Origin of the sequence: Microbacterium saperdae (assembly GCF_006716345.1) — a bacterium.
Taxonomy (GTDB): Bacteria; Actinomycetota; Actinomycetes; order Actinomycetales; family Microbacteriaceae; genus Microbacterium; species Microbacterium saperdae.
Map to the genome: position 1 here is coordinate 1644979 of NZ_VFOX01000001.1, position 112982 is coordinate 1757960.

General features: G+C 68.1%; 113 protein-coding genes, 1 tRNA gene and 1 other RNA gene (2 of these 115 only partly in view). 79 read left to right on the forward strand and 36 right to left on the reverse strand.

What is annotated here, in order from left to right:
• From FB560_RS07780 to aceE, 4 genes are all read right to left on the reverse strand, one after another.
• Positions 1–362 carry the start of a beta-ketoacyl-ACP synthase III gene (locus FB560_RS07780; RefSeq protein WP_141871836.1) on the reverse strand. The gene continues 640 nt to the left of window position 1, outside the view, so the window shows 362 of its 1002 coding nt (coding positions 1–362); the start codon lies at positions 360–362; its stop codon lies beyond the left edge, outside the window.
• Positions 359–1279, reverse strand: a complete 921-nt coding sequence (locus tag FB560_RS07785) for an ACP S-malonyltransferase (protein WP_141871837.1) — start codon at positions 1277–1279, stop codon at positions 359–361. The genes FB560_RS07780 and FB560_RS07785 overlap by 4 nt, the downstream gene beginning before the upstream one ends.
• Before the next feature lie 97 nt (positions 1280–1376).
• Entirely contained in the window at positions 1377–2579 is a 1203-nt protein-coding gene (locus tag FB560_RS07790; protein ID WP_141871838.1) for a PucR family transcriptional regulator, read from the reverse strand.
• A gap of 31 nt (positions 2580–2610) precedes the next feature.
• Positions 2611–5337, reverse strand: coding sequence for a pyruvate dehydrogenase (acetyl-transferring), homodimeric type (gene aceE, locus FB560_RS07795; RefSeq protein WP_141871839.1), 2727 nt, complete (start codon positions 5335–5337; stop codon positions 2611–2613).
• A 154-nt stretch (positions 5338–5491) separates the two neighbouring features.
• Here aceE and FB560_RS07800 point away from each other — a divergent pair.
• A tRNA-Val gene (locus FB560_RS07800) sits at positions 5492–5564 on the forward strand.
• On the opposite strand, the gene FB560_RS07805 is transcribed toward FB560_RS07800, so the two are convergent.
• The gene (locus FB560_RS07805; protein WP_141873167.1) at positions 5524–6708 is read right to left on the reverse strand and encodes an epoxide hydrolase family protein; all 1185 of its coding nucleotides are present in this window, start codon (positions 6706–6708) and stop codon (positions 5524–5526) included. The genes FB560_RS07800 and FB560_RS07805 overlap by 41 nt on opposite strands.
• A gap of 168 nt (positions 6709–6876) precedes the next feature.
• Here FB560_RS07805 and FB560_RS07810 point away from each other — a divergent pair, with 168 nt between their 5' ends.
• The 36 genes from FB560_RS07810 (at position 6877) to FB560_RS07980 (ending at position 34993) form a co-directional block, all read left to right on the forward strand.
• Positions 6877–7734: a sigma-70 family RNA polymerase sigma factor gene (locus FB560_RS07810; protein ID WP_141871840.1), complete on the forward strand. Its 858-nt coding sequence runs from the start codon at positions 6877–6879 to the stop codon at positions 7732–7734.
• A 106-nt stretch (positions 7735–7840) separates the two neighbouring features.
• Positions 7841–8701, forward strand: coding sequence for a flagellin N-terminal helical domain-containing protein (locus tag FB560_RS07815; RefSeq protein WP_141871841.1), 861 nt, complete (start codon positions 7841–7843; stop codon positions 8699–8701).
• A 104-nt stretch (positions 8702–8805) separates the two neighbouring features.
• The gene (gene fliD / locus FB560_RS07820; protein ID WP_141871842.1) at positions 8806–10173 is read left to right on the forward strand and encodes a flagellar filament capping protein FliD; all 1368 of its coding nucleotides are present in this window, start codon (positions 8806–8808) and stop codon (positions 10171–10173) included.
• Between the two features lie 47 nt (positions 10174–10220).
• Positions 10221–10634 (forward strand): flagellar export chaperone FliS, encoded by a 414-nt coding sequence (fliS, locus tag FB560_RS07825; RefSeq protein ID WP_141871843.1) that lies wholly within the window; start codon positions 10221–10223, stop codon positions 10632–10634.
• Positions 10635–10639: 5 nt separating this feature from the next.
• Positions 10640–10918: a hypothetical protein gene (locus FB560_RS07830; RefSeq protein WP_141871844.1), complete on the forward strand. Its 279-nt coding sequence runs from the start codon at positions 10640–10642 to the stop codon at positions 10916–10918.
• 125 nt (positions 10919–11043) lie between these two features.
• Positions 11044–11391, forward strand: coding sequence for a flagellar basal body rod protein FlgB (locus FB560_RS07835; protein WP_141871845.1), 348 nt, complete (start codon positions 11044–11046; stop codon positions 11389–11391).
• A complete protein-coding gene (locus FB560_RS07840) occupies positions 11388–11780 on the forward strand; it encodes a flagellar basal body rod protein FlgC (protein WP_141871846.1) in 393 nt (130 codons plus the stop codon). Before FB560_RS07835 ends, FB560_RS07840 begins: the two co-directional genes overlap by 4 nt.
• A complete protein-coding gene (gene fliE, locus FB560_RS07845; protein ID WP_141871847.1) occupies positions 11780–12100 on the forward strand; it encodes a flagellar hook-basal body complex protein FliE in 321 nt (106 codons plus the stop codon). Before FB560_RS07840 ends, fliE begins: the two co-directional genes overlap by 1 nt.
• Entirely contained in the window at positions 12100–13740 is a 1641-nt protein-coding gene (gene fliF / locus FB560_RS07850) for a flagellar basal-body MS-ring/collar protein FliF (RefSeq protein ID WP_141871848.1), read from the forward strand. Before fliE ends, fliF begins: the two co-directional genes overlap by 1 nt.
• Positions 13737–14816, forward strand: a complete 1080-nt coding sequence (gene fliG, locus FB560_RS07855) for a flagellar motor switch protein FliG (protein ID WP_229673181.1) — start codon at positions 13737–13739, stop codon at positions 14814–14816. The genes fliF and fliG overlap by 4 nt, the downstream gene beginning before the upstream one ends.
• On the forward strand, positions 14813–15460 hold the full coding sequence (locus tag FB560_RS07860) for a FliH/SctL family protein (RefSeq protein WP_141871849.1): 648 nt from the start codon (positions 14813–14815) through the stop codon (positions 15458–15460). Before fliG ends, FB560_RS07860 begins: the two co-directional genes overlap by 4 nt.
• Complete coding sequence (locus tag FB560_RS07865; protein ID WP_141871850.1) at positions 15457–16785, forward strand: FliI/YscN family ATPase; 1329 nt, start codon at positions 15457–15459, stop codon at positions 16783–16785. The genes FB560_RS07860 and FB560_RS07865 overlap by 4 nt, the downstream gene beginning before the upstream one ends.
• Positions 16782–17204: a hypothetical protein gene (locus FB560_RS07870; protein ID WP_141871851.1), complete on the forward strand. Its 423-nt coding sequence runs from the start codon at positions 16782–16784 to the stop codon at positions 17202–17204. The genes FB560_RS07865 and FB560_RS07870 overlap by 4 nt, the downstream gene beginning before the upstream one ends.
• Complete coding sequence (locus FB560_RS07875) at positions 17201–18559, forward strand: hypothetical protein (RefSeq protein ID WP_141871852.1); 1359 nt, start codon at positions 17201–17203, stop codon at positions 18557–18559. Before FB560_RS07870 ends, FB560_RS07875 begins: the two co-directional genes overlap by 4 nt.
• Positions 18560–18570: 11 nt before the next feature.
• Positions 18571–19020 (forward strand): flagellar hook capping FlgD N-terminal domain-containing protein, encoded by a 450-nt coding sequence (locus tag FB560_RS07880; protein WP_141871853.1) that lies wholly within the window; start codon positions 18571–18573, stop codon positions 19018–19020.
• A 29-nt stretch (positions 19021–19049) separates the two neighbouring features.
• Positions 19050–20216, forward strand: a complete 1167-nt coding sequence (locus FB560_RS07885) for a flagellar hook protein FlgE (RefSeq protein WP_141871854.1) — start codon at positions 19050–19052, stop codon at positions 20214–20216.
• A 97-nt stretch (positions 20217–20313) separates the two neighbouring features.
• The gene (locus FB560_RS20920) at positions 20314–20478 is read left to right on the forward strand and encodes a hypothetical protein (protein ID WP_229673179.1); all 165 of its coding nucleotides are present in this window, start codon (positions 20314–20316) and stop codon (positions 20476–20478) included.
• Positions 20475–21188, forward strand: a complete 714-nt coding sequence (locus FB560_RS07890) for a VIT1/CCC1 transporter family protein (RefSeq protein ID WP_229673177.1) — start codon at positions 20475–20477, stop codon at positions 21186–21188. Before FB560_RS20920 ends, FB560_RS07890 begins: the two co-directional genes overlap by 4 nt.
• 79 nt (positions 21189–21267) lie before the next feature.
• The gene (locus tag FB560_RS07895; RefSeq protein WP_229673175.1) at positions 21268–21519 is read left to right on the forward strand and encodes a flagellar FlbD family protein; all 252 of its coding nucleotides are present in this window, start codon (positions 21268–21270) and stop codon (positions 21517–21519) included.
• A gap of 2 nt (positions 21520–21521) precedes the next feature.
• Positions 21522–22331 carry a motility protein A gene (locus FB560_RS07900; RefSeq protein ID WP_141871857.1) on the forward strand — a complete coding sequence of 270 codons (810 nt, stop codon included), beginning with the start codon at positions 21522–21524 and terminating at the stop codon, positions 22329–22331.
• Positions 22328–23143, forward strand: a complete 816-nt coding sequence (locus tag FB560_RS07905) for an OmpA/MotB family protein (RefSeq protein WP_229673173.1) — start codon at positions 22328–22330, stop codon at positions 23141–23143. The genes FB560_RS07900 and FB560_RS07905 overlap by 4 nt, the downstream gene beginning before the upstream one ends.
• 33 nt (positions 23144–23176) lie before the next feature.
• A complete protein-coding gene (locus FB560_RS07910; protein WP_141871858.1) occupies positions 23177–24070 on the forward strand; it encodes a flagellar motor switch protein FliM in 894 nt (297 codons plus the stop codon).
• Positions 24070–24729, forward strand: a complete 660-nt coding sequence (locus tag FB560_RS07915) for a FliM/FliN family flagellar motor switch protein (RefSeq protein WP_141871859.1) — start codon at positions 24070–24072, stop codon at positions 24727–24729. The genes FB560_RS07910 and FB560_RS07915 overlap by 1 nt, the downstream gene beginning before the upstream one ends.
• 2 nt (positions 24730–24731) lie before the next feature.
• The gene (locus FB560_RS07920; protein ID WP_141871860.1) at positions 24732–25160 is read left to right on the forward strand and encodes a flagellar biosynthetic protein FliO; all 429 of its coding nucleotides are present in this window, start codon (positions 24732–24734) and stop codon (positions 25158–25160) included.
• Positions 25161–25329: 169 nt separating this feature from the next.
• A complete protein-coding gene (fliP, locus tag FB560_RS07925; RefSeq protein ID WP_141873169.1) occupies positions 25330–26106 on the forward strand; it encodes a flagellar type III secretion system pore protein FliP in 777 nt (258 codons plus the stop codon).
• Positions 26103–26378 carry a flagellar biosynthesis protein FliQ gene (gene fliQ, locus FB560_RS07930; protein WP_141871861.1) on the forward strand — a complete coding sequence of 92 codons (276 nt, stop codon included), beginning with the start codon at positions 26103–26105 and terminating at the stop codon, positions 26376–26378. Before fliP ends, fliQ begins: the two co-directional genes overlap by 4 nt.
• A complete protein-coding gene (locus FB560_RS07935) occupies positions 26378–27139 on the forward strand; it encodes a flagellar biosynthetic protein FliR (RefSeq protein ID WP_141871862.1) in 762 nt (253 codons plus the stop codon). Before fliQ ends, FB560_RS07935 begins: the two co-directional genes overlap by 1 nt.
• Positions 27136–28239, forward strand: a complete 1104-nt coding sequence (locus FB560_RS07940) for an EscU/YscU/HrcU family type III secretion system export apparatus switch protein (RefSeq protein WP_141871863.1) — start codon at positions 27136–27138, stop codon at positions 28237–28239. The genes FB560_RS07935 and FB560_RS07940 overlap by 4 nt, the downstream gene beginning before the upstream one ends.
• 40 nt (positions 28240–28279) lie before the next feature.
• The gene (locus tag FB560_RS07945; protein ID WP_141871864.1) at positions 28280–30346 is read left to right on the forward strand and encodes a flagellar biosynthesis protein FlhA; all 2067 of its coding nucleotides are present in this window, start codon (positions 28280–28282) and stop codon (positions 30344–30346) included.
• A gap of 89 nt (positions 30347–30435) precedes the next feature.
• Positions 30436–30684 (forward strand): carbon storage regulator CsrA, encoded by a 249-nt coding sequence (gene csrA / locus FB560_RS21050; protein WP_141871865.1) that lies wholly within the window; start codon positions 30436–30438, stop codon positions 30682–30684.
• Positions 30685–30806: 122 nt separating this feature from the next.
• Complete coding sequence (gene flgN, locus FB560_RS07955; RefSeq protein ID WP_141871866.1) at positions 30807–31289, forward strand: flagellar export chaperone FlgN; 483 nt, start codon at positions 30807–30809, stop codon at positions 31287–31289.
• A gap of 7 nt (positions 31290–31296) precedes the next feature.
• Complete coding sequence (gene flgK, locus FB560_RS07960) at positions 31297–32703, forward strand: flagellar hook-associated protein FlgK (protein WP_141871867.1); 1407 nt, start codon at positions 31297–31299, stop codon at positions 32701–32703.
• Between the two features lie 14 nt (positions 32704–32717).
• Entirely contained in the window at positions 32718–33605 is an 888-nt protein-coding gene (gene flgL, locus FB560_RS07965; RefSeq protein WP_141871868.1) for a flagellar hook-associated protein FlgL, read from the forward strand.
• Positions 33602–34000 carry a flagellar assembly protein FliW gene (locus FB560_RS07970; protein ID WP_141871869.1) on the forward strand — a complete coding sequence of 133 codons (399 nt, stop codon included), beginning with the start codon at positions 33602–33604 and terminating at the stop codon, positions 33998–34000. Before flgL ends, FB560_RS07970 begins: the two co-directional genes overlap by 4 nt.
• Before the next feature lie 3 nt (positions 34001–34003).
• Positions 34004–34555, forward strand: a complete 552-nt coding sequence (locus tag FB560_RS07975; protein ID WP_141871870.1) for a hypothetical protein — start codon at positions 34004–34006, stop codon at positions 34553–34555.
• Between the two features lie 123 nt (positions 34556–34678).
• Positions 34679–34993, forward strand: coding sequence for an HU family DNA-binding protein (locus FB560_RS07980; RefSeq protein WP_141871871.1), 315 nt, complete (start codon positions 34679–34681; stop codon positions 34991–34993).
• Between the two features lie 46 nt (positions 34994–35039).
• Here FB560_RS07980 and FB560_RS07985 read toward each other — a convergent pair whose 3' ends face one another.
• The gene (locus FB560_RS07985; RefSeq protein WP_141871872.1) at positions 35040–36155 is read right to left on the reverse strand and encodes an AAA family ATPase; all 1116 of its coding nucleotides are present in this window, start codon (positions 36153–36155) and stop codon (positions 35040–35042) included.
• A gap of 686 nt (positions 36156–36841) precedes the next feature.
• On the opposite strand from FB560_RS07985, the gene FB560_RS07990 reads away from it, so the two are divergent.
• On the forward strand, positions 36842–37087 hold the full coding sequence (locus FB560_RS07990; protein WP_141871873.1) for a hypothetical protein: 246 nt from the start codon (positions 36842–36844) through the stop codon (positions 37085–37087).
• A gap of 49 nt (positions 37088–37136) precedes the next feature.
• A complete protein-coding gene (locus FB560_RS07995; protein ID WP_141871874.1) occupies positions 37137–38090 on the forward strand; it encodes an L-lactate dehydrogenase in 954 nt (317 codons plus the stop codon).
• 24 nt (positions 38091–38114) lie between these two features.
• Here the strand turns inward: FB560_RS07995 and FB560_RS08000 are convergent, their stop codons facing one another.
• Entirely contained in the window at positions 38115–38879 is a 765-nt protein-coding gene (locus FB560_RS08000; protein ID WP_141871875.1) for an SDR family oxidoreductase, read from the reverse strand.
• Between the two features lie 100 nt (positions 38880–38979).
• On the opposite strand from FB560_RS08000, the gene FB560_RS08005 reads away from it, so the two are divergent.
• On the forward strand, positions 38980–39816 hold the full coding sequence (locus FB560_RS08005) for a helix-turn-helix transcriptional regulator (RefSeq protein ID WP_141871876.1): 837 nt from the start codon (positions 38980–38982) through the stop codon (positions 39814–39816).
• Between the two features lie 12 nt (positions 39817–39828).
• On the opposite strand, the gene FB560_RS08010 is transcribed toward FB560_RS08005, so the two are convergent.
• Complete coding sequence (locus FB560_RS08010; protein WP_229673171.1) at positions 39829–40677, reverse strand: aldo/keto reductase; 849 nt, start codon at positions 40675–40677, stop codon at positions 39829–39831.
• Between the two features lie 41 nt (positions 40678–40718).
• On the opposite strand from FB560_RS08010, the gene FB560_RS08015 reads away from it, so the two are divergent.
• The 4 genes from FB560_RS08015 to rnpB all read left to right on the forward strand — a co-directional run bounded on the left by FB560_RS08015 (position 40719) and on the right by rnpB (position 44015).
• Positions 40719–41141: a YchJ family protein gene (locus FB560_RS08015; protein ID WP_141871878.1), complete on the forward strand. Its 423-nt coding sequence runs from the start codon at positions 40719–40721 to the stop codon at positions 41139–41141.
• A 34-nt stretch (positions 41142–41175) separates the two neighbouring features.
• On the forward strand, positions 41176–41913 hold the full coding sequence (locus FB560_RS08020; RefSeq protein ID WP_141871879.1) for a zinc ribbon domain-containing protein: 738 nt from the start codon (positions 41176–41178) through the stop codon (positions 41911–41913).
• Positions 41914–41935: 22 nt separating this feature from the next.
• On the forward strand, positions 41936–43633 hold the full coding sequence (locus FB560_RS08025; protein WP_141871880.1) for a bifunctional 3'-5' exonuclease/DNA polymerase: 1698 nt from the start codon (positions 41936–41938) through the stop codon (positions 43631–43633).
• A 25-nt stretch (positions 43634–43658) separates the two neighbouring features.
• An RNA gene (rnpB, locus tag FB560_RS08030) (RNase P RNA component class A) lies at positions 43659–44015 on the forward strand.
• Positions 44016–44073: 58 nt separating this feature from the next.
• On the opposite strand, the gene ppgK is transcribed toward rnpB, so the two are convergent.
• Complete coding sequence (ppgK, locus tag FB560_RS08035; protein WP_141871881.1) at positions 44074–44820, reverse strand: polyphosphate--glucose phosphotransferase; 747 nt, start codon at positions 44818–44820, stop codon at positions 44074–44076.
• A 69-nt stretch (positions 44821–44889) separates the two neighbouring features.
• Between ppgK and FB560_RS08040 the strand changes: the two genes are divergently transcribed.
• The 4 genes from FB560_RS08040 to FB560_RS08055 are packed head-to-tail and all read left to right on the forward strand — an operon-like array spanning position 44890 to position 50399.
• A complete protein-coding gene (locus FB560_RS08040) occupies positions 44890–45102 on the forward strand; it encodes an SPOR domain-containing protein (protein WP_141871882.1) in 213 nt (70 codons plus the stop codon).
• A 2-nt stretch (positions 45103–45104) separates the two neighbouring features.
• The gene (locus FB560_RS08045) at positions 45105–46442 is read left to right on the forward strand and encodes a glutamine synthetase family protein (RefSeq protein WP_141871883.1); all 1338 of its coding nucleotides are present in this window, start codon (positions 45105–45107) and stop codon (positions 46440–46442) included.
• A 7-nt stretch (positions 46443–46449) separates the two neighbouring features.
• Entirely contained in the window at positions 46450–49428 is a 2979-nt protein-coding gene (locus tag FB560_RS08050; RefSeq protein WP_141871884.1) for a bifunctional [glutamine synthetase] adenylyltransferase/[glutamine synthetase]-adenylyl-L-tyrosine phosphorylase, read from the forward strand.
• Positions 49429–49478: 50 nt separating this feature from the next.
• Positions 49479–50399 carry a diacylglycerol/lipid kinase family protein gene (locus FB560_RS08055; protein WP_141871885.1) on the forward strand — a complete coding sequence of 307 codons (921 nt, stop codon included), beginning with the start codon at positions 49479–49481 and terminating at the stop codon, positions 50397–50399.
• 21 nt (positions 50400–50420) lie between these two features.
• On the opposite strand, the gene FB560_RS08060 is transcribed toward FB560_RS08055, so the two are convergent.
• Entirely contained in the window at positions 50421–51569 is a 1149-nt protein-coding gene (locus FB560_RS08060; RefSeq protein ID WP_141871886.1) for an AI-2E family transporter, read from the reverse strand.
• A gap of 368 nt (positions 51570–51937) precedes the next feature.
• Between FB560_RS08060 and FB560_RS08065 the strand changes: the two genes are divergently transcribed.
• Both FB560_RS08065 and FB560_RS08070 read left to right on the forward strand, forming a co-directional pair.
• Entirely contained in the window at positions 51938–52759 is an 822-nt protein-coding gene (locus FB560_RS08065; protein WP_141871887.1) for a helix-turn-helix domain-containing protein, read from the forward strand.
• A gap of 298 nt (positions 52760–53057) precedes the next feature.
• The gene (locus FB560_RS08070; RefSeq protein ID WP_141871888.1) at positions 53058–53657 is read left to right on the forward strand and encodes a hypothetical protein; all 600 of its coding nucleotides are present in this window, start codon (positions 53058–53060) and stop codon (positions 53655–53657) included.
• 70 nt (positions 53658–53727) lie between these two features.
• Here FB560_RS08070 and FB560_RS08075 read toward each other — a convergent pair whose 3' ends face one another.
• Together FB560_RS08075 and FB560_RS20930 are read right to left on the reverse strand one after the other, a co-directional pair.
• Entirely contained in the window at positions 53728–54216 is a 489-nt protein-coding gene (locus FB560_RS08075; RefSeq protein ID WP_141871889.1) for a pyridoxamine 5'-phosphate oxidase family protein, read from the reverse strand.
• Between the two features lie 107 nt (positions 54217–54323).
• Complete coding sequence (locus FB560_RS20930; RefSeq protein ID WP_141871890.1) at positions 54324–55802, reverse strand: helix-turn-helix transcriptional regulator; 1479 nt, start codon at positions 55800–55802, stop codon at positions 54324–54326.
• A 187-nt stretch (positions 55803–55989) separates the two neighbouring features.
• Between FB560_RS20930 and FB560_RS08085 the strand changes: the two genes are divergently transcribed.
• From FB560_RS08085 to FB560_RS08110, 6 genes are read left to right on the forward strand one after another with little or no spacing between them, the layout of a single operon-like run.
• A complete protein-coding gene (locus tag FB560_RS08085; protein ID WP_141871891.1) occupies positions 55990–56364 on the forward strand; it encodes a PLDc N-terminal domain-containing protein in 375 nt (124 codons plus the stop codon).
• On the forward strand, positions 56361–56798 hold the full coding sequence (locus FB560_RS08090) for a DUF6325 family protein (RefSeq protein ID WP_141871892.1): 438 nt from the start codon (positions 56361–56363) through the stop codon (positions 56796–56798). The genes FB560_RS08085 and FB560_RS08090 overlap by 4 nt, the downstream gene beginning before the upstream one ends.
• A 1-nt stretch (position 56799) precedes the next feature.
• Positions 56800–57126, forward strand: coding sequence for an SHOCT domain-containing protein (locus tag FB560_RS08095; protein WP_141871893.1), 327 nt, complete (start codon positions 56800–56802; stop codon positions 57124–57126).
• A 44-nt stretch (positions 57127–57170) separates the two neighbouring features.
• Entirely contained in the window at positions 57171–58112 is a 942-nt protein-coding gene (locus FB560_RS08100) for a DUF1214 domain-containing protein (protein WP_141871894.1), read from the forward strand.
• Positions 58113–58117: 5 nt separating this feature from the next.
• Complete coding sequence (locus tag FB560_RS08105) at positions 58118–59518, forward strand: hypothetical protein (RefSeq protein ID WP_141871895.1); 1401 nt, start codon at positions 58118–58120, stop codon at positions 59516–59518.
• Entirely contained in the window at positions 59515–60327 is an 813-nt protein-coding gene (locus FB560_RS08110; RefSeq protein ID WP_141871896.1) for a tyrosine-protein phosphatase, read from the forward strand. Before FB560_RS08105 ends, FB560_RS08110 begins: the two co-directional genes overlap by 4 nt.
• 216 nt (positions 60328–60543) lie before the next feature.
• Here the strand turns inward: FB560_RS08110 and glnA are convergent, their stop codons facing one another.
• Positions 60544–61968 (reverse strand): type I glutamate--ammonia ligase, encoded by a 1425-nt coding sequence (glnA, locus tag FB560_RS08115; protein ID WP_141871897.1) that lies wholly within the window; start codon positions 61966–61968, stop codon positions 60544–60546.
• A gap of 147 nt (positions 61969–62115) precedes the next feature.
• Here glnA and FB560_RS08120 point away from each other — a divergent pair, with 147 nt between their 5' ends.
• Positions 62116–62526 (forward strand): RDD family protein, encoded by a 411-nt coding sequence (locus tag FB560_RS08120; protein ID WP_170198152.1) that lies wholly within the window; start codon positions 62116–62118, stop codon positions 62524–62526.
• A gap of 13 nt (positions 62527–62539) precedes the next feature.
• Here the strand turns inward: FB560_RS08120 and FB560_RS08125 are convergent, their stop codons facing one another.
• Positions 62540–63019 carry an ATP-dependent zinc protease family protein gene (locus FB560_RS08125; protein ID WP_141871899.1) on the reverse strand — a complete coding sequence of 160 codons (480 nt, stop codon included), beginning with the start codon at positions 63017–63019 and terminating at the stop codon, positions 62540–62542.
• 25 nt (positions 63020–63044) lie between these two features.
• Here FB560_RS08125 and FB560_RS08130 point away from each other — a divergent pair, with 25 nt between their 5' ends.
• Positions 63045–64232: a RimK family alpha-L-glutamate ligase gene (locus FB560_RS08130; RefSeq protein WP_141871900.1), complete on the forward strand. Its 1188-nt coding sequence runs from the start codon at positions 63045–63047 to the stop codon at positions 64230–64232.
• Between the two features lie 66 nt (positions 64233–64298).
• Here FB560_RS08130 and FB560_RS08135 read toward each other — a convergent pair whose 3' ends face one another.
• A complete protein-coding gene (locus tag FB560_RS08135; RefSeq protein WP_141871901.1) occupies positions 64299–65009 on the reverse strand; it encodes a DUF4191 family protein in 711 nt (236 codons plus the stop codon).
• Positions 65010–65198: 189 nt separating this feature from the next.
• On the opposite strand from FB560_RS08135, the gene FB560_RS20935 reads away from it, so the two are divergent.
• Positions 65199–66734 (forward strand): hypothetical protein, encoded by a 1536-nt coding sequence (locus FB560_RS20935; protein WP_229673167.1) that lies wholly within the window; start codon positions 65199–65201, stop codon positions 66732–66734.
• Between the two features lie 9 nt (positions 66735–66743).
• On the opposite strand, the gene sucB is transcribed toward FB560_RS20935, so the two are convergent.
• The 3 genes from sucB to FB560_RS08155 form a co-directional block, all read right to left on the reverse strand.
• Positions 66744–68525 (reverse strand): 2-oxoglutarate dehydrogenase, E2 component, dihydrolipoamide succinyltransferase, encoded by a 1782-nt coding sequence (gene sucB, locus FB560_RS08145; protein ID WP_141871902.1) that lies wholly within the window; start codon positions 68523–68525, stop codon positions 66744–66746.
• Positions 68526–68592: 67 nt separating this feature from the next.
• Positions 68593–69966: a dihydrolipoyl dehydrogenase gene (gene lpdA / locus FB560_RS08150; RefSeq protein WP_141871903.1), complete on the reverse strand. Its 1374-nt coding sequence runs from the start codon at positions 69964–69966 to the stop codon at positions 68593–68595.
• A 3-nt stretch (positions 69967–69969) separates the two neighbouring features.
• Entirely contained in the window at positions 69970–71439 is a 1470-nt protein-coding gene (locus tag FB560_RS08155) for a leucyl aminopeptidase (RefSeq protein ID WP_141871904.1), read from the reverse strand.
• A gap of 113 nt (positions 71440–71552) precedes the next feature.
• Here FB560_RS08155 and FB560_RS08160 point away from each other — a divergent pair, with 113 nt between their 5' ends.
• From FB560_RS08160 to FB560_RS08170, 3 genes are all read left to right on the forward strand, one after another.
• The gene (locus FB560_RS08160; protein WP_141871905.1) at positions 71553–72494 is read left to right on the forward strand and encodes a proteasome assembly chaperone family protein; all 942 of its coding nucleotides are present in this window, start codon (positions 71553–71555) and stop codon (positions 72492–72494) included.
• A gap of 166 nt (positions 72495–72660) precedes the next feature.
• A complete protein-coding gene (locus FB560_RS08165) occupies positions 72661–73902 on the forward strand; it encodes an RNA polymerase sigma factor (protein WP_229673165.1) in 1242 nt (413 codons plus the stop codon).
• The gene (locus FB560_RS08170; protein WP_188895186.1) at positions 73902–74594 is read left to right on the forward strand and encodes a coenzyme F420-0:L-glutamate ligase; all 693 of its coding nucleotides are present in this window, start codon (positions 73902–73904) and stop codon (positions 74592–74594) included. Before FB560_RS08165 ends, FB560_RS08170 begins: the two co-directional genes overlap by 1 nt.
• 67 nt (positions 74595–74661) lie before the next feature.
• Here FB560_RS08170 and FB560_RS08175 read toward each other — a convergent pair whose 3' ends face one another.
• Positions 74662–75678, reverse strand: a complete 1017-nt coding sequence (locus FB560_RS08175; RefSeq protein ID WP_141871907.1) for a sugar-transfer associated ATP-grasp domain-containing protein — start codon at positions 75676–75678, stop codon at positions 74662–74664.
• A gap of 83 nt (positions 75679–75761) precedes the next feature.
• On the opposite strand from FB560_RS08175, the gene FB560_RS08180 reads away from it, so the two are divergent.
• Both FB560_RS08180 and FB560_RS08185 read left to right on the forward strand, forming a co-directional pair.
• Positions 75762–76466 carry an alanine racemase gene (locus FB560_RS08180; protein ID WP_229673163.1) on the forward strand — a complete coding sequence of 235 codons (705 nt, stop codon included), beginning with the start codon at positions 75762–75764 and terminating at the stop codon, positions 76464–76466.
• Entirely contained in the window at positions 76463–77503 is a 1041-nt protein-coding gene (locus FB560_RS08185; RefSeq protein WP_141871908.1) for an alanine racemase, read from the forward strand. The genes FB560_RS08180 and FB560_RS08185 overlap by 4 nt, the downstream gene beginning before the upstream one ends.
• 74 nt (positions 77504–77577) lie before the next feature.
• On the opposite strand, the gene FB560_RS08190 is transcribed toward FB560_RS08185, so the two are convergent.
• Entirely contained in the window at positions 77578–77796 is a 219-nt protein-coding gene (locus FB560_RS08190) for a DUF7455 domain-containing protein (protein WP_141871909.1), read from the reverse strand.
• A gap of 181 nt (positions 77797–77977) precedes the next feature.
• On the opposite strand from FB560_RS08190, the gene FB560_RS08195 reads away from it, so the two are divergent.
• Complete coding sequence (locus FB560_RS08195) at positions 77978–80056, forward strand: DNA gyrase/topoisomerase IV subunit B (RefSeq protein WP_229673161.1); 2079 nt, start codon at positions 77978–77980, stop codon at positions 80054–80056.
• A 68-nt stretch (positions 80057–80124) separates the two neighbouring features.
• Here FB560_RS08195 and FB560_RS08200 read toward each other — a convergent pair whose 3' ends face one another.
• Complete coding sequence (locus FB560_RS08200; RefSeq protein ID WP_141871910.1) at positions 80125–82566, reverse strand: DNA gyrase/topoisomerase IV subunit A; 2442 nt, start codon at positions 82564–82566, stop codon at positions 80125–80127.
• A gap of 44 nt (positions 82567–82610) precedes the next feature.
• On the opposite strand from FB560_RS08200, the gene FB560_RS08205 reads away from it, so the two are divergent.
• Positions 82611–83732 carry an alkaline phosphatase family protein gene (locus FB560_RS08205; RefSeq protein ID WP_141871911.1) on the forward strand — a complete coding sequence of 374 codons (1122 nt, stop codon included), beginning with the start codon at positions 82611–82613 and terminating at the stop codon, positions 83730–83732.
• A 24-nt stretch (positions 83733–83756) separates the two neighbouring features.
• On the opposite strand, the gene sepH is transcribed toward FB560_RS08205, so the two are convergent.
• Positions 83757–84806 (reverse strand): septation protein SepH, encoded by a 1050-nt coding sequence (gene sepH, locus FB560_RS08210; RefSeq protein WP_141871912.1) that lies wholly within the window; start codon positions 84804–84806, stop codon positions 83757–83759.
• Positions 84807–85004: 198 nt separating this feature from the next.
• On the opposite strand from sepH, the gene FB560_RS08215 reads away from it, so the two are divergent.
• Positions 85005–85298 carry a DUF4193 domain-containing protein gene (locus FB560_RS08215; protein WP_141871913.1) on the forward strand — a complete coding sequence of 98 codons (294 nt, stop codon included), beginning with the start codon at positions 85005–85007 and terminating at the stop codon, positions 85296–85298.
• Positions 85299–85387: 89 nt separating this feature from the next.
• Here FB560_RS08215 and FB560_RS08220 read toward each other — a convergent pair whose 3' ends face one another.
• Positions 85388–85861 (reverse strand): DUF3093 domain-containing protein, encoded by a 474-nt coding sequence (locus FB560_RS08220; protein ID WP_233444079.1) that lies wholly within the window; start codon positions 85859–85861, stop codon positions 85388–85390.
• Positions 85862–85864: 3 nt separating this feature from the next.
• Between FB560_RS08220 and dut the strand changes: the two genes are divergently transcribed.
• From dut to dxs, 5 genes are all read left to right on the forward strand, one after another.
• Positions 85865–86317, forward strand: a complete 453-nt coding sequence (dut, locus tag FB560_RS08225) for a dUTP diphosphatase (protein WP_188895184.1) — start codon at positions 85865–85867, stop codon at positions 86315–86317.
• Positions 86310–86897: a DUF3710 domain-containing protein gene (locus FB560_RS08230; RefSeq protein ID WP_141871915.1), complete on the forward strand. Its 588-nt coding sequence runs from the start codon at positions 86310–86312 to the stop codon at positions 86895–86897. Before dut ends, FB560_RS08230 begins: the two co-directional genes overlap by 8 nt.
• On the forward strand, positions 86894–87628 hold the full coding sequence (locus FB560_RS08235; RefSeq protein ID WP_141871916.1) for a DUF3159 domain-containing protein: 735 nt from the start codon (positions 86894–86896) through the stop codon (positions 87626–87628). Before FB560_RS08230 ends, FB560_RS08235 begins: the two co-directional genes overlap by 4 nt.
• 153 nt (positions 87629–87781) lie before the next feature.
• Positions 87782–90616: an aconitate hydratase gene (locus tag FB560_RS08240; protein WP_141871917.1), complete on the forward strand. Its 2835-nt coding sequence runs from the start codon at positions 87782–87784 to the stop codon at positions 90614–90616.
• Between the two features lie 156 nt (positions 90617–90772).
• The gene (gene dxs, locus FB560_RS08245) at positions 90773–92713 is read left to right on the forward strand and encodes a 1-deoxy-D-xylulose-5-phosphate synthase (RefSeq protein ID WP_141871918.1); all 1941 of its coding nucleotides are present in this window, start codon (positions 90773–90775) and stop codon (positions 92711–92713) included.
• 6 nt (positions 92714–92719) lie between these two features.
• Here the strand turns inward: dxs and FB560_RS08250 are convergent, their stop codons facing one another.
• The 6 genes from FB560_RS08250 to FB560_RS08275 all read right to left on the reverse strand — a co-directional run bounded on the left by FB560_RS08250 (position 92720) and on the right by FB560_RS08275 (position 97388).
• Complete coding sequence (locus tag FB560_RS08250; RefSeq protein WP_141871919.1) at positions 92720–93220, reverse strand: hypothetical protein; 501 nt, start codon at positions 93218–93220, stop codon at positions 92720–92722.
• Positions 93217–93822 (reverse strand): hypothetical protein, encoded by a 606-nt coding sequence (locus FB560_RS08255; RefSeq protein WP_141871920.1) that lies wholly within the window; start codon positions 93820–93822, stop codon positions 93217–93219. The genes FB560_RS08250 and FB560_RS08255 overlap by 4 nt, the downstream gene beginning before the upstream one ends.
• Positions 93819–94493, reverse strand: a complete 675-nt coding sequence (locus tag FB560_RS08260; RefSeq protein WP_141871921.1) for a TetR/AcrR family transcriptional regulator — start codon at positions 94491–94493, stop codon at positions 93819–93821. The genes FB560_RS08255 and FB560_RS08260 overlap by 4 nt, the downstream gene beginning before the upstream one ends.
• Positions 94494–94538: 45 nt before the next feature.
• Positions 94539–95228: an SPFH domain-containing protein gene (locus FB560_RS08265; RefSeq protein ID WP_233444081.1), complete on the reverse strand. Its 690-nt coding sequence runs from the start codon at positions 95226–95228 to the stop codon at positions 94539–94541.
• 97 nt (positions 95229–95325) lie between these two features.
• The gene (locus FB560_RS08270) at positions 95326–96795 is read right to left on the reverse strand and encodes a glycerol-3-phosphate dehydrogenase/oxidase (protein ID WP_141871923.1); all 1470 of its coding nucleotides are present in this window, start codon (positions 96793–96795) and stop codon (positions 95326–95328) included.
• A complete protein-coding gene (locus tag FB560_RS08275) occupies positions 96792–97388 on the reverse strand; it encodes a TetR/AcrR family transcriptional regulator (protein WP_141871924.1) in 597 nt (198 codons plus the stop codon). Before FB560_RS08275 ends, FB560_RS08270 begins: the two co-directional genes overlap by 4 nt.
• Before the next feature lie 59 nt (positions 97389–97447).
• Between FB560_RS08275 and FB560_RS08280 the strand changes: the two genes are divergently transcribed.
• Genes FB560_RS08280 through FB560_RS08290 form a run of 3 tightly spaced genes read left to right on the forward strand, consistent with a single transcriptional unit; the run spans position 97448 to position 101581 of the window.
• A complete protein-coding gene (locus tag FB560_RS08280; protein ID WP_141873175.1) occupies positions 97448–99043 on the forward strand; it encodes an FAD-binding oxidoreductase in 1596 nt (531 codons plus the stop codon).
• Between the two features lies 1 nt (position 99044).
• Entirely contained in the window at positions 99045–99953 is a 909-nt protein-coding gene (locus FB560_RS08285; protein ID WP_141871925.1) for a diacylglycerol kinase family protein, read from the forward strand.
• Positions 99950–101581 (forward strand): GMC oxidoreductase, encoded by a 1632-nt coding sequence (locus tag FB560_RS08290; RefSeq protein ID WP_141871926.1) that lies wholly within the window; start codon positions 99950–99952, stop codon positions 101579–101581. Before FB560_RS08285 ends, FB560_RS08290 begins: the two co-directional genes overlap by 4 nt.
• A 63-nt stretch (positions 101582–101644) precedes the next feature.
• Here the strand turns inward: FB560_RS08290 and FB560_RS08295 are convergent, their stop codons facing one another.
• The 4 genes from FB560_RS08295 to FB560_RS08310 all read right to left on the reverse strand — a co-directional run bounded on the left by FB560_RS08295 (position 101645) and on the right by FB560_RS08310 (position 106844).
• Complete coding sequence (locus tag FB560_RS08295; protein ID WP_141873176.1) at positions 101645–103789, reverse strand: 3-hydroxyacyl-CoA dehydrogenase NAD-binding domain-containing protein; 2145 nt, start codon at positions 103787–103789, stop codon at positions 101645–101647.
• Positions 103790–103797: 8 nt separating this feature from the next.
• Positions 103798–105003 (reverse strand): thiolase family protein, encoded by a 1206-nt coding sequence (locus FB560_RS08300; protein WP_141871927.1) that lies wholly within the window; start codon positions 105001–105003, stop codon positions 103798–103800.
• A 73-nt stretch (positions 105004–105076) separates the two neighbouring features.
• The gene (locus FB560_RS08305; protein ID WP_141871928.1) at positions 105077–106270 is read right to left on the reverse strand and encodes a ribonuclease D; all 1194 of its coding nucleotides are present in this window, start codon (positions 106268–106270) and stop codon (positions 105077–105079) included.
• Positions 106263–106844, reverse strand: coding sequence for a DUF3000 domain-containing protein (locus tag FB560_RS08310; RefSeq protein ID WP_141871929.1), 582 nt, complete (start codon positions 106842–106844; stop codon positions 106263–106265). Before FB560_RS08310 ends, FB560_RS08305 begins: the two co-directional genes overlap by 8 nt.
• Positions 106845–106869: 25 nt before the next feature.
• Here FB560_RS08310 and FB560_RS08315 point away from each other — a divergent pair, with 25 nt between their 5' ends.
• On the forward strand, positions 106870–108024 hold the full coding sequence (locus FB560_RS08315; protein ID WP_141871930.1) for an alpha/beta hydrolase: 1155 nt from the start codon (positions 106870–106872) through the stop codon (positions 108022–108024).
• Here FB560_RS08315 and FB560_RS08320 read toward each other — a convergent pair.
• On the reverse strand, positions 108008–108439 hold the full coding sequence (locus FB560_RS08320) for a SufE family protein (protein ID WP_141871931.1): 432 nt from the start codon (positions 108437–108439) through the stop codon (positions 108008–108010). The two genes, FB560_RS08315 and FB560_RS08320, sit on opposite strands and share 17 nt — an antisense overlap.
• A gap of 18 nt (positions 108440–108457) precedes the next feature.
• Positions 108458–109351, reverse strand: a complete 894-nt coding sequence (locus tag FB560_RS08325) for a sulfurtransferase (protein ID WP_141871932.1) — start codon at positions 109349–109351, stop codon at positions 108458–108460.
• A gap of 145 nt (positions 109352–109496) precedes the next feature.
• On the opposite strand from FB560_RS08325, the gene zapE reads away from it, so the two are divergent.
• From zapE to FB560_RS08340, 3 genes are all read left to right on the forward strand, one after another.
• Positions 109497–110534, forward strand: coding sequence for a cell division protein ZapE (zapE, locus tag FB560_RS08330; protein ID WP_141871933.1), 1038 nt, complete (start codon positions 109497–109499; stop codon positions 110532–110534).
• Between the two features lie 134 nt (positions 110535–110668).
• Positions 110669–111907, forward strand: a complete 1239-nt coding sequence (locus FB560_RS08335; RefSeq protein WP_141871934.1) for an ammonium transporter — start codon at positions 110669–110671, stop codon at positions 111905–111907.
• A 20-nt stretch (positions 111908–111927) separates the two neighbouring features.
• Positions 111928–112494 carry a type II toxin-antitoxin system PemK/MazF family toxin gene (locus FB560_RS08340; RefSeq protein ID WP_141871935.1) on the forward strand — a complete coding sequence of 189 codons (567 nt, stop codon included), beginning with the start codon at positions 111928–111930 and terminating at the stop codon, positions 112492–112494.
• Here the strand turns inward: FB560_RS08340 and FB560_RS08345 are convergent.
• A protein-coding gene (locus tag FB560_RS08345; RefSeq protein ID WP_229673160.1) for a DUF1611 domain-containing protein crosses the window boundary here: on the reverse strand, positions 112460–112982 show its end. 632 nt of this gene lie beyond the right edge of the window; 523 of the gene's 1155 nt are visible here — the last part of the coding sequence; the start codon falls outside the window, past its right edge — the gene reads right to left on this strand; the stop codon is at positions 112460–112462. The two genes, FB560_RS08340 and FB560_RS08345, sit on opposite strands and share 35 nt — an antisense overlap.

Genomic DNA, 112982 nt, shown 5'->3' on the forward strand with positions numbered 1-112982 from the left:
GCGTTGATGTCGTACGCGGCGGCAGGGTTGGCGCCCACGCGATCAGCGACGATCGCCGAGACGGAAGGGGACTGCTTCGGGTTGCTGATGGTGGCAACGATCACCAGATCGATCTGGTCGGCCGGAACACCGGACTTCTCGATGGCCTCGGCTCCGGCGATGGCGGCGAGATCGATCGCGTCGGTGCCCTTGTCGGCGCGGACACGGGTGATGATGCCGGTGCGCTGGCGGATCCACTCGTCGCTGGAGTCGATCGGACCGATCAGATCCTCATTCGGCACGGCGTTCTCGCCGCGTGCCGCACCGTAGGAGTAGATGCGCGTGTAGGCGGGGCCCGTGATCTGGGTCAGGGTGGCGCTCATGCGGCTTCTCCGTTCAGCAGCGCGACGGCTGCGTCGAGGTCTTCGGGGGTCTTCACGGCGACCGTCGGCACGCCACGCAGGCCGCGCTTGGCGAGACCGGTCAGCGCGCCGGCCGGGGCCAGTTCGATGAGCCCGGTGATGCCGTGGTCGGCGAAGGAGGTCATGCACTTGTCCCAGCGCACCGGCGACGACACCTGGTCGATCAGGTACGACAGCGCCTGCGTGCCGTCGGAGACGACGGAGCCGTCGCGGTTCGTCCACAGCGTGACCTGCGGATCGGCCGGCGTGACGGTGGCGACGGCATCGCGCAGCGCGGCGACGGCGGAGGCCATGTAGCCGGTGTGGAAGGCGCCGGCGACCTCCAGCGGGATGACGCGCGAGCCCTTGACCGGTTCTTCGGACAGCGCGGCCAGAGCCGGGAGTGCGCCGGCGACGACGAGCTGGCCGCCGCCGTTGTAGTTGGCGGGGGAGAGGTCGAGCTCGGCGAGTCGCGCGAGGATGAGCTCCTCATCTCCGCCCAGCACGGCGCTCATGCCGGTCGGCGTCTGCGCGGCGGCGTCCGCCATCGCGCGTCCGCGGATGCCCACCAGACGCATTCCGGTCTCGGCATCGATGACGCCGCTGCCGACGAGAGCGGCGATCTCACCCACCGAGTGGCCGGCGATGCCGTCGGCCGTGCGGCCGCCGTGGGCACGGAGAGCATCGGCCGCGATCAGAGATGCAGCGACGATCAACGGTTGGGCGACCCGCGTGTCGCGGATCGTGTCGGCGTCCGACACTGTGCCGTGCGCGTGGAGATCTACCTCTGCGGCCTCGGAGAAGGCAGCGAGGCGATCAGCCACACCGTCGAGCTCCAGCCAAGGGGAGAGGAAACCGGGGGTCTGCGAGCCCTGACCAGGGCAGACGACGACAATCACCAGTCCAGTCTGCCAACGATTGCGCGCGAGCGGTGGATGATCCATCACAAGATTGCGCGAAACCCTTGTGTGTGGCGCACAGCGCCCGCGCGAGAACTCAGCGGGGCGGGCGTCGCAGCGCCGGTCGGCGGCGCCCCTGCTCCGCGGCGCCGATCGACCCGAGGATCAGAGCGGTCTGCAGGATGAGTGCTTCGCGAGGCCCGGTGGCGTCCCAGCCGATGACCTCGCTGACGCGCTTGAGCCGGTAGCGCACCGTGTTGGGGTGCACGAACAGCTCGCGAGCCGTGGCTTCCAGGGAGCGGCCGTTGTCGAGATAGCTCCACAGCGTCGTCACCAGATCGGTGGAGTGGGCCTGGAGGGGACGGAAGATCCGCTCGATGAGAGTCTGCTTGGCCAGCGGGTCGCCGGCGAGGGCGCGCTCCGGCAGCAGATCATCGGCCTCGACCGGGCGCGGAGCACTGCGCCAGGCGCGGGCGACGGCGAATCCGGCGAGGGCCGCGCGCGCACTCTGACTCGCGTCGACCAGTGCGGCGACAGCGGGTCCGAGCACGACGTAACCGGGGCCGAACGAGGGCTCGAGGCGCGTCGCGATCTCGAGGAAGCCGAGCTCGTCCTCGTCTTCCTCGTCTTCCTGCCCGGCGATCCTGGCGCGTCCGAGGACCAGCACCAGGCGGGATCCCTGCACGCCGATCAACACGTCGACCGCGAGCTTGCGGGCGGTGCGGCGCACCTGATCGACATCGAACTGCGGGGGAGTCGTGCCGACCAGGACGGCGACTTCGCCGTGGCCGTGCCATCCGAGGGCGGCGATGCGGCTGGGGAGTTCCTCATCGGCTTCACCGGTGAGGATCGAGTCGACGACCAGTGCTTCCAGTCGTGCATCCCAGAGGCCGCGGGCCTCGGCCGCACGGGCGTAGACATCGGCGGCAGCGAAGGCGACGTCGCGCGAGTAGAGCAGGATCGCCTCGCGGAGATCATCGCCACGGCCGGCGACGCGCTCCTCGGTCACCTCGACCGTCACGCGGATCAGCTGCAGCGTCTGCTGGAGGCTGACGCTGCGCAACAGTTCCCGGGGAGCCGCGGCGAAGATGTCCGCCGCGATCCACGGAGTCGAGGTGGGGTCTTCGTACCACTGGATGAACGAGGTGATGCCGGCCTGAGCCACCAGCCCGACGGCAGAGCGTCGGGCCGGCGGCATGTCGGCGTACCAGGGGAGGGTGTCCTCCAACCGCTTGATCGTCACCGAGGCGATGTCACCGGAGATCCGGCGCAGCCAGGTGAGCGTCGCGGTCTTGTCCATTCCGCGTGGAGAAGAACCTGTCACCGAGGACTCAGCTTTCGCCACCTGCGTTGCCGCTGGTGCCGGCGTTGACGTCGTGCAGACGGTACTTCTCGATCGCCTGTGCGGCGAGCGAACGGTCCACGACGCCATCCTCAGCGAGCGACTGCAGGGTGCGCACGACGACCGAGGGGCCGTCGATCTTGAAGAAGCGACGCGCGGCGGCACGGGTGTCGGAGAAGCCGAAGCCATCTGCACCCAGCGTCGCGAAGCGCTGCGGCACCCACGGACGGATCTGGTCCTGCACCGCGTGCATGTAGTCGCTGACCGCGACGACCGGACCTTCTGCGCCCTGCAGCTTCTGCGTCAGGTACGCGGTGCGCGGCTCGGCCTCAGGGTGCAGGAAGTTGTGCTCGTCGGCGGCGAGGCCGTCGCGGCGCAGCTCGGTCCACGAGGTGACCGACCACACGTCGGCGACGACGCCCCAGTCGTCCTTCAGCAGCTGCTGGGCCTCGAGGACCCACGGCACACCGACACCGGAGGCGAACAGCTGGGCGCGGGGGCCTTCGCCCTCACCGGTCGAGATGCGGTGGATGCCGCGCACGATGCCGTCGACGTCGACATCCGCCGGCTCGGCAGGCATGACGAGAGGCTCGTTGTAGAGCGTGATGTAGTACATCACGTTCGGGTCTTCGTGCTCTCCGCCGTACATGCGCTCGAGACCGGAACGCACGATGTGCGCGATCTCGTAGCCGTACGCCGGGTCGTACGAGACCGTCGCCGGGTTGGTGGCGGCGAGCAGGTGCGAGTGGCCGTCGGCATGCTGCAGGCCTTCGCCGGTGAGCGTCGTGCGACCGGCGGTGGCGCCCATGATGAACCCGCGGGCCATCTGGTCTCCGGCAGCCCACTGGGCGTCGCCGGTGCGCTGGAAGCCGAACATCGAGTAGAAGATGTAGATCGGGATCAGCGGTTCGCCGTGCGTGGCGTACGAGGTACCGGCGGCCGTGAAGGCGGCGAGAGCGCCCGCCTCGTTGATGCCGACGTGCACGATCTGGCCCTGCGGGCTCTCCTTGTAGGCGAGGAGCAGCTCACGGTCGACCGAGGTGTAGTGCTGGCCGTTCGGGTTGTAGATCTTCGCCGTCGGGAAGTACGCGTCCAGACCGAACGTGCGCGCCTCGTCCGGGATGATCGGCACGATGCGGTGGCCGAAGTCCTTCGAACGCAGCAGATCCTTGAGCAGTCGGACGAACGCCATCGTGGTGGCGATCTCCTGGGTGCCGGAGCCCTTCTTGGGGAGGGCGTACGCGGCGTCATCCGGAAGCGACAGGCCGACGTGCGTCGAGCGGCGCTCCGGGAGGAAGCCGCCCAGCGCCTGGCGGCGCTCGAGCATGTACTGGATCGTCTCGTCCTGCGCGCCCGGGTTGTAGTACGGGGGCAGGTACGGGTTCTCCTCGAGCTGCGCATCCGTGATCGGGATGTGCATCGCGTCGCGGAACGTCTTGAGGTTGTCCAGCGTCATCTTCTTCATCTGGTGGGTCGCGTTGCGGCCCTCGAACTGCGGACCGAGGCCGTAGCCCTTGACGGTCTTCGCCAGGATGACGGTGGGCTTGCCTTTGTGCTCGGTCGCTGCCTTGAACGCGGCGTAGACCTTGCGGTAGTCGTGTCCACCGCGCTTGAGGTTCCAGATGTCGTCGTCGGAGTAATCCTTGACCAGCGCTGCGGCGCGCTCGTCGCGGCCGAAGAAGTGCTCGCGGACGTATGCGCCGGACTCGGCCTTGAAGGTCTGGTAGTCACCGTCGGGGGTGACGTTCATCAGGTTGAGCAGTGCGCCCTCGGTGTCGCGGGCGAGAAGGTCGTCCCACTCGCGGCCCCAGACCACCTTGATGACGTTCCAACCGGCGCCGCGGAAGAACGACTCCAGCTCCTGGACGATCTTGCCGTTTCCTCGCACCGGGCCGTCGAGGCGCTGCAGGTTGCAGTTCACGACGAAGGTGAGGTTGTCGAGACCCTCGTTGGCCGCGACCTGGAGCTGACCCCGGCTCTCGACCTCGTCCATCTCGCCATCGCCGAGGAAGGCCCAGACGTGCGACTGCGAGGTGTCCTTGATGCCACGGTTCTCGATGTACTTGTTCGACATCGCCTGGTAGATGGCGTTGATCGGTCCGAGACCCATCGACACGGTCGGGAACTGCCAGTAGTCCGGCATGAGGCGCGGGTGCGGGTACGAGGGGATGCCGTACGGCGCGTGCGACTTCTCCTGACGGAACCCGTCGAGCTGGTCCTCGCTCAGGCGTCCTTCGAGGAAGGAGCGTGCGTAGGTCCCGGGGGAGGCGTGGCCCTGGATGAAGATCTGGTCTCCACCGCCGGGGTTGTCCGCACCCTTGAAGAAGTGGTTGAAGCCGACCTCGTACAGCGCGGCCGAGGACGCGTAGGTGGAGATATGGCCGCCGACGCCGATGCCGGGGCGCTGCGCGCGGTGGACCGTGATCGCGGCGTTCCAGCGGATCCAGGCGCGGTAGCGGCGCTCGATCTCCTCGTCGCCGGGGAACTCCGGCTCGTTCTCGGACGCGATGGTGTTGATGTAGTCCGTCGTCGGGACCATCGGCACGCCCAGGTGCAGCTCCTTGGAGCGCTTGAGCAGGCTGAGCATGATCTCGCGGCCACGGCCGTGGCCCTTGGCATCCACCAGCTCATCGAGCGACTGCTGCCACTCGCCGGTCTCTTCCGGATCGCTGTCTTGGGGGCCCTGGGAATACGGATCCTGGTCGTGCACAGTCACGGGGGAGCCTTTCGTCAAGCTGGCAGGTCATGCCAATGAAACGGGAAGCGACGCGGGCAGCCTTGTCGGCTGTGCACAACGCGTGCCGCCCTCAGCCTATCCCTCTTCCACGACACCGTCGCGCACCGGCTGCCCGATAGACTGTGACGCACCAGGGCCTTTAGCTCAGCTGGTAGAGCGCCACGTTTACACCGTGGATGTCGTCGGTTCGATCCCGGCAGGGCCCACCTCATCACTCGGCTCTCGATGTTCCGGAAGCGCGCCGATCTCCTGCGCGAACGAACGGACGCGGTCGGCCAGTTCCTCCGGGACCTCGGCGGCGGTGAAGTGCCCGCCCTCGGGCAGCCTGTCGAAGACGCGCAGGTCGCGGTAGAACTCGCGGGCGAGGGACTCGGGATAGTCGTGCTCGTGCGTCTGGATGAGCACGGCGGCCGGCACCTCCACGGGAGGGATCGGTGTGGCGACATCGGGTGCCTCGTAGTAGGGGCGGAAGGATGTGGCGATCGACTGCGTCGACCAGTAGATCGTGGCCTCGGTCAGGATCCGGTCTCGCGAGAGACGCCGCTCGACCGCGGAGGGGTGCGCCACGGGTGTATCCGACCATTCGACGTGCTTCTCGACGAGCCATGAGAGGAGCCCCACCGGCGAGTCATTGAGCGCGGCGGCCAGGGTGTCGGGCCTGGTCGACTGCACGTGGTCGTAGCCGCGCGTGTCGTAGGACTCATCGGCGAGTCGGGTGAAGAAGGCGACCGCGTCGTCTGCCTCGAGCAGTTCCCGCTCCTCCGAGGTCGGGAAGTGGGCGTGAGTGACGACGATCCCCGCGACGGACTCCGGATGTCGCGCCGCGATCAGGTCGCTCACGTTCGCCGAGATGTCTTCGCCGTAGGTCAGGTACGTGTCATAGCCGAGTGTCTCGGTCATCAGCGTATGCATCGTGTCGGCCAGGCGGGTCTCGTGGAATGCTCCGTCCGCGTAAGGGGGAGAGAAGGCGAAACCCGGGAAGCTGGGCAGAACCACGTGGAAGTCGCGCAGCAGGTCGGCGAATGCGAGTTGCAGGGCGAACGTGTGCGGCCACCCGTGCATCACGAGGATCGCGGGTGCGTCGGGCCTATCGGCGCGGAGATGGACGAAGTGCAGCTGATCGCCCGAGACATCGGCGATGAACTGCGGATGCGCGTCGAGCCAGCGCTCGCGCGCCGGCCAGTCGAACTCCCGCCACGCCGTCACCAGCTCGCGCAGGTAGTCGGCGTTCATCCCCGCGAGGGGATGGCCGGGGGAATCGGGCAGGAGGCGAGCGCTGCGCAGGCGTCGTCTCAGGTCGGTGAGTGTGTCGCTGTCGACCCTGAGGTGGAACGGGCGGATGTCTGCCATCCGGTGAGGCTACGCCGGGGCGTGGACATCGCGCTCCGCGTCTTCGTCGAACGGCGACGGGGTGAACGGTGATTCCGACACGCTCAGCTGAAACACATTTTTTACTTGTAAACGTGTGAAAGCTGCTAACTTGCCTCATAAATGAGTTGAGCGAGCCACGGAGTCACATTGCTGCGTCATTCTGACCTTCCCGCTGATTCCGGCGCACCCGCCGACGCATCCGCAACCCCCGATCGTCTGGCCAGGGACAACATGGCCCTGGCGACATTCCTCGCGTTGGAGAAGGCGAGAACCGCCGAGCACGTCGACCTCGACGATCTGATGTCCGCGGCGCGCTGGGGCCTCGCCCGCGCGGCGCTGACCTATGAGCCCGAACGCGGCATCCCGTTCGGCGCATTCGCCCGCACCCAGATCAACTGGGCGATGCTGTCCGAGATGCGCAAGGCCGACCCGGCTGGGGAACGCGGCCGCGACAAGATCGAGCTGATCCGCGCGGCGGCAGACGCCGTGCTCGCCCGGACCGGCCGCGCGGCGACGGTCGCCGAGCTCGCCAAGGAGTCGGGGATCGACGCCGGTGCCGTCGCCGAGATGCTGCATCTCGATTCCATGGTGCGCACCGCGACCAGCTTCGAGGAGCATTTCGATCTCGAATCCGGTCGGCAGGCCGTCGACCTCACCGACAGCATCATCCTTCCCGAGCATGCCGTGGAACAGAACGAGACGCGGACCATGCTGCTGCGGGTGCTCGACGCACTCCCTCTGGCGATGCAGCGCGTGATCCGGGGCATCTACGTCGAAGACCGCATGGTCAAGGACCTCGCCGATGAGATGGCGGTCAGCCACGCTTACGTCTCGAAGCTGCGCACCCGCGGCCTCGCTCTGATGCGCGAAGCCATGGACGCCTGGGAGAACGGCACCTCCGGCGACCGTTCCACCAGTGCGAAGGCGGAGTTCTTCGGTGTGCTGTTCGGGCCCGTACCCGCGCCGGCACCGACGCGGACCGGAGACCTCCTCCCGGCGCTCTGATTTTCCTGCCCCCGGTGGTTACGGGTCGGCCGACCTGTCGCGAATGTCGGTGGTGCAGGCCCACGGATGGGCCCGCGTTTCAGTCCCATAACCACGGAGGATATTCATGGGTCTTCAGATCGCAACCAACGTCAGTGCGCTCAACTCGTACCGCAACCTGTCCGCCAACCAGAACGACGTCTCGAAGTCGCTCGAGAAGCTCTCGAGCGGCCTGCGCATCAACCGCGCAGCCGACGACGCCGCCGGCCTGGCCATCTCCGAGGGCCTGCGTTCGCAGGTCAACGGCCTGAACGTCGCAGCCCGCAACGCTCAGGACGGCATCTCGGTCATCCAGACCGCTGAAGGTGCACTGACCGAGGTCCACTCGATCCTGCAGCGTGTCCGCGACCTCGCGGTCCAGGCAGGTTCTGACTCCAACAACGTCGACTCCCGCAAGGCGATCACCACCGAGGTGACCCAGCTGGTCGACGAGCTCACCCGCATCTCCGACACCACGAACTTCAACGGCATCAAGCTGCTGGATGCTTCCGCCGGTGCGGCGACCAACGGCGTGCTGAGCTTCCAGGTCGGCGCTGACGGTGCTGCCTCGAGCCAGATCACGGTGAACCTCGGTTCCGCCGACATCAAGACGCTCGCGGCGAACCTCAAGACCGCCATCGTCACCACCGACGGATTCGCCACCCCCACCCTGGCGGCGGCGACCATCACGACGGTCGACACGGCGATCAAGAGCGTCTCGTCGGCTCGCGCCGACCTCGGTGCGGTGCAGAACCGCTTCGAGTCGACGATCAACTCGCTGCAGGTCTCGGCGGAGAACCTGTCGGCGGCCAAGAGCCGTATCGCCGACACCGACATGGCAGCCGAGATGGTCAAGTACACCGCTGCGAACATCCTGCAGCAGGCCGGCACCGCCATGCTCGCTCAGGCGAACCAGTCGGGCCAGGGCGTCCTGCAGCTGCTCCGTTGAGTCGCTGCGCCTGAGGCGCGCTCGGCGCCCGGGCGGGGTGATCTCCGCCCGGGCGCCTTCCTGTAGGAACCGCTCGACCCGCATCGCACAGAAGGCACCCGAGGATGAAACTCGACGGACTGGTATCCGGGCTCAAGACCGACGAGCTCATCACCGCGCTGATGGACGTCGCGGCGATCCCGAAGAAGCTGATCACGAACAAGATCACCGACCGCGGGGCCATCATCACCAACCTGCAGTCATTGAACAAGACGCTCCAGGACCTCGTCACGAAGGCGAAGACCGCAGCGGGCGCCACGTCGCTGGCAGCATTCACCGCGACGGCGTCGTCCGAGAGCGTGACCGTCACGGCGGGGGCCAAGGCCAGCGCCTTCTCGACCAGCATCGTCGTGGACGCCGTCGCGTCAGCGCACTCCGTCATCACCGCGGCCGCCGGCGCCGAAGCCTGGGGCGGGGAGTTCACGCTCGTCGCCTCCGATGGCACCCCGAAGGCGATCACCCCGTCCGGGACCAGCCCGCAGGACCTCGCCAAGGCGATCAACGCCGCCAAGGCCGGGGTGACGGCCACGGTCGTCCCCGCAGGAACGGATGCCGACGGCAAGCCGCTCTCGCGCATCCAGCTCACCGCCGCAGAGACCGGAGCAGATGGCGCCTTCACGCTCCACCGGGGAACGCCCGCGGATGTCGCGGCCGGCACTGCTCCCGACATCTCCGCTGAGGCAGGAGCGGCGCTCCTGAAGCAGGGTGCCGATGCCCGCATCCGTCTGTTCGCCGGCACCGCTGCCGAGCAGACCCTGACCAGCGCCCGCAACACGATCAACATCGGCGAAGACATCGACGTCACCGTCACCCAGGCGAGCGCCGACCCCGTGGTGGTGTCCGTGGCGCTCGACGCCAAGGCTCAGACGACGAAGGCCGAGACGTTCGTCAAGGAGATCGCTGCGCTGCTCACCCGTATCGACAACGGCTCCAAGGCCACGATCGGTGCCGTGGGGGAGAAGACCACGCTCGGCGTGTTCACGGGCGACAGCACGGTGCGCAACCTCCGCACGGCTCTGGCCGACGCCGTGCAGTACCCGGTCGACGGCGTCTCTCCCTCGACCATCGGCATCTCGATCAGCGACAAAGGAGTGCTCTCGTTCGACGCCGAGAAGTTCGCTTCCGCGCTGGCAGAGGATCCCGAGAAGGCACAGGCCGTGTTCTCGGGTCTCTCCGGTCGCCTGCAGGAGGTGTCGAACAAGTACTCGGACAAGTACGACGGTCTGCTCACCCAGAGGATCACCGGCCAGGAGTCCGAGGTCAAGACGCTCAAGACCCAGGTGGAGCGCTGGGACATCCGACTCGAGCAGCGCAGGGCCACACTCGAGCGCACATACTCCCAGCTGGAGGTCCAGCTCTCCAAACTGCAGTCGCAGTCGTCCTGGCTCTCCTCTCAGCTCGCCGGTCTCAGCAGCACGTCATCGTCGTCCTGACCTGGACCGCACTCCTCACCGCTCCCACCCGCTAGGAGATCACAACGATGTCCCTCACCTCCCTCGCACGCGCCAAGCAGCAATACCTGGAGCAGCAGGTCGCCTCGGCGTCTCCCGAGCGTCTCCTCACGATGCTCTACGACCGGCTGCTCGTGGACGTCGACCGGGCAGCCGCCTCGCAGGACGCCGCGGACTGGACGGCGGCCGGGAGCCATCTGACCCATGCCCAGCAGATCGTCGCGGAGCTGAGCGGGTCGCTCACCGACGCCTGGGACGGAGCGGGGGAGCTGCGTGCGGTCTACACCTATCTCACCGGACGCCTGATCTCGGCGAACATCTCCCGCGATCGCGCGATCACCACCGAGTGCCGTGACCTCATCGCCCCCCTTCGCGACGCCTGGCACCAGGCCGCTTCGGCGACCGCGGCGACCGCTCCGGCGCCTTCCTCGGCGCTGGCCTGATCACCGTGCCGGAGAACCTCGCGGCCTGGCTGACCGTGCTCGACCAGTTCGAGCGCGCGCTCGACGCCGCAGACGAGCAGCTCGAATCGCCGTCGTTCGAGCCGCCGGCGGGTCCCGTCCCCGAGGAGCTGCGTGCGCGCGCGGAGGCCGTGCTGTCGCGTCAGCAGATGATGATCAGCGGGCTGATGGCTTCCCGGGCGAACGTGGCGCGCGAGATCGCGGCGCTCCGGCGCGTACCGACGACCCCGCAGGACACTCCGGCGTATCTCGACGTCGAAGGCTGAACGGCGCTGTTCACACGCCACGGCGGTTACGGGACGCGCGTCGCGTCGCGATAGTCCACCACGAGCAGGGATCGCTCGACGATTGGCCACGGATCGGCTTCTCCATCAACGTCCGGAGTGCCCCCGTGCTCGAATCCGTAACCTCCGCCGCACTGATCAGTGCGCTCGACGGCCTGGCCTTGCGCCAGAGGTCGATCGCCGAGAACATCGCGAACATCAACACCCCCGGCTATCAGGCGAAGCGCGTGCAGTTCGAGGAGGAACTGCGGCGCGCCGTGGACGGCGGTTCCGGGACGGTCGCCGCCACGGTGGAGCGGTCGCTGGAGCCCACGCGGCTGAACGGCAACAACGTCAACCTCGATACCGAGACCCTGTCGAACATCGACACGGTCCTTCGCTTCCAGTTCGCCAGCCAGGCGATCGGTGGTCAGGCCGCCTCGATCACCCAGGCGATCGGTCAGGCATCGGCATGACCTTCGACGCGATCGGCATCGCCGGAACCGGTCTGAACGTGCACCGCAAGTGGCTCGACGCGCTCAGTGACAACATCGCCAACGTCAACACCGCGACGCCGGCAGGACAGGAGGCCTTCCGCGAGAAGTTCGTCACCGTCGCTGCCGGCACCGACGCCCCGGGGGTCTACGTGTCTGGTGTCGTCGAGTCCGATGCCGAGGCGAAGCTCGTGTACGACCCCGAGCATCCCTACGCGAACGAGGACGGCTACGTGCAGTACCCGAACGTGGAGCTCGGCGACCAGATGAGCATGCTGATCCTCGCGCAACGCGGCTACGAGGCGAACGCGGCGGTCGTGGACAGGGCGAAGACCACCTACGAGGCCGCTCTGCAGATCGGACGCAACTGATGACCACTCCCATCGATGCGGTGTCCGCCGCCGGCGTCGCACCGCTGTCCGCGCTCAGCTTCGAGTCCGGTTCGGGCACGGCAGGCTCTGCTGCCTCCGCGGGCGCCTTCGCGACCTCGCTCACCGGCGCGGTCGAAGGCCTCCAGCAGCTGCAGTCGACATCGAACGAGCTCGCGGTGCAAGCCGTCACGGGCGACCTGCAGGACATCCATCAGGCGATGATCGCCTCGGCCCGCGCCGGTGTCACCCTCGACCTGGTGGTCGCCGTCCGTGACCGCAGCGTCTCCGCGTTCAACGAGATCATGCGGATGCAGGCCTGATGCCCACGGTGTTCACGACCTCGTTCGAGCGGGCGAAGCAGATCGTCTCGGGCTTCACCGTCGCCCAGCGCACCATCGCCGTGATCGGCGTCGCGTTGCTGGTGATGGGTGCGATCGCGCTGGGCGCATGGCTGACCAAGCCGCAGATGAGCCCTCTGTTCACCGGACTCAGCGCAGGCGATGCCTCGGCCGTCGTCGATCAGCTGAAGGCGGCGGGCGTCGGGTACGAGCTCACCGAGGGCGGAGCGACGATCCTCGTCCCGGATGATCAGGTGTACTCGCAGCGGCTCGCCGCCGCGGCAGCCGGGCTCCCCGGTGACACCAGCGAGGGCTACACGTTGCTCGACAAGATGGGCGTGACCGCCAGCGAGTTCCAGCAGTCGGTCACCTACAAGCGCGCCATCGAGGGGGAGCTCGCGAGCACGATCAGCGCGATGGACGGCATCACCGCCGCCTCCGTGCAGCTCGCCATCCCCGAGGAGAGCGTCTTCGTCTCGGAGCGGCAGAGCCCGACCGCCTCGGTGTTCGTCAAGACGCGCAACGGTTCGACGCTGAGCGACGAGAAGATCGAGGCGATCATCCACCTCACGAGCGCATCGGTGCCGGGCATGACCCCGGAGGACGTCGCCGTCACCGATCAGAACGGTGCCGTGCTCTCCGCCGTCGGGTCGGGAGTCGCGGGCAACTCGTCGAAGCAGGCGACGGAGCACGAGGCCAGGGTCGCCGCCGCGGTGAGTCGGATGCTGGAGACGATCGTCGGACCGGGCAACGCCACCGTCACGGTCGCCGCCGATGTCGCCAACTCCACATCCGAGCGGATGGATGAGACGTACTCGGCGCCGGACGGCGACCTGAGCCCGTCGGAGCAGACGAAGACCGAGACGTACACCGGTGGTGCCGGCAACGGAACCGGCGTGCTGGGACCGGACAACATCGCCGTGCCGAACGGCGCCACGGGTGATGGTTCCTACGAGTTCGAGGAGTCGTCGCGCAGCAACGCCGTGAACAAGTCCACCGAGAAGACGATCACGCCCGCCGGCGAGGTGACCCGTCAGACCGTCAGCATCGCGCTGAATCGTGGAGCGGTGACCGGAGTGACCGCCGATCAGGTCGAGGCGCTCGTCGCCTCGGCGGCGGGGATCGACGTCGAGCGGGGCGACACGATCGCCGTGGAGTTCGTCGAGTTCGCCACCGGCGGCGCGATGGCCGCGCAGACCGCACTGCAGGCGGCCGAGGCCGAACGCGAAGCCCAGCTCCAGCAGGAACTGCTGCGTTCGGCGATCATCGGCGGCGCGATCCTGCTCGCCGTCATCGTCCTCGTGGTGTTCCTCTCCCTCCGTCAACGGATGAAGCGCCGCGTGCTCTACACGGAGGAGGGGCCGATCGAGTACCTGGCCACGTTGAGCGAGAACGAGGAGCAGAAGCTGCGTTCGCTCAAGGGGCTGCACGACCGAGAAGCGATCACCGCTCCGCTGCTGCCCCAGATGTCGCCCACCGCGGTCCTCGACATCGAGGAGGAGCCCGAGATGGATCAGGTGCTCGTGGAGCGACGTCGTCGCGAGATCGACGACATCGCCAAGCGTGAGCCCCGCGCCACGGCGACCGCTCTGGCCAGCCTGATGGATGAGTCCACCGTATGAGCACGCAGATCGAGTTCCCGGAGATCGGTGCCGCGACGGCGGAGCGCAGCGACACGACGGCCTCCACGGTCGCCGTCGTCGAGATGACGGGGCTCCGCAAGGCGGCGATCGTGCTCCTGAACATGGACAGGGAGGCCAGCGCAGAGGTGCTGCGTCACCTCGGGGAGGATCGCTCCGAACTGCTCGCGGCGGAGCTCACCCAGCTCGGTGGCGTGGATCTGGCGTCGACCGCGCAGGCGCTGGGCGCGTTTAAACGCATCGCGACGGGAGGATCCGTTCCGTCGCGGGGCGGCCAAGAACTCGCGACCGGACTGCTGGAGACCGCGTTCGGACGAGAGAAGGCCATGGGAATGGTCGGTCGCGTCATGTCGCAGGGCGCGGTGTCCTTCGACTTCCTCAACGCGGCAGATCCCGCGCAGCTCGCGACGATCCTCGAGGGCGAACTGCCGACGACCGTCGCCGTGGTGCTGGCGAATCTGCGGGCCGACCGTGCCGCCGCGGTGCTCACAGCCCTGCAGGACCCGCTGCGCACCGATGTCGCGCAGGCGATCGCGACGATGGGCACCGCGACGCAGGAGGCGATCTCGATCGTTGCGGACTCCCTGCGCTCCCGTACCGGCGTCTTCGCGATGCGCGACAATCACGAGTCGATCGGTGGCGTGCAACCACTCGTCGAGATCATCAGCCGCTCCGACACCGCGCTCGAGAAGGCGCTGCTCACGAGCCTGGAAGGGCGCGATCTCGCCCTCGCGGAAGACATCCGCAGCCGCATGGTCACGTTCGCCGACATCACCCGCCTCGAGGATCGCGATGCGCAACGCGTGCTGCGCGGCATCGACCTGCGCGTGCTGGCGCTGGCGCTGAAGGGGGCCGACGAGCAGATCGCCGCGAAGGTCACGGGCAACATGACCGAGCGCAACCAGGAGAACCTCGCGGAGGAAGCGCGCGTGCTCGGTTCGGTGCGCGTGCGTCAGGTCGACGAGGCGCGCGCAGAGGTCGTGCGCATCATCCGCGAACTGGAGGCGGCGGAGGAGATCACCATCTCCCGTGAGGACGAGGACGAGCTCATCGAATGACACGTTCCGACACCGCTTTCACCCCGCTCGTCGTGCCGCGCGTGGGCGAGACCCCCACCGACCTGCGCGGGGAGGCGGACCGGGCGCGCATCCGCGGCTATGCCGAGGGATTCGCTGAGGGGCGGCGTATCGCGCTCGACGAGGCACGATCGCAGAACGTGATCGATCAGACGCATGCCGCGCAGGAGCGTGCGCTCTATCTCGAGCGGCGCTCATCCGCTCTGCGGGCTGTCCACGAAGCCGCGGAAGCCTTCGACCTGCGCGCCGAGGAGCTCGCCGCGCTCACGGCGGATCGGATCGAGGAGCTCGCGGTGGACCTCGCCAGAGCGATCCTGTGCGTGGAGCTGTCGGACCCGGCGCGGTCCGCCTCGCACGCCCTGCGCCGCGCACTCGCCGAGATGCCGGTGCAGCGGTGGACGCGCGTGACGTTCAGCCCGCAGGACGGCGCGATCCTGCGAGAGGACGCGGATGCCGAAGGGACGCTGGACGGCATCGAGATGCGGGTGGCCGCATCGGTCGGTCAGGGTGGCGCGGTCGTCGAAGTCGCGGACGGGGCCGTCGACACGCGCATCGCGCAGGCACTCGCCCGTGCTGCTGCAGCGCTGCGCGGCGACGGCGACGAACACGACGAGGCTCGCTCATGAGCGGCAGGACGGCATCGTGGGAGCGGGCGCTCGACGCCGCGCGTCCCGAGCGCTCGGGAACCGTGAAGGCCGTGCTCGGTCTCGGCGCGGAGGTCATCGGCATCGATGCGGCCGTGGGAGACCGGGTGCGCATCCAGGTGGCGGACGGGCGCAGGGTCGACGCCGAGATCGTGGCGGTCGACGGCGCGTCCGCGCGATGCATGCCGCTCGCGCCGCTCGATGGGATCACCGCCCGCGCCAAGGTGCTGCACACCGGGTCGGGGCTCCGGGTGCCGACCGGACCGGCACTGCTCGGACGTGTGCTGGACGGGCTCGGGCGCCCCATCGACGGCAAAGGCCCGCTCGACCGTGGCGCAGAGTTCGTCGCGCTCGACAACGATGCCCCGAGCATCCTGCACCGCCAGCGCATCGCCACGCAGCTCGGCCTCGGAGTGCGGGTGCTCGACACCATGACACCCGTGGGCACCGGTCAGCGCCTCGGGCTGTTCGCGGGATCCGGTGTGGGGAAGTCATCGCTCATGTCGATGATCGCTCGTGGCTCGAGCGCCGATGTCACCGTGATCGCTCTGGTGGGCGAGCGTGGCCGCGAGGTGCGGGAGTTCATCGAGGACGACCTGGGGCCCGAAGGGCTGGCCCGGTCGGTCGTGGTCGTCGCGACGTCCGATCAGCCCGCGATGGTGCGCATGCGCTCGGCGTTCGTCGCCACCCGTATCGCCGAGCGGTTCCGCGAGGACGGCGCGAACGTCATGCTCATGATGGACTCGTTGACCCGCGTCGCGATGGCCCAGCGCGAGATCGGGCTGAGCGCAGGGGAGCCGCCCGCGACGCGCGGATATCCACCGTCGACGTTCTCCGTGCTCGCGCGTCTGCTCGAGCGTGCGGGCACCGGCCCGGTCGGCTCGATCACCGGTCTCTACACCGTGCTGGTCGACGGAGACGATCACAACGAGCCGATCGCGGACGCCGCTCGAGGGATCCTCGACGGGCACGTCGTGCTGGACCGTGCCCTGGCCGTGCGCGGGCATTTCCCGGCCGTGGACGTGCTCGGGTCGATCTCCCGTGTGGTGTCGAAGATCACGAGCTCCGAGCAGCGGGCGTCCGCTGTCGCGCTGCGCAGCGTGCTGGCCGCGCGACGCGGCGCGAACGACCTGATCGACATCGGCGCATATCGCGCGGGTGCGAACCCTCTTGTCGACGCGGCGCTGGCCCACGAGGCCGCCATCTCCGGCTTCCTCACCCAGGGGATGGAAGACCTCGCCGGCGCCGACGATTCCTGGCGGCGTCTCGCCGCACTCACCACCGAGTTCGGAGGACTGACTCCATGACGTTCCCGCTGGCCGGACTTCTGCGCGTGCGCGATGCGCAGGAGAAGGTCGCTGCCGAGCAGCTCTCGCGCACCACATCCGCTCGACGGCACGCGGAGGAGGCGGAGCAGAGTGCTGTCGTGAGTCTCTCCGAGATCAGCGCGCAGGTGGATGATGCGCACACGCTCCTGGCCATGGCCGCCGCTCGCGCCGCCGGGCGCAGCGCGCTGAGCGATCTCCAGACGCTGACCGAACTGCGCCGGGCCGAGGAAGAGGTGGCGAAGGCCTCGCATGTCGAGGCACGTCGCGAGCTCAAGGGTCTCGAACGACTCGACGGCGCGCATCGTGCGGAGAGTCTGAAGGCTGAGCGGCACGCCGAGCAGATGGCGCTGGACGAGATCGCGGTCATGCGCAGCCTGCGTGAGGAGCGGACAGCATGAGCGGGTTGTCCACGGCGAGCGCGGACCGCACAGCGGCGGCGGATCCGCTCGGCGCACTGCTCGGCAGGAGCGGGCGCGCTGATGAGGGGGAGTCGGCGCCGTTCGGCGTCGCGATGGCCGTGGCGAAGCGGATGCTCGGCACCGGCGACGACACGATGGGTGCGCTCGACCCGGTTGCCCTTGGGGTGAGCGATGCCTCCACGACGGCCGACGCCATGATCAGCACGGTGCTCGCCCCCGCGATGCTCCGTGTCGACGTGTCTGCGGAGGACGCCGTCGACCCGGAGGCTGCAAGTGCGGCGGCAGCGGAGACGGGGCCGTCGTTCACAGATACCGGGTTGTCCGCGGCGATGGCTCCGCTCGCCGCCGTGTCGTCCACGGCGGGGGAGGAGCGCGCTTCGGCATCACAGGATCCGGCGCTTCCGCAGGGAGGATCGGCCGCACGCGCGACCGTTTCCCCGCTGCCGCACGCCGAGGGGGGGATGCCTGCTCTGGCCGTCGCGTCGCCCTCGGCGCAGGGGAGCGTGCCGGCTCCGCCCCTCACGGCCGGAGGTGCCGATCAGGTGCCCGTCCTGCCGGCGGCGCGGATGAGTGCGATCGTCGCGACACCAGGCTCTGCGGTCGTCGCGGAGGCCGAGATCCCCTCTGCCCTGCGCCCCACGGATCCGTCGAGCGCGACATCTGTCTCCCCGGCACAGCCCACCCCCGCACAGACCTCCCTGACGCCGCCCACCCCGGCACAGCCCTCCCCGACACCGTCCACCGGGGCACAGCCGGTCCGCACCGCGCCCGCAGATGGCACGCCATCGATCATCTCGCCCGCAGCACTCGTCGTCACGGTGGACACTGCCGCCGTGGACGCGCCGGAGCCCGGTGCCCTCCCGCCGCGGGCGGTCGCGGCCCAGGTCTCGCCGGTCGTGCTGAGCATCGTCCAGCGGCCCATCGGAAGCCACCAGCTGACGATGACCGTCACCCCCGACACGCTCGGCCCTGTCACGGTGCGCGCCCATGTCAGCGCGGGCGGCGATGTGCGGGTGGAGCTGCTCGGCGCGACGGAGGCCGGCCGTGAGGCGCTGCGCACCATTGTCACCGACCTGCGGCGCGACCTCGCCGCGGCCATGCCGCACGCGAGCCTGACGCTCGGTTCCGGCACCACCGCCGAGGGCGGAGGCGCGGATCGCGGTGCCCAGTCCGGCGCCGGCGGACCGATGGGCGGCCAGTCATCCGGCGGGCGGGAGTCGGATCGCACGCCGTCCGATCGTCGCGCCGCCGACGCCGCGGCGCGCGGCATCCCTCACTCTTCCCTGACCGCCACCCACGCCGTCTCCGGCGAGGGCCTCGACATCTTCGCCTGAGAGGACACGACATGACCGTCGACGCCGTGAGCGCCCCGAGTTCGATCTACACGGGGAGCACCAGCGACCCCGCCGCGCGCAAGCAGGTGCTCGACGGCGAGGTGTTCCTCAAGCTGCTGGTCACGCAGCTGACGCACCAGGATCCGTCCAGCCCGATGGACACCAACGAGATGATCTCGCAGACCACACAGCTGGCCATGATGGAGCAGCTGACGACGCTCGCCGACAACGGCACCGAGGCGTTCGCGCTGAGCATGCGCCAGGCCGCCACCGCGCTGATCGGTCAGGAGGCGAGCTACAAGGATGCCGATGGCAAGCCGGTGTCGGGCATCGTCACGAAGGTCTCGTTCGACGGCCCCATCCCGCAGGTGACCATCGGCGACAAGACCGTCGCGCTGGATGCCATCACCGGCATCACCTCGAAGACCACCCCTGCCGCGAGCGCCCCCGCCGCAGCCTGATCCCCACTCACCCAGAAGAGAGAATCCCCATGCTTCGCTCGCTCTACTCCGGAATCTCCGGCCTCCGCTCGCACCAGACCATGCTGGACGTGACCGGCAACAACATCGCCAACGTCAACACCGCGGGATTCAAGGGCTCCTCGGTGGTGTTCCAGGACTCGCTCTCGCAGCTCATCGGCAACCCCGGCATCCCCGACGACCAGGTCGGCGGGCGCAACCCCGCGCAGGTCGGGCTCGGCGTGCAGGTCGCAGGCGTCCGCACGAACTTCGCCCAGGGATCGGCGCAGGCGACCGGACGCGGCGGCGACCTGATGATCTCGGGAGACGGCTTCTTCGCCGTGCGCTCGGGAGGGGAGACGCTCTACACCCGTGCCGGCGGATTCTCGTTCGACCCGACCGGCAAGATGGTCACGGCAGACGGGGCGATCGTGCAGGGGTGGTCGGCGCAGAACGGCACCGTGAACACCGGTCAGGCGATCGGGAACATCGTGCTGCCCCTCGACGCGGTCGCACCGGCGCGCGCGACGACCGATGCCACCGTCACGGGTAACCTGCCGTCAACCGCGGAGACCGGCAACGAGCTGGTGCGCGACGTGACCGTCTACGACGCGCAGGGTGCTCCCACCACGCTGAGTCTCACCTTCACCAAGACGGCCGCCGGCTGGAACGTGACCGAGCCCGTCAGCGGCGCGGCGGGATCGCTCACGTTCACGAACGGCACGCAGACCGGAACGGGGCTCACCCTCGCCGCCGGTGCCGTGTCGGTCGACCTCACCGCCGTGACCGGCTACGCGAGCCTGTCGACCGTGGCCGTCACAGAGCAGAACGGAGCTGCGGCGGGCACCCTCAAGTCGTACAGCATCACCGGCGACGGCTCGATCGTCGGCACGTTCAGCAACGGCGCGACGCAGACGCTCGGGAAGATCGCGATGGCGACGTTCGCCAACCCGGAGGGCCTCGAGAAGGCCGGCGGCACCGCGTATCGTGCGTCGGTCAACTCGGGCGGCGCGCGTATCGGCGAGGCGGGGCAGGCCGGATTCGGCGGCCTGGTCTCCGGCGCACTCGAGATGAGCAATGTCGACCTGTCGCAGGAGTTCACCAACCTGATCGTCGCCCAGCGCGGCTTCCAGGCCAACGCGCGCATCATCACCACGAGCGACGAGGTGCTGCAGGAACTCACCCAGCTCAAGCGCTGATCGGCCGGAGCACGGCGCTGTCGCGCCCGTCACCGTCTCGCTGCCGTCCGGCGGGAACGGCGACGGGCGTCGATGGTGCCGGGCGTACTCTTGCCCGATGACCCGACCTCTCAGGAACTGGCATCCCGCCCACGCCGAGCACCTCACTCGCGGAGAGCGCGCGGAGCTGATGGAGATCGACAGGATGCCGCTGACGCTGCTGCCGGGACTCCGCACGGATCCTGCCTCACAGGTCGCGCTCGAGAGAGGGAAGAGCCTGTGACGACGACGCATCCGGGGGAACCGCATCGCGGCGACCTCGCCGGACGGCTGAACTGGCTCAGGGCGGGAGTGCTCGGTGCGAACGACGGCATCGTGTCGGTCGCGTCGCTCGTGGTCGGTGTCGCCGGTGCGACGACCGCATCCGCACCCTTGCTCGCCGCGGGCGTCGCCGGTCTCGTGGGCGGCGCGATCTCGATGGCGCTGGGGGAGTACGTGTCGGTGAGCAGCCAGCGCGACAGTCAGCAGGCCCTGATCGAGAAGGAGCGCGGCGAACTGGCGGATGATCCCGCGACCGAGCTCGAGGAACTCGTGGGCATCTACGAGGCGAAGGGTCTTCGCCCGGCGACCGCACGCCTCGTGGCGGAGGAACTCACCGCGCAGGATCCGCTGACCGCGCATCTGGAAGCAGAACTCGGGATCTCCGAGGATCAGGTGGTCAGCCCCTGGGCGGCGGCGGGGGCCTCGGCGCTCGCGTTCGCACTCGGGGCGATGCTTCCGCTGCTGGCGATCCTGCTCCCTCCTCCGGAGATCCGCGTGCAGGTCGCATTCGCGGTGGTGCTGCTGGCGCTCGCGCTGACGGGATTCGTGAGTGCCAGGATCGGTGGCAACCCCGCCCTCCGTCCGACGATCAGAGTGGTGCTCGGCGGCGCGATCGCGCTGGGGGTCACGTTCGCGATCGGTTCGCTGCTGGGGACGACCGGAGTCGCCTGAGAGCCGGCGACGATCTGACGGGCGCGATGGTCGCGGCGCGTCCCGGTTACCGGCGCGGGCCGCGTCGCGATAGTCGGGAATGCCCCGCCTCTCGCCCCTGCCCGGAGACCACCCGATGATCATCGTCACCCGCCTCGACCGCACCCGGTTCGCGGTGAACCCTGACCTGATCGAACGCGTGCACGCCTCTCCGGACACGACCCTGCACATGGTCGACGGCGGCGTCTACGTCGTGGAGGAGAGTCTCGATCACATCGTCGATCTGATCGTGGCGTACCGGGCCCGCGTGCTCGACGCCGCCCAGGCGCTCGGTCGGACGACGGGGGCCTGACGGTGGATCCCGCATTCCTCATCGGCGTCGTCCTGGCGTTCGGTGCACTGGTCGCCATGATCACCATGGAGGGTGCGAGCTTCGAGGCTCTGCTCATCCCGGCTCCGATGATCCTGGTGCTCGGTTCGACCATCGGCGTCGGCATCGCGAGCCACACCCTGCGTGACACGCGCCTGGCGATCGCCAGCCTCGGTCGCATGGTGCGCGGCCCGCGTTCCACACCCGAAGCGGTCATCCCGTTCCTCGTCGGCTACGCGGAGAAGGCCCGCGGCGAAGGTCTTCTCGCCCTGGAGCAGGAGCTGGACAGCGCGCCGGATGCCTTCACCAGGCAGGCGCTGCAGGCCCTCGCCGACGGCACGGACGCCGACGATCTGCGCATGATGATGGACGACGAGATCACCGCGACCTCGTCACGCAACCGCGTCGCTGCGAAGTTCTTCTCCACGCTCGGTGGATACGCGCCCACGATCGGCATCGTCGGCACCGTCGTCTCTCTCACCCACGTCCTCGAGAAGCTCGACGAGCCCGACCACCTCGGTCCGATGATCGCGGCAGCCTTCGTCGCGACGCTGTGGGGATTGCTCTCCGCCAACTTCATCTGGAACCCGATCGCGGGCCGGCTGAACCGCATCGGCGCGGTCGAGCTGGAACGCATGATGCTGGTGAGCGAGGGCATGCTCGCGATCCAGGCCGGAAGCGCGCCGCACCTGCTTCAGGAGCGTCTGGAGGCCCTGTCGACCGTCAAGCCGAAGCGTCGTAAGGCCGAGGACGCGAAGGGCGCGGAGCCGAAGGGTGCGGAGGACATCCGGTGAGCAGCGCCCGTCGCGGGGGCGGACGGCGGCACGAGGACGACTCCCACGACGAGCCCGACGAGCGCTGGGCCGTCTCCTACGCCGACATGGTCACGGTGCTGATGTGCTTGTTCATCGTGCTGTTCGCGGTGTCGAACGTCGACAAGACGAAGTTCGAGCTGCTCGCGAACAGTCTGGCGACCGGCTTCGGACAGGAGGACACGACGACCGGCGGCGCGGACATCTCGGAGGGCCTCGTGATCCCGCCCGAGATGGAGGACGCCGAGGGGGAGGCCGACCTCACCACACGTGCCGCGGCCGAGTTCGAGTCGCTCGAGGTGCTGCGCGAGCGCATCCGAGCATCACTCACCGCCCAGGGATTGCAGGACACGGTCGACTTCGTGATCGATGACCGCGGGCTCAAGGTGGGGCTGGTGGGCGCCGAGACCTTCTTCGGCGACAACAGCACGAGCCTCTCGGCGAAGGCTGACGGCGTGCTCGACGCGATCGGCGATGTGCTCGCGACCGTCGACAATCAGGTGAGCATCGAAGGCCACGCCGACCGTCGTCATGCCGCTGATCCGTACCCGACGAACTGGGAGCTCTCCGGCGGCCGCGCCACGCAGGTCGCCCGTTTCCTCGTGGAGCACGAGCGCATCGCGGGGGCGCGGGTCAAGGCCATCGCGTTCTCCGATACGCGGCCGCTGATGGCCGGGGATTCGCCGGAGGCCCTCGCCAGCAATCGACGCGTCGACATCGTCGTCGAGTCGAACGAGGAAGACCAGGTGCGTGCCCTGCTGCCCGCCCTCGCCGAAGCCGCAGAGACGAGCTGAGGCACTGTGACCACCGTCTCCGAGGAGAACACCATGACCGCAGCCGTCGCGCTGGATACCGCCCCCGGCGCCTATCCGGCCTACGACTTCAGCCGTCCGGCCCAGCTGGGACGTGACAGCATCCGACGCCTGGAAGCGTCGTTCGAGTCCTTCGCACGGCTGTGGTCATCGCAGCTGACCGCGAAGATCCGTGTACGCACTCATCTGTCGTTGGAGAGCGTCGAACTCGTCTCCTACGAGGAGTACGCGCAGACGCTCCCCGGCACGACGGCCATGGTCGCCGGATCCTTCACCGACCGCGACGAACCCTGCGTGGTGCAGTTCGGCCTCGACAGTGCGCTGCTCTGGGTCGTGCAGATGATGGGCGGCCGGAGCACTTCTCTCCCCGAGGGACGCACGTTCACCCCGATCGAGCTCGCGTTGATCCGGAACCTCATGGAGGGGACGTTCGAGCACCTCGCCGCGAGCATGGGAACACTGCTGCCCGGAGAGCCGCGGTTCGGAGGAGTCCACTACAACCCGCAGTACCTCCAGGTCATCGCGGCATCGGCAGCCGTGATCGTCGCGCGGTACACGATGCGGTTGGGCGACACGCAGACGGTGGCCTCGATCATGCTGCCCGCCTCCGTCGTGGTCGATCGACTCGCGGCCTCGGGAGCGGATGCCGCGGCGGCCCGCGGCGCCGGCCACACCCGCGACCAGGTGCACAGCACGCCGCTCGACATCACCCTGCGGCTGGCGCCGATCACGATCGCCGCGGGCGAGGTGCTGAGCCTCGCACCCGGTGACCTGCTGCGCCTCCCTCACCCCGAGACGACACCGTACGAGCTGATGGCGGGGCGTACGCCGATCGCCCGAGCCACGCCGGGCAGCCGGGGCTCGCGTCTCGCCTGCACCATCACGACCATCCACGAGGAGACCCACTGATGAGCACCTTCCACGAGACGGCCATCGCTGCGGCGATCGCCGGCAAGCTGCCGTTCGGCTATCCCGTCATCCCCACGCCGTCCACCGACCCCGGAGCCTCCGGCGAGGCCGTGGCCGTGACCTTCACCGGCACCCCCGGCGCGCGCATCGCGATCCAGATCGCCGACCCGGCTCAGCTCGAGGACGGCTCGAAGACGGCGGAACTCGCGGACCGCCTGCACCCGATCTTCGAGGCGGCCGCGATCGTACTGGGCACGGGTTCGCTCGGCGAGGGCGAGACCGTGAGCGCCGCCGAGGTGTTCACCGCACCGGGGACGCAGGTGTTCGACCTCGTGGACGCGGAGGGTTCCATCGCCGCCCGGGCGTCCGTGCGCATCGACGGCGACCGGGCCGGTGCGACCTCCGGCGGCCCCCAGCGGCTCAGCCGCATCGCCGGCGTCGAGATGGAGCTGGTCGTCGAGATCGGCCGCACCCGGATGCCGGTGCGCGAGGTGCTGTCGCTCGAACCCGGTCACGTCGTCGAGCTCGACCGCGCGGCGGGCTCTCCGGCGGACATCAAGCTCAACGGGCGCCTGATCGGCCACGGCACGGTGGTGGTCGCCGACGGCGATTTCGCGATCCGTGTCGAGCGCATCCTCGACGGCGCAGAGAGCGTCTGAGCGTGGACGACCTGCTCGTCGCGCTGCGCATGATCGTCGCACTGGCCGCCGTGCTCGGCCTGTTGCTCTTCCTCAGCCGCCGCCTGCAGAAGGCCAGCGCGAAGGGAGGCAATCCGCTCAGCGGCCTCGTTCCGCAGAAGCTCGGGCGGGTCGCGGGGTCGGCACCCGCGCGCCGCACGGCGGGAAGAGGCGGACGCCCGCGGCAGGAGAAGATCACGGTCGTCGCCCGTTCGGGGCTCGGTGCGAGAGCACAGCTGGTCGTTGCCGAGTTCGGCGGCATCCGCTACGTGCTCGGGGTCACCGACCACGGCATCAATGTGGTCGACACCCAGGAGGCGCCTGCTGTGAGGGAGGACGATGTCGATGGAACCTCCGCGGACGCATCCGTCCTGCCTGACGACATCGAGCGGGCGCTGAAGTCGGTCGCCTGAGCGGCCCTCTCGGTTACGCGACGCGCTCGGCGTCGCGATAGTCCCCTGCGAGCACGGATCGCTCGCCCCTCGGCTACGGATCGGCCACGTCACCCATCTTCGGAGTGCCGCCGTGCCCGCAATCGCCCCCGCTGCCGTGCTGCCTGCGCGCGCGCGACGGCCCCGTCGGATGCGGGTCCTGGTCGCTGTCGGGCTCGGGCTCGCCGTCGTGATCGTGCTCTGGGGAGCTGCCGGCGCGCATGCGGCGGCTCTCGTGCCGCTCGAGACCTCCGACGGCGAGGGCGTGACGATCAACGGCATCAACGGCACGCCGTCCGACAGCATCATGACGCTGCTCGGCATCACGATCCTGAGCGTGGCGCCCGCCCTGCTGCTGATGATGTCGAGCTTCACGAAGATCTTCGTGGTGCTCGCTCTCACCCGCAATGCACTTTCGCTGCCGTCGATCCCGCCGAATCAGGTGCTCGCGGGGCTGAGCCTGTTCTTGACGTTGTTCATCATGTGGCCGGTGCTCACCGACATCAACACCGTGGCCGTCAGCCCCTTCACCGCGGGCGACATCGGTTTCCCCCAGGCCTTCGAGCTCGCGCAGGAGCCGCTGCGGCAGTGGATGCTCTCCTACACGCGCGAAGAGGACATCGCCCTGATGCACCGTGCCGCTCAGATGGAGAACCCCACCGATCCCTCCCACATCCCGCTGCAGACGCTGGTGCCGGCGTTCATGTTGAGCGAGCTGCGGGCGGCGTTCCTCATCGGTTTCATCATCTTCGTCCCCTTCCTCGTGATCGACCTCGTCGTCGCCAGCGCGCTGATGTCGATGGGCATGATGATGCTGCCGCCGGTCATGATCTCGCTGCCGTTCAAGATCCTGCTGTTCCTGCTGATCGACGGGTGGGGGATGGTCATCACCGCCCTCGTGCAGTCCTACAGCGGAGGTGGCGGATGAACCCCGAGGCGGTCATCGACATCGGACAGGCCGCGCTCATCCTGGCGGCGAAGCTCTGCGCGCCCTTGCTGATCACCGCGCTCGTGGTCGGCTTCGCGATCTCCCTGCTGCAGTCGATCACCCAGGTGCAGGAGATGACGATCTCCTTCGTGCCGAAGCTCGTGGCCGTCGGTATCGCTCTGCTCGTGAGCGGCCACTGGATGATCGCCGAGATGATCGCCTTCACGAACGAGCTGTTCGCCCGGATCCCGTCGCTCCTGAACGGCGGCTGATGCACATCCCGATCGATTTCACGTGGCTCGAGGCGACCGCGCTCGCCTGCGTGCGCATCACGGCCTTCCTCGTGATCGCTCCGCCGTTCAGCCACGGAACCGTGCCGATGCGGATCAGGGCGATGCTGGGCGCCGGGCTGGCCCTCGCAGTCTCGCCCGTCGTCTCCGCCGGCTACGAACGCCTCGACACCGGTGCGTTCCTGCTCGCGCTGGCCGGTCAGGCGCTCACCGGTGCCCTGCTCGGCTTCCTGGTGATGGTGCTGTTCAGCGCGATCCAGGGCTCGGGGCACCTGGTCGACACCTTCGGTGGGTTCCAGCTCGCGCAGGCGTTCGACCCCGGCATGGCGGTCAACGGCGCCCAGTTCACCAGGCTGTTCCAGATGACCGCGATCGTGCTGCTCTTCGCCTCCGACGGGTATCAGCTCGTGCTGGGTGGACTGTTCCGCTCGTTCGACGCCATCCCGGTCACCGGCATGATCGACCTCGCGCACCCGGCCGAGGCGCTGGTGGGAGCGACAGGGCAGATGATGCTCAGCGCCGTGCAAATCGCGGGCCCCCTTCTGATCGTGCTCTTCCTCGCAGATGTCGGGCTCGGGCTCGTGACCCGGGTCGCTCCCGCTCTCAACGCCTTCGCGATGGGTTTCCCGATCAAGATCGGTCTCACACTGCTGCTGGTCGGCTTCGTCTACGCCGCGCTGCCGGGTGTCGTCGCGGCGATCGCGGATGAGGCGGCACGGCTGCTCCTGGAGGTGACCGGATGAGCGATACCGACACCGGAGAACGCACGGAGAAGAGCACCGATCGGCGGTTGAAGGAGGCCCGCCGCAAGGGGCAGATCGGACGCAGCCAGGACTTCACGGCGTGGGTCTGCATCGCCGCGGCCGCGATCATGGCGCTGCCGGCGATCGCTTCGGCGTCTCAGGTGCTCACCGAACTGTTCCTGCATGTCGTGCCGATCGCGGCGCACCCCACGCCCGATGCGGCCGTCGAGGTGCTGGGGGCGGCTCTCGCATCGATCGGCGGGATCCTGCTGCCGCTGCTGCTCGTGGTGCTGCTCGCCACGACGGCGACGGCGGTCGCCCAGGGTGGGATCCATCTGCGCGGGGTGACGATGCGCACCGAGCAGTTCAACCTGGTCTCGGGGCTGAAGCGCGTCTTCGGCAAGCAGGCACTCTGGGAAGGCGCGAAGGCCTTGCTGAAGACGTCCGCCATCGGCCTCTCGTTGTGGATCGTCGTGTCCGGGCTCGTCCCGGTGCTGATGGCCAGCGGCAGCCACAACATCACCTGGCTGCTCGAGCAGGCCGCCGGCGGAGCGGTGGCACTGCTCCAGGTCGCCGTGGTCGTCGGCATTCTGCTCGCCGCGATCGACGTCGCCGTCGTCATGCGTCGCAACCGCACGCACACCCACATGACGAAGAAGGAGGCGAAGGACGAGCACAAGAAGAGCGAGGGCGACCCGCTCGTGCGTTCCCAACGTCGCTCGCGTCAGATCGCCCTCAGCCGCAATCGCATGATCGCCGCGGTCAGCGACAGCGACGTCGTGCTCGTGAATCCCACCCATGTCGCCGTGGCTCTCCGCTACGAGCCGGGCAAGTCCGCGCCACGCGTGGTCGCGAAGGGGGCCGGAGTGGTCGCGCAGAAGATCCGCGAGAAGGCGGAGGCGGCGGGCGTGCCGATGGTGCGCGACGTGCCGCTCGCCCGAGCTCTTCATTCCGCGTGCGACATCGGGCGCGAGATCCCCGAGGAGCTCTACACCGCCGTCGCGCAGGTGCTGGCCTTCATCGAGCACCTCAAGCGACGCGGGTCGGCGCGCGGCACTCACACGATGCCGTTCGCCAGTACCCGCGAGCGCGGTCTCTGACCCCCACCCGTCGACGACGAGAAACGAGAAGGTGAATCGCATGTTCGGTCAACTGCTGTCCAAGGGAGCCGTGCCGGTCGGTGTCGTCGGCATCATCCTCCTGCTCATCGTGCCGATCCCGACACCGCTCCTCGACGTGCTCATCGTGGTGAACATCTCGTTCGCGCTGCTGATCCTGCTCACGGCGATGTTCGTGAAGAAGCCGCTGGACTTCTCGGTGTTCCCGAGCCTGCTGCTGGTCGCGACGCTGTTCCGGCTCGGCCTCAACGTGGCGTCCACGCGTCTCATCCTCAGCGAGGCGCACGCCGGTCAGGTCATCCAGGCGTTCGGCCAGATCACGATCAGCGGCTCGTTGGTGATCGGCGCGGTGATCTTCCTGATCCTCACCGTCATCCAGTTCGTGGTGGTGACGAAGGGCGCGGAGCGGGTGGCCGAGGTCGGCGCGCGGTTCACGCTCGACGCCATGCCCGGCAAGCAGATGGCGATCGATGCCGATCTGAACGCCGGGCTCATCACCGACACCGAGGCGCGCAGACGACGAGCCGAGGTCGCCGCAGAGGCGGACTTCTACGGCGCGATGGATGGAGCGTCGAAGTTCGTGAAGGGCGATGCGATCGCCGGCATCGTGATCGTCATCATCAACTTCGTCGGCGGCATCGTCATCGGCATGGTGCAGCACGGCATGGAGATGGGGGATGCGCTCGAGACCTACAGCATCCTGACGATCGGCGACGGCCTGGTGACCCAGATCCCCGCCCTGCTGATGGCGGTCTCCACCGGCATGATCGTGACGCGTGAGAACGTCGAGGCAGAGATGGGGCAGGCCGCCGCCCGGCAGCTGCTGCAGTCGCGCAACGCGCTCGTGATCACGGGACTCGCGGCGATCGCGATGGGATTCATCCCGGGGATGCCGCTGCTGGTGTTCGCCGGCATCGGCGCCGTGCTGCTCTTCGCGGCCTCGCGCGTCAAGGCGAACGAGGACCGCGATGCGGCGCTCGAGGCCGATGCGCAACATCAGGAGGCGGTCGAGGCGGGAGCCGAGGGGCCTGACGAGCTCATGGACAGGATGCGCGTGCATGCTCTCGAGATCTCGCTCGCCCCCGACATCGTGGATCTCGCGTCCGGGGGAGCCGGCGACCTGCTCACCCGGGTGAAGTCCCTGCGCCGCAAGCTCGCTCTGGACATCGGCATCCTGATGCCCCCGGTGCGCACGCGGGACAACATCGAACTGCCGGCGCAGACCTATGCGATCCTCATCGCCGGCGTCGAGGTGGGGCGCGGCTCTGTCCCGCGCGGGCACGTGCTGGCCATCGGAGGAGGACTCGAGCAGTTGCCGGGCACCGCTGTGGTCGATCCGGTGTTCGGTCTCGAGGGCAAGTGGGTGCCCGCGGAGATGTCTCATGCAGCCGACATGGCGGGCGCGACCGTGATCGACAGAGCCAGCGTGATCATCACCCATCTGTCGGACGTCGTCCAGAGCCAAGCCCATCGGCTGCTGTCGCTGGAGGATGTGCGCCAGCTCACCGAGCACCTCAAGCAGTCGAGTCCGACGACGGTGGAGGAGCTCACGCCCGCCGTGCTGTCGCTGGCCGGAATCCAGCGCGTGCTCGCCGGTCTTCTGGCCGAACGGGTTCCCATCAACGACCTCGCGCGCATCTACGAGGCGCTGGCTCTGCGCGGCAAGACCTCGACGGAGACGCCGGGGCTGATCGAGGCCGCGCGTGCGGCTCTCGGGCCGGCCATCGCCGCGCGTTTCGCCGAGGACGGACGACTGCGCGTCGTCATGTTCGAACCGATGCTGGAGCAGCAGATGCTCGAGGGCATGCGCATCGTCGAGGGTAATCCGCAGATCGTGCTCACCCCGGAGGCCACCCTCCAGGTGTTGGACGGTGTCCGGCGGACGGTCGCCGAGCTCACGACGGCGGGGCCGGAGCCGGTGCTCGTGTGCGCGCCGTCGTTGCGCCAGGCGGTGCGGAGGATGATCGCGCCCCAGGTCGACGGTCTCCCCGTGCTCTCCTACGACGAGGCGGGTGCCGGAGCGCTGGCCACCGATGTCGTGGGTGTCGTGCGGGTGACGCAGCAGGCCCTGCCGAGCAGTGTCGGGTAGTGCGTCGATTCCGCTCGTTTACGAGGGCATGCATTAGCTTGGGGAGCAGGATGGCGTGAAGGCGCCGAAGCCATGGAAGGCGGACAGGCATGCTGGTGCTGACGAGGCGCGCGAACGAGAGCATCGTGATCGGCGACGACATCACGGTCACGATCCTGGCGGTGACACCCGGAGGGGTGCGCATCGGAATCGATGCTCCGCGGGACACGCGCATCAACCGCGCGGAGATCGTGGTCGCCGTGAGCGATGCGAATCAGGAAGCCCTGCAGACCGCGGCGGACTCCTCTGCGGAGTCCCTGCTCCTGGCCGCTCTGGCCGGCCGCGGCACCACCCCGTGAAAGCTGTCAATGGGTAGTTCTCCCCATCCGGGCTGAGTTACTCCCCTCCGCGTTGTCGCGATAGTCGTAGGTGTGACGGGCAATCCCGTCATGGAAACCACGACCTGACGAGGTGACCAACTGTGGCCGCTCACGACCTGAGCATGCAGCTGCTGCGTGAACGCGAACTGCTCGAGATGCTGCTCTTCAAGCTCGACGAGCAGCAGATGCTTCTGGCGACCGGACGCAACCGGTGGATCCGCCACGCATCCACCGAGATCGAACGTGTGCTCGCCGCCATGCCCACTGTCGCGCTCTCGCGTGACGCCCTGGTGGTCGCCACGGCCGACGAATGGGGCGTGCCGGAGGCGACGACGCTGCGCGAGCTGATCGAGGCGGCGCCGAACGACGGATGGCGTGAGGTGCTCACCGGGCATCTGACGACCATGACCGCCCTCGCGGACGAGATCGAGCAGATGAAGCAGATCAACGAGCAGCGACTGCGGACGGCCATCCGCGTCAGTCAGGAGACGATCGCCGGACTCGGCGTGCCCTCCGGCGAGTACACCCCGTCCGGTGATGTCGTCCGCGACGGCGACGCCCGACTTCTCGACACCAGGATGTGAGCTGCCCATGTCATCTTTCGCAGGTCTCAGGCTCGCTGAATCCGCCCTCTCCGCCGCGCGTGCGGGAATGACGGTGACGGGTCAGAACATCGCCAATCAGACCACGACGGGCTACACGCGTCAGCGCGTCGACCAGGCGCCCGTCTCCGGTCCAGGACAGACAGGGCTCTGGAAGAGCGGACTCGGCATCGGCGGGGGAGTGAACGTGACCGGCGTCGCACGCCTCGGCGACGCCGTGCTCGACGCCCGCGTGCGCGACGCCCTGTCGACATCGGGCTTCTGGAGCGCCAGGGCCGACGCGGCCGGTCGCGCCGAGAGCATGCTGGCTGAGCCCACCACCGCGGGACTGGCTGCGAACATGAACCGTTTCTGGGCCGGGTGGTCCGACCTCGCCAACACGCCCGAACCGGCCGCGGCGCAGGTCGTGCTCACGAACGCCCAGGTGCTCGTCGGCCAGATCGCCGCCGGATATGAGGCCGTCGCGGGGCAGTGGACCGATCTGCGCGGCCAGATCGATCGCGACATCGCCGATGTCAACGCCATCGCCGGTCAGGTCGCCACGCTCAACGGACAGATCCGAGAGGCGCTGCAGTCCGGTCGCAACGCCAACGAGCTGATCGACCAGCGCAACGGCCTCGCGCAGCAGCTGTCGACCGCCGTGGGCGCCAAGGGTGTGGTCGAGAGCGACGGCACGCTCACGTTGCGCGTCGACGGGAACGCCCTGGTCGCCGGCGACATGAGCCGGGACCTCGTCGTGAGCGGTCCGCGAGAGATCGCGGACACCGGTCGCATCGGCGTCGCCTGGGCCGATCGACCGGAGCTGGCTGTCGCCATCGGCGGCGGAGTGATCGGCGGAACCATCAGCGCCCTCGCTCCCGCCGCGGACGGCGGTTCGCTCGCCAGCGTGGCCGCGGCCTACAACGAGACCGCATCCGCTCTGGCTGCGGCGGTCAACGACCTGCACCGTACGGGTGTCACATCGGCAGGCACCCCCGGCGGTGACTTCTTCGCCCTCGACGCCTCCGGCCCCGCGGCCCTCGGCCTGCGCGTCATCCCGACCGGACTCGAACAGCTGGCGCTGGCAGCACCGGGATCCGGATCCAAGGACACCACGATCGCGGATCGCATCGGTTCGCTGGGCACTGCGTCGACCGGGCCGAGCAAGACATGGTCGAGTTTCGTGACCGGCTTCGCCGTCACCGTCGCCGGAGACCTCCAGCGCGCGGATATCGCCGACATGGGTGCGGTCGCCGCCGTCACTGCGCAGCAGTCCAACTCCTCCGTGGACGGCGACGAGGAGACCATCAACCTCCTCACGTACCAGACCGCCTATCAGGCCGCCGCGCGCGTGCTGACCGCGATGGACGAGGCTCTGGACCTCCTGATCAACCGCACCGGCCTGGTCGGCCGCTGACCCGGGGAGACGACATGATCGGACGCATCACGAGCAGCACCATGACGCAGCAGTCGCTGCGCACCCTGCAGACCAATCTCGCCGACCGCGAGCGTCTGCAGAACCAGGCCGCATCGCAGCGTGCCTTCCGCACGCCCAGCGAGGATCCTGCGGCGGCAGCCACCGCGCTCGGTGTGCACGGAGAGCAGTCGAGACTCGCCCAGTACGCCCGCAACCTCAGCGACGGCATGGCCTGGGTCACCTCGGTCGACACCGCACTGGGCGCGAGCACCGATCTGCTGAACCGCGCACGCGACCTCACCGCGCAGGGAGCGAACTCCGGGGCGCTCAGCCCGACCGCCCGTGAATCCATCGCGCAGGAGCTCGAGACGATCAGCGCCGAACTGCTCGCCCAGGCGAACACCACGGTGCTCGGTCGCAGTGTCTTCGCCGGCACCAGTGACGCCGGCGGGGCGTTCGAACCGGGCACTTTCACCTTCAACGGCAGCCCGGGAGACGGTGTGCGTCGCCGCATCAGCGACGACGAGACCGTTCGCGTCGACTTCGACGGCTCCCAGGCGTTCGGGGTGGGGGCCGACAGCGCCTTCGCGCTCCTGAAGGACATCGCCGCCGAACTGCGCGGGGGCGCGAACGTCGGGTCGCGCCTCGACGACATCGACGCGCGACTCAAGGATGTGGTGGCAGCCCGCGGCACGACCGGGGCGCGCCAGGTCCAGATCGAGCGGGCCACGTCCCAGAACCTCTCGACCTCCACCGATCTGGAGGCCCGGCGCGCCAGCGTCGAGAACGTCGACAGTCTCGAGGTGCTCGTGCGCCTGCAGTCCGCCGAGCTCGTGTTCCAATCCGCTCTGCAGGTGACCGCGAGGTCCCTGCAGACCAATCTCCTGGAGTTCCTGCGATGACCGCGACGACCCCCGCCTCATCCACGGCCGCGATCGTGTTCGCCTCGCCGATGCACGGGCTGAGTCCGTACACGGCGTTCGAGCTCGAGGCGATCAGCGGCGCCGAGGGCCTGTACGCGCTGCGCGCCGTGGATGCCGACGTGCGACTGTTCCTGCTCGACGCGGCTGCCGTCGACCGGGACTACGCGCCCCCCATCCCCGCCCCCGTCCGCGCGGAGATCGGCGTCGACGGCGATGACGTGATCCGGGTGTACGTCGTCGCGAATCCCTCGGACGAGGGGGTGCACGTGAACCTGCGCGCGCCCATCGTGGTGCACGCCGCGACGGGCCGCGCTGCGCAAGTCATCCTCGAGGAGCAGACGTACCCGATCCGAGCGCTGCTCGGTGGACGCTGACGCGTGGTCGACCTGCGCGCCCGGAGACACGGTGCCGGTGCGACCACCGGCGTCAACCTGGTCGTGATGGCCTACGCCGACCGCATCGAGGTCGATTCGGATGGCGCGATCACGGCGCATCATCTCGACGTGCGCGTGCACCCCGCCGACCGTCGGGCACCGGGGGAGACCGACCTCGCGCTCGTCCCGCATACGCACGGCGCGCAGCGGGTCGGCTACGAGAGCTCCGCCCGGTACACGGCGGATCAGTTCGGCGCGATCGAGAGCGCCGCCGGGAACAACGTCGTGGTCCTCCTGGACGAGCGGGGACGCCCGATCGGTGCGGCGTACGGGGTCAAAGCCGATCTGCTGATCGCCGACGGCGACATGGTCGTCAACACCAAGGCGCTTGCGGCGACCGCGCTGTCGGTCGATGTCGATGCGGCGGGCAATGACATCCGTGTGCAGATCCGGAAATCAGTCGCGGCCGCGGAAGCGGCGAAGAAGCTCGCAGATCAAAGAAATCCGAGATTCACCGCATATACGAAGCAAGAAGCACTATCCTCTGAGGGATAAGGGCTGGGGCCTCACAGATCCCGGTGTCGTCGGATGGGACTCGACGCACTGCGGAGCTGGCTGTCGGGGATACAGCGAAAGCCGCTCGGTGACGAGCGAACACACCAGGGGACGATGAACATCATGAGCACATCCAAGACGCTCGACGCCAACCGGGTCAGCAAGCGCGAGTTCGTCCAGAGGTTCGCGCGACGCGGGGGAATCTCCGTCTTCGCTGCACAGGCCGCGTACAACGCCATGATCGACGAGCTTCTCGACCTCGTCAGCCAGGGCAACACCGTCACCCTCACCAACTTCGGCAAGTTCTACCCGCAGACCCACAAGGGGCATCGCGTGCAGTTCGGCAAGGATGAAGGAACCGGCGAGGTGACCGACTACACGGTGCTCAAATTCTCCGCGACGCGTGAAGTCAATCGACGCGTCAAGGTCAACGACTGACAACGCGTGCAGCGTCCCTCGCCGATCGACGGGGTACGCTCGGCGCCTATCTCGCGCGGATCTCGGCGGTGTCCCAGAGTCCGAAGCCGTAGTTCCCCTGGCCCGCCAGGGTCAGGCGAACGGATGTGGGGTAGATCTCCGGTTCTTCGTCATCATCTCCGAGCAGTTCGAGCCTGTCGATCGGCACGAAGATGCCGCCGTCCGGTTCGAAGATGAGATCGCGGGGGACGAACGAGGCGAAGATCGAGCGCATGGAGTTGCGCAGTTCGAATGTGCGACCGACATCCCCGCGTTCGAAGAGGTTGATCTCGACCTCGTCTGCCCACACCTTGCCGTCGGGGAAGCGCGCCTCGATCCGGTATGTGCCCGGCTCGACCGACTTGATGTTCAGGTCGTCGACGATCTCGGAGAACAGCGTGTCCGGCTGTCGGAGTTCGAACGCGATGGCGCGCAGGTGGTCGTAGTTCAGGCGCGCACGGCGGGAGAACAGGGCGACGTTCTCGATCTCGTCCGGGTCGGCACCCGGCGCCTGGTCGACGAGGTACTGACGCACCTCCTCCGGGCCCGGGTAGTCGAATCGCAGGTGGTAGTGGAAGCGGCCGGGGCGGTTGACGAGATAGGTGCTGACATCGGCGATGTCGTTCACCGACAGGCAGTAGATGCGCTTCACGGAGGACAGGCCGTCGAACAGCGAGAGGAACTGGTTCTGACGATTGAGGCCGTCGGTGAGTCCCCGGCGTCCGGCCGGGAAGATCTTCTCGAACTCGTCGAAGACGATCAGGCACTCGTCGAGACTGTCGAGGAAGTCGACGAGGCCGTCGTTGTCCTCCGAGACGACCACGACGGGAAGGCCGTGTGCGCGGGCGGATTCAGCGACCATCCGCAGGAAGAGGGACTTGCCGATGCCTTTGTCGCCGGACAGCATCACTCCGAGACTGCGCTCGGCGAGCGCGTACGACCGGAAGATCTTGGCGACCTTCCGGTCGCGCCCTCCGTACACCCGTTCCGCGCCGACCGTCAGATCGTCGATCCTGATCAGGCTGAAACCCTCCTTCGACGAGAATCCCACCCGATAGGTTCCCAACGGAAACACCTGGTGCGTGCGCACGGCGTCGTCGTAGACGCGCACATGCCCGCCGGTCTCGATATAGGTGCTTCCCAACACCCTCCTCCTTCACCCCCCGACGTCTTCATCGGCCGGGCTCCGCGATCGTTCAGGCGGGCGTTCGGCGAGTGCTCTCCGTCCGTCGTATCAGCGGGCGGCCTGCGGCCGGGAGAGAGGAGCGGTGGGGGGAACCGCCTGCACACTTTTTCATGTCCCGGAGTCTGCGACAAGTACGAAACGGCGTGTCGAGCGCGAATTTTCTCTTCGTTTACGTGCAGTCCTCGCCGATCCGCTCAGGACGTGCCCTTTTCCCGCTCCGCTTCGTCGCCCCAGGGGCGATCTGACGGGTCGGAACACGCGTCGGGACACCTCAAGGAACCCTCAAGAGGAGCTTCTGGCTGGTCTCAGACACTTTCTTGACGTACGCTTTTTCTGCCGAGACTCTGCACAGAGGGTCGAAGCCATGTAGCTGCATGTCTGGGGAGCGTCGTCGAATCGCGGAGCTCTGCGTCTGTTCCGGCGCTCACGAGCGGTCGGAACACGCAGATCCGTCGTCGCCTCGACTCCGAATGACCCGGGATGCGCGCGGCGGAGGGGTCGCGTCCAATCTCGGAGCGCTACTCGGTGTGCCGTCGCGAAATTTCTCTGCGGCGGTGCGCGATGAGCAGATCAGCACGATGCGTGGATCAGGGGCCGGGTCCGATGAGCGAGTAGCCCCCTGAACACGAAGTTGGTAATCAAAAGTGCACGACGACGACATCCGCGCGACCAAGGCGGAAGTTCTCCGCACGGCGGCCGATGAGTTCCGTCGCGCGGCCGCGGCCGGTCAAGCCCCGGAATCGAATCTGTTGGCCGCATCCCTGCTCGAGCAACGCGCCGCGCGCATCGAGGCGGGGGAGGACGACCACTCCCAGGTCTCTGCAGCGGACATCCACGCCGAAGCGCACCCCGAGCGCGAGCAGCCCGAAGAGGGCGCGGACGTGGACTGATCCGTTCCCGTGCTGGAGTCAGGGCGCGCGCGACTGCGAGACTGTGGTCATGGAGATCATCGAGAACTCGAAGCTCACCGTCGTCGGCGCGGGAAGCGTGGGGTCGAGTGTCGCCTACGCCGCGTTGATCCGCGGTTCCGCCCGCCACATCGCGCTCTACGACATCGCGACCGAGAAGGTCGACGCCGAGGTGCTCGACCTCGCGCATGGCACGCAGTTCACGGGATCGAGCGACATCGTCGGCGGCAGCGACATCTCGGTCGTGGCCGGTTCGCACGTCGTCGTCATCACGGCCGGGGCGAAGCAGCGCCCGGGGCAGACGCGCATCGAGCTCGCGGAGGTGAACGCGGGCATCATCCGCACGATGATGCCGCAGCTGCTCGACGTCGCACCCCATGCCGTGTATGTCATCGTCACGAACCCCTGTGACGTTCTCACCGTGCTGGCTCAGGAGGAGACCGGGCTTCCGCCCGAGCGCATCTTCGCCTCCGGAACAGTGCTCGACACGTCGAGGTTGCGGTGGAAGCTCGCCGAGCGCGCGGGCGTGTCCACGGCCAGTGTGCATGCGCACATCATCGGCGAGCACGGCGACACCGAGTTCCCGTTGTGGTCGCGCGCCACGATCGGGACCGTGCCGATCCTGGACTGGGAGATGCCGGGATACCCGAGGATCAGCCGCGACGAACTCGACGCGATCGCCATCGACGTGCGTGATGCCGCCTACAAGGTGATCCAGGGCAAGGGAGCGACCAACTACGCGATCGGACTGTCGAGCGCGCGCATCGTCGAAGCGATCCTGCGCGACGAACATGCCGTGATGCCGGTCAGCACGGTGCTGCACGACTTCCACGGGCTGGACGGTGTGGCGCTCTCCGTGCCATCGATCGTCAGCGCGACCGGAGCCGTCCCGATCCGGAACACGACCTTCTCCGACGAGGAACTCGGCCTCCTGCGGCACTCGGCCGACGCCCTGGCCGGTGTCGCCGCGTCGCTGCGTGGCTGAGTCCGACCAGGGCGCCGCGGCGCTTCAGCTCCCGTGCGGGTCGAGGTGGTTCAGCGTCGCCACCACCTGTGCGTAGTCGCCGCGGGCTTCCCCGTAGCGGAGGAACTTGACGTTCTCGACCTGGATCTCGGTCGCCTCGGGCTGACTCTCGATCAACCCGATGACCTCGGTCACGAAGTCGTCGAGGGGCATCGCGAACGCGTTCTCCTCATGCCCCGGCATCAACGCCGTGCGCACGGCCGGCGGTTCCAGCTCGACCACCCTCACGCTCGACTCGGCGAGCTGGAGGCGGAGCGATTCACTGAGCATGTGGATCGCGGCCTTGCTGGCGTTGTAAGTCGGTGTCGCGCGAAGCGGCGTGAAGGCGAGTCCGGACGAGACGGTCATGATCGTGGCATCCGCCATGCTGCGCAGGTGCTCGATGAACGCGGCGATCAGGCGGATCGGACCGAGCACGTTGGTGACGATGGTCTGCTCTGCCGTCTCGAGGAAGCCGGCTGGCGTCGACCAGTCCTCGACGCGCATGATGCCGGCCATCGTGATGATCACGTTCAGGTCGGGGTGCGCGTCGAGCACCTCACGGGCGGCGGTGGCGACGCTGGCGGCATCGGTCGTGTCGATCTGCACCGTGTGCAGGCCCGAGCCCTCGGCGGCGATCGTGTCGAGCAGCTCGGTACGGCGTCCGCCCACGATCACGGTGTTGCCCTTGGCGCGGAGCTGGTGGGCGAGAGCGAGGCCGATGCCGCTGGTCGCTCCGGGGATGAAGATGGTGTTTCCGCTGATGTTCATGCACCCACTCTCCGGTGACCACCGGGATCGCTCCAGAGAGCGGTGATCCAGGGATCGGGCGTCCCTGGATCGCACTCCCGGCGCGGGGGATACTGCAGGAATGGATCGAGATGCACTGGCCGGGTTCCTGCTGCGGCGTCGTGAGGCGTTGAGCCCGTCGGACGTCGGGTTGAGCGCCGGCGCGCGGCGGCGCACGGTCGGACTGCGCCGCGAGGAGGTCGCCCAGCTGGCGGCGATGTCGACGGACTACTACACCCGCCTCGAGCAGCGGCGTGGCCCGCAGCCGAGCGCGCAGATCCTGGCCTCGCTCGCCCGCGCATTGAGATTGACACCGGACGAACGCGACTACCTGTATCGCGTCTGCGGCCACAGCGCCCCCGATCGGGCCGGCGCCACCGATTATGTGCGTCCCGGCATACTCAGGGTGCTCGATCGTCTGCACGACACCCCGGCCTTCGTGGTGTCGGTGCTCGACGAGGTGCTGGTGCAGAACGACGCCGCCCGCGCGCTGCTCGGTGACGCGAGCGGACTCACCGGCCTCGACCGCAGCGGCATCTACCGCTGGTTCGCGCACCCGGAGCAGGAACGCCGTCGGTATCCCGAGGAGGATCACCCGCGTCAGAGCCGTGCGCTCGTCGCCTCCCTCCGTGCGGCACACGGCGTCCTCGGCGCGCGTTCCCGGGCGGGGGACATCGCCGCAGAGCTCGCCGCGCGCAGCGCGGAGTTCGCGGAGCTGTGGAGCGTCCACGAAGTCGCCCGCCGGTTCGAGCAGCACAAGGTGCTGATACACCCCGAACTCGGAGCGATCGAGGTGGACTGTCAGGCGCTCTTCACGGAGGACGAGTCCCAGGCGCTCATCGTGCTCACGGCCGCCCCGGGGAGTGAGGCGGCGAGCAAGCTCGAACTCCTCCGCGTGATCGGTACCCAGGTCGTCTGAGCGGGACCGGCTTCAGGACTCCTCGTGCGTCCGGGGGTCGGCGCCGAACAGGCGTCCGTCCGGACGACCGAGTGCGGTGATCGCAGCGACCTCGGCCTCGTCGAGGACGACCTCTGCGGCGGCGAGGTTGGAGAGCTGGTGCTCCAGCGACGACGCCTTCGGGATCGAGACCGTGCCGCGGGCCACGTGCCACGCCAGCACGGTCTGTGCCGGGGTGATCTCATGCGCGGCGGCGACGTCGAGGATGACCTGCTCCTCCAGGAGCGCGCGGGCGCGCCCGAGCGGGCTCCACGCCTCGGTGAGGATGCCCTGCTCGCGGTGATAGGCGATCTGCTCCTCCTGGGGGAAGAATGGGTGGACCTCGATCTGGTTCACGACGGGACGCACGCCCGTCTCCTTCTCGATGCGCTCCAGGTGCTCCGGGAGGAAGTTCGAGACGCCGATCTGCCGCACGACCCCGCGGGCCTGCGCGTCGACCAGTGCGGCCCACGCCTGCACGTACTCGTCCTGGCTCGGGTTCGGCCAGTGGATCAGGTGCAGATCGGTGACGTCGAGGCCGAGGCGCGAGCGGCTCTCCTCGATGCTCGTGCGTGCCTTCTCGGAGGGGTGGTGACGACCGGGCAGCTTGGTCGTCACGATGATCTCGTCACGGGCGACCTCGGACTGTGCGACGCCGCGCCCGACGGAGCCTTCGTTCTCGTAGTTGAAGGCGGAGTCGACCAGTCGGTAGCCCGCGCCGATCGCGCCGGCGACGGCCGTCGCGCCGGCGTCGCCGTTCAGGGCGTAGGTGCCGAGACCGATCGCGGGCAGGGCGAAGCCGTTGTGTGCGGTGAACGAGGGGATGACGGGCTGAGTGCTCACGGTGCTCCTTCTGAGGTGTGCCCTCAGCGTACGCTGGGGCGGTGACGACGAAGGGCCGCGTTGCGGCACATGACGATGCTCCCGATGACTCCACGCGGTGTCCCTGCAACTCGGGCGATCTGTTCGGTGCATGCTGCGCTCCGCTGCTGCGCGGAGCCGCCGCGCCGACCGCAGAGCGGCTGATGCGCTCGCGCTACACCGCGTTCGCGCTGGCGGACGCGAGCTATCTGCGCGCGACCTGGCATCCTTCGACGCGGCCTCTCGAGCTCGAGCTCGAGCCCGATCTCGAGTGGCGACGACTGGTGATCATCGACCGCGTCGGCGGCGGACCGTTCGATCAGAACGGCATCGTGGAGTTCGAGGCGCACTGGCGGCAAGGCGAGGCCCGAGGGGCATTGCAGGAGCGCAGCCGCTTCGTGCGGGAGGATCGTCGCTGGCTCTACGTCGGCGGCGATGTGCGGTGATGGGCGAGACGCATCCAGAGGATAGATTGGGACAGTGAACTCCAGCCCTGAGAAACAGCGCATCCTGCTCGACATCGCCGACCTGGATCGGCGGATCGCGCAGGCGGAGCGTGCGCGCACCACGCCCCCGCAGGGGCCGCGCATCACCGAGCTCGTCGCTCAGCGCCAGGACCAGCTCCGCGAGCTGACCGCCCTGACCGGAACCCGTGACGATGCGCGCACCGAGCTCACCCGCCTCGAGTCCGATGTGTCTCTGGTGGAACAGCGCCGCGCACGCGATGCCGGACGCCTCGCGACCGCGACCAACGCGAAGGAGGCGCAGGCCCTCGAGCACGAGCTGGCAAGCCTGGCGCGGCGTCAGAGCGATCTGGAGGACGCGGAGCTCGACATCATGGGCCGTCTGGAAGAGGCGGATGCCGCCGTCGCCGCACAGCAGGCGCTGATCGACACCACCACGGCCGAGGGCACCGCGCTCACCACACAGGCCAAGGCCGATGTCGCCGCCGCGACCGACCTCATCGCCCAGCTCGGGCGAGACCGCACCGCCATCAGCGCGGGTGTGCCGGAAGACCTGTTCGCCGAGTACACGCGCCGCGCGGCCAACAGCGCCGGCGCCGCGCTCCTCACCCGCGGGACGTGCGAGGGCTGCCGCATCGTGCTGCCCGGAACCGACCTGAACAGCATCCGCCGGGCCGCCGACGACGAGGTTCTGTTCTGCCCGGAGTGCGGCTGCATCCTGGTGCGCACCGAGGAGTCTGGTATCTCCGCATGAGCGGGGTCCTCCCACGTCGACGATGAGCGCACCGTCGCCCTCCGAGCGGCGCATCGCCCTCGTGTCGAGCGGCGCGGGGCGTTACGTCGCCGTCGAGCTCGACGACACCGACGAGGAGCAGTCCAGGATCACCCTGACCGCGGCCGAGCTCGTCGCCTGGGTGCGAGACGCGGAAGCAGCAGACTCTCCGCGGTGGATCATCCGGAGTGCCAGGGACATCTATGCCGTGCTGCTCGCCGCGGATGTGCGCATCGCCCGCTCTCACGATCTGCTGCTCTGTCACGCGATCCTGCGTGACACCGCCGCCGTCGCCTCACCGCTCGCGCCGTCGGCCGCCTGGGAGCGAAAGGAGCCGACCGACGCGGCACCCGCGCTGTTCGACGTGTTCGATGACGAGCGCGGAGAGGATCCGGTCGTCGAGGTGCTCGAGCAGTTCCGCGCGCAACGGCGCGTGACGAGCGCTGCCGCGGATGGACGGCTCACTCTGCTGTGCGCTGCCGAATCCGCGGGCGGGCTGATCGCGGAGGAGATGCGGGTCGCGGGTCTCCCGTGGAACGAGCAGGTGCACGAGCGGATCCTCACCGACACGCTCGGCACACGTCCGATGGCCGGGGGTCTTCCGAGTCGCATGGTCGAGCTCGGCGATCAGGTGAGGTCCATCCTCGGTGACGCGACTCTCCACCTCGACAGCCAGCAGAAGCTGCTGCGGGCCCTGCATCGTGTCGGCGTGCAGGTCGAATCCACGAGCAAGTGGGAGCTGGCGCAGCACGAGCATCCGGTCGTCGAGCCGCTTCTCGCCTATAAGAAGCTCTCGCGCCTGCTGAGCGCGAACGGGTGGGCGTGGCTGGCGGAGTGGGTGCACGAGGGGCGCTTCCGCCCCGTGTACATCCCCGGCGGCGTCGTCACCGGCCGATGGGCCTCGGCCGGCGGGGGAGCGCTGCAGCTTCCGCGCAGTCTGCGCCCGGCCGTACATGCGGACCCGGGATGGACGCTGGTGGTCGCCGACGTCGCGCAGCTCGAGCCGCGCATGCTGGCGGCCATGGCGGCGGATGAAGCCATGGCGCGCGCCGCGCAGGGACGCGATCTCTACGCCGGCGTCGTCGAATCCGGCGCTGTCGGCACGCGCGAGGAGGCGAAGTACGCGGTCCTGGGTGCGATGTACGGGGCGACCACGGGCGACAGCGGACGCCTGGTGCCGCGCCTGCGCAAGGTCTATCCCCGAGCCATGGCGCTCGTCGATGCGGCTGCACGTACCGGCGAGGACGGCGGTATCGTCTCGACCTGGCTCGGACGCTCATCACCGCGCCCGTCGGATGAATGGATGAGGCTGCAGTCCGAGGCGACCTCCGCCGATGCGGACCCGGCCGTGGTCGCTCTCGCGCGGCGTCGCGCCAGGGACTGGGGCAGGTTCACGCGCAACTTCGTGGTGCAGGGCACCGCTGCGGAGTGGTCCCTCATCTGGTTGGCGGAGATCCGGCATCGGTTGCGGCAGTTCGAGGAGACGTTCGCCGCCGCGGAAACGTCAGGGCCCTTCGCCCGGATGCCGCATCTCGCGTTCTTCCTGCACGACGAAGTGATCCTGCACGTGCCGGAGCAGCATGCGGAGGCGGCCGCCACAGCGGTGACGGAGGCCGCGGCCACCGCGACACGGCGCCTGTTCGGCAACTTCCCGATCGATGTGCCGCTCGATCTGCGCATCGCGATGTCCGCCGACAAGTAGTCGCGCCGTAGACTGGACCCGCGAATGGGTCGACTGGACGGTCGCGTGGCGGGAGACCGCACCGAGGAACGTCCGGGCTCCACAGGGCAGGGCGGTGGGTAACACCCACCCGGAGCAATCCGCGAGACAGTGCCACAGAGAGTAGACCGCCCCGCAAGGGGTAAGGGTGAAAGGGTGGTGTAAGAGACCACCGGGGGTCATGGTGACATGACCCGCCAGGTAAACCTCGCCCGGAGCAAGGTCAGACAGAGGATGTTGACGCGGCTCGCCGAGTCCTCGGGTAGACCGCTGGAGCGGCACGGCAACGTGTCGCCGAGAGAGATGGCCGTCGAAGGGGCGAAGAACCCCGGAACAGAACCCGGCGTACAGGTCGGCCCATTCGCCTCAGACGACGAAGGCCCCGACGATCGCAGAGTCGTCGGGGCCTTCTCGTGTCGAGGTCAGTCGCCGGCGAGAGATGCCGCGCCGATGATGCCCGAGTTGTTGCGGTGGATCGCAGGGACGATCGGCGTCTTGAGCTCGAGCAGCGGCAGGAAGTCGCCGGCGTTCTTCGAGACCCCGCCGCCGACCACGAAGAGGTCGGGGCTGAACAGGAACTCGATGTGCGAGTAGAACGCCTGCAGGCGTTCGGCCCATGCGGCCCAGCTGAGGCCCTCGCGCTCGCGTGCCGAGGTCGCAGCCCACTGCTCGACGGACTCGTAGGTGCCGTAGTTCAGGTGACCGAGCTCGGTGTTCGGCAGCAGCACGCCGTCGTAGAGGAAGGCCGAGCCGATGCCGGTGCCGAGCGTGGTCAGCAGCGTGAGGCCGCGGACATCCCTGGCCGCACCGTGGCGCGACTCCGCGACTCCGGCGGCATCCGCGTCGTTCACGAAGACGATGTTGCGTCCGAGACCGTCGCGGAAGAAGCGCTCCGCGTCGAAGTCCACCCACTCCTTGGACACGTTCGCGGCCGACAGGGTCTTGCCGCGCTTGACGATCGCCGGGAAGGCGACACCGAGCGGAAGAGTGGAGTCATGCACGTCGAGCGTCTTGAGGACCGTCTGCACGGCCTCGAGGACATCCTGAGGGGATGCGCCCGTGGGGGTGGGGACACGCACACGATCCGATTCCATCGTGCCGTGCGTGAGGTCGACGATTCCAGCCTTGATTCCCGTGCCGCCGATATCGACGCCGATCGCTTTTGCCATGGGCGATAGCTTAGCGACCACGGCGTACGCCAGTAGGATCGGAGTCACTACGTGAAGGAGGGACGGAACATGTCTGACGGTGATGACAAGTACTGGTACAACTCGGAGACCGGGCAGGTCGAGTTCGGCATGATCTCGCCGTCCGCCGACCGAGTCGGTCCGTTCGACACGGCTGCCGAGGCCGCCCGTGCACCCGAGGTCCTGAAGGAGCGTTCGCGCGCCTGGGCCGAAGAAGAAGCAGTCGAGCAGGGCTGGGACGCGAAGGGCCAGGGCGCAGAGTAGCCATGGACAAGCAGAGGGATTTCGTCCTCCGGACGATCGAAGAGCGCGGCGTCAAGTTCGTGCGACTGTGGTTCACCGATGTGATCGGAACCCTCAAATCGGTCGCGATCGCGCCCGCAGAGGTCGAGGGGGCCTTCGCAGAGGGCATCGGCTTCGACGGCTCGGCGATCGAGGGACTGACACGCAGCTACGAGTCGGACCTGTTGGCGCAGCCCGACCCCACGACCTTCCAGACGCTCCCGTGGCGCGGTGAGATCGATCCGACCGCCCGCATGTTCTGCGATCTGACGACACCAGACGGCCAGCCAGCGGTCGCCGACCCGCGCCATGTGCTCAAGCGCACGCTGGCCAAGGCCGCGGACGCCGGCTTCACGTTCTACACGCATCCCGAGATCGAGTTCTACCTTCTGAAGTCGTCCTCGTATGGTCCTGAGGGTCCGATCCCCGTGGACTCCGCCGGCTACTTCGACAACGTCCCCGGTGGCACGGCTCACGACTTCCGTCGGCGTTCGGTGCGGATGCTCGAAGACCTCGGCATCTCGGTGGAGTTCAGCCACCACGAGGGCGGCCCCGGCCAGAACGAGATCGATCTGCGCTACGCCGACGCCCTCACGACGGCGGACAACGTGATGACCTTCCGCACCGTCATCAAGGAGGTGGCGATCGAGCAGGGCGTCTACGCGACGTTCATGCCGAAGCCGCTCAGCGGTCACCCCGGCAGCGGGATGCACACGCACATGTCGCTCTTCGAGGGCGATCAGAACGCCTTCTACGAGGAGGGCGCCAAGTACCAGCTGTCCAAGACGGGGCGGCACTTCATCGCGGGTCTGCTCAAGCACGCGAACGAGATCTCGGCGGTCACCAACCAGTTCGTGAACTCCTACAAGCGTCTCTGGGGCGGCGACGAGGCCCCGAGCTTCGTCACCTGGGGCCACAACAACCGTTCGGCGCTCGTGCGCGTCCCGATGTACAAGCCGAACAAGGGACAGTCCTCGCGCGTCGAGTACCGAGCCCTGGACTCCGCGGCCAACCCGTACCTCGCCTACGCCTTGATGCTCGCTGCCGGTCTCAAAGGCATCGAGGAGGGCTACGAGCTTCCGCCCGAGGCCGAGGACAACGTGTGGTCGCTCAGCGACGCTGAGCGTCGGGCGCTCGGCTACTCGTCACTGCCCGCGAGCCTTGACCACGCCCTCGAGTTCATGGAGGACTCGGAGCTCGTCGCCGAGACGCTGGGGGAGCAGGTGTTCAACTACGTGCTGCTCAACAAGCGCAAGGAGTGGGAGGCCTACCGTGGCCAGGTCACTCCGCTGGAGTTGAAGAACAACCTCGAGCTGCTCTGAGTCGCCCATGGCCCGTCCGGACGATTCCGTCTCGCTCTCCGCGCTGGCCAGGCTCGGTTTCTCGGAACTGAGCGAGGCGGCCGCAGAACTCACCGAGCTCGCCACGATCCTCGGAGCCCCGCGCTCCGAGATCCTGGACGGTGCGGCAGGGGCGCCGGATGCCGATGCAGCGGTGCGCGGGATGCTGCGCGTCGCGCGACGAGACCCTGCGCCCGTGAAGCAGCTTCTGGCCGATGAGCAGGAGCGCCGACGGGTGTGGCGTGTCCTCGGCGCATCCGAGGGGCTGGCCGACTTCTTCCTCCGGCATCCGGAACAGCTGTCGGTGCTGAGCGGGCCGATCGATGCGCTGCCCTCTTCTGCCGAACTGCGGGAGAGGCTGCTGTCGTCCGTCGGCACGGTCGACGGTTTCGCGGAGACCGGCGAGGATTCCGCCGTCGTCTCTCTGCGCGTCGCCTATCGCGCGAGTCTGGCGAGGATCGCGGCGTTCGACCTGACGCACCCCGCGCCCACGACCGTCGTCGGGGCAGTGGCGGCGGCCCTCGCGGATGCGGCCGGGGCGGCGCTCGAGGCCTCTCTCGCCGTCGCACGGGCCCGCCTCGAAGGCTCCGCGCCCCACGAGCAGATCGCGGCGACGCGGCTCGCGATCATCGGCATGGGCAAGTCCGGCGCCCGAGAGTTGAACTATGTCAGCGACGTCGATGTGATCTTCGTCGGGGGCACCGCGGATGAGGAGGTGGTGAGTGAAGCTCGGGCGATCGACATCGCGACCCGCCTCGCGCGCGAGACCATGCGCGGACTCAGCGGGATCGAGGTCGAGCCTCCGTTGTGGGAGGTCGATGCGGCTCTCCGACCCGAGGGCAAGCAGGGTGCGCTGGTCCGTTCTCTGACCTCGCACCTGGCGTACTACGACCGATGGGCGAAGAGCTGGGAGTTCCAGGCGCTGCTGAAGGCGCGCCCGCTCGCCGGCGACCCCGAGCTCGGCGACGACTACATCGCCGCGGTGCAGCCGAAGATCTGGTCGAGCGCCGCCCGGAAGGACTTCGTCGACAGCGTCCAACGCATGCGCGAGCGGGTGATGGAGCACATCGGTCCCGAAGACGTGCCGTACCAGATCAAGCTCGGCGCCGGAGGTATCCGCGACATCGAGTTCACCGTGCAGCTGCTGCAGCTCGTGCACGGGCTCACGGATCCCACGCTGCGCACGCGCGGCACGCTGGAGAGCCTGGATGCGCTGGTCGCGGGTGGTTACATCGGTCGGGTGGAGGCGGCGGCGTTCGCACAGGACTACTGCATCCTGCGGCTCATGGAACACCGGCTGCAGCTCCGCGAGCTCAGTCGCACCCATCTGATGCCGCGCACCCCGGCCGGCTTGCGGGTGCTCGCGCGCAGCACCGGTCTCGCTGACACCGGAGACGGGATCTGGGCGCGGTGGGAGACCGTGCGCCGCGAGGTCCGGGAGATACACACCCGCCTCTTCTATCGTCCGCTGCTCAGCGCCGTCGCGGCGTTGCCGGAGGAGGAGCGCACGCTCTCGGCCGCGCAGGCGCACGATCGCCTTGCGGCGATCGGATTCCGTGATCCGGCCGGCGCGCTGAGGCACATCGGCGCGCTCACGACAGGGCTCAGCCGCAAGGCGACGATCCAGCGGCATCTGATGCCGATCATGGTGCGCTGGTTCGCGGACGGCAGCGACCCCGACTACGGCCTGATCGCGTTTCGGCGCATCAGCGAACGCCTGGGCGACACTCCCTGGTTCCTCCGCATGCTGCGGGATTCCTCCGGCGCCGCTGAGAGTCTGACCCGCCTGTTGTCGTCCTCGCGCTACATCGGCGAGTTGATGGAGTGGATCCCGGAATCGGTCGCCTGGTTGGACAGCACGGAGCTGCTCCGCCCTCGCGGCGCCGTCGCGCTCGACGAGGAGGCGCGGGCGATCCAGACGCGCCATGAGACCGTCGGAGATGCTCTCCGCGCCGTCAGGGCGAATCGCCGCCGCGAGCTCCTCCGCACCGCGATGGGCGCCGTCCTCGACGTCGTGACGATCGAGGAGATCGCGACTGCCCTCACGGAGATCACCGAGACGACGATTCAGGCGGCGCTACGGGCGGTCTTCCGCGAGGTCGTCCCGCCGGAGGACGACGCGCTGGACTTCGCCGTGATCGGCATGGGTCGCTTCGGTGGTGCCGAGCTCGGATTCGGCTCGGACGCCGACATCCTCTACGTGTACGACGCGAACGGCGTGGACCCGCAGCGCGCGCAGACGCTCGCCACCCAAATCGTTACGCGCCTGCGTGAGCACCTGACCGATCATCGCCTGCCGCTCGACCTCGACGCGGATCTGCGTCCTGAGGGCCGCAGCGGCCCCGTCGTGCGGTCGATCGAGGCATACACCGCATACTACCGCCGCTGGTCGCTGTCGTGGGAGGCGCAGGCGCTGCTCCGAGGGCGTGGTGTGGCCGGCAGCAGCAAGCTGATCGAGAAGTTCATGGCACTCGCCGATTCGATCCGTTACCCCGAGACCGTCGACCAGCAGGGACTGCGTGAGATCAAGCGCATCAAGGCCCGTGTCGAGGGGGAGCGGCTGCCCCAGGGCGCCGATCCGAGGAGGCACCTGAAGCTCGGCCCGGGAACGCTGAGCGATGTCGAATGGCTGGTGCAGCTCCTGCAACTGCAGCACGCGTACGACACTCCGGGCATGCGGACGACTTCCACGATCGCGGCGCTGGATGCCGCAGTGGCGGCGGGGCTGGTCGACGAGGTCTCCGCCGAACGCCTGCGCGATGCCTGGCGACTGGCGAGCAGGCTGCGGTCGGCGATCACCCTGCTCACGGGCCAGACGACGGATGTGCTGCCCGCGGACCGCCGTGAACTCGACGCGATCGGGCGTCTCCTCGGCTATCCCGACCGCTCGGCCACCGAGCTGGAAGAGGACTACCTCGGAGTCACTCGTCGAGCCCGCAAGGCGTTCGAGCAGCTGTTCTACGGGTGAGCCCCGCTCGTCGAGTTGCAGTATCGGCCGGTGTCGCCCAAGCTGGCGCTATGACCCACGCACGCATCGGCATCGTCTGGAATCCCTCGAAGGTCGATCAGGACGTTCTGAAAGATGCCGTGAGCGTCGTCTTCGGCGATGAGCAGGACATCCGCTGGTGGGAGACCACTCCGGAGGACCCCGGCCGCGGCATGGCGAAAGAGGCGCGCGACGACCGTCGCGACATCGTGATCGCCGTGGGAGGCGACGGCACGGTCCGCGCGGTGGCGGAGTCGCTCGCCGGCTCGGAGATCGCTCTCGGAATCGTGCCGCAGGGCACCGGAAACCTGCTCGCCCGCAACCTCGAGGTCCCGCTGAACAACGTGCAGGCGGCGCTCGAACGCGTGCGCGATGCGGAACCGCGTCGCATCGATCTCGGCTGGGTGTCGTATGACGGCACCGAGCACGCCTTCGCGGTGATGGTGGGATTCGGGATCGACGCGCAGATGCTGGTCGAGACCGATGACGACCTGAAGTCCAAGGCCGGCTGGCTCGCCTATGTCGAGGCGATGGGTCGCGCACTGGCAGGCACGGAGATGACCGACATCACGGTGTCGGTCGATGGCGAGAACCCGGTCGCCGTGCGCGGTCATACCATGCTGATCGGCAACTGCGGCATGGTGCAGGGCGGCATCCGTCTGCTGCCGGACGCCGTGCTCGACGATGGCAAGCTCGACGTGCTCATGATCAGCGCCGACGGGCCGCTGCAGTGGCTCGACACCTTCCGTTCGTTCGTGTGGGACAACGGCATCCGTCGGTTCTTCGCGGGTGGGGATGAGGCGGTCAGCACAGAATCGGCTCAGCACATCGCGGTGGAGACGCTCTCGGTGGAGCTGGAGACCCCACTCGTCTTCGAGATCGATGGCGAGGAGATGGGTGAGGTCACCTCGTTCGACGTGCGCGTCGAGGCCGGCGCACTCCTCGTCCGCTGACGCCGTTCCGGCCGGCGACGCTCAGGGGGCGCTGAGCGTCGGGGGAGCCGTCTTGCGGTCCTGAGCGGGGAACAGGACCTTCTGGACGATGATGATGATGCTCGCCGCCACCGGGATGGCCACCAGGGCGCCGAGGATTCCTCCGAGCGCTCCTCCGGCGACCGCGGCGATCACCACGAGCGCTCCGGGAACCGCGACGGCCTTGCTCATGATGCGCGGCGAGAGGATGTATGCCTCGATCTGCATGTAGACGAGGTAGTAGATGATGGCGATCAGTGCGGTCACCGGACTGACGAACAGGCAGATCAACGAGTTGATGATCGACGCCGAGAGCGTACCGACCAGGGGGATCATCGATCCGATGAAGGCGATCAGCGCGAGGAGCGCCGGCACCGGGGCGCCGATGATGCTGAGCACGATCAGGCTCAGCACGCCGTTGATCAGGGCGAGGCTCGCCTGTCCGATCACGTAGCGACCCACAGCCCCTGAGACATCCTCCAGCAGCTCGCTGAACGTGTCGCGCTGGTACGCGGGCACGAAGCGCGCTGCCGTGCGCTTGATGCCGTGCAGCGACGCCATGAAGTACAGGGTCAGGATCAGGACGATCGTGACTCCGGTGAAGCCGCCGGCGATCCCGGCACCCACGGCGAACACCCCACCGCCGATGTCGGCGAGGTTGCCGGGGTCCTTCAAGAAGGAGAGAACTCCGTTCGCCGCGTCTTCGAAGGCCGACCCGAACTGGTTGTTCAAATCCTTGAACCATCCGGATGCCTGGATGTCCTTGACCATCTGCGGGCCGTCTTCGACCAGATTGGTGATCTGCTGCACCAGGATCGGGACGATCGCGAGGATGATGCCGGCGAAGGCCAGGACCACTCCGGTGACGACGATCGCGACGGCAGCCGGACGGGGCAGCTTGCGCTCGATGAATCGGACGATGGGGTCCAGCCCCAGAGCCAGGAAGATCGCGACACCGATGTAGACGAGGACCGTGGCGAGCTGGTCGACGATGCCGCCGATCACCAGCGCCACGAGAACGCCGAGTGCGCCGAGCAGTCCGAGCATGAACGGGTTCGCCCGCGCGAGCGAGGCGACAGCCGCGGAAGGGCGGGGGGAGGGCGGCGCCGGCTTCACCGGTTCGATGTGCTCGCGATTCGACTTCCGACGCATGATGTGTCCCCCACTCGACTGTCCGACCCTTCAGTTGATCACCCGCTTGCAGTGTGGTCAAGCCGACGCACGGAGCGTACATGTATGCGGCGTAATACATCTCATGGGCGCGCTAGGCTCGGAGAAGTCTCGTATCCGGGATGGGGCGCGGTGGGGAACCGCGAGGGGAAGGGTATTTGTGGATCTCTGGGGAGCGGTCGTCGTGCCTTCTGCGCGATCGGCACGTGGTGAAATGTCGATTTCTCATCGGCGCGCGGAGGTGAGCTCGCGCCTCTTCGTACGACTCTGATCATGGCGACGACGGCCCGCTCGATACGGGAAGACGCCGGGGCGGCGGAAGCACCGCGTCAGCAGCATCCGGTGACGACATGCCGGTAGCGAGAGCCCGCACGCTCGCGATGTTCGGCAGCGTACGCATTCGGGAGTTCGTCCGAGGGCGGGATGACGGTCGATCCCGCCTCGACCGTGTCGCCGGTCTGATCGGCCTCCACAGTGTCAGATCCGGAGGGATCGACATCGGCTCCGCATCGGGAACGATCCGTCTCCATGAGAACGACGCGTTCCTGCTGAGTCATGACGCGCCCCTGCTGGCCTCGCCGCGGGATGAGCTGCGACTGCTGTCGATCCTGATTCCGGCAGAAGCCCTGACCGGGTATGCCGCGCCTGCTCCGGGAGAGGTGCGCACGGTGGCGTCCACGAGCGCGTTGCTCGACCCCGCAGTGGCCTTCGCGGAGTCCGCGGCGACGACCGACAGCGAACCGGTCAGCGGTTTCGGCAACTACTACTTCGAGCGCCTGCTCCAGGAGATGGTGCTCGGCGTCGCTGTCGAGGGCACCCGAGCCCCGCGTGTGGGGCTCTCGGCCGATGTCTATCGTGACGCGGTGAGCACGATCGTGGCCCAGCGTTCTGACCCTCAGCTCGCGCCGCGTGGAATCGCCGAGCAACTCAGCATCTCGCTGCGCCAGCTGCAGCGAGCGTTCCGGGCACGCGGCACCACGCCCGAACGGGCCATCCGTCGAGCACGGGTGGAGCATGCGCTCGACCTGCTCACCGATCGCGCCTACGACGGATTGAGCGTGGCGATGATCGGGGAGTACTCCGGGTTCTCCGGCGGGTCGAGTCTCGCCAGAGCGATGGGGCAGGAGGGGATGAGCTCCCCGTCCGAGGTGCGGCGAGCCGCGCGGGGGTGAGCCGTCCCGCCGTGAGCCGGAGTCGATACCCAGAACGACAGGCCATGGTCCGGTGGCGACAAACATGCCTCTTGTGCGTCGCGTGCCCGGGCAGCGCGGGCAGCATGGCAGCTGGTAGGTCGCCCCACCCGGCGTGCGATCGCCCGTCACCGGTGCGGAACCCGTCCGCACCGCCCACGCCCGCATCGTTGCGCTCCTCGTCGGCGCGTCCGCATGAGGACCGCTTCGTCCGAGGGCATCGACTGCTGCGGTGTGGGTCGTCGTCGTGCCGGGATCCACTCTCAGAGGAGAACACCGAATGAGCATCAACGAGCAGGACGCCACGACCGGCATGGACCGCCGCACCGTCATCAAAGCCGCAGCCTGGTCCGCCCCCGTCATCGCCGTCGCCGTCGCGACGCCGCTGGCTGCTGCGAGCGAGGGGACGGGACCGCGCCCCGCTCCCGCGGGACTCACCGAATGGCAGGGGGGCACGTCTGTCTCGACGTCGATCGCCAACCCTGCCCACGTTCTGATCAACCGCGGCGCGAACGTCGGCTTCATCGCCTTCACGCCCGACGGAGACGATCTGGAAGCGCCCGGGCTGTTCACCTCCGGTGCGGCGTCCGTGAGCGTGACCTGGGGCGCGGGTGGCAACGTCACCGACCCCACGAGCTACCGTCTCGAGGAGAGCAACCTCAACGGCTGGACGCGCGTCGGTGCGCTGCCGGCGGCAGGGACGACCGGAACGGTCCAGTACGTGTACTCCGGCATTCTGAACGGTGCAGGCAACGTCGTCACGCTGCCGCTGCTGCGCCTGTATCCGACGGCCGGCGGATCGCTGACCGCCACCTACGTCAGCACGACGCTCACCTCGGAGCACCTGAGCGAGAAGACCTCGGGCGCACGCGTTCCGTAAACCCGCATCCGCTCGACGCGAAGAGCCCGCCCCGCGTACGCAGGGCGGGCTCTTCGCGTATCAGGGAGTCTCAGGCGTCCGGGAGCTCGACCTTCTCGTTCTCGGCGTCGTATGGCTCGCCCGTGACCTTGGCCTTCACGAAGCTGAAGAGCGAGGCGAGCTTGCCGCCGGGGCTGTCCCAGTACTCCGCGGACTCGGCGGAGAACTTGAGCAGTCCGACATCGGGGTCGTCCGGGCCTTCCGTGAACCACGCCTCCACAGTCGGGCTCCACAGCTCGCGCACCTTCGCGGGATCCTCCACGAGCTCTGCCGTGCCGGAGAGCGAGACCCAGGAGCCGTTCGAGCTGAGCGAGACGCCCGCGTGGTCGTCCCGTCGGAGGTCTTCCAGGAATGAGGCGCTCCGTGACACGAGGAACCAGAGGTCGCCGTCGAACTCCGCCTCCTGCACGGTGAGCGGGTGCGCGACCAGGCGGTCCTGGGCATTGCGCGTCGTGAACATGGCGAAGCGGAAGTCCTTGATCAGCTCCGCGACGCGCTGGGTGGGGGTGGTGTCGGTCATGAGGTTCGTCCCTTTCGCGCGGGCCCTGTGCGGGCGGAGATCCCATCATCACCGTGTGATCAGCTGACGCCGAGGGGGTTGCGATTCTGCGGGGCCCGCGTTAAGCGCTACCGTGCATCGACCGCGTGGACAGCGGCTCGCCGAGTGCTGACCCCGAGCTTGCGATAGACGGATCGGATGTGCGTCTTCACCGTCGGGTAGGAGATGCCCAGATGCGTCGCGATCTCCTCGGCCGTCATCTCGGTGCGCAGGCAGGCGAGGATCTCGCTCTCGCGCCGAGTGAGCACGCCGTCGAGGAGACTCGTGAGGCGTCCCCGGCGCTCCAGGATGCTCTGCAGGAGTGCGTGGTGCCGTGAGCCTCGGTGCACGTGCGCTCCCAGCAGGTCGCCGATCACCTCGTCGTCCGCCAGGAAGGGCGCGAGGACCTTCTCCGCGGTCGCCGCCTCGAGCGCGCGGTCGAGCTGCTCGTGAGCCTGAGGTCCGCGACCGGCCTCCGCGTTGAGCGCTGCGGAGGTGACGAGAGTGTTCACCAGCGCATAGCGGGGGAGCGCAGTGGTGCTTGCGAGCCGGAGCGCCTGTGCGGCGAGCGCGGGTTCCCCCATCACGCGATAGAGCTCGGCGAGTCGTGCGTGCGCCACGGGCGCGCCCGTTCGTGCGGAGAGCACCGGTGCGGCGACGCCGCGCGCGCGGTCGTCCCTGTCTTCGGCATGGGAGAGCCACGCCGAGACGACCCGGCGCAGAGTGTCCCACGGGACTCCGTGCTTGTCGGCCCTGCTCACGCCCTGAAGGAGTGCCCCGGCGTTGTAGTAGCGGTCCTGACGGCGGAGCGCGATGAGGCTCATCACGAGGTACAGACGGGCGAGCGCCTCGAAGTTGTTCCCCGGGGTTCCGTCGGCGATGACGGAGTCGAGATGGACGATCGCCCCCTCGAAGTCGCCTCGCCAGTAGGCGATGCATCCGCGGTTCGCCTGCGGGAGGCCGCCCTCGAAGCGATCCCAGTCGGACGGGGACGCGGATGCAGGGAGCGCATCGAGGATCTGTTCGGCCTCCGTGAAGAGCCCGGCATGGGTGAGTGCGAAGGCGAGGTTGGACTGTGCGAGACGGAGCGTCTCGGCGTGTCCACGCAGACGAGCCTCATCCGCGGCCGACCGGAGCAGAGCGATCGCGCCGGCGGGGTCGCGGCGAAGCCGCACCTCGGTCCACCCCAACAGGAACAGCGCCGACGGGTAATCGTCATCCGGGCCGCACTGCGAGAGCGCTTCGCGTGCGCGGTCGGCGAGCGCGGCCTTGGTCGGTGTGTCGGGGGCGAGCAGCAGTTCCGTGAAGCAGGCGACGAAGTCGTCGGATGCCACGCGCATCCCCTGCCCGCGCAAGAAGGTCGCGCCGAACGTATCGCCCAGCAGGTCGCGGCAGCAGGCACGGATGAGGAGGACATGCGGGTCGTGCGGATCGGGGGCCGCAAGGCAGAGCTGCTCGAGCTCTGCGGTGTGGGATTCGAGGATCAGTCGCAGCCAGTTGCGCCGCAGGGTGCGCCGAGCCTGTTCCGGATCGCCGGATGCGAGCTCGTGGCGTACGGCTTCGATCACGGCTCCAGAATATCGGCGTCCGACGGGGCCGGGCGCGATGCTGACGCACGATGTCATCCGCGGAGGATGAGGTCGCCGCCACAGCCTCTCCGCACTCGCCAGACTGTCAGCGATATGCCTCTCACCGGATCGGATCCGGGCGCCGTGTCTCACGGCAGAGCGACAAGAGAAACGGATACACACGGACATGCTCTTCTGGGAAATTCTCGGCTGGATGCTCTGGGCGACGGTCTTCATCGGCTACCTGTTCGCGCTGTTCGCGATCATCACGGACCTGTTCCGCGATCGTGAGCTCAACGGCTGGTGGAAGGCGCTCTGGGTCATCTTCCTGATCTTCCTGCCCTTCCTCACAGTGCTGATCTACCTGATCGCGCGGGGACAGGGAATGGCGGAGCGGAGCGGCCGCGCCGCGCGGGAGGCGGAGGATGCCGCGCAGACGTACATCCGCGAGGTCGCGGGGTCGTCGCCGAGCGAGGAGATCGCCGCCGCTGCTGCCCTCCTCGAAGCCGGGTCCATCTCGACGGCGGAGTTCGAGCAGCTGAAGGCCAAGGCGCTGTCGTGACGATCACCGGTTACGGACCGGTCGATCTCTACCTGCTCGGCCTTCCTGATGGTCAGCCGGACCGCGCGGCGTTGCAGGCTCTCCTCGACCTCGTCGAGACGGAGACTTTGCGACTGCTCGACCTCATCCACATCTCGCGGTCGGCGGATGGCGCGATCACGCTGACGGAGGTCGACGATCTCTCACCCGCATACGGAGTCCAGGCGCACCAGTTGCACGCGTCCGGTCTCGCGGGGCAGGAGGACATCGCCACGCTCGCCGTCGCCGTTCCCGCCGGCACCGCGGCGCTTCTCGTAGCCGTCGAACTCGTCTACCAGCGTGAGCTGTCGGCCCGGACCGCCGAATCCGGTGCGGTACTGCTCGGACACGAGCGGATCCCGGCACCGGTGGTCAATGCGCTGATGGATTCCCTTCCCTCGAGAACGGAGGGGTGAGATGCCGTTCATCCCGAGGATCGGCCGACCGGGTCTGCTGGGACTCGCCGCACGCGCTGCTGTCGTCGCCGGCACGGCCACCGCCGTGAGCGGAGCGGTGGCGGCGCATCGTCGGAACACGGCGCAGTTGCAGTACGACGCCGCGCAGTTCGAGTCTCTTCCGCAGAGCGAACCCGCGCCCCAGGGTCCGGTGCTGTCTCCGGCGCCCCCGCAGGCATCGTCTCCCGGTGATCTCGTCACCGAACTCCAGAACCTCATGCAGCTCAGGACGCAGGGGATGCTGACCGACGCCGAGTTCACGGCCGCAAAAGCGCGATTGCTCTCCTGAGCATCGCCCACGCTCCTGCCCACCTCTGAACAGAAGGAACCTCCATGCCTGCAACCAAAGTCACCTTCCTCAACTTCGCGCGTGCCGAGTCCGACCTGATGTTCGCCCGGCTCTCCGCCGCGACGGGCCTCGGGGAGTGGAACCACACCCGGGGCCTGAAGGGCCTCGACGACCAACCGGTGATCCGCCAGAACCGCGACACCCTGTACAGCAGTGCGATCATCGACGTGCGCGATGGCGTCACGCTCACGCTGCCCGAGACGGGGGCGCGGTACATCTCGGCGCACGTGATCAACCAAGACCACTACACCGCGTTCATCCTCAGCGAAGCGGGTGAGCACGTGCTCACCCGCGACCTGGTCGGCACCGATCATGCCGCCGTCCTCGTGCGGATCCTCGTCGACCCGAACGATGCGAACGACGTGACCGAGGTGAACCGGCTCCAGGACGGCCTGATCCTGTCCGGCGGGGGCTCCGGCGCGTTCCCGCTCCCGGAATACGATGAGGCCTCCCAGACGGAGACCCGCGATGCGCTCCTGACGCTCGGGCGCGGCGTCTCGACCTACGATCATGCCTTCGGTACGCGGACCCAGGTCGATCCGGTGATGCATCTGCTCGGAACCGCGGGCGGCTGGGGAGGTCTGCCCGAGTACGAGGCCACTTACATGAGCGTCGACGAGGGACTGCCGGTGGCCGACTACCGACTGGTCCTCCGGGACGTTCCCGTCGACGCGTTCTGGTCGGTGTCCCTCTACAACGCCGCCGGCTACTTCGAGCCCAACGCGCTCGGCGTGAACAGCATCAACAGCCTCACCGCGGTTCCTGATGCCGACGGCGCTGTGACAGTGCGCTTCAGCGAACATGCGGATGGCGCACCGAACACGCTGCCCATCATGACGGGCTGGAACTACACGCTGCGGCTCTATCGTCCCCGGCGACCGATCCTCGACGGCACGTGGGACGCGCCGCGCCCGGAGAAGATCTGACGCCGATGGCGCCGCAGACGACGGAACAGCTTCATGCAGAACTCGCGCGACTCACGGCCGAGAAGGACGAGCTGACGCGCCAACTGGTTGCCGCCCGCGAGGGTGGCGAGTCCTCCGCGTCCGTGTCTCGCGTGGACAGACCTCGGAGGCGGGCATGGGGATGGACGATCCTCAGCACGGCGCTCGTGACGATCGGCGCCGTGCTCACGCCGGTGGCGATCGTGTCCACATGGGCTCATCGTGAGCTCACCGACACGTCGTACTTCGTCGCGACGTTCGCGCCGCTCGCCGAAGACCCCGCCGTACAGGACTTCGTGGCCGGTCAGAGCGTCGCGGCGATCGAGTCGGCGATCGACATCGACCGAATCGCTGATGACCTCTTCGCGGGCCTCGAGGGCTTGGAGCTCGCACCGCGAGCCACCGAAGCGCTCGGATTGCTGAAGGCACCGGCGGTCGCGGGAGTGAAGGGCCTCATCCACGACACAGTGACCGAGTTCGTGCGCTCCGACGTCTTCGCGGTCATCTGGAAGGATGCGCTGACCGTCACGCACCGACAGCTCGTGAGCACCGCCACGGGACAGAATGACGCAGCCGTGTCCGTCGGTCAGAACCAGGAGATCAGTCTGCAGCTCGGCCCGATCATCCGGTCGGTGAAGGAGCAGCTGGTCGCAGACGGCTTCACTCTCGCCGCGCAGATCCCGGAGATCGACAGATCCATCGTGATCGCGGAATCCAGTTCGGTCGGCATTTACATCACGATCTACCAACTGGTCGTCGCCCTGGGGATCTGGCTGCCGTGGGTGTCGTTCCTGTTGTTGGCCGCCGGGGTCCTGATCGCCCGGCGGCGCGCAGTCGCCCTGATCTGGACCTCCGGTGCGGTGCTGCTCACGATGGTGCTCGTGGGAGCAGGGATCGGTGTGGGGACCGGGGTCTTCGCCCTCGCGGTCGCCGAGAGCATTCCGCACGATGCAGCGGTCGCGCTGTACTCGGGCATCCTCGGCTTCGTGTCGAGCATCGTGCTCGTGATGGCCGTGCTTGCGGCGACGGTGCTGATCGTGACGATGTTCGCCGGTCCGTGGCACTGGGCGCGGAAGCTTCGCGCACATGCGTCCGCGGCCTTTGCGGCGATCCGCCACGCGGCTGAGCAGCGCGGCATCACCACGGGTGGCTTCGGCGCGCAGCTGCACCGGTGGCGTATGCCGCTGCGCGTCCTGGTCGGTCTGGGGTGCTTCGCCGTGCTGCTCCTGTCGCGGCCGCTGTCGCCGAGCACGATCGTGTGGACGGCGCTGGTCGGCGTCATCCTGGTCGCGGTCCTCGAACTCGTGGCCCGCCCGCCGGGTACGCTGCACGCGGCATCCGACGGAGCCGCACACACCCGCACCATGGACGAGGAGAAGGTCACATGACAGCACCGATCGACAGGCGCGTGGCGCTGCGGAGCGCACCCAATCTGCGAGAGCTCGGTGGCCTCACCACCACGGCCGGCGTCATACGCCCGGGTGTCATCTATCGCTCAGCCACGCTGGCGCGGCTGCAGGGCGACGACCTCGCCGCCTTCGCGGGCCTCGGGATCGCGACGGTCTACGACCTGCGGACGGCGGCAGAACGCGCTGCCTCGCCCGACCGGCTGCCTGCCGGAGTGAGCGTCCTGGGGCTGGACGTGCTCGCCGACAGCACTGCGGATGTCGCGGCCAGCGTCGGGCAGCTCGTCACCGATCCCGGCGCGTTGGCCGCCACTCTGGGGGAGGGCCGTGCCGAAGCGCTGATGCAGGACTCGTACCGCAACATCGTGAGTCTCCCCTCGGCTCTCGCCGCGTACCGCGCCTTCTACCTGGACCTGATCGACCCTTCGCGCACCGGTGCTGCACTCTTCCACTGCACGACGGGCAAGGACCGTACCGGCTGGGCTGCCGCTTCACTGCTGCTCCTGCTCGGGGTGGCGGAGGAAGACGTACGCGCCGACTATCTGGAGACGAACGCGGATCTCCTTCCGACGCTGCAGCCGATCCTCGACGCCGCGGCGGCGAAGGGCGTCGACACGGCGCTGCTCCTGCCGATGCTCGGGGTGCGCGACGAGTACCTCGACGCCGCGCTCGACGAAGCACGCACCCGCTTCGGCAGCATCGAAGGCTATGCGCGCGACGGCCTCGGGCTCACGCCGGAACACCTCCAGACATTGCAGGACCGCTTCGTCGAAGCATCCTCACACGTCTGATCCCGCACGACAGAGCTCCGGTTCCTCCTGGCCTCTCGCTCCGAGGGACCAGGGGGAGCCGGGGCTCTGTCGTCGTGTCGGGCGCTACGCCGCAGCGCCCGAGGTTCCTCTCGGAGCTGGACGACGAGAGAGCCCGCCACGGTGGACCGTGACGGGCTCTCTGAGATTCTGCGGACTACCTGCGGGCCTCAGCCTCAGGCAGTCCGCGGGATCGGGTCAGACGCCGAAGTACAGCTCGTACTCGAACGGGTGCGGGCGCTGGGCCATCGGCAGGATCTCGTTCTCGTACTTGTAGGAGATCCAGGTCTCGATGAGCTCCTTGGTGAACACGCCGCCCTCGAGGAGGAACTGGTGGTCGGCCGCGAGAGCGTCCAGCGAGTCCAGCAGGGAGTTCGGAACCTGCGGGATGTCCTTGGCCTCCTCGGGGGGAAGCTCGTAGAGGTCCTTGTCGACCGGCTCGTGCGGCTCGGTGCGGTTCTTGATCCCGTCGAGGCCGGCCATCAACTGCGCGGCGAAGGCGAGGTACGGGTTGCCGGAGGCATCGGGCGCGCGGAACTCGATGCGCTTTGCCTTCGGGTTCGAGCCCGTGATCGGGATACGGATCGCGGCGGAGCGGTTGCCGGCCGAGTAGACCAGGTTGACGGGAGCCTCGAAGCCCTTGACCAGACGGTGGTAGCTGTTCAGGGTCGGGTTGGTGAAGGCGAGCAGCGCCGGCGCGTGCGCCAGGATGCCACCGATGTACCAGCGCGCGATGTCGCTCAGCTGGCCGTAGCCGGCCTCGTCGTAGAACAGCGGCTTGCCGTCGCTCCACAGCGACTGGTGCGTGTGCATGCCGGAGCCGTTGTCGCCGTAGAGCGGCTTGGGCATGAAGGTCGCGACCTTGCCCCACTCTTCGGCGGTGTTCTTGACGATGTACTTGAACTTGAGGATGTCGTCCGCCGCATGGACCATGGTGTCGAAGCGGTAGTTGATCTCCTGCTGGCCACCGGTGCCGACCTCGTGGTGCGAGCGCTCGAGGATGAACCCGGCGTCGATCAGCTTGAGGGTGATGTCATCGCGCAGATCTGCGGTCTTGTCGACGGGGCTCACCGGGAAGTAACCGCCCTTGTAGGGGGTCTTGTTGGCGAGGTTTCCGCCCTCTTCTTCACGGCCGGTGTTCCAGGCGCCCTCTTCGGAGTCGACGCTGTAGAAGCTGGAGTTCGCGGTGACCGAGTAGCGGACGTCGTCGAAGATGTAGAACTCGGCCTCGGGGGCGAAGAACGCGGTGTCGGCGATGCCGGTCGACGTGAGGTACTTCTCCGCCTTCTTGGCGACCTGACGGGGGTCCTTCGAGTAGATCTCACCGGTGCGCGGGTTGTAGATGTCGAAGATCATCACGAGCGTGCTCGCCTCGCGGAACGGGTCGACGTACGCCGTCGTCACGTCCGGGATGAGCTGCATGTCGGACTCGTGAATGCTGGCGAAGCCACGGATCGAGGAGCCGTCGAACAGCTGACCCTCCGTGAAGAACGCCTCGTCGACCGTTGACGCAGGAATGTTGAAGTGCTGCTGCACACCCGGAAGATCGGTGAAACGGATGTCAAGGAACTTGACGTCGTTCTCCTTGATGTAGCTCAGCACCTCGGACGAATCTTTGAACATGTACGACTCCTGTGTAGCGGATCGATGGCTTACGGCCATTCTGCACAGTACGGCTGAGGGATTTCTCCAGGGTGTCCGCTTTGTTTCGGGCTTGTTACAGCGCCCGGACCGCATCGGTAGGCTGGAGAGGTGACGGATGCGGCGAACATGTACCCCGGTGAGCGACTCGGACTCCCGGACTCAGGATCACGGAGCATCGGTCGGATCGGTCGTCGGATCGGCGCCCTCCTCATCGACTACACGGCCGCGACGATCATCGCGACGGGCTTCCTGGGTTTCAACCAGTTCGCGCTCCCGACCGAGGCCGGACTCACGCAGTTCGCCCCGCTGCTCGTCTTCGCGCTGCTGCAGATCATCTTCATCCCGGTCGTCGGAGGCAGCCCCGGTCACCGCATCGTCGGCATGCGTCTCGTGCGCATGGACGGCGGATGGATCGGCGTGTGGCGACCCCTCGTGCGCACTCTGCTGCTGATCCTCGTGATCCCCGCGGTGATCTGGGATGCCGACCAGCGAGGTCTGCACGACAAAGCCGTCGGCACGGTGCTGATCCGCGCCTGACGCTCGCCGGTGCTCAGTCCCTGCCGCGGTTGCGGCGCCGGGCCTCCCGCGGCGCACGCCCACCCAGGAACGAGCGCGCGGGGTCGACGGCATAACCGCGCCGCAAGGCTTCGCGGCCGATGAGCATACGGAAGCCCATCTCGTCGCGGTTGCTCAGTGTGACCTCTGCCAGCACCTCTCGATCCACCAGGCGGATCAGCAACATGACGACGAGGCGCTCCTGCGCATGGCCTGAGGAGCTGCGCACGGCGCGTCGATCGTGCACAGGCGTCTCGACCACGACCGTGTCCTCCTGGCTGTCCTGCCAGGGCTTGAGACGGAATCGCACCCAGGACTCGCCCTCTCGGTCGAACTCCTGGATGTCGAATGCGTGCAGGGAGGAGGTCCGCGCGCCGGTGTCGATCTTGGCTTTGATCCAGTCCACGCCGAGATCGGGCAACGCAACCCATTCTCGCCACCCTGTAAGAGTGTTTGAATGGGATGTCTTAGTCACCCGACCATCCTGGCAGGAATTCTCCGTGAAGATCGCAGTGCTCTCCCGTGCGCCCCAGGCGTACTCCACCCAACGACTGCGTGCGGCTGCCCTCCAGCGCGGCCACAACGTCAAGGTGCTGAATACGCTGCGCTTCGCGATCGACCTCACCGCGGACGAACCGGACCTGCACTACCGAGGCAGACAGCTGAGCGATTACGACGCGATCCTGCCGCGCATCGGAAACTCGATCACGTACTTCGGCACGGCCGTGGTGCGCCAGTTCGAGCAGATGGACGTATACACGCCGAACACGGCGAACGGCATCTCCAGCGCCCGGGACAAGCTCCGTGCGAACCAGATCCTGTCACGGCACAACATCGCGATGCCGCCGACCGCATTCGTGCGCAACCGAGCCGATGTCCGGCCCGCGATCGAGCGTGTGGGTGGCGCACCGGTCGTCATCAAACTGCTGGAGGGCACGCAGGGGATCGGCGTGATCCTCGCTCCGCAGGTCAAGGTCGCCGAGGCGATCATCGAGACCTTGCACTCCACCAAGCAGAACGTGCTCATTCAGAAGTTCATCTCGGAGAGCCGTGGACGTGACATCCGCGCCTTGGTCGTCGGAGATCGCGTGGTCGCGGCCATGCGGCGCTCGGCGGCGGGAGACGAATTCCGTTCGAACGTGCATCGCGGCGGTTCTGTCGAGGCGATCGAGCTCGACCCGGTCTATGAACGGGCCGCCGTCCGTTCCGCCCAGATCATGGGGCTGCGCGTCGCCGGAGTGGACATGCTCGAGGGCGACGACGGACCTCTCGTGATGGAGGTCAACTCCTCACCGGGATTGCAGGGCATCGAGACCGCGACGAAGCTCGACGTCGCGGGCGCGATCATCGACTACATCGCCGGTCAGGTCGCGTTCCCTGAGATCGACGTGCGGCAGCGGCTGACCGTCTCGACGGGGTACGGCGTGGCAGAGCTCATGGTGCACGGTGCGGTCGACCTCGTGGGCAAGACCCTGGGTGAAGCGGGGCTCTGGGAGCGTGACATCACGGTGCTCACTCTGCATCGGGGCGCCACGGTGATCCCCAACCCGCGCAAGCATGTGGTGCTCGAGGCTGAGGATCGTCTGTTCTGCTTCGGAAAGCTCGACGAGATGCGATCGATGGTCCCGGAGCGCCGTCGCCGGCGCGCGAAGGTGCGTCGACTCCCACGCCAACCGCTTTCGGAGTGACAGGACAGAAGCGCGGCCGCACCTCCGAGGAGGGCGGCCGCGCTTCGTCGTCTGCGGGGCTGCAGCTCAGCGCGGGCGCTGCGCGCGCACCTTCGTCGGGTCGATGCCCTTGGGGATCGGCAGCGAGGAGAGCGACTGCGACACCGACTCGATGCGGCGGATGACAGCCGCGAGAGTCGCCTTGTCGATCGCCTTGGGGAGTTTCTTGATGGTCTTGGCGAGATCGGCGATGGTCACTTCGTCGTCACCGTGTCCGACGTAGAGCACCGTCACGGGCACGCCGTTCGCGACGCGCTGGACCTTGCTGCGCTCTTCGTTGACGAGTCGGGTGAGCCGACCGCGTGCGCCTTCTCCCACGATCACGACGCCGCCCCGGCCGACCGTGCGATAGACCGCTTCCTGCGTCTTCGGGTTGATGCCGACCGGCGTCTCGGATGCCTGCCAGCGGCGACCGAGGCTGGTGCTGAGCACGTGGCCGGTTGCTCCGGGCATGCCGTCGATCTTCGCGTACATGGCCGTCGTGGAGAGCCTGGTCATGAGGAACATGGCACCGAGCACACCGAACATCAGTCCGCTGATACCCCAGAGCACGAGCGTCCAGATCTGGAACGGGGGAATGAGGTAGCCGGCGACGAGGCCGAGGAGGACACCGCCGATCAGGATGCCGACCTGCGCCCACGGCAACCAGGCATACACCTCACGGGTGAACCGGAAGAGGGACTTGATCTGGGAGAAGAACCCAGGACGCTTTTCGGGTTCGGGAGCACGCTTTGCCATGCGCACCAGCCTACCGAGTCCGGAGGCGCTCGTTGACGGCGTTCGCGTCCAGCGGAGCGTTGCCGCCCTGCCGCGCAACGGGTGCTTCGCCGCGTGGACACCTCCTGCACAGTTCGTCGATTGTCGGCTTTTCGTCCACATCGCCTCCGATCGGCTTCGGGGAGTGGGCAGATCCGGTGTGATGAAGCCATGCCAGCTGCCGCGACCGACGCCCTCACACCCGCGCTCCTTCCCGGGGCGCATCGGGTGATCCGGGCGATCGACTCGCATGAGGGTCCGTTCGTCGGGGTGCTGGTCACGCGTGGCGACGCCGTGGCGGTTCGGGTCGACGCAGCGACGCTGGCCGGCTGGGAGGGCTGGCGCTTCGGAGGCTCGGAGCACGTGGCCGGACCGCTCGACCTCGTGCGCCGTGCGCAGGGACACGACGTGCTGCTTCCATGGTGCACCGAGAGGGTGTCGGCATTCGTGGGGCGTCGCACCGCGGCGGATGTGGGGCTGTCGTCGGGGGAGTGCAGCACTCTACTGGTGAGTCTGTTCCGAGCGCTGGAGGAGCTCGGAGAAGACGGAGCGACGGAGAATGCGACGGGCGCCTGGTGGCTGACGGACGAGGGCAGGCCGGTCTTCGTGCTCGGCGAAGGCGTGGAGGCGCGGGCGGGGGTCGCGCTGCTCGTCGCGCAACTCGGGGAGAACTGTGCGGACAAGACGCTGGGGCGTCTTCTGGGGGTCGTGCAGGAAGGGCTGCGTACGAACCTCGAGCAGCAACAGCGTCGTGTGCCGCGGCTGCTGCTCGAGAAGTGGGAAGGGGAAGTTCTCGAGGTCGCGGCACCGCGGGTGCTTCGTCGGGAGATGTTCGCTCCCGAGAGGGCGGACACGGTCGCCAGGGCGGCGCTGCGTGGGGAATCCTCGGCTCTCCCGTCACGGCGCGTCGCCGGTTCGGCGCGCGGGGGGCGCATGCGGCGTGGCGTGACGAGAGATCGTGCCAGGGCGCGAACTTCGGCCGGGAGGTTCGCGTCCGTGCCGGGGGACGTCATGCGGTGGGTGCGGGGATGCGCCCGCGCTCTGCGCCCTCCGACCCGCCGCGAACGCATGGGGGCGCCGACAGTGCAGCGGGGCACCGCACCCCGGCCCCGCCGTCGTTCGCTCCTGGTCGCGGCGGGCGCGGCGATCGCCGTGCTGCTGGGCGGGCTCGTGTGGCCCAGCGGAGCGACGAGCGAGGTCGCGGAGGGCCCGCAGCCATCGGGCGCCGTGCAATCCGCGGATCCTGACACGGGGAGCGCGGCTGATCTTTCCCCTGCCGCAGAGCGACCTGGCGCATCTGCGGATCATGTGCGGCAATCGCCGGACTCTTCGCCCTCTCCGGTCGCGTCGCGGCCGACTCCGGAGTCAGAAGAACCTGCGGAGGCGGCGTCCTGGTTGCTGGACGAGATCAGCCGGTGCGCGGACGCTGGTGACGCGATCTGCGCCGTGGCCGTGGCGGGCGGATCGGCTGCCGTGATCGAACTGCTCGCCGACGGCGGAGCAGAATTGTCTGATGTGGAGCTCGTCGACGAGTACGGAGACGCCGCCGTCGTGCGACTGACACCGAAGGACGCGCGGAAGGATGTGGGTGCACCGGATGCGACGCGGGACGCCGCATCGGGAGCCGATCAGTTCCTGGTGCTCGTGCGGATCAACGAGAAATGGCTGGTCCGCGACGTGTACGACGTCGCGGACCAGGCAGAGTGATGAGTCGGATCAGGCGCCGAGCTGTGCGGCGAACTGAGCGGCCTCGAGGCGGGCCTTGACCGCACCGAGGAAGCGAGCAGCGTCAGCACCGTCGATGATCCGGTGGTCGTACGACAGCGCGAGGTACACGTACGAACGGATCGCGATCGCGTCGGAGCCGCCGACCTTCACCAGACCGGGGCGCTTGACGACCGTACCGGTGCCGAGGATCGCCGACTGGGGCAGGAACACCACGGGAGTGTCGAACAGCGCGCCGCGCGAACCGGTGTTGGTCAGCGTGAACGTGCCGCCGGCGAGCTCGTCGGGCTTCAGCTTGTTGTCACGCGTCCGAGCAGCCAGGTCGGCGATCTCGTGCGCGATCTGAGCGATGTTCTTCGAGGCGGCATCCCGCAGCACGGGCGTGAGCAGTCCGCGCTCGGTGTCGACAGCGATCGACACGTTCTCGGACGCCGGGTAGACGATCTGGTCGTCCTTCACCGTCGCGTTGACGATCGGGAACGCCTGCAGCGCCTCAGCCGTCGCGAGTGCGAAGAACGGGAGGAAGGAGAGCTTGTCGCCCGTCTTCTCCAGGAACGATCCCTTGACGCTGTCGCGGTAGTTCGCGAGATCCGTGACATCCACCTCGACGACGGTCGTCAGCTGTGCCGTCTGCTGCATCGAGGCGACTGCACGCTCGGCGAGCACCTTGCGCAGGCGGGACATGGGCTGGGTCGTGCCGCGCAGCGGCGAGACCTCGAGCGGAGCCGGAGCAGCCGCAGCCGGTGCGCCTGCTGCGGGGGCGGCCGCAGCCGTCTCCGCAGCCTTGAGCACGTCCTCCTTGCGGATGCGTCCGCCGACACCGGTGCCGGTGACCGACGCCAGATCGACGCCCTGCTGCGACGCCAGACGACGCACCAGAGGGGTCACATACAGGTTGTCGCTCTCGGTGGGCAGAGCCAGCGCCGGAGCAGCAGGCGCTGCCGCCGGAGCAGCAGCGGGCGCCGGAGCGGCAGCGGGCGCCGGAGCGGCAGCGGGCGCCGGAGCGGCAGCGGGCGCCGGAGCGGCAGCGGGCGCCGGAGCGGCAGCGGCGGGAGCAGCAGCAGCGGCCGGAGCAGCAGCAGGTGCCGGAGCAGCAGCAGGCGCTGCCGGAGCGGGTGCCTCTGCGGCCGGGGCGGGTGCTGCCGGAGCGGCACCGGAGCCGACACGCGCCAGGACCGCACCGACGGAAACGGTCTCGTCCTCAGCGGCGACGATCTCCTGCAGCACACCGGCGACGGGCGAAGGGATCTCGGTGTCGACCTTGTCGGTCGAGATCTCGAGCAGTGCCTCGTCGACGGCGATCGTGTCACCGACCTGCTTGAGCCAGCGGGTGACGGTGCCCTCGGTGACGCTCTCACCGAGTTCGGGCAGAACGATGTCGGTGGCATCGCCGGCGGGCGCGGCGGCCGGTGCAGCCTCGGCTGCCGGTGCAGCTTCCGCGGCGGGGGCAGGCGCTGCCTCAGCGGCAGGTGCGGGGGCGGCCTCGGCGGCGGGCTCGGCGGCAGCCGGAGCGTCCGCGGCCGGAGCCGGAGCGCTTCCGTCGCCGATGCGAGCGAGCAGAGCACCGACCTCGACGGTTTCGTCCTCGGCGACGAGGATCTCCTCGATCACGCCGCTGACGGGGGAGGGGATCTCGGTGTCGACCTTGTCGGTCGAGATCTCCAGCAGGCCCTCGTCCGCCTGTACGGTGTCGCCCACCTGCTTGAGCCAGCGGGTGACCGTACCCTCTGTGACGCTCTCACCGAGAGCGGGGAGGATGACGGATGTGCTCATGACGGAGTCTCCTTCAGGAAGTGTGTTGACGCTTGTCTAGCTTAGTGACTCAGGCACCGGTTGGTGCTCAGAGGGCGTGCAGGGGCTTTCCGGCCAGGGCGAGGAAGGCTTCGCCCAGCGCCTCGCTCTGCGTGGGATGCGCGTGGATCAGGGGCGCGATGTCCTCGGGGTGGGCTTCCCAGGCGACTGCGAGCTGTCCCTCGGTGATGAGTTCCCCGACCCGGTCTCCCAGCAGGTGGACGCCGATCACGGGGCCGTCCTTGAGCCGGACGACCTTCACGAGACCGCCGGTTCCGATGATCTCACTCTTGCCGTTGCCGGCCAGGTTGTACTCGTACGCCGCGATGGCGTCGGCTCCGTGCTCGGCGACGGCCGCTGCCTCGGTCAGTCCGACGGAGGCGACTTCAGGGCTCGAGTAGGTGACCTTGGGGATCTGCAGGTCGGGGATGTTGACCGGAGCCAGTCCCGCGATCCGCTCTGCCACGGCGATCCCCTGCTGGAAGCCGCGGTGCGCGAGCTGCAGCCCGGGAACGATGTCACCGACGGCCCACAGGCCTGGGACACCCGTGCGGAGGTTCTCATCGACGGTCACGAATCCGCGGTCGAGCGTCACGCCGGCCTCTTCGAACCCGAGGTCAGCGGTCACCGGCCCGCGGCCGACCGCGACCAGCAGGTAGTCCGCGGAGAACTCCTTGCCGTCCTCCAACGTGACGGTCACGGAGCTGTCGTTCTGGACCGCGGTCTGGAAGCGGACGCCGAGAGAGTACTGGATGCCCCGGCGACGGAATGCGCGCTCGAGGCCCTTGCTGAGGGCGACGTCCTCGTTCGGGACGAGGTGCGGCAGCGCCTCGACGATCGTCACCTCGGAGCCGAACGAACGCCAGACGCTGGCGAACTCGACGCCGATCACACCGCCGCCGAGGATGAGCACCCGCTCGGGGATGACATCGAGTGCGAGTGCCTGCTCGCTGGTGATGATGCGGCCGCCGATCTCGAGGCCGGGGAGTGAGCGGCTGTACGATCCGGTCGCCAGGACGACATCGGTACCGGAGTAGGTGTCCTCGCCGACGCTCACGGTGCGGTCGGCGTTGAGACGCCCCGTCCCCGCCACGGTCGTGATCCCGCGCGCCTTGACCAGTCCCTCGAGGCCCTTGAACTTCTTGGCGACGATGCCTTCACGGTACGTGCGGACGCCGACGGGATCGATCCCGGTGAGAGTCGCCGTGACGCCGACCGATGCGGCATCCCGCACATGCTCGGCGACCTCTGCCGCGTGCAGCAGCGCCTTGGTCGGGATGCAGCCGCGGTGCAGGCAGGTGCCGCCGACCTTGTCCTTCTCGATCAGGGCGACGGATTTGCCGAGCTCGCTGGCCCGGAGCGCCGCGGCGTAGCCGCCGCTGCCGCCACCGAGGACGACGACGTCGAAGGTGTGTGTGGTCATAGGTCATGCCTCCGTGTGGGATGCGTGGGCGAAGGCGACGATCGATCGAACCATCGCCCCAGTGGGGCCCTTCTCAGTGAAACCGTAGGGTGCACTGCCGTGCTCGCCGGATCCGGCGATGTCGAGGTGCACCCAGGGGATGCGAGGGGCGTCATCCGCATCGGACACGCGTCCGACGAACCGGCGCAGGAAGAGTCCCGCGAACGACGCGCCGCCGGCCCGATCGCTCATGTTGGCGTTGATGAGGTCCGCGATCGGCGAGTCGAGCGTGTCTTCCATGTACTCGGGAAGAGGCATGTGCCAGGCGAGCTCATCGGCCGAGTCTGCGGCGGCGAGGAACTGGGCCACGGTCTCGTCGTCGCCCATCACTCCGGTGTGGCGGTGTCCGAGGGCGAGGATGATGGCTCCGGTCAGAGTGGCCACGTCGATGATCACGTCCGGGTGCTCGCGGCTCGCGGCGACGAGGCCGTCGGCGAGCACGAGGCGGCCCTCTGCGTCGGTGTTGAGGACCTCGACGGTGGTGCCATCGAGCATCCGCAGCACGTCCCCGGGACGTGTCGCACGTCCGGAGGGCATGTTGTCGGCGATGCAGAGCCACGCGGTGACGCGAACCGGCAGCCCCAGCGTCGCGATGGCTCGCAACGCGGCGAGGCTGGTCGCCGCGCCCGCCATGTCGAACTTCATGCCGACCATGGACGCGGCCGGCTTCAGGGACAGCCCGCCCGTGTCGAACGTGATTCCCTTGCCCACCAGCGCGATATGGCGCGAGGCATCCGCGGGGGAGTAGTCGAGACGGACCAGGCGCGGTGGTCGGTCAGACCCCTGACCGACACCCAGGATGCCGCCGAACCCCTGCTCTGCGAGGGCAGCCTCGTCGAGGATCTCCACAGTGACATCCAGGTCGGCGACGCTGTCGGCTGCACTCTGCGCCAGCTGTGCGGGACTCTGCCATTCGGCGGGAACCTGCACGAGGTCCTTGATGAGGGCGACTGCGTCACCGACGGTCTGCGCGTGCGCGGCCGTCGCGTCGTCGATCTGCGCGTGCAGGATGACGGACGATGCGCGCTTCTTGCCCTGCTCCGAGCGGTAGCCCTCGAAGCGGTGTCCGCCGAGAACGGCACCTTCCGCAGCGGCAGCCGCGAACGACTCGAGCCCCGGCGCGAGCGCCAGGGAGATCGTCTCGAACCCGGTGATCACCCGCAGGGCGGCTCCGGCGGCGTTGCGGACGGAGACAGCTGTGGGAGCCCCTGCGCCGACCACCGCGAACGGGACGGAGGACACCTCGGGCGCATGCACACGGGCGAATGCGGATGCGGATCCGGTGAATCCGATGCCGGCGAGGATGTCGGCGAGACCGGGGTAGCCGTCGAGCGCCGAGGCGGACTCCGAGATGTCGGGGACGACGAGCACTGCGGCATCTGCAGCGCTTCCGGGGAACTGATCGATGGTGTGCGAGAGCACGGGAAGCGTCATGGTTCCATCCTAGGGATCACCGCGGTGGCACGGGCGCGAGCGGCCACCCGCGTGTTCGCTCTCAGCATGATGCCGCCAACCCCGGCAGCGGGAGTGGCTCGTAGCATGGACACATGCCCTTCTCCGGACCCATCCATGAACGAGTCGCGAACGCGCCGGCCGTCCCGCGCGGGCTGCCCCTGGTGGTGCTCCTGACCGGATTCACCGATGCGGGCAGCGCTGTGTCCGGCCTCATCGATCACCTGCGAGAGACGACGTCGCCGCAGGCCGTCGTGGTGTTCGACAACGATGTGCTCCTTGACTACCGCGCCCGTCGCCCCGTGATCTCCTTCGATCAGGATCACCTGACCGAGTTCCGTCCGCAGCGCCTCGAGCTGTCTCTCGCCACGGATGCGCTCGGACAGCCTTTCCTGCTGCTCGCGGGCTACGAGCCGGACTTCGCGTGGAACGCCTTCGCGAGCACGGTGCTGGAACTGGCCACCGAGTTCGAGGTCTCAGGTCTCAATTGGGTGCATTCGATCGCCATGCCCGTGCCGCACACGCGGCCGATCGGCACGACCGTCAGCGGCAATCGCCGCGAACTGAACGTGGTCCACTCGGTCTGGCGTCCGCGCACACAGGTGCCGGCGACGGCGGGTCACCTCCTCGAGTTCCGCTTCGCCGAGCGCGGCGACCGCGCCGTGGGATTCGTGCTGCTGGTTCCGCACTACCTCGCCGAGACCGAGAACCCCGATGCCGTCATCACCGCTGCCGAGCGGCTGATGGCATCGACGGGCCTGGTGCTCGTGCTCGACGCCGTCCACGAGCGACGGGACGACTATCTCGCGCGTGTCGACGAGCAGGTGCTCGGCAACGACGAGCTGCAGCAGATGGTGCACAACCTGGAGCGCCGCTACGACGCCTACATGGCCGGGCGCAACCCCGACGACGGCTCATACGACGAGGGCGGATTCAGCGAACGCGACCTTCCCAGCGCCGACGAACTGGCTGCGGAGCTCGAGCGCTACCTGGCCTCTCGGCCTTCGGGTGACGAGGACAAGCCCGGGCGGACGTGACCCGATTCCGGCGAACTTCGCCGGAATGCATCCGCATCGCCACACGTGTGCGATACTAGGACTCTGACCCGTTGTCAATCGCTCCTTTTCTGGAGCGGACTTGACAAGGGTCTTACTAGTGTCCGAAATGTCCCGGGGCGGTCCGCAGCCCCGTGAAAGGCGAAACGTGACTCCTGCCACGACAAACAAATCCCGGACGACGAAGAAGGCCGCTGACGAGACCGCGACCGAGGCTCCGGTTGAGACGAAGGATGCGGCTGAGAAGCCTGCGCCGCTGAGCGCAGCGAAGCGCGCAGCTGCCAAGCGCGCGCCCGCGAAGAAGAAGAAGGCCGACGACATCGTCGAAGACGATGAGGCGCCCGCCGCCGAGGCGGTCGACGAAGACGACGAAGACAGCAAGCCGAAGTTCACCGAGCCGCTTCCGACCGGCGCGATCGTCATCACGTCCAGCGACGAGGACGACGTTCCCGTCTACTCCTCGCAGATCACCGGCGCGACCGCCGACCCGGTCAAGGACTACCTGAAGCAGATCGGCAAGGTCGCGCTGCTGAACGCGGCCGAAGAGGTCGAGCTCGCGATGCGCATCGAGGCAGGGCTTTTCGCCGAGGAGAAGCTGTCGACGATGACCGCCGCGGAGAAGGCCGGTCAGCTCGGTCTCGATCTGCAGTGGGTCGCCCGCGATGGCCAGCGCGCCAAGAGCCACCTGCTCGGAGCGAACCTCCGCCTCGTCGTGTCGCTCGCCAAGCGCTACACGGGTCGCGGCATGCAGTTCCTCGACCTCATCCAGGAGGGAAACCTGGGTCTCATCCGTGCCGTCGAGAAGTTCGACTACACCAAGGGATTCAAGTTCTCGACCTACGCGACGTGGTGGATCCGCCAGGCGATCACCCGCGCGATGGCTGACCAGGCCCGCACGATCCGCATCCCGGTCCACATGGTCGAGGTCATCAACAAGCTCGCCCGTGTGCAGCGTCAGATGCTCCAGGACCTGGGTCGCGAACCCACGCCGGAAGAGCTCAGCCGCGAACTCGACATGACGCCCGAGAAGGTCGTCGAGGTGCAGAAGTACGGCCGCGAGCCGATCTCCCTGCACACCCCGCTCGGTGAAGACGGAGACAGCGAATTCGGTGACCTCATCGAGGACACCGAGGCCGTCGTCCCGGCCGACGCGGTGGGCTTCACGATGCTGCAGCGTCAGCTCGAGCAGCTGCTCGACTCGCTCTCCGAGCGCGAGGCAGGCGTGATCCGCATGCGCTTCGGCCTCGGTGACGGTCAGCCCAAGACGCTCGACCAGATCGGCGACACCTTCGGCGTGACCCGCGAGCGGATCCGTCAGATCGAGTCGAAGACCATGGCCAAGCTCCGGCACCCGAGCCGCTCGCAGTCGCTGCGGGACTACCTCGAGTGATGCAGGCGAACGAGGGCAAGGCGCTCGAGACCAGCGTCGACGGGAAGAACTACGCGCGGATCCCGCTGCGTACGCGCGTCGTGATGCCGGATGACGACCTCGATGCCGTCATCACGGAATACGCGAAGGACGCGGTACAGCCGGGGGACCTGCTGTTCGTGACCGAGAAGATCGTGGCGATCACGCAGGGACGGTCGTATCGTCTCGACGAGATCAAGCCCCGCAAGCTCGCTCTGTTCCTCTCGAAGTACGTCACCCGCACGCCGTACGGGATCGGGCTCGGCATGCCGGAGACGATGGAGATGGCGTTGCGGGAGTGCGGTACCCCGCGCATCCTCTTCGCGTCCGCCGTCGCAGCGGTGACCAAGGCGTTCGGACGTCGTGGCGACTTCTACCGCATTGCGGGAGACAAGGCGCGTGCGATCGATGGCCCGACCAAGCACACCATCCCTCCGTACAACGAGGCGGTCGTGCTCGGACCCAAGGACCCCGATGGCGTCGCCGCACGTCTGAAGGCTCTGATCGGTGGCCAGGCCGAGGTGGCGGTGGTCGACATCAACGATCTCGGTGGGAACATCCTCGGGTCCACGCTCGACAAGGACGGCGAGCGTCGTCTCGTCAAGATCCTCGGCGATAACCCGCTTGGTCAGGGTCTCGAGTCCACGCCGCTCGGTATCGTCCGCGCGATCTGACCCGCTCACAGCAACGAAGAAGGCCCCGGATGCTCAGCATCCGGGGCCTTCTTCGTGCATCGCTGTCTCAGAATCCGATGACCTCGCGATAGCGCGGCTTGTGTCCCGTGCGGATGCCGGTGACGCTCGGCTTGTTCTCGTACACGCCCGCGCCCCAGTTGCCCTCCACCAGTACCGGGCCGTCGGGGGACACGACGATGTCCCATCCCACGTACTGCACTTCCGGAACGACGCGTGCGACCTGGTCGATGAACGCGCGGACCTCGTCCATGTAGGGGAGCTGGAAGTCGGCGATCGGGAACCCTGTGTCGGGGTGCTTCTCGTGCACGTGGCCGTGGGAGTCGTATCCGGCGCCGACGGAGTGACCGTTCTCGTCGAGCATCGTGTAGAAGCCGCCGAAGGTCATCTGGTCGCTGACCGCGCCGCGACCGAACTTCTGCGCCATCGCGAGGATGTGCGCCTTCTCACCGTCGAAGAATGCCGTGATGCGCGTCGTGTTGACGGTTCCCGGGCACACCGCGGCGAGGGCATCGTGCTGGCGGATGACCTCTTCGATGAGCATTTCGCCGCGGGCGAGAAGTCCACGGTGGAACTCCTCCCAATCCTCGACCTCCGCCGCATGGTAGCGGTGCACGCCGGTCCCGGCCTGGCCGACCGGCTCCTTGGTCACGATCGTGCCGAGCCGCTGCGCGAACTCGCGGACGGCATCGGCGTTGCCCTCCTCGACGACCATCCACTCCCGGTGGAGGTGCACCGAGAACTGCTTGTCGAACTCCACCTTGTCCTGGAAGATCCAACGGAAGTCCGGGTGGTCGTAGCGCTGCGAGAGCTGGTTCGAGACCGGGTGGGTCATGTACGTCTCGCGCTCCGCGCGGGTGAGCATCGCGAAATCGTAGTCGATGTAGTCCTGGAAGCCGACGTTGTGGCGTGCCGCTGACCAGAGCATGTCGACGACGATCGACGGCACCGCCTTGTGGTGCTGCGCAGAGGCCTCTTTGGCGCGCTCCACGACCGATCCGACGTCGATGCGGCGTGCGCGTCCGATCAGATAGCGAACGCGGGGCGCGAGGGAAAGACGTGACATTGTGCTCCGAAGGTTGGGGATCCCATCCAGTCTACGGGTGGCGTCGGAGGGAACCTGAGCGCACGGAAGCTAGGCTGGAAGACGTGTCCGACACGACTTCCAGCGCCCGAACGCATGCGGTGATCTCACGCTCCGCCTTGGCCGCTGCGGCGGAATCCGCCGTGCAGAGCGGGGGAACGGTCGCCGATCTTCGCCGCGACGCCTGGGGGCATGGCGTCCTGGCCGTGGCACACGCCGTGACCGCAGCCGGTGCGAGCAGTGTGCTGGTCGACTCCGTCGGGGAGATCGATGCGCTCGCCCTCGAAGGCATCACCGGAACCATCGACGGTGTCCCCGACATCGACCCCGACCTTCTCTATGGACTGCCGGCCGGAGGCGATGCCTCAGCGCTCCGCCCCGTCATGAGGCTGGTCGGACACGTTCTCTCGACGAAGCGCCTGCGTGCCGGCGACGCGGTCTCCTACGGCTATACCCATCGCGCTCCCGCGGACACGGTCGTCGCACTCGTCACCGGCGGATATGCGCAGGGGGTCGTGCGGGCGCTGGGAAACCGGGCGCACGTCGAGATCGACGGCACGGAGCGCCTCATCGTCGGCCGCGTCGCGATGGATGTGTGCGTGGTCGATCTCGAGGGCACCGACGTCGCTGTCGGTACCGAAGTCACGTTCTTCGGCGGCATGGGGCCTGCTGCGCGCACGCTGACGCAGTGGGCGGCGATCACCGGACTCTCCGCCGCGGAGCTCATCACCGTCGCCGGTGCGCACGCCGTCCGGGGGTGGGAAGCATGAGCCGTCCGCAGCTGCGCATCAGCAGCCGCCAATTCCGGGCGAACATCGAATCCGTGAGAGACCGGATCGCGCCATCCGCGCTCATGCTGGTCGTCAAGGACGACGCCTATGGTCACGGCCTCTCGTGGGTTGTCGAAGTCGCTGAATCAGTCGGCGTCGAGTGGTTCGGCAGTTATGACGTGCGCAGCGCGCTGGATGTGCGCCGCGTCGCGGGTGGCGCCGTGCGGGTGTTCGCATGGGCTACATCGACCGACACGGAGATCGACGACGCACTCGTGCAGGGGGTTGATCTGGGCGTCGGAACAGCGGAGTATCTGGGCCGGATCATCGCGCGCGCGGCCGCGCTCGGCGTCATCGCGCGCGTGCACCTCAAGATCGACACCGGCCTTCATCGCAACGGCGTGCTCCGCGAGGACTGGGACGATGTCGTCGCGGACGCTCGTGCCGCCGAGGTGGCAGGGCTGCTCGAGATCGTCGGAGTCTGGAGCCATATCGCGGAAGCCAGCGATGCAGAGGACGATGAGGCTCAAGCCGTCTTCCTCGACGCGGTGCGCGTGGTGGACGACGCCGGATCCGCTCCGGCGTGGCAGCACCTGACCGCATCGGCGGCCTCATGGTGGCGTCCCGAACTCCGCGGCACGCTGTCGCGGATCGGTGCCTTCTGCTACGGCGTCCGTTCGGCGGACGGCCCTGAACTCGACGGAATCCGCCCCATCGCCTCGCTGGTCGCCTCCGTGAAAGCGATCGTAGAGGGCGAAGCAGTCGTCGACATCGGCAGCTTCGACGGACTGCCGTCGACGCTCGCGGGGTCACCGGTCGGAACGCCGGGGGGAGCACGAGAGCTGCGACGGATCGACCACACGTCGTCGGTCGTGCAGGGATGGCCCGGAATGGCGGCGGGCGATGAGGTGCACCTGTTCGGTGCGGGCGCTCACGGCGAGGTCAGCGCCACGACTCTTGCGGAGCGCATCGACACGGTCGGCGAGGAGATCCTCACGCGACTCAGTGTCCGTGTGCGACGGGTCGTCGTCGACTGATGTCGGGCGGCGACCCGTCGTCGGTCATCCGTGAGACGGGTGACGTCGGAGGGATCTGCTGAGCGGATCGGACCTCAGACCGCGTCGACCAGTCGAGCGGTCTCGTCGTGCCAGCTGGTCGCGATGGTACGGAGCTTCTCTTCGTACTTGCGGCCGTGGTGGGCGCAGAAGAGGAGCTCGGAGCCGTTGACCTCGGCGGCGATGTACGCCTGAGCGCCGCAGGAGTCGCAACGGTCTGCTGCGGTCAAGCGGAACTCGACGGTAGAGGTCTCACGTTCGGTTGTTGCGTTCATCTCGGTGCCTCCTCGGGTGTCGGGTTCGCTGTGGAGCGTGCTCAATACAACCACGGGGATGCTGGGCGCATGCCCGGATCACGGCGTGTTTCGCTCAGCGCGTACGGGAACGGGCTCGATGGATGTTTCCCGGGGAGTGTCTGCGGGGTGCGAGGGCTCCACGAGAATAGACTCGGAGATTGTGACCGCCGAGTATTCCGCACATCATCTCCAGGTGCTCGAAGGGCTCGAAGCCGTCCGCAAGCGCCCCGGTATGTACATCGGGTCGAACGGATCGCCCGGGCTCATGCACTGCCTCTGGGAGATCATCGATAACGCCGTCGACGAGGCGGTCGCCGGCAACGGCAAGAAGATCGACATCATCCTGCACTCCGACGGCAGCGTGGAGGTGCACGACCTCGGGCGTGGCATCCCCGTCGACGTCGAACCGCGAACCGGATTGACCGGTGTCGAGGTGGTCTTCACCAAGCTGCACGCCGGTGGAAAGTTCGGTGGCGGCTCCTACGCCGCATCCGGTGGTCTGCACGGTGTCGGCGCCTCCGTCGTGAACGCTCTCTCCGAGCGTCTCGATGTCGAGGTCGATCGAGGCGGCAAGACCTACGCGATGTCCTTCCACCGCGGTGAGCCCGGCCGCTTCGCCGACTCGGGGGAGAAGCGCCCCGATGCGCCCTTCGCTCCATTCGAGGACGGCAGCGAGCTCCGGGTCGCCGGCAAGGCGCCGCGCGGTGTGACAGGAACGCGTGTGCGGTACTGGGCCGATCGGCAGATCTTCACGAAGGACGCCGCCTTCCAGCTCGGCGAGCTCGAGAACCGGGCACGTCAGACCGCGTTCCTCGTGCCGGGGCTCGAGATCGTCATCCGCGACAACCGCGCGGAGGAGTCGATCGAGACCTCGTATCGTTACGAGGGCGGCATCTCCGAGTTCGTCGACTATCTCGCGAACGACCCGCCCGTGACCGACAACTGGCGCATCCAGGGCGAGGGGACCTTCAAGGAGACCGTCCCCGTCCTGCAGGCGGACGGCCACATGATCGCCACCGAGGTCGAACGGGTCTGCCAGGTCGACATCGCGCTGCGCTGGGGGACGGGGTATGAGACCACCATGCGCTCGTTCGTCAACATCATCGCGACCCCCAAGGGGGGAACGCATCAGCAGGGATTCGAGCAGGAGATGCTCAAGGTCCTGCGCGCGCAGGTCGAGCAGAACGCGCGGCGCCTCAAGGTCGGAAACGACAAGCTCGAGAAGGATGACGTTCTCGCCGGCCTCACCGCCGTGCTCACCGTGAACGTGCCCGAACCGCAGTTCGAAGGCCAGACGAAGGAAGTGCTCGGCACGCCGGCCGTGCGCCAGATCGTCGCCCAGGTCATCCGCAAGGATCTCGGACTCCGCTTCAGCTCGACCAAGCGCGATGACAAGAACCAGGCCACGCAGCTGCTGGACAAGATCGTCGCAGAGATGAAGGCCCGTGTCTCGGCGCGCGCGCACAAGGAGACCCAGCGCCGCAAGAACGCGCTCGAGTCCTCCACGCTCCCCACGAAGCTCGTCGACTGCCGCACGAACGAGGTGGAACGCAGCGAACTGTTCATCGTCGAGGGCGACTCGGCGCTCGGCACTGCGAAGAACGCGCGCAACAGCGAGTTCCAGGCGCTGCTGCCCATCCGAGGCAAGATCCTCAACGTGCAGAAGGCGTCGATCGGCGACATGCTGTCGAACGCCGAATGCGCCTCGATCATCCAGGTGATCGGCGCAGGCTCCGGTCGCTCGTTCGACATCGACGCCGCCCGGTACGGCAAGGTCATCCTGATGAGCGACGCCGACGTCGATGGCGCGCACATCCGTACCCTGCTGCTCACGCTCTTCTTCCGCTACATGCGTCCGCTGATCGAGCACGGGCGGGTGTTCGCGGCCGTTCCGCCGCTGCACCGGGTGATCGTGATGAACCCGGGCTCGAAGCCGAACGAGACGATCTACACCTACAGCGAGCAGGAGATGCACGCACTGCTGACCAAGCTCCGCAAGGCGGGCAAGCGCTGGCACGAGCCGATCCAGCGCTACAAGGGTCTCGGCGAGATGGATGCCGAGCAGCTCGCGACGACCACGATGGACCGCTCAGGACGCCTGCTGCGACGCGTGCGCATGGAGGATGCCGAGGCGGCGGGTCGCGTCTTCGAGCTGCTGATGGGCAACGAGGTCGCTCCGCGTCGCGAGTTCATCATCGACTCGTCCGACCGCCTGTCCCGCGAGTCCATCGACGCCTGAGCGTCGTCCTCGACAGAAGAGGCGGGCTTCCCTCGGCGATTCGAGGGAGGCCCGCCTTCTCTGCGAAGTCAGACGATGGTGCGGCCGATGCTGCCGATCACGCCGTCGATCGGCTGACCGGACGCGTCGCGCCGGGCACCAGGTTCGGGAAGCTTCCGCACGGCCCCCGTGGGGTCGACGGCCTGTGCCGGGTTCGGGCCCACCCACGCGACCGTGAGGCGGTCCTCGCCTTTCAGGAAGGCGTGCGCGCGCACGCCGCCGGTGGCGCGCCCCTTCGCGGGGTACTCCGAGAACGCGGTGACCTTCGCCCGACCCGGCTCTGTGCCGGGGAGGATGCCCTCGGTGCCCGAGACGGTGGCGACGACCGCTTCGGCGTCCGCATCGACGACGCCGAAGAACATCACCGCCGCACCGGATCCGAGTTTGATGCCGGCCATGCCGCCGGCAGCAGCGCCCTGAGGGCGCACGGCAGAGGCGGAGAAGTGAAGGAGCTGCGCGTCGGTCGTGACGAACACGAGCTCGGCGTCGTCCGGTGCCTCGGCAGCGCCGACGACGGTGTCACCGGGCTTCATGGCGATGACCTCGATCTCCGGGCGCACGGGGATGGCGGAGGGCACGATCCTCTTCACGGTTCCCTGGGCGGTGCCGAGTGCGATCGGAGTGTCGCTGTCGAAGCGCACGAAGCCGAGGATCCGCTCGCCACGAGTGGTGATGCCCAGGTAGTCCCGCAGTGGCGTACCCGCTGCGAGCTGCACCGAGCTGGAGGGCACGGACGGCAGATCGACGGGGGAGAACCGCACGACGCGACCAGCGCTGGTGAGTGCACCGAGCTCTGCGCGGACCGTGACCTCGAGCGTCGTCAGGATCGCATCGTGCTTGCTCCGTCGTGCCGGCACCGTGAGCTCCTGTCCTTCACCCAGGTCGACGCGCACGGCGCGGCCGGTGGTGGAGAGCACGAGCACCGTCGGGGCATCGGCGATCTGGAGATCGACAGCACCCTTCGTCGCACGGGGCTTGGGCGGAGCAGCGTTCATCAGCAGCGTGCGGCGCGGCGTCCCGTAGGCGTCGGCGGCGGCGTCGAGCTCGGTGGCGACAGCGGCGCGGAGCAGCACCGGGCTGTCCAGCAGCTCGCGGAGAGCAGCGATCTCGGCCTTCAGCGCATCGCGCTCTGCCTCGAGCTCGATGCGTGAGAACTTCGTCAGTCGGCGCAGGCGGAGCTCGAGGATGTACTCGGCCTGCAGCTCGCTGAGATCGAAGACGGAGCGCAAGCGAGAGCGCGCCTGCTCCGAATCGTCGGAGGAGCGGATGACCTGGATGACCTCGTCGATGTCGAGGATCGCGATCAGCAGACCCTCGACGAGGTGCAGGCGCTCCTCTCGGCGGGCGAGGCGGTAGCGGCTGCGCCGGGTGATGACCTCGAGGCGGTGCGCCACGTAGACGCTCAGCATCTCCTTGAGGCCGAGCGTGCGGGGCTGGCCGTCGACGAGCGCCACGTTGTTGATGCTGAACGAGTCCTCGAGCGGAGTGAGTCGGTACAGCTGCTCCAGCACGGCGTTCGGATCGAACCCGGTCTTGATGCCGATCGCGACGCGCAGACCGTGATTGCGGTCGGTCAGGTCGGTGACATCGCTGATGCCCTGGAGCTTCTTGGACTGCACCGCGTCGCGGATCTTCTCGATCAGACGCTCGGGCCCGACCATGTACGGCAGCTCGGAGACGACGATGCCCGTGCGGCGAGGGCCGAGAGGTTCGATGGACACCTTGCCGCGCACCTTGAGGGCGCCGCGGCCGTTGGCATAGGCGTCCTTGACGCCGTCGAGGCCCATGATCACCCCGCCGGCCGGGAAGTCCGGGCCCGGCACGAACTCCATGAGGTCTTCCGTGGTGGCGTCCGGATTCTCGAGCAGGTGCGTGGCAGCCGCGACGACCTCGATGAGGTTGTGCGGGGCCATGTTCGTGGCCATGCCGACCGCGATGCCGCTCGCACCGTTGACGAGCAGGTTCGGGAACGCGGCAGGCAGGACGGCGGGCTGCTGGAACTGTCCGTCGTAATTCGGGATGAAATCTACGACGTCCTCGTCGAGGTTCTCCGTCAGGGCCAGCGCGGCGGCCGCCAGGCGGGCCTCGGTGTATCGCGCGGCTGCGGGCCCGTCGTCGAGTGAGCCGAAGTTGCCGTGCCCGTCGACCAGGGGCACGCGCAGCGCCCACTCCTGCGCCAGGCGCACGAGTGCGTCGTAGATGGCCGTGTCGCCGTGCGGGTGGAGCTTCCCCATCACCTCGCCCACGACGCGGGCGCTCTTCACGTGACCGCGGTCGGGGCGGAGGCCCATCTCGGCCATCTGGTAGAGGATGCGTCGCTGCACCGGCTTGAGACCGTCGCGCGCATCGGGCAGAGCGCGGGAGTAGATCACCGAGTACGCGTACTCGAGGAACGAGCCCTGCATCTCGGTGGACAGGTCGATGTCCTGGATGCGCTCCTCGACGGGCTCGGGCGGCGGAGTTTTCGGCATGGGCTTCCTGAGGGCGTGCGGGAGCCTGTGTCAGACTGGCTCGGATGTCCCTCATGCTACCGTCCGAGTCGCCATCAGCCCGGAGCATCGTCGGGGTGGCGGGCGACCTCTTCGCGTCCTTGCGTGCCGAGTCCGATGTGCTCCCGCCCGCGCAGTCCGTCGTGCTCGTGGTGGTCGACGGCCTCGGCGCCATCAGCCTCCGCGGTCATGCGGGTCACGCCAGGGCGCTGACGGCGGGGATGACGAAGCGCGACACCGCGCAGTCGGTGTTCCCGTCGACCACGGCCGCTGCGTTGACGAGCATCCTCACCGGGGTGTGGCCGGGCGAGCACGGCCTCGTCGGATACCGGGTGCTCGACGCCCGTCGCGACGTGCTCGTGAACCAGCTCACCGGCTGGGAGTCGGAAGGGCTCGACCCGCTCACCTGGCAGCCGGCGCCGACGATCTTCGAGCAGGCCGTGGCTGCCGCGAGACCGGCGTTCGCCGTCGGTGTCGCCGCCTACGAGCACAGCGGGTTCACGCGGGCCACGCTGCGCGGCGCCGAGTTCGTGGCGGCGAGCACTCCCGCGGAGCGCGTCGCAGCCGCCTACGGGCTCGCGGAGCAGCACCCCGGCGCTCTCGTCTACTGCTACCTTCCCGAGGTCGACAAGGCGGGGCACAAGCACGGCGTGGCGTCTGCCGAGTGGGTGGCGGCGCTCGAGGACATCGATTCCGCTCTCTCGGTACGGGTGCCCTCCGGTGTCGGCGTGCTCGTCACCTCCGACCACGGCATGGTCGACGTGCCGTCACGGCGTCAGGCGGTGCTCGACGCTTCGCACCTGGCCGGCGTCCGCCATGTCGGGGGAGAACCGCGGATGCTCCACGTCCACCTCGAGCCGGATGCCGTCGCCGCAGACGTCGTGGCTCGCTGGCGCGCCGACCTCGACGGCGTCGCCGATGTGCTCACCCGCGACGAGGCGATCGCGGGCGGCCTCTTCGGGCCGCGCGTCACGGATGACGCTCGTTCTCGGGTGGGGGACCTGCTGGTCGTCGCCCGCGGAGTGTGGGCGGTCTACGACGGCACTGCCGCCGACCAACGGGGCCGCGGGATGATCGGGCAGCACGGGGGACTGACTCCCGAAGAGAGAACGGTCCCGGTGATCAGGCTCGGTGCATTCTCCCGCTGAGCAGGAGAGGCGCCGACACTGACATCACTCGTCGGTACGGGCTCCGAAGACGATCTCGTCCCACGAGGGCATCGCGTTGCGGCGGCGCCGGCGGGCGTTGCCGTCGGACGGCTCACTCGAGCTGGTCTGCGGTTCCGTCGTCGCCGGTTCCGGCTCATCGGTCTCCGGTTCGAACGCCGCGTCGAACAGGGCGATCGGGTTCGGCTCGGAGTGGAGATCCTCGACGTCATCGATCAACGGAGCCGTCTCGCGCTGGCCGCGGCGGCGACGGAGCGCCTCGAGCAGGTCTGCTGTCTCGGGGCTCGTCGTCGACGACTCGGGTGCGCGCTTGGTCGCAGCCTCCTGAGCGGCGGCGTTCGAGCGCTCCGGAAGAGACGGTTCCTCGACATCGGCCTCGGGGGTCGGCAGCAGCCGCGGCCCGAATGCACCGGAGTCGAAGCGGCTCTCGTCCTTGTACGGCGAGCCGGCGCGCTCCGCGTCGACCGCCCGCAGACGGGGGATGAGCCCTTCAGGCAGGGAACCCTGACGGGAGAGCTGCGTGGCGTCGGCATTGAGCGGCGACAGGGCACTGCGTCGAGGATCGAAGCTCCACCGCGCGTCGTGCTCGACGTCGCTCGCAGTGAACTCGAGCTTGACGATCCAGCCGGTCTCGTCCTTCCAGCTCGCCCACCGTTCCTCCGACGCCTCGACATCGGCGAGCTTGGCGCGAACGGCGACCCCGAAGGTCGGCTGGGCGTCGGGCTCCACCTCGCTGCCGATCAGCACGGGAACGGCCAGGGCCTGACCGATGATGTGCTCGCGCTCCGCGAGCACCGGGCCCTCGAAGCGGGCGACGTCGTCGACACTGATGCCGAGCAGCTCGGAGACCTCGACGGCGGTGAGCCCGGCGCGGATCTGCGCCTGGATGTCACGGGGACTGGCGGCCAGACGCTGTGCGGTCGGCTCGGCCTGGCGGGTGGCGCGACGGATCTCCCGTTGCAGGACATCGTCGATGGGCAGCGCGAACCGCTCGCCCGACTCGGTCGCGAGTACGAGGACTCCTGATTCTGTGCCGACGATGGTGACGTTTTCCATGCGAATGCCCCTCTGATGGGTGTGCGTTCATGGTGTCACGCGAGTGCCCTCGCGGGCGGGAATACTCTGGGCGTGCCGCGAGTTTGCTCTGTCGCACACCCCGGCATTTGCTTATTGCTCTGAGGTCGTGCAAACTATGGCCGCCGAATACCCGACGGCGAACCACCCACTCGTACCATGAAAGTGGAGATCTACCGCATGGCAACCGATTACGACGCTCCCCGAAAGAGTGAAGACGACTCCGAGTCGATCGAAGCGCTCAAGGAGCGTGTGCCGGACAAGCTCTCCGGCTCAAGCGGGGACGAGGATTCCGACAACCCGTCGAGCTTCGACCTCCCGGGCGCCGATCTGTCCGACCTCGAGCTCGATGTCGTCGTGCTGCCCGCGCAGCAGGACGAGTTCACCTGCATGAGCTGCTTCCTGGTGAAGCACCGCTCGCAGCTCGACCACGAGGACGCTTCCGGCCCTATCTGCAAGGAGTGCGCTGCCTGAGCACGCGCAAGCGAACCGCAACGCGCCCCCGACCTTCCGGTCAGGGGCGCGTCGTCATTTCGGGCGTGGGTCGCGAGTCGCGGTGCGCGTCAGGACCGGGACTCGCGGATCGCGGCGGCGAGGCGGTCGGGAGTCCGCGACGAGATCGTCCAGCTGTCCACGGGGTCTGCCGGGTCGATGTTCGGCACGACCACGACCCCGTCGATGCCTCCGCGGATGAGATGCCACCCGCGCGCCGGAAGTCCGGGGCCCCGGGCCTGTCGCGCATCCTCCGCCGTCAGCGCCACGGGCTCGCCGAGGTGCACGGTGTCGATGTGCGCCCGACCGGCGCGCAGCACGGCTCCCTCGACAGTCACGACCGGCGTCGAGACGATGAAGAGCGTGACGAGCACCGCGGAGACGGCGGCGCCGACCAGGAGCGCGACCGTCGATCCGATCGGGACGAAGATCAGCGACACCATCGGTCCCGCCAGGGCGACCGTGACCAGGAGCCGCAGGCTCGGGGCGAGTCGTTCGCGATAGTGCGTACGTGCGTCTGTGGTGGGGTTCTGCATTAGCCTCATGGGGTGACCGATTCCGTTGATGTCCCCATTATCGCCTCTGTGGTCCCCGGATACGCCCACCCGGGCGACGCCGGCGCCGACCTGGTGGCGGCGGAGGCCGTGCATCTCGCACCGGGCGAGCGAGCGCTGGTCGCGACCGGCGTGCGCATCGCGTTGCCCGAAGGGTACGCCGCCTTCGTGGTCCCGCGCAGCGGTCTCGCGGCCAAGCACGGCATCTCGATCGTCAACTCTCCGGGGACCGTCGACGCGGGGTACCGCGGTGAGATCAAGGTGAGTCTGATCAACACCGACATCCACAGCGCGTACGATGTGGCCGTCGGCGATCGCATCGCGCAGCTGATCGTCATGCCCGTGACACGTGCCACGTTCATCCCGGTCGAAGAGCTGCCGGACAGCGTGCGCGGCGAAGGTGGATTCGGATCCACCGGCTATCAGGCAGGGAAGAACAATGACTGACAACACCCCCAACCCCGCGAAGTCCGCGCCGCTCAACCGGGCGACCGACGGGCCCTTCGACGATTCCGAGGCGAATCCGGTCCGCCCCTACATCGACCTCGGCGGCATCAAGATCCTTCCTCGCGAGGGACTCAATCTGCGCCTCGAAGTCGAGGAGCAGTCCAAGCGCATCGTGGCGGTCGGCCTCGATTACGCGGAATCCTCGCTTCAGGTCCAGCCCTTCGCCGCGCCGCGGTCCGGCGGACTGTGGGACGAGACCCGTGTGCAGCTCCGCGATCAGGTGCGCGCCCAGGGCGGCCGCGTCGAAGAGCGCGAAGGCGCACTCGGCAAAGAGCTTCTCGCCGAGGTGCCCGCCACGGCGAGCGAAGGGTCAGGACTGCGTCTGGCACGGTTCATCGGCATCGACGGTCCCCGCTGGTTCCTCCGCGGTGTGATCGGCGGCGCTGCGGCGTCCGATCCTGACGCGGCGGAGAAGGTCGAGGACCTGTTCCGTTCCATCGTCGTGGTCCGCGGTGGTTCCCCGATGCCTCCGCGCGATCTGATCCCGTTGAAGATGCCGGCGACGCCGGGATCCGCGTGAGCACCCCCGAGCCCGGCGCCGAACGAGAGCAGAGCGCATCCGAGATCTTCGGTGCGGCGCTCGGCGGTGCGGCACGGCGTGCGGGGCTGGATCCCGCGGACGAGGGAAGAACTCACAAGGTCGTCTGGTCGGCGATCGGCGGGTGGCGCGGGATCCTCGAGTCGGTCCTGCCGAGCCTCGCGTTCGTCGTGCTGTTCACGCTGCAGCCGAAACCCCTCATCCTCGCGCTCGGCGTCTCTGTCGGGCTCGCTGCGGTCTTCACGATCATCCGTCTCATCCAGAAGTCGCCGCCGTCGGCCGCGCTCGGGGGACTGGTGGCCGCAGCCGCCGCTGCCGGACTGGCGCTGTGGACAGGGCGCGGTGAGGACAACTTCGTTCCCGGACTCGTGACGAACGCCGTCTACGGTTCTGCGCTGCTCATCTCCGCACTGATCGGCTGGTCTCTGATCGGTCTCGCTGCGGGCTTCCTGATGGGGGAGGGTACCGCCTGGAGGCAGGACCGTCGCAAGCGTCGCGCCTTCTTCTGGCTCGGGATCGCGTGGGCGGCGCTGTTCTTCGCCCGTCTCGCCGTGCAGTTCCCGCTGTATCTGGCCGGTGATGTCACCGCGCTCGGGACTCTGAAGCTGGTCATGGGGCTGCCGCTGTTCGCGCCGTTGATCGCCGTGACGTGGTTGGTCGTGCGTGCGCTGTACCCCCGCGCGCCTGCGCACGAGGATGCCTCTGCGGCGTGATAGATTTATCTTGATATCAAGATAAATCGCAGGCTTCTGCCGCGGGTCGAAAAGGCGCAGACTGGTTAGGTCCGCCTTGCTAGCCGCAGGACCTCCGAGGCGAGCAAGATGGAACCGCCTGTCGCTTCCATCAGATCAGAAGGAGACGGAATCGTGTCCACGGTGAACAGCTTCGGTGCCCAGAGCACCCTGACAGTCGGCAGCACCGACTATGAGATCTTCCGCATCGACACGGTGCCCGGTTTCGAAAAGCTTCCCTTCAGCCTCAAGGTGCTGCTGGAGAATCTCCTTCGTACCGAGGACGGCGCGAATGTGACGAAGGCGCAGATCGAGGCCCTGGGCTCGTGGGACGCGTCCGCGGAGCCGAACACCGAGATCCAGTTCACGCCGGCGCGCGTGGTCATGCAGGACTTCACGGGTGTTCCCTGCATCGTCGACCTCGCCACCATGCGTGAGGCCGTCACCGCCCTCGGCGGCGACGCGAACAAGATCAACCCGCTCTCGCCCGCGGAGATGGTCATCGACCACTCGGTGATCGCCGATCTCTTCGGCTCGGAGAACGCTCTCGAGCGCAACGTCGAGATCGAGTACGAGCGCAACGGCGAGCGGTACCAGTTCCTCCGCTGGGGCCAGACGGCCTTCAGCGACTTCAAGGTGGTTCCCCCCGGAACCGGCATCGTGCACCAGGTGAACATCGAGCACCTCGCCAAGGTCATCTACGACCGCGACGTGAACGGCGTGCTGCGCGCGTACCCCGACACCTGCGTCGGCACCGACTCGCACACCACCATGGTCAACGGACTCGGCGTCCTGGGCTGGGGCGTCGGCGGCATCGAGGCAGAGGCCGCCATGCTCGGCCAGCCCGTGTCGATGCTCATCCCGCGTGTCGTCGGTTTCAAGCTGAGCGGCGAGATCCCCGCCGGCGTCACGGCGACCGATGTCGTGCTCACTATCACCGACCTGCTGCGCAAGCACGGTGTCGTCGGCAAGTTCGTCGAGTTCTACGGTGCGGGTGTGGCCTCGGTGCCCCTCGCGAACCGCGCCACGATCGGGAACATGAGCCCCGAGTTCGGCTCGACGGCAGCGATCTTCCCGATCGATGACGTCACTCTCGACTACCTGCGCCTCACGGGTCGCAGCGAAGAGGCCGTCGCACTCGTCGAGGCATACGCCAAGGAGCAGAAGCTCTGGCACGATGCCGCACACGAGCCCACGTTCAGCGAGTACCTCGAGCTCGACCTCGGCACCGTCGTGCCGTCGATCGCCGGGCCGAAGCGTCCGCAGGACCGCATCCTCCTCTCCGAGGCGAAGTCGCAGTTCGAGCAGGACATCCTGAGCTACGCCACCGCGTCGACCTCGGACTCGATCGTCGACCTGGAGTCGAAGCACTCGTTCCCGGCCTCCGACCCCGGTCAGACGCCCGGCGACGAGGAGCCGACCACGCGCCCCGTGCACATCAACAGCGGTGCTCCGGCGAATGCCTCCAAGCCGGTGCCGGTGACCACGCCGTCCGGTGAGAAGTACATCCTCGACAACGGCGCCGTCACGCTCGCGGCCATCACCTCGTGCACCAACACCTCGAACCCGTCGGTGATGATCGCCGCCGGTCTCGTGGCACGCAAGGCGCTCGAGAAGGGCCTGAAGCAGAAGCCGTGGGTCAAGACCACGCTCGGCCCGGGCTCGAAGGTCGTCACGGACTACTACGAGAAGTCCGGACTCGACAAGGACCTCGAGGGGCTCGGCTTCTACACCGTCGGCTACGGCTGCACGATCTGCATCGGCAACTCCGGCCCGCTGATCGAAGAGGTCTCCGCGGCCATCAACGATCACGACCTCGCCGTGACCGCGGTGCTCTCCGGAAACCGCAACTTCGAGGGGCGCATCAGCCCCGATGTGAAGATGAACTACCTCGCCAGCCCGCCGCTGGTCATCGCCTACGCGCTGGCCGGATCGATGCACTTCGACTTCGAGAACGACGCGCTGGGCAAGGGCACCGACGGTGAAGACGTCTTCCTGAAGGACATCTGGCCCACGCCCGCCGAGGTGCAGGAGCTGGTCGATTCCTCGATCTCCCGCGAGCAGTTCATCAAGCAGTACGCGACCGTCTTCGACGGCGACGAGCGCTGGAAGAGCCTGCCGACTCCGGATGACGCGATCTTCCAGTGGGACGACAAGTCGACCTACGTGCGCAAGGCGCCGTACTTCGACGGCATGACGATGGAACTCACCCCGGTGCGCGACATCCAGGGCGCCCGTGTGATGGCGACGCTCGGCGATTCGGTCACCACCGACCACATCTCGCCGGCCGGAAACATCAAGCCGGGGACGCCCGCGGCGCAGTACCTCACCGAGCACGGTGTCGACCGCAAGGACTTCAACTCCTTCGGTTCGCGTCGTGGCAACCACGAGGTCATGATCCGCGGCACGTTCGCGAACATCCGCCTGAAGAACGTCATGGTCTCGGCGGTCAACGACGGCCAGGTCGTCGAGGGTGGCTTCACCCGCGACTTCACGCTTCCGGGTGGACCGCAGTCGTACATCTACGACGCGAGCATGAACTACCAGGAGCAGGGCACGCCGCTCGTCATCTTCGGTGGCAAGGAGTACGGCTCGGGCTCATCGCGTGACTGGGCGGCCAAGGGTACGAGCCTGCTGGGCGTCAAGGCGGTCATCACCGAGAGCTTCGAGCGCATCCACCGCTCGAACCTGATCGGAATGGGCGTCGTCCCGCTGCAGTTCCCCGCCGGACAGAGCTGGGAGTCGCTGGGACTCGACGGCACCGAGGTCGTCTCGATCTCCGGTCTCGAGGAGCTCAACAACGGCGTCACGCCGAAGACGGTCCGCGTGACCGCCACTCCGAGCGAGAACTCTCCCGAGGGCAAGCAGGTCGTGGAGTTCGACGCGGTCGTCCGCATCGACACCCCCGGTGAGGCGGACTACTACCGCAACGGCGGCATCCTGCAGTACGTGCTGCGTTCGCTGGTCTGACGCATCGCTCGAAAGGGGCTCGGAACATGATTCCGGGCCCCTTTCGTCGTGTCAAGGGTCCTGCCCTCTCCGAGGATTCCCGGGGGAGCGCGATAGGATCGACACGGCGTCCGCACCCCGCGCGAGCGCCGCTACGGAGCCTGTGAGGAGGCGCAGATGCCCATTCTTCCGAGCATCTCAGGACCCCGAGATCTGGACGCGTTGTCCGCAGATCAACTGGTCGAACTCGCCGCAGAGATCCGCGAGTTCCTCGTCGAGAACGTCTCCCGCACCGGTGGACACCTCGGCCCCAACCTCGGCGTCGTCGAGCTCACGATCGCGCTGCACCGCGTCTTCTCCTCGCCGGACGACCCGTTCATCTTCGACACCGGGCACCAGTCGTACGTGCACAAGCTCCTCACGGGCCGACAGGACTTCTCCGACCTCCGGGTGCGTGGCGGTCTCGCCGGCTACCCGCAGCGCAGCGAGAGCCCCCATGACGTCGTCGAGTCCTCGCACGCCTCCAGTTCGCTGAGCTGGGCGGACGGCGTCTCACGCGCCCTCACCGCCACCGGACGCGCGGACCGACATGTCGTCGCTGTCGTCGGTGACGGTGCGCTCACGGGCGGTATGACCTGGGAGGCGCTCAACAACATCTCCGACGACAACGACCGCAACCTCGTGATCGTCGTGAACGACAACGGCCGCTCCTACGCGCCCACCATCGGTGGCATGTCCCGGTATCTGAACCGGGTGCGCACGGCCGCCGCCTACAAGGACCTGCACCACAAGTCCGATCGTCTGTTCCGGGCGTTCGGTCCCGTCGGGCGTGCGGTCTTCCGCGGTGTGCGCGGCGGCACGCACGGCTTCCTGTCGCGCTTCACCAACAACGAAGCGCTGTATTCCAACCTCGACATCAAGTACCTCGGACCGGTCGACGGACACGATCTGCCCGCGCTCCTCGAGACGCTCGAGCTCGCGAAGTCCTACGGGGCGCCCGTGATCGTGCATGCGATCACCGAGAAGGGCCGTGGTTACCAGCCGGCTCGCGATGACGATGCGGATCAGTTCCATGCCGTCGGCCGCATCGATCCGGTCACGGGGGAGACGCTGTCCTCCGGCGGACGCGGGTGGACGGATGTGTTCTCGGATGCGCTCGTGGATGTGGGCGGACGACGCGACGACGTGATCGCGATGACGGCTGCCATGCTGCGTCCGACCGGACTCGCCCGATTCGCGGAGCGGTTCCCCGACCGTGTGTACGACGTCGGCATCGCGGAGCAGCACGCCGTCGCTTCGGCCGCCGGGCTCGCCTTCGGAGGCCTGCACCCGGTCGTGGCGGTCTACGCGACGTTCATGGGCCGCGCGTTCGACCAGGTGCTGATGGATGTCGCCCTGCACCGCGCGGGCGTGACCTTCGTGCTGGACCGTGCCGGAGTCACCGGTCCCGACGGCCCCAGCCACCACGGCATGTGGGATCTGGCGATGCTGCAGATCGTCCCGCACATCCGGATCGCCGCCCCGCGTGACGGCGCGCGGCTCACAGAAGCGCTGGATGAAGCAGTCGCGGTGGACGATGCGCCGACCGTGATCCGGTTCCCCAAGGGCGCGGTCGCGGAGGATCTCCCCGCGATCGAGCGCCTTCACGACGGCGTCGACGTTCTCGCCAGAGGCGAGTCCGAAGACGTCCTGATCGTCGCGATCGGCCCGTTCGCGACTCTCGCGATGGATGTCGCCGCCCGCCTGCGGGCCCAGGGTATCGGCGCCACCGTGATCGACCCGCGATGGGCGATCCCGGTGCAGGCGTCGGTCACGGCTCTCGCTGCACGACACCGCCTGGTGATCACGCTCGAGGACGGTATCCGTGTCGGCGGCATCGGCACGCGCGTGCGCCAGGTGCTGCGTGAGGCGGGCATCGACACCGCGGTGGACGAGCTCGGGCTGCCGGATGAGTTCATCGACCACGCGTCGCGCGAGCAGATCCTGGAGGATGCCGGTCTGACGGCCCCCAAGATCGCGCAGGACATCGTCGCCCAGGTGCTCGGCACCCGCATCCCGTTCGCACGGAACGCGGGGGAGACCGGCGCGATCGACCTGCCGCTCCACGAGCGCCGCTGAACCTGATCAGGAGTTCGAGCCCCAGGGCTTCCTCTCCTGTCGAGATCGCCAGAACGTCCGATACCAGCCGCCCGCGACCGAGATGGCGCAGGTGACGATGACCACGGCGACGAACGGCGCGGGCGGTTGCCCGATGATCCCCGATGCCGTAACCGCGGCCCCGATGGCGGCGCCCAACCCGGCGAAGGCGAGCAGGTGGGCGACGACGTGATCGGTGGCAACGAGCAGGCGGCCGAGCCCCCACGCGAGCGGTGAGCCTGCCAGCATCACGAGCAGTGATACCGCGCCGCCGATCGGGATGCCGTACAGGAGGAACACGACGATCGAAGAGAAGACGTTGCCCCACGGCGGACCTGACTGCAGAACTCCCGTGACGACAAGGGTGCCCGTGAGCGCGATCATGAAGAGCAGCCAGGCGCTCCAGGCTCCGCGCCAGAACTCGCGACGGGTGAAGCGCATCCGGTTCTCGACTGCCAGGCTCCCCTGAGGTGTGCGTGCGGCGTTCATGATTCCCTCGGAGCTTCGGCGTGATCTGCCGCTGTCACGCGGTCCTCGTACGCGGCGTCCGGATCCGGATGGCGCGGTCCTGGAGTGATGAGGCCGGCATCTATCCGGAGTGCGCGTCGAGCGGTCCACCACCACGCGAGCGGGATGGCGAGTGCGGCGGATGCCGCGGGAACGACCACGACGTAGTCCCACGGCATCACCGGGTCGAGAGGACGCCCGCCGCGGAACGCGACAAGGTAGCCACCGCCGATTGCTGCTCCCAGGAGCGCGTAGACCGCGAGGTGGACCCCGACGGAACGCACCCGCCGAAGCGCGAGCGCGATCGGCAGCATGATCACGATCCCGAAGGGTACGACGAAGGCTGAGACCACGCCTGCGACCAGTGCGATCATCATGAGGAAGAACAGCAGGCCCAGGAGACGCTCCGGGGCCGATTCGAGCGCAGAGCTCGGATACAGCATGGCGAGATGCACGGTCTCCCCGCATATCAGCAGCACCATGAACACGAACCAGGCGGTGATGCCCCCGCGAATGAGCTCGTGGCCGGTGAACGCCCATGGCTTCTCCGCGGTCCGCACGGGCGACGACGCGACGGCGCTCACGAGCGCACCTCGGTGACGAGGCGGAGGAGTTCGCGCGTCGTCGAGTGAACCCCCGGCATCCGCACGAACGGGAGCGCGATGGCGAGCAGGCGGAGCCCGGCATCCAGCATCCGGCTGGTCTTCTCCTGATCCGGTGAACCGTCGTAGGTCCAGCGCAGCACGAGCCCGAGGTACGACACGAACAGCGCCTCGGGCAGCAGATCGGCGACGTCGGTGGGAAGTCGATGCTGAGCGCCCTCGACGGCTTCCCGGAACAACCCCACGGTCATGTCGCGTGCCGGTGCGGACTCTGCGGACAACGGGTTGATCGGCGAGTCGGGTGCGATCATCGCCGCGAGGAACCCCGGCGCGCTGCGCTGGTAGGGGACCAGCGCAGCGAGGCCGGTCTCGAAGACGATGCGCAGTCGATCGACCAGGGCGCGGTGCTCCGCGAGAAGCCCGTGAGCGGTCGCGGCGTGCTCTTGCTGCACGCGCACGTACAGGTCCTGAACGAGGTGATTCTTCGACGGGAAGTAGTAGTACGCGTTGCCGACCGAGACCTCGGCCTTCTCGGCGATGAGCCGCATCGTCGTGTCGGCGTATCCGCGTTCGATGAACGACTCGATCGCGGCCGCGCTGATCCGCGCGCGCGTACGGGCGCTCTTGGACTCGAGGGCATCATTTTCGAACATGTTCAAAACGATACACCCGCACCGTGGCGCGCGGAGGATCGCCCCTCAGTTGAGTGCGTGCAGTGCGGCGATCGCCTGAGGCGCAGAGTCCGATGCCCGCAGCGCCTGGGAGAGCAGATAACCGTCCGTCAGGGCGTCGCCGGTGATCATGACGTTGACCACCTCGACCCCGCACGCCGCGATGACCTTCTCGTTGCACGCGGCGAGGACCTGCGCGCCGAGCGCATCGTTGTGGGGAAGCTCGGCGCCCTCGAGCGAGCGGATGACATCGCGCAGCGAGGCCGAGATGATGTTGGCGGCGCGCTCGGTGACGTTCACGACATCGAGCTCGAACACCCGGAGGTCGCGCCCGGATGCCAGCGGGCGCCATTCGAACGACGCGTGCACGAGATGCTGGTGCCCACTGGCTCCCGTGAGCTGTCGGGCAGGGAGATCGGTCGCCCGGCAGCGCACGTCGATCAGCTTGTACCAGTAGAAGAGCGGGAAGGCACCGTGCGAGCCGGGCGTCAGCACCACGACCTCCCCGACCCCCGGCGTGCCGGGCTTGCCGAGGCGGGCGCGGCGGATGATCGGTTTGCCGTTGCGCGTGCGGATCGCCGCCCACCCCTCGTCCACCGTGATGATGAAGAGCTTGAGAAGTGCAGGTATCACCAACAGGACGGTCAGAACCGCCGTCCCCGTCTTGACCAGACCGCCCATCGCCCCGCCGCCGAACATGCTGAAGATCGCGTCCACGCTCATACTCTGCACCGCCGACAGTGCCGCAGAGGTGTTGCACTGCCTCTCCGCACCGGATGTTCACCCGGATTTCGTACGGGGTTCCGGATGTGCGTCAACGCAGGCGGGTGAGCGTCTCCGCCACGATCTCCTCGATGAACGGCGCCGCCCGCTCGCGGTCAGGGGGGACCAGGCCGATCCTGGTGCGACGATCCAGCACGTCCTCTGCAGACAGGGCGAGTTCCTCGCGGACCGCGAACTCCACGGTGGCGCGGGTCACGGGGATCCCTTCGGCGACGAAGGTATGAGCGTCGGCATGCGTGGATCGGGCCACGCTGGCGCCGTCGCGCACCAGGGGGAGAGTCGTCGTCCTACTCGCAGGCGCAGAGATGCCGCGCGCGGAGACGACGCTGTCGACGGCGTCCTCCGCCATGCGTCGGTAGGTCGTCAGCTTGCCGCCGAGCACCGTCACGAAGCCCTCGTCCGACATCGAGACGAGATGACGGCGGGAGACGTCGGCGGTCGATGCGGTTCCGCTGTCGACCAGCGGACGCAGGCCGGCGAAGGCGCCGCGCACGTGCTCACGCCGGATCGGATGCGCAAGGACGCGGTTGAGGTTCGCGAGCAGGAACGAGATCTCGCCCTCCGACGGCTCGGCGACGCGCGGGATGGGGCCCGGGGCGTCCTCATCCGTGATGCCGACGATCACCCGGCCGAGCTGCTGCGGCAGGGCGAAGATGTAGCGGCTGATCGATCCCTCCAACGGGATCGTGAGTGCGGCGCGGGGACTGCCGAGACTATCCGCATCCAGCACGATGTGCGTGCCGCGGCTCGGTCGCACCGTGATCGACTCGTCGAGCGCTCCGGCCCACACTCCCGTCGCATTCACCACGCTCCGCGCCCGGAGCTCCCACCGTTCGCCGGTGATCGCATCTTCGACAGTCGCACCCTCTGCTCTCAGCGCGAGAGCGCGCACGCGTGTCAGGATGCGGGCGCCGAGCCCCGCTGCGGTTCGCGCGACCGACACCACCAGGCGGGCGTCGTCGATGAGCTGTCCGTCGTAGGAGAGCATCCCGCCGCGGAGACCTCGAGGCCGGACGCCAGGGGTGAGGCGGAGAACCGTACGCGCGGTCACGGGGCGCGGGGCGGGGAGCACGGTGCGACGGGTGTGCGCGTGCATGCGCAGCAGATCGCCCATTCCCATGCCGACAGCGCCGGCCGCTCGTTGCCTGACGGTCACACCCGGGCCGAAGGGAAGTACCTGGGCGAGTGGTCGGATGAGGTGAGGGGCGATCGTGCTCATCAGGTGGTGGCGTTCGATCGCGCTCTCGCGCGCCGTGGCGAAGTCTCCCGTGGCGAGGTAGCGCAGACCGCCGTGCACGAGTTTGGAGCTGAAACGACTGGTGCCGAACGCGAGATCCTCTGCCTCGATCAGGGTCACCCGCAGACCGCGAGCGGCGGCGTCGAGCGCCACCCCGGCGCCGGTGATCCCTCCACCGACGACGAGGACGTCGACGGTCTCCTCGGATGACCGTTCGATCTCGACACGCCTGCGCTCGGCGTTGAGCGCGGTCCCGGCAGTCATGGCCGAAGCAGTCCGTCGATGGCGGCACGGAGTTCGTGCTGCCAGGCGTCTTCGTCGATCAGGTCGGCGACGGTGCCGTGCGAGAGGACGGCGGATTGGGCGATCAGCAGCAGCATGACTGCCATGTCCCGTGGAGTACCGCGACGGACGGAATCGTCCTGCTGCGCAGCGCTGATGGCTGCTTCGAGCCAGCCGAGGATCAGGCGCTGACTGGATCCGACCCGCTGCAGGGTGTAGCGGGTGAACGCCTCCGGTTCGTCGTCGAGCAGTCGCGCGTAGACGGCATCCGCGCGGAACATCGTCGTGAATCGCAGCACATCGTCGACCAGTTGCGGACGGCTCCGCGCGGGGACGGGGAAGGCATCGAGAATCCGCGACACCCGCCGCAGGAGGGCCGACCTCACCACGTCATCCGCGTCGCTCCAGTTGCGATAGATCGTGGGACGGCTGAGTGTGGAGCGTCTGGCGAGCTCGGCGACCGTCACACCGTGTACGCCGCGGCGCCGGATCAGTGCGTCGGCCGCGTCGAGGATCCGCTCGCGCGTGGCGTCGCCCTGGCCGTTCGAGACATCTGCTGGTTGACGTTCTTCCATGATCTGTCACACTGTAATGCATGGACCGAGAAAGCGGCAGGGTCGATGGCGATCGGCCGATGAGATGGAACGGATGGGGAGATCCCGCCCAGGCGACGGATCTCCCGCTCGCTGTGCGGACTCTGCTGCCGTTGTTGCTGGGCAGGACGAGACGCCCTGCGGACGCGGTCGAACTGGCCGATGTGACCGTCGCCCCCTCCGCGCTCACGGCGCATGATCTGGACGTCTTCGGACGCGCGGTGGGCTTCGCGCAGGTGGATGTGACGCACGAGGCCCGCATCCGCCATGCCGGCGGCCGATCCACGCCGGACCTGCTCCGGCGGCGCGCGGCCGAGCAGCGGGTGCCGGATGCCGTGCTGCGCCCCGGCACGCATGACGAGGTGACCGCGGTGCTCACCGCGGCCGCTGAACTCGACGTGGCCGTCATCCCGTTCGGGGGAGGGACGAGCGTCGTCGGGGCGCTCGATCCCGACAGAGGGGCGCATCGCGCCGTGGTGAGCCTCGATCTGCGCCGATTGTCGGGACTGATCAACCTCGACCCGGTGAGCGGAGACGCCGTGCTCGCCGCGGGAACGACGGGGCCAGAGGCGGAGGGGCTGCTCTCCGCGCACGGTTTCGAGCTCGGTCACTACCCGCAGAGCTTCCGGTACGCCACGATCGGAGGCTTCGCGGCTGCCCGGTCATCCGGACAGAACTCCGCGGGGTACGGCCGGTTCGACACGATGGTCACGGGCATCCGCGTGGCCACGCCGACCGGCGACCTGGAACTCGGTCGATCGCCCGGCTCGGCGGCCGGTCCCGACCTGATCCGGGTGTTCCTCGGCTCTGAGGGGATCTTCGGGGTGATCACAGAGGTCAGGGTCCGGGTACATCCCCTTCCGCAGCAGCGGATACTCGAATCCTGGTCGATCCCTGACTTCGCGACCGGTGCCGAGGCGCTGCGACACGTGGCGCAGAGCGCGACCGGCCCGACCGTGATCCGTCTGTCCGATGAGGCGGAGACTGCCGTGAGCTTGGCGCAGCTGGGCAAGATCGGCAAGGTGCTGGCGAAGGGGGCGAGTATCGTCACGGTGTATGAGGGCGACGACATCGCGCACCGGCGCGCGCGCACGGCCGAGATCCTCCGTGCGGCGGGCGGGTCCTCCTCCGGCGAGACCGACGCGGAGGCGTGGCTCGACGGTCGATTCGACGGGCCATACCTGCGGGATTCCCTTCTCGACGCCGGTGTCTTCTGCGAAACCCTCGAGACGGCCACGGTCTGGGCCGGTCTCTCCGGTCTGCGTGATGCGGTGACGAGTGTGATCAAGGACGGCTTCGCGGCGGAAGCCGGCGCCAAATCGTTCGTGATGTGCCACATCTCCCACATCTACCCCACGGGTGCCTCGCTCTACTTCACGATCCTCGCCGGGGTGCGCGGCGACCAGCTCGCCGTCTGGGAGAAGGTCAAATCCGCCGTGAACGATGCGATCCTCGCGGCCGGCGGCACGATCAGTCATCACCATGCGATCGGACGCGATCACGCCCCGTGGCTGGCGCAGGAGATCGGTGAGACGGGCGTGCGCATCCTGTCGGCGATCAAGCGCGAACTCGATCCGCGTGGCATCCTCAACCCGGGCGCGGTGATCGCGATGGACCGCGCCGGACGAACGGACTGACATGGGCACGCACATCGCGGTGCTGTCGAACCCGTTCGCGGGCAAGGGTCGTGGTGCGCAGGCGGCCGCGGCCGCCATTGCGCGGCTTCACGATGAGGGGGCACAGATCCGCAGCTACGCGGGAACCTCGGCCCGGCAGACGGCTGAGCTGGCCGCGCAGGCGCTCCGTGAGGAACCGGCCGCTCTCGTCGTCGTGGGCGGCGACGGCACGCTGTCGGGCATCCTCGCGGAGGTGACGGCGCACTCCGTACCTGTCGTGCTCGTCGCGGCGGGCACGGGCAACGACCTCGCCAGGGCCCTGCAGCTGCCCCGCGACGATCCAGGCGACGCTGCGGCGCTCGCGCTGCAGGGCGTGCCGTGCGTGGTCGACGTGGGAGAGGTGCACAGCGCCCTCGGCACGCGCCTGTTCCTCACGGTCGCCGCCCTGGGCTTCGACGCGAAGGTGAGCGACCGCACCAATCGTCTGCGGTGGCCACGCGGCGTCCTTCGCTACTACCTGGCGCTCGTGATCGAGCTCCTCCGGCTGCGCCCTGTCGCGTTTCGTGTCTCGGTGGACGGGGAGGCCCTGCACGATGCACCGGGCACGCTGATCGCGGTCGGGAACACGGCGAGCTACGGCGGCGGGATGCCGGTGTGCGCCGGGGCGGCGGCGAATGACGGGATGCTCGACATCGTGCACGTGCGGCCATTGACGCGGTTGCGGCTGATCCGGTTGTTCCCTTTGCTGCTGCAGGGGCGGCATCTCACGCGACCGGAGGTGAGCCACAGACGCGCGCGTCGGGTCGAGGTGGCCGCGCCGGATCTGGTCGTGTACGCCGACGGCGAGCGGGTGGGCGCGGGGACCTGCACGATCGAGCTGCGCGCGGGCGCGCTTACGGTGATGGTTCCGCGCAGGGGAGTGCAGCGATGACGGACTTCGATGAGGATGTCGTGATCGTGGGCTCCGGCTTCGGCGGGTCCGTCGCCGCGCTGCGGTTGCGCGAGAAGGGCTATCGGGTGCGGGTGTACGAGGCCGGACGAAGATTCGCCGACGAGGACTTCGCTCGGACCAGCTGGAACGTGCGCCGCTACCTGTGGGCTCCCGCGCTGGGTTGCTACGGGGTGCAGCGGATCCACCGTCTCCCGCACGTCATGATCCTGGCCGGCGCCGGTGTCGGCGGCGGATCGCTCAACTACGCCAACACGCTCTATCAGCCGGGGGCGGCGTTCTTCCAAGACCCGCAGTGGCGCGGGATCGCGGACTGGGAGACCGAGCTCGCTCCTCACTACGCGACGGCGAAGCGGATGCTCGGCGTCGTCGAGCGCTATCCGTACACCGGACCGGTCGAGCGCATCATGGCGGGTGCGGCGGACGACCTCGGTGTCGGCGGGACGTTCCGGCATGCGCCTGTCGGCGTCTGGTTCGGCCGGCCGGGGGAGCGCGTCGCTGACCCGTTCTTCGGTGGCGAGGGACCGGAGCGCACAGGGTGCACGCTGTGCGGCAACTGCATGGTCGGCTGCCGTGTCGGGGCGAAGAACACGCTCATGAAGAACTATCTCGCTCTCGCCGAGAGGCGCGGTGTCGTGATCGAAGCGCTCCGCACCGTGACCGAGGTGCGCGAACTCCGCGACGGCGGATTCGCGATCACCACTCGTCGCAGCGGAGCATGGATGCGGCATGGTCAGCGGACCGTGACGGCCCGTCAGGTCGTGCTGGCCGCCGGCACCTGGGGCACCCAGCAGCTGTTGCACCGGATGAAGCACGAGGGCGCCCTTCCGCGGGTCTCCGAGACGCTGGGGCGGCTCACGCGCACCAACTCGGAGGCGCTCGACGGGGCCGTCGCGACTGCGGTGCCGGACTCGCTCGAACTTGCCCGCGGCGTCGCGATCACGACCTCGTTCCACATCGATGAGCGGACGCACGTCGAGAACGTCCGCTACGGTCCCGGTTCGAACCTGATGGGCGCGCTCGCGACCGTGATGGTGCCCGGAGATCGCGGCCTGGGGGGACGAGTGGGCAGCGTCCTCGCGCAGACGCTCCGAGCCCCGGTCCGTCAACTGCGGCTCGGCACACTCCGCCGCTGGAGCGAACGCGGCATCATCGCGCTCGTGATGCAGACGGCCGACAACTCGCTGACGCTGTCGCTGCGCCGTCGGTTCGGGCGTCTGACCCTCACGAGTGCGCAGGGCCACGGGGAGCCGAACCCGAGCCATCTACCGCAGGCCCATCGTGCGGCCGAGGCGATCGCGGCGCGGATGCAGGCCGAAGGCGGGGTTCCTACGGCTGCCAGAGGATCATGGCCGGAGGTGTTCGGCATCCCCCTCACCGCTCACTTCCTCGGCGGTGCTGTGATCTCGTCCTCACCGCGCACCGGGGTGATCGACAGCTATCACCGCGTGTGGGGGCATCCGGGCCTGCACATCGTCGACGGGGCTGCGGTGCCGGCGAATCCGGGCGTGAACCCGTCTCTGACGATCACCGCACTCGCCGAGCGGGCGCTCTCGTACTGGCCGCACGCCGGTGCGGAGGATCGGCGGCCCGCGCAGCAGGCGATCTGACGACACGAAGAAGCCGGAGGGGACACGTCGTGACGTGGCCCCTCCGGCTGTCTGCTGCGGAGGTCAGCGGCTCTCGACGCCGTGGATCTGCGGAGTGTGGAACGACCCGCCGAAGGCCCGCTCGGATGCGCCTTCGCGATCGAGGTACGGCGAGGCGCCGCCGTCGATGAACGGCCAGCCGGCGCCGAGGATCAAGCAGAGATCGATGTCCTCGACCTCCGGCACGACGCCCTCGTCCAGCATGAGCTTGATCTCCTGAGCAAGCCCGTCCTGCACCCGCGCGAGGATCGTGCTCGCCGAGGCGGGGGCGGAGCCCACCGCAGGCTTGAGGAGCTTCTCGGCCTGCTTGGTCCAGCCCGTCACGCGGCCACCCTTGTCCTTCTCCACGACGGCGTCCAGGGCGGCGAGCGCATGGAAGTTCTCGTTCGCGTAGAAGCGATCGGGGAAGGCGTGGACCATGGTGTCCTGGACGTGAGCGGCGACCTTCCAGCCGACCAGATCGATCAACTGGAACGGGCCCATCGGCAATCCGAGCGGCCCGAACGCCTTCTCGACGTCGGCGATCGGCGTGCCCTCGTACACGGCGCGTGCGGCCTCGCCCATGACCTTCGCCAGCAGACGGTTCACCACGAATCCGGGAGCGTCGGCGGTGAGCACCGCGTTCTTGCCCAGGTTCCGCGCCACGACGAACGCCGTGGAGAGCGCCGCATCCGACGTGGTCGGAGTGCGGACGATCTCGATCAGCGGCATCACGGCGACCGGGTTGAAGAAGTGGAATCCGACCAGTCGCTCCGGGTGGGCGAGCTTCGAGCCGATCTCCTCGACCGACAGCGACGAGGTGTTCGTCGCCAGGATCGCATCCTCGGCGATGATCTTCTCGATCTCGCCGAACACCTGCTGCTTGACGCCGACCTCTTCGAACACGGCCTCGATCACGAAGTCGCAGTCCGCGTAGAGGCTCTTGTCGGTGGTTCCGGTGACGAGCGCGCGCAGCTTGTTCGCGGAATCGGCGTCGAGCCGCCCCTTGGCCTCGAGCTTGCCGATCTCCTCGTGGATGTAGGCAACGCCCTTGTCGACGCGGGCCTGGTCGAGGTCGGTGATCAGCACCGGCACCTGGAGCTTGCGCACGAACAGCAGCGCGAACTGACTGGCCATGAGCCCTGCGCCGATGATGCCGACCTTGGTGACCTTCTTGGCGAGCGCTTTGTCCGGCGCTCCGACGGGGCGCTTGGCGCGCTTCTGCACCAGATCGAACGCGTACATGGACGCGGCGAACTGGTCACCGGTCACGAGTTCGGCGAGCGCCTCGTCCTCACGGGCGAAGCCCTCGGCCTTGGTGCCGCTCTTCGCCTTGTCGAGCAGGTCGAGCGCCGCGTACGGCGACTTCGGAACCGTGCCGATCTTCGACTCGAGCATGCCCCGCGCCATCTTTATCGCGATCGGCCACTTGGTGAGCCGCTCGATCTTGCCCGGCTCGTTCTTGCGCTCGACCTTCTTCCCGCCGAGGACCGCGTCGGCCCAGGCGAGCGAGTTCTCGAGGTAGTTCGCCGCCGGGAAGATCGCGTCGAAGATCCCGAGATCGAACGCCTGCTGCGGCTTGAGCATGCGGTTCTGCTTGAGCGGGTTCGAGATGACGACCTCGAGCGCGTTCTCGATGCCGATCAGGTTCGGCAGCAGGTACGCGCCACCCCAGCCCGGGATGATGCCGAGGAAGACCTCGGGGAGGGCGACGGCCGCCGCGGACGCATCGACCGTGCGGTAGGACGAGTTCAGCGCGATCTCGAGCCCGCCGCCGAGCGCGAGCCCGTTCACGAAGGCGAACGAGGGAACGCCGAGCTCGGAGAACTTGCCGAGCACCTTGTGCCCCAGCTGCGCGATCAGACGGGCATTGTCGCGAGAGCCGACCTTGCTGATGTCGGACAGATCGGCGCCGGCCGCGAGGATGTACTGCTTGCCCGTGATGCCGACAGCCTGGATCTCACCGGATGCCGCGCGCGCCTTCAGGCCGTCGAGAGTCTCGCCGAGCTGGGTGAGCGTGGCCGGCCCGAGCGTGTTCGGGCGCGTGTGGTCGCGGCCGTTGTCGAGCGTGATGAGCGCGAGCACCTTGCCGGAGGCGAGACGGATGTCACGCACAGGGGAGTGCGTGATCACCTCGCCCTCGGTGAGCGCCTGGATCGGGGCGAAGTCGATGGCTTCGTAGTTCGTCACGTTCGCGCTCACTTCTTCTTCTTGCCGTTGTAGTGCGGGTTCTCCCAGATGACGGAGCCGCCCTGACCGAGACCGACGCACATCGCCGTGAGGCCATAACGCACATCGGGGCGCTCCGCGAACTGGGCCGCGAGCTGGATCATCAGGCGGACGCCGGACGCGGCCAGCGGGTGGCCGAGGGCGATCGCGCCGCCCCACTGGTTCACGCGAGGGTCGTCATCCGCGATGCCGAAGTGGTCGAGAAGGGAGATGACCTGGATCGCGAAGGCCTCGTTCAGCTCGAACAGGCCGATGTCGGCGATCGTCAGCCCGGCCTTCTTCAGCGCCTTCTCGGTCGACGGGATCGGGCCGATGCCCATGATCTCCGGTTGCACGCCGGCGAAGGCGAACGACACCATGCGCATCTTCGGGGCCAGCCCGAACTCCTTCACTGCTCCGCCGCCGGCGAGGAGCGACATCGTCGCTCCATCGGTGAGCGGGGAGGATGTGCCGGCCGTGACACGACCGTGCGGACGGAACGGCGTCTTGAGCGCCGCGAGGTCCTCCATCGTGGTCTGCGGACGACGACCCTCGTCCTCGGAGGCGAGCCCCCAGGCGCCGTCAGCATTCTTGACGGCCACGGACACGAGGTCCGGCTGGATCTTGCCGGCGTCGTAAGCCGCCTGCACCTTGTGCTGGCTGAGCATGCCGAAGCGGTCGGAGCGCTCCTTGGTGAGGTGCGGGAAGCGATCGAAGATGCGCTCCGCGGTCACGCCCATGTTGAGCGCGCCGGGGTCGACCATCTTCTCGGCGACGAAACGGGGGTTCGGGTCGGCGTTTCCGCCGATCGGGTGATGTCCCATGTGCTCGACGCCACCGGCGAGGGCGAAGTCGTACATGCCGACGCCGATCGACGCGCCCATGGTCGTGACGCTCGTCATGGCGCCGGCGCACATGCGCTCGACGGCGAGGCCCGGGACGGTCTGCGGCAGGCCGGCGAGGATCGCCACGGAACGGCCGAGCGTGAGGCCCTGGTCTCCGGTCTGCGATGTCGCGGCGATCGCGACGTCATCGATGCGGTCGGCCGGCACAGCAGCGTTCCGCTCCAACAGGCCGATGGTCGCCTTGACGGCGAGGTCATCAGCGCGGGTGTTCCAGTACATGCCCTTTTCGCCGGCGCGCCCGAAGGGGGTGCGCACTCCATCGACGAAGAAGACGTCCGAGATCTCGGCCACTCTGCCTCCAAGTTTGTGCGGTGGCCTCAGTCTATGGAGGGCCGGAAACCGGGAAGAATCGGTTGGGTCGAACCTACGAAGCGGGCGTGGAGGGCTCGTCCGGCGTTTGCCCTGCTTCTACAAAGGCGTCCGCGATCTTCTGTGCAGTCTGTTCAATCTGCCAGGTGCGTGCTCCGAGCGCAGCGAGCGCTTCGCCGATGTCCTCGGCGCTCTCACCGGGAAGATCCCACGCGATGCGGCGCAGGTACTCCGGCGTCAGGAGGTTCTCCGTCGGCATGGAGAGCTCCTCGGCGATCGCCTCGACCACCGGGCGGGCTGCCTTCAACCGGGCATCCGCTTCCGGGTTCCGATCCACCCACGCACGCGGCGGGGGGAGCGTGTCGCTCGGGACGCGCTCGCGCGGGAGCTCCTCCGTCGCGCGGCCGTCGACGAATGCCTGCCACCAGCGGTCCAGCTGCGTACGACTCGCGCGTCCCTGGAACTCCTTCGTGCCGGCGAGGGCCTGCTTGCTCTGCGGGTTCGCCATGACGGCGGCGACCAGCGAGCGGTCCGGCACCAGTCGACCAGGGGAGACGTCCTGCTCCTGTGCGAAGGACTCGCGTGCCTGCCAGAGCGCGCGGGCCACCGCCAGGTTGCGCGCTCCCCGCACCTGGTGGAGTCCGCTGAGACGACGCCACGGGTCCTCCCTGGGCGGCTTGGGGGCCCGGGTGAGAGTGGCGGCGAACTCCTCCTCGGCGAAGGAGGTCTTGTTCTGTTCGACGAGCTCCGCAGCCAGCGCGTCGCGCACGTCGATGAGGTGCAGCACGTCCAAGGCGGCGTACTCGAGCCACGAGTCGGGCAATGGGCGCGTGGACCAGTCCGCAGCCGAGTGCTCCTTCTTCAGCGTGATCCCGAGAGTGTGCTCGACGACGGCGGCGAGGCCGACGCGTTCGAGCCCGAGGAGGCGCGAGGCGAGCTCGGTGTCGAAGATGGTCGGCGGCTCGAGGTGGAGCTCCCGCAGGGAAGGGAGGTCTTGACTGGCCGCGTGGAAGACCCACTCGACCGATCCGATCGCGTCCTGCAACGGGGCGAAGTCGCCGATGGCGGGCGGGTCGAACAGGAAGACGCCGGCGTCGCGCCGGAACACCTGCACGAGGTAGGCCCGCTGGGAGTAGCGGAAACCGGATGCGCGCTCGACATCCACCGCGACCGGACCGGTGCCGTCGGCGAGTGCGGCGCAGGCCGCACGGAACTCTTCGGCATCCGAGATCACGGAGTATTCAGTCACGTACAGCCTTTCGCGCGCCGAGAACGGCGATGCCCTCGGAACCAGGCGGAAGACCCGCCAGCATTCCGACCAGCTCGGCCCATGCTTCGACGTGGGGTCGGAACGGGCCTTCCGGAGTCCAGGACGCCCGCAATTCTATCTGGGCGCCGTCGCCTTCGACGGCGAGACCCCCGAATCCCTTGGAGAGCGTCTTGGTGGAGGTCCCTGACGCGGCGTGGTAGACCGCATCGCGAGAGTCGAGTGCATCGACCAGCCACGACCAGGTGACGTCGGCCAGCAGCGGGTCCGTCCCGATCTCCGTCTCCAACGGCGCCTGGGCGAAGATGATGATCCGCCATGCTCCGCCCCAGGCATCCGGAGCGTCCGGGTCGTGCAGCAGCACGAAGCGTCCGGTGCCGTACACGGACTCGCCGTCGTCCTCCGGTCGCACGTCGGCGGCGAGCGCGATGGCGAACGGAGCGAGCCCTTGGGGGGTGCCGATCTCGCGCACGACGATGTCGTCGCGGAACGCGGTCTCGCGCAGTTCAGCTATGGCGTTGTCGAAGAGCGACCCGGCCTCGGGGTGTGCGGTCACGGCAACAGGCTAGAGTCAGGAGGCGATGAAGAGTCTCAGGCACGCCGTTGCACTCCTTGTCCCCGCGTTGCTCGCTCTCGGGGGCGTGCTGTCGATCATCGTCCTCCGGGTCGCCCGTCGAGTGGTCACGCCGGCGCGTCGCGCGCCGGATGCGGAGATCATCGCGGTCGACACCGGCGCCCAGACGATCGAGCTGCGCCGGACGCTCGACACCGAGCTGCCAGGACGCTACGGCCTGTTCACGACGGGAACCTACGGGTACGTGAAGCTGGGCGCCGTGCTGAGCGCCGATGCGACCAGCGTGCGCCGCAAGCTGCTCACGCAGATCGAGCCGGGCGCGCAGGTCGATCGCGCTGCTCGCTTCAGCGGCTGGTACTACGCCTCGCCGAGCGAGCTCCACCTGCCGAGCCAGAACGTCCTCATCGGATCCCCTGCCGGGCCCTGCCCTGCCTGGTTCTTCCCCGGTGAATCCCGGACCTGGGTCATCCAGGTGCATGGAAGGGGCGCGATGCGGGCCGAATGCCTGCGCGCGGTGCCGGTGCTGCATGCGGCGGGAATGCCCACCCTCGTCGTCTCGTACCGCAACGATGGCGAAGCGCCCCGCAGCCGGGGAGGCGCCTACGCACTGGGCGCGTCGGAATGGCGCGACGTGGACGCCGCGATCGCCTACGCGCTGCGTCACGGCGCCGACCGCGTCATCCTCATGGGATGGTCGATGGGCGGTGCGGTGGCGCTGCAGGCCGCAGTCAACTCGGGAAACCGCGAGCGGATCGCCGGCCTCATCCTGGATTCGCCGGTGGTGGACTGGCGCACCGTGCTGCGCTACCAGGCCCACGCGGCCGGCATGCACGCGCCCTTGCCCGATCTCGCGATGGGGGCGTTGTCGATGCCGCTCACGGCGAGGCTGAGCGGCGCCGATGACGCGATCCCGTTCGACCGTCTCGACATGGTCGCCCGCGCGCAGGAGCTCTCGGTGCCGATCCTGATCCTGCACAGCGAGGACGACGGTTTCGTGCCGGCGGATGCCTCGCATGCGCTCCACGACGCGCGTCCCGACCTGGTGACGATGCCGCGATTCACCGTCGCTCGCCACACGAAGCTGTGGAACTACGACCAGACCGGGTGGAACGCGGCGATCACCGAGTGGCTGCAGACGCAGGGTTTCAGCGCTTCTGCCTGACCTGCTTCTTGGCCCGCATCAGCATCCCGGTCATCCCGCCGATGCGCAGCGGCGACACGGCCTTGGTGAGGCCGATCGACTGCGGGTAGTCATCGGGGATCGCGAGCACCTCGTCGGGGGTGAGGCCCGTGATGCCCTGAACCAGGATGCTGGCGAAACCGCGCGTGGTGGGCGCCTCCGGCGGGGCTGTCGCGTGCATGGTGACGATCCCGTCGACCACCTCGACGTAGATGTAGACGGGGGACTGGCACTCCGCCACGCGCTCGCACATCTCCGGATGGTTCGCGACTTCCTCGGATACCGGTGGCAGCTCGTCGGCGAACTCCAGCAGGAGCAGCAGACGATCGGCCTCCGGCGTCTCGAGGAAGCCGTCGCGGATCTCGGCGAGGATGTCAGGGACGTGCGTGGTGCTCATCCCTGAATTCTCACACGATCAGAGCGAGCCCGGCTCGCTGCCGGTGACGATGGGGACGCGCACGGCGCTGCCCCACTCCGTCCAGGATCCGTCGTAGTTGCGTACGTTCTCGAATCCGAGCAGGTGCTTGAGCACGAACCACGTGTGGCTGGAGCGTTCGCCGATGCGGCAGTACGCCACGACGTCGTCTCCATCGGCGAGGCCGGCGCCGTCGCGGTAGATGGCATCGAGCTCGGCGCGAGACTTGAATCCTCCGTCCTCCGCTACCGCCTTCGCCCACGGCACGCTCTGGGCCGTGGGGATGTGGCCGGCGCGCAGCGTGCCCTCTTCCGGGTAGGCGGGAGCCGTCGTGCGCTCACCGCTGTATTCCTCGGGGGAGCGGACGTCGATCAACGGGTTGCCGATGTGGGAGAGGACGTCCTCCTTGTATGCGCGGATGACCGAGTCGTCTCGTTCCACGATCGGGTACTCGGTCGCCGGGCGAACGGTCGCCTCGCGGGTCAGTTCGCGGCCTTCCGCGATCCAGCGGTCGCGGCCGCCGTCGAGCAGACGGACGTCCTCATGCCCGAACAGCGAGAAGACCCACAGCGCGTATGCGGCCCACCAGTTGTTCTTGTCGCCGTAGATCACGACCGTGTCGTCGCGCGCGATGCCCTTACGGCTCAGCAGCTCCGCGAATCCTTCGCCGTCGACGTAGTCGCGCACCACCGGGTCGTTGAGCTCGGTGTGCCAGTCGACCTTCACCGCGCCGGGGATGTGGCCGGTCTCGTAGAGGAGGACGTCTTCGTCGGACTCGACGACCACCAGTCCCGGGGTGTCGAGGCGCGCCGCGAGCCACTCGGTGGTCACCAGACGTCCCGGCTCGGAGTACTCGGCGAACTTGGGGGAGGAGGAATCGAACTCGATGGCCATAGGGATCTCCAAAGCGGTGAGCGGACGATGCGGCTGTGCGGACGGCGTAATGTTGACCCGTCCCCTACGACGATAGATCCCCGCTGTGCGCCCTGCGCCGGATTCGTAAGACTTCGACACAGGCCAGCACCGATACAGGACCGTGATGACCGATACGACGAGCCGCACCGGCATCGTGCACCTCTCCGAGCGCCAGCCCACCGTCAGCGGTCCCGAGATGCTGGCGAGCCTCGTGCCGCCTCCCCAGTTCGACACCGCGACCTTCGAGAGCTATCGGGCGGATGCCGCGTACCCCTCGCAGGAGGAGGCCAAGGAGACGCTGATGCGCTTCGCCGGTCGTGGCGCCCCTGTGAAGAGCGGTGGATTCTTCAGCCGCGCCAAGAAGGAGCCCGAGCTGAAGCCGGGCGTCTACCTCGACGGCGGCTTCGGCGTCGGCAAGACGCACTTGCTGGCGTCGATCTACCACGCGATGCCGGCTCGTCGGAAGTACTTCGGATCGTTCATCGAGTACACGGCCCTGGTGGGCGCACTCGGCTACAAGAACACCGTGGATCTCCTCAAGGGCGCCGATCTGCTCTGCATCGACGAGTTCGAGCTCGACGATCCGGGCGACACCATGGTCATGACGCGGCTCCTCGGCGAGCTCGTACCCACGGGAACCCGACTGGCGGCGACGTCCAACACCCCGCCGAACGCGCTGGGCGAAGGGCGCTTCGCCGCCCAGGACTTCCTCCGAGAGATCCACGCCATGTCCGACAGCTTCCAGACGCTGCGCATCGACGGCGTCGACTTCCGCCAGCGTGCCCTCGACGGGCATGCCGTGGTGCTCGACCACGCGCAGTACAGCGAGGCGCTCGAGGACGCGGGCGCAGCGAAGTGCGCGTCCGACGATGCCTTCGACGATCTGATCCGCCACCTCGCGCAGGTGCATCCCTCTCGCTACATCCGTCTGCTGACCGGCGTCGATCTGGTCGGCCTGCGCGGCGTGCACCAGCTGGTCGACCAGTCCGAGGCTCTGCGGCTCGTCGCATTCGTCGACCGTGTCTACGACGCGCAGATCCCGGTGATCGCCACCGGTGCCGGGTTGGACGCCGTCTTCTCCGACGAGATGCTGTCCGGCGGATACCGCAAGAAGTACCTCCGCGCCATCTCCCGGTTGAACGCTCTCACGCATTCTGCGTAACCGCGAAGGCCCCTGTAACGCGATGTTCACACCCAGGGGCAGGCTGTAACAGCGCAGAAACAAACTTCACGCATTGACGAAACCGCGCGTGGTCACACTGAAGCTCTCAATTACTTCGGATGTGAGGTTTTCCTATGGATGCTCCCGGCAACATCTCGTGGGCGATCACCGCGACAGCGCTGGTTCTGCTCATGACGCCTGGCGTCGCCTTCTTCTACGGCGGTCTCGTCAAGGCGAAGAGCGTCGTCAGCATGATGATGATGAGCTTCGGCTCGATCGGCCTTGTCGCCGTGCTGTGGATTCTCTTCGGCTTCTCGATGAGCGCCGTCGACAGTCCGACCGCCTTCGCCGGCAACCCCTTCGCCGACTTCGGACTGGCGAACCTCGCCGCCGGTGAAGGCTCCAACGTGGCGCTGCTCGGCGTCGCCTACGGTGCGACCTTCGCGATCATCACCGTCGCACTGATCTCCGGCGCCATCGCCGACCGTGCGAAGTTCGGCAGCTGGCTGATCTTCGCCGGCGTCTTCGCCACGGTCGGATACTTCCCGGTCGCCGCCTGGGTCTGGGGCGGTGGCTGGATCATGAACCTCGGCACCACCCTCTTCGGTGAGGACAGCGGGATCGGCGTCATCGACTACGCCGGTGGTACCGCTGTGCACATCAACGCCGGTGCCGCCGCTCTCGCTCTCGCGCTCGTCCTCGGCAAGCGCATCGGCTTCCAGAAGGGCATCCTGAAGCCCCACAACGTGCCGCTGACGCTCCTGGGCGCCGCGCTGCTGTGGTTCGGCTGGTTCGGCTTCAACGCCGGTGCCGAGTGGCTCGCAGAGGACATGGGCGGCGTCGGTCTCATCGGCCTGAACACCCTCGGCGCGACCGCGGCGGCGATCCTCGGCTGGATTCTGATCGAGCGCATCAAGGACGGCAAGGCCACATCGGTCGGCGCCGCGTCGGGTGCGGTCGCCGGTCTCGTCGCGATCACCCCCGCCTGCGCCAACTTGACCCCTGGCTGGTCGCTGCTGCTCGGTGCCGTCGCCGGTATCGTCTGCGCCCTCGCGGTGGAGTTGAAGTTCCGCCTCGGCTTCGACGACTCGCTCGACGTCGTCGGCATCCACCTCGTGGGTGGTCTCATCGGAACGCTGTACCTCGGCTTCTTCGCCACCGGCACCGGCCTGTTCGTCGGTGGCGATGCCCGCCAGCTCGCCGTCCAGGTGATCGCCGCGCTGGGCGTGCTCGTGTACTCGTTCGTGGTCGCCTTCATCATCGGCTTCGCGATCGAGAAGACGATCGGATTCCGCATCACGAATGAGGACGAGATCGCCGGTGTCGACCAGGTCGTCCACGGTGAAGAGGGATACGCACTCGCAGATGCATGAGGGGCGGTTAGGGTGACCGTGTGAGCTCTTCGAACGGTATCCTCTCCACTCTCGCGGAGATCCTGCGCACAGTACTGGGATCGAATCGGGCGTCTCGGACATCAGCTCCGAGACGCCCGAACGCGCGTCTGCGCACCGAACCGCGTGACGCACCCCAGCCCAGCGTCGTCGCCGGGACCGGCACCGTCCGCGTCGATCCGGACCGGATCGACGCTCTACGAATCGACTACGCACCGGACCGCGACGGGGCGCCGGACGCCGGCGAGATCATCTGGACCTGGGTGCCCTACGAGGAGAACGACGGTCGCGGCAAGGACCGTCCCGTGCTCGTGATCGGGCGCGAATCCGCGGACCGTGTCTATGCCGTGCGGATGACCAGCAAGCCCCATGACGGAGATCGGGACTACCTCTCGATCGGAACCGGCGCCTGGGACTCGCAGGGACGCGAGTCGTGGGTCGACATCGAACAGCTCTACAGCGTGCACGAGCGAGGGCTGCGGCGCGAGGCCGCCGTCCTCGATCGCCGACGCTACGACCGCGTGGGGACCGCTCTCACGCGGCGCTACGGGTGGCAGGCACAGGGCTGAGGGTTGGGAACGCGCGCAGCACCATGTCGACGAGGTCCGACTGCGGTCGCGTCAGAGGGTCCGTCGCCGGGAGACCGGTATCCAACTCGATCTCGTCGATCGCGTCGGCCAGTTCCTGCGTCGAGAGATTCTCGTGGTTCACGGTGACGCCGATCACCCGGGTGTCCGAGAACGCTTCGATCAGTGCGATCTCGCTCGTGACGGTCGGCATCGCGACCATCGGGAAGTCTCCGAGCACCTTGCGGCCCGGTGCATGCTGCACGATGACTCCGACGGGTTGACTTCCGCGGAGGATGTGCGCTGACGTGATGTAGGCGGGGTGGCTGAGCGCGCCCTGGCCCTCGACGATGATCACATCGGGGTCCTCGCCCTCGAATGCGGCGACGACCTGGTTCTCGACCTCGCCGGAGCAGAACTGCGGCACGAGGGCGTCCAGCGCCACACCGTACTTGCCGCCCTGGATGATCGTCGTCTGTCCGGTGCCGACC

Bases quoted from the DNA above. Each gene is read 5' to 3' on its own strand.
- FB560_RS07790 (WP_141871838.1), bottom strand. From the start codon at position 2,579: ATGGACAAGACCGCGACGCTCACCTGGCTGCGCCGGATCTCCGGTGAC.
- FB560_RS07805 (WP_141873167.1), bottom strand. From the start codon at position 6,708: ATGGCAGACATCCGCCCGTTCCACCTCAGGGTCGACAGCGACACACTC.
- FB560_RS07815 (WP_141871841.1), top strand. From the start codon at position 7,841: ATGGGTCTTCAGATCGCAACCAACGTCAGTGCGCTCAACTCGTACCGC.
- fliD (WP_141871842.1), top strand. From the start codon at position 8,806: ATGAAACTCGACGGACTGGTATCCGGGCTCAAGACCGACGAGCTCATC.
- fliS (WP_141871843.1), top strand. From the start codon at position 10,221: ATGTCCCTCACCTCCCTCGCACGCGCCAAGCAGCAATACCTGGAGCAG.
- FB560_RS07840 (WP_141871846.1), top strand. From the start codon at position 11,388: ATGACCTTCGACGCGATCGGCATCGCCGGAACCGGTCTGAACGTGCAC.
- fliE (WP_141871847.1), top strand. From the start codon at position 11,780: ATGACCACTCCCATCGATGCGGTGTCCGCCGCCGGCGTCGCACCGCTG.
- fliF (WP_141871848.1), top strand. From the start codon at position 12,100: ATGCCCACGGTGTTCACGACCTCGTTCGAGCGGGCGAAGCAGATCGTC.
- fliG (WP_229673181.1), top strand. From the start codon at position 13,737: ATGAGCACGCAGATCGAGTTCCCGGAGATCGGTGCCGCGACGGCGGAG.
- FB560_RS07860 (WP_141871849.1), top strand. From the start codon at position 14,813: ATGACACGTTCCGACACCGCTTTCACCCCGCTCGTCGTGCCGCGCGTG.
- FB560_RS07865 (WP_141871850.1), top strand. From the start codon at position 15,457: ATGAGCGGCAGGACGGCATCGTGGGAGCGGGCGCTCGACGCCGCGCGT.
- FB560_RS07870 (WP_141871851.1), top strand. From the start codon at position 16,782: ATGACGTTCCCGCTGGCCGGACTTCTGCGCGTGCGCGATGCGCAGGAG.
- FB560_RS07875 (WP_141871852.1), top strand. From the start codon at position 17,201: ATGAGCGGGTTGTCCACGGCGAGCGCGGACCGCACAGCGGCGGCGGAT.
- FB560_RS07880 (WP_141871853.1), top strand. From the start codon at position 18,571: ATGACCGTCGACGCCGTGAGCGCCCCGAGTTCGATCTACACGGGGAGC.
- FB560_RS07885 (WP_141871854.1), top strand. From the start codon at position 19,050: ATGCTTCGCTCGCTCTACTCCGGAATCTCCGGCCTCCGCTCGCACCAG.
- FB560_RS20920 (WP_229673179.1), top strand. From the start codon at position 20,314: ATGACCCGACCTCTCAGGAACTGGCATCCCGCCCACGCCGAGCACCTC.
- FB560_RS07895 (WP_229673175.1), top strand. From the start codon at position 21,268: ATGCCCCGCCTCTCGCCCCTGCCCGGAGACCACCCGATGATCATCGTC.
- FB560_RS07910 (WP_141871858.1), top strand. From the start codon at position 23,177: ATGACCGCAGCCGTCGCGCTGGATACCGCCCCCGGCGCCTATCCGGCC.
- FB560_RS07915 (WP_141871859.1), top strand. From the start codon at position 24,070: ATGAGCACCTTCCACGAGACGGCCATCGCTGCGGCGATCGCCGGCAAG.
- fliP (WP_141873169.1), top strand. From the start codon at position 25,330: ATGCGGGTCCTGGTCGCTGTCGGGCTCGGGCTCGCCGTCGTGATCGTG.
- fliQ (WP_141871861.1), top strand. From the start codon at position 26,103: ATGAACCCCGAGGCGGTCATCGACATCGGACAGGCCGCGCTCATCCTG.
- FB560_RS07935 (WP_141871862.1), top strand. From the start codon at position 26,378: ATGCACATCCCGATCGATTTCACGTGGCTCGAGGCGACCGCGCTCGCC.
- FB560_RS07940 (WP_141871863.1), top strand. From the start codon at position 27,136: ATGAGCGATACCGACACCGGAGAACGCACGGAGAAGAGCACCGATCGG.
- FB560_RS07945 (WP_141871864.1), top strand. From the start codon at position 28,280: ATGTTCGGTCAACTGCTGTCCAAGGGAGCCGTGCCGGTCGGTGTCGTC.
- csrA (WP_141871865.1), top strand. From the start codon at position 30,436: ATGCTGGTGCTGACGAGGCGCGCGAACGAGAGCATCGTGATCGGCGAC.
- flgK (WP_141871867.1), top strand. From the start codon at position 31,297: ATGTCATCTTTCGCAGGTCTCAGGCTCGCTGAATCCGCCCTCTCCGCC.
- flgL (WP_141871868.1), top strand. From the start codon at position 32,718: ATGATCGGACGCATCACGAGCAGCACCATGACGCAGCAGTCGCTGCGC.
- FB560_RS07970 (WP_141871869.1), top strand. From the start codon at position 33,602: ATGACCGCGACGACCCCCGCCTCATCCACGGCCGCGATCGTGTTCGCC.
- FB560_RS07980 (WP_141871871.1), top strand. From the start codon at position 34,679: ATGAGCACATCCAAGACGCTCGACGCCAACCGGGTCAGCAAGCGCGAG.
- FB560_RS07995 (WP_141871874.1), top strand. From the start codon at position 37,137: ATGGAGATCATCGAGAACTCGAAGCTCACCGTCGTCGGCGCGGGAAGC.
- FB560_RS08000 (WP_141871875.1), bottom strand. From the start codon at position 38,879: ATGAACATCAGCGGAAACACCATCTTCATCCCCGGAGCGACCAGCGGC.
- FB560_RS08005 (WP_141871876.1), top strand. From the start codon at position 38,980: ATGGATCGAGATGCACTGGCCGGGTTCCTGCTGCGGCGTCGTGAGGCG.
- FB560_RS08025 (WP_141871880.1), top strand. From the start codon at position 41,936: ATGAGCGCACCGTCGCCCTCCGAGCGGCGCATCGCCCTCGTGTCGAGC.
- ppgK (WP_141871881.1), bottom strand. From the start codon at position 44,820: ATGGCAAAAGCGATCGGCGTCGATATCGGCGGCACGGGAATCAAGGCT.
- FB560_RS08040 (WP_141871882.1), top strand. From the start codon at position 44,890: ATGTCTGACGGTGATGACAAGTACTGGTACAACTCGGAGACCGGGCAG.
- FB560_RS08045 (WP_141871883.1), top strand. From the start codon at position 45,105: ATGGACAAGCAGAGGGATTTCGTCCTCCGGACGATCGAAGAGCGCGGC.
- FB560_RS08050 (WP_141871884.1), top strand. From the start codon at position 46,450: ATGGCCCGTCCGGACGATTCCGTCTCGCTCTCCGCGCTGGCCAGGCTC.
- FB560_RS08055 (WP_141871885.1), top strand. From the start codon at position 49,479: ATGACCCACGCACGCATCGGCATCGTCTGGAATCCCTCGAAGGTCGAT.
- FB560_RS08060 (WP_141871886.1), bottom strand. From the start codon at position 51,569: ATGCGTCGGAAGTCGAATCGCGAGCACATCGAACCGGTGAAGCCGGCG.
- FB560_RS08065 (WP_141871887.1), top strand. From the start codon at position 51,938: ATGCCGGTAGCGAGAGCCCGCACGCTCGCGATGTTCGGCAGCGTACGC.
- FB560_RS08070 (WP_141871888.1), top strand. From the start codon at position 53,058: ATGAGCATCAACGAGCAGGACGCCACGACCGGCATGGACCGCCGCACC.
- FB560_RS08075 (WP_141871889.1), bottom strand. From the start codon at position 54,216: ATGACCGACACCACCCCCACCCAGCGCGTCGCGGAGCTGATCAAGGAC.
- FB560_RS08085 (WP_141871891.1), top strand. From the start codon at position 55,990: ATGCTCTTCTGGGAAATTCTCGGCTGGATGCTCTGGGCGACGGTCTTC.
- FB560_RS08095 (WP_141871893.1), top strand. From the start codon at position 56,800: ATGCCGTTCATCCCGAGGATCGGCCGACCGGGTCTGCTGGGACTCGCC.
- FB560_RS08100 (WP_141871894.1), top strand. From the start codon at position 57,171: ATGCCTGCAACCAAAGTCACCTTCCTCAACTTCGCGCGTGCCGAGTCC.
- FB560_RS08105 (WP_141871895.1), top strand. From the start codon at position 58,118: ATGGCGCCGCAGACGACGGAACAGCTTCATGCAGAACTCGCGCGACTC.
- FB560_RS08110 (WP_141871896.1), top strand. From the start codon at position 59,515: ATGACAGCACCGATCGACAGGCGCGTGGCGCTGCGGAGCGCACCCAAT.
- glnA (WP_141871897.1), bottom strand. From the start codon at position 61,968: ATGTTCAAAGATTCGTCCGAGGTGCTGAGCTACATCAAGGAGAACGAC.
- FB560_RS08120 (WP_170198152.1), top strand. From the start codon at position 62,116: ATGTACCCCGGTGAGCGACTCGGACTCCCGGACTCAGGATCACGGAGC.
- FB560_RS08135 (WP_141871901.1), bottom strand. From the start codon at position 65,009: ATGGCAAAGCGTGCTCCCGAACCCGAAAAGCGTCCTGGGTTCTTCTCC.
- FB560_RS20935 (WP_229673167.1), top strand. From the start codon at position 65,199: ATGCCAGCTGCCGCGACCGACGCCCTCACACCCGCGCTCCTTCCCGGG.
- sucB (WP_141871902.1), bottom strand. From the start codon at position 68,525: ATGAGCACATCCGTCATCCTCCCCGCTCTCGGTGAGAGCGTCACAGAG.
- lpdA (WP_141871903.1), bottom strand. From the start codon at position 69,966: ATGACCACACACACCTTCGACGTCGTCGTCCTCGGTGGCGGCAGCGGC.
- FB560_RS08155 (WP_141871904.1), bottom strand. From the start codon at position 71,439: ATGACGCTTCCCGTGCTCTCGCACACCATCGATCAGTTCCCCGGAAGC.
- FB560_RS08160 (WP_141871905.1), top strand. From the start codon at position 71,553: ATGCCCTTCTCCGGACCCATCCATGAACGAGTCGCGAACGCGCCGGCC.
- FB560_RS08170 (WP_188895186.1), top strand. From the start codon at position 73,902: ATGCAGGCGAACGAGGGCAAGGCGCTCGAGACCAGCGTCGACGGGAAG.
- FB560_RS08175 (WP_141871907.1), bottom strand. From the start codon at position 75,678: ATGTCACGTCTTTCCCTCGCGCCCCGCGTTCGCTATCTGATCGGACGC.
- FB560_RS08185 (WP_141871908.1), top strand. From the start codon at position 76,463: ATGAGCCGTCCGCAGCTGCGCATCAGCAGCCGCCAATTCCGGGCGAAC.
- FB560_RS08190 (WP_141871909.1), bottom strand. From the start codon at position 77,796: ATGAACGCAACAACCGAACGTGAGACCTCTACCGTCGAGTTCCGCTTG.
- FB560_RS08200 (WP_141871910.1), bottom strand. From the start codon at position 82,566: ATGCCGAAAACTCCGCCGCCCGAGCCCGTCGAGGAGCGCATCCAGGAC.
- FB560_RS08205 (WP_141871911.1), top strand. From the start codon at position 82,611: ATGTCCCTCATGCTACCGTCCGAGTCGCCATCAGCCCGGAGCATCGTC.
- sepH (WP_141871912.1), bottom strand. From the start codon at position 84,806: ATGGAAAACGTCACCATCGTCGGCACAGAATCAGGAGTCCTCGTACTC.
- FB560_RS08215 (WP_141871913.1), top strand. From the start codon at position 85,005: ATGGCAACCGATTACGACGCTCCCCGAAAGAGTGAAGACGACTCCGAG.
- FB560_RS08220 (WP_233444079.1), bottom strand. From the start codon at position 85,861: ATGAGGCTAATGCAGAACCCCACCACAGACGCACGTACGCACTATCGC.
- FB560_RS08230 (WP_141871915.1), top strand. From the start codon at position 86,310: ATGACTGACAACACCCCCAACCCCGCGAAGTCCGCGCCGCTCAACCGG.
- dxs (WP_141871918.1), top strand. From the start codon at position 90,773: ATGCCCATTCTTCCGAGCATCTCAGGACCCCGAGATCTGGACGCGTTG.
- FB560_RS08250 (WP_141871919.1), bottom strand. From the start codon at position 93,220: ATGAACGCCGCACGCACACCTCAGGGGAGCCTGGCAGTCGAGAACCGG.
- FB560_RS08260 (WP_141871921.1), bottom strand. From the start codon at position 94,493: ATGTTCGAAAATGATGCCCTCGAGTCCAAGAGCGCCCGTACGCGCGCG.
- FB560_RS08270 (WP_141871923.1), bottom strand. From the start codon at position 96,795: ATGACTGCCGGGACCGCGCTCAACGCCGAGCGCAGGCGTGTCGAGATC.
- FB560_RS08275 (WP_141871924.1), bottom strand. From the start codon at position 97,388: ATGGAAGAACGTCAACCAGCAGATGTCTCGAACGGCCAGGGCGACGCC.
- FB560_RS08280 (WP_141873175.1), top strand. From the start codon at position 97,448: ATGAGATGGAACGGATGGGGAGATCCCGCCCAGGCGACGGATCTCCCG.
- FB560_RS08285 (WP_141871925.1), top strand. From the start codon at position 99,045: ATGGGCACGCACATCGCGGTGCTGTCGAACCCGTTCGCGGGCAAGGGT.
- FB560_RS08290 (WP_141871926.1), top strand. From the start codon at position 99,950: ATGACGGACTTCGATGAGGATGTCGTGATCGTGGGCTCCGGCTTCGGC.
- FB560_RS08315 (WP_141871930.1), top strand. From the start codon at position 106,870: ATGAAGAGTCTCAGGCACGCCGTTGCACTCCTTGTCCCCGCGTTGCTC.
- FB560_RS08320 (WP_141871931.1), bottom strand. From the start codon at position 108,439: ATGAGCACCACGCACGTCCCTGACATCCTCGCCGAGATCCGCGACGGC.
- FB560_RS08325 (WP_141871932.1), bottom strand. From the start codon at position 109,351: ATGGCCATCGAGTTCGATTCCTCCTCCCCCAAGTTCGCCGAGTACTCC.
- zapE (WP_141871933.1), top strand. From the start codon at position 109,497: ATGACCGATACGACGAGCCGCACCGGCATCGTGCACCTCTCCGAGCGC.
- FB560_RS08335 (WP_141871934.1), top strand. From the start codon at position 110,669: ATGGATGCTCCCGGCAACATCTCGTGGGCGATCACCGCGACAGCGCTG.